The organism is Rhodanobacter sp. L36, assembly GCF_009765755.1.
GTDB lineage: Bacteria > Pseudomonadota > Gammaproteobacteria > Xanthomonadales > Rhodanobacteraceae > Rhodanobacter.
In genome coordinates this window covers 57,672-168,335 of the sequence record NZ_LMUV01000011.1, presented here as the reverse complement: position 1 = coordinate 168,335, position 110,664 = coordinate 57,672, and the positions used below count along the sequence as shown (strand labels likewise).

At 62.1% G+C, this 110,664-nt stretch carries 93 protein-coding genes, 1 tRNA gene and 1 pseudogene (1 of these 95 cut by a window edge); 60 read left to right on the top strand and 35 right to left on the bottom strand.

Features of this window, described 5'->3' with window-relative positions; all coding sequences use genetic code 11:
- Both GSQ73_RS10360 and GSQ73_RS10355 read right to left on the bottom strand, forming a co-directional pair.
- Positions 1–695: hypothetical protein (locus tag GSQ73_RS10360; RefSeq protein WP_216844759.1), on the bottom strand; the 695-nt coding region annotated here is incomplete at its 3' end.
- Positions 692–4,279, bottom strand: coding sequence for a methylmalonyl-CoA mutase family protein (locus tag GSQ73_RS10355; protein WP_158883716.1), 3,588 nt, complete (start codon positions 4,277–4,279; stop codon positions 692–694). The genes GSQ73_RS10360 and GSQ73_RS10355, both read right to left, overlap by 4 nt.
- Positions 4,280–4,498: 219 nt before the next feature.
- Here GSQ73_RS10355 and GSQ73_RS10350 point away from each other — a divergent pair, with 219 nt between their 5' ends.
- The 26 genes from GSQ73_RS10350 to GSQ73_RS10225 all read left to right on the top strand — a co-directional run bounded on the left by GSQ73_RS10350 (position 4,499) and on the right by GSQ73_RS10225 (position 34,081).
- Positions 4,499–5,542 (top strand): helix-turn-helix domain-containing protein, encoded by a 1,044-nt coding sequence (locus GSQ73_RS10350; RefSeq protein WP_158883714.1) that lies wholly within the window; start codon positions 4,499–4,501, stop codon positions 5,540–5,542.
- Between the two features lie 524 nt (positions 5,543–6,066).
- Positions 6,067–8,400 (top strand): S53 family serine peptidase, encoded by a 2,334-nt coding sequence (locus tag GSQ73_RS10345; RefSeq protein ID WP_158883712.1) that lies wholly within the window; start codon positions 6,067–6,069, stop codon positions 8,398–8,400.
- A 110-nt stretch (positions 8,401–8,510) separates the two neighbouring features.
- Positions 8,511–10,856: a protease pro-enzyme activation domain-containing protein gene (locus GSQ73_RS10340; protein WP_158883710.1), complete on the top strand. Its 2,346-nt coding sequence runs from the start codon at positions 8,511–8,513 to the stop codon at positions 10,854–10,856.
- A gap of 260 nt (positions 10,857–11,116) precedes the next feature.
- A complete protein-coding gene (locus tag GSQ73_RS10335; protein ID WP_158883708.1) occupies positions 11,117–12,163 on the top strand; it encodes a helix-turn-helix domain-containing protein in 1,047 nt (348 codons plus the stop codon).
- A gap of 321 nt (positions 12,164–12,484) precedes the next feature.
- Entirely contained in the window at positions 12,485–14,806 is a 2,322-nt protein-coding gene (locus GSQ73_RS10330) for a protease pro-enzyme activation domain-containing protein (protein ID WP_158883706.1), read from the top strand.
- A 96-nt stretch (positions 14,807–14,902) separates the two neighbouring features.
- Positions 14,903–17,239 carry a protease pro-enzyme activation domain-containing protein gene (locus GSQ73_RS10325; RefSeq protein ID WP_158883704.1) on the top strand — a complete coding sequence of 779 codons (2,337 nt, stop codon included), beginning with the start codon at positions 14,903–14,905 and terminating at the stop codon, positions 17,237–17,239.
- Between the two features lie 230 nt (positions 17,240–17,469).
- Entirely contained in the window at positions 17,470–17,790 is a 321-nt protein-coding gene (locus GSQ73_RS10320) for a YXWGXW repeat-containing protein (RefSeq protein ID WP_158883702.1), read from the top strand.
- A 253-nt stretch (positions 17,791–18,043) separates the two neighbouring features.
- Positions 18,044–19,147: a Glu/Leu/Phe/Val dehydrogenase dimerization domain-containing protein gene (locus tag GSQ73_RS10315; RefSeq protein ID WP_158883700.1), complete on the top strand. Its 1,104-nt coding sequence runs from the start codon at positions 18,044–18,046 to the stop codon at positions 19,145–19,147.
- Between the two features lie 346 nt (positions 19,148–19,493).
- Positions 19,494–19,763 (top strand): acyl carrier protein, encoded by a 270-nt coding sequence (locus GSQ73_RS10310; protein ID WP_216844758.1) that lies wholly within the window; start codon positions 19,494–19,496, stop codon positions 19,761–19,763.
- A 19-nt stretch (positions 19,764–19,782) separates the two neighbouring features.
- Positions 19,783–20,559, top strand: coding sequence for a glycosyltransferase family 2 protein (locus GSQ73_RS10305; RefSeq protein WP_158883698.1), 777 nt, complete (start codon positions 19,783–19,785; stop codon positions 20,557–20,559).
- Entirely contained in the window at positions 20,547–21,173 is a 627-nt protein-coding gene (locus GSQ73_RS10300) for an outer membrane lipoprotein carrier protein LolA (RefSeq protein ID WP_158883696.1), read from the top strand. The genes GSQ73_RS10305 and GSQ73_RS10300 overlap by 13 nt, the downstream gene beginning before the upstream one ends.
- On the top strand, positions 21,170–23,530 hold the full coding sequence (locus tag GSQ73_RS10295; protein ID WP_158883694.1) for an MMPL family transporter: 2,361 nt from the start codon (positions 21,170–21,172) through the stop codon (positions 23,528–23,530). The genes GSQ73_RS10300 and GSQ73_RS10295 overlap by 4 nt, the downstream gene beginning before the upstream one ends.
- Positions 23,531–23,555: 25 nt before the next feature.
- Positions 23,556–24,776: a beta-ketoacyl-ACP synthase gene (locus tag GSQ73_RS10290; RefSeq protein ID WP_158883692.1), complete on the top strand. Its 1,221-nt coding sequence runs from the start codon at positions 23,556–23,558 to the stop codon at positions 24,774–24,776.
- Entirely contained in the window at positions 24,776–26,059 is a 1,284-nt protein-coding gene (locus tag GSQ73_RS10285) for a beta-ketoacyl synthase N-terminal-like domain-containing protein (protein WP_158883690.1), read from the top strand. The genes GSQ73_RS10290 and GSQ73_RS10285 overlap by 1 nt, the downstream gene beginning before the upstream one ends.
- A complete protein-coding gene (locus GSQ73_RS10280) occupies positions 26,056–26,802 on the top strand; it encodes a beta-ketoacyl synthase chain length factor (RefSeq protein ID WP_158883688.1) in 747 nt (248 codons plus the stop codon). Before GSQ73_RS10285 ends, GSQ73_RS10280 begins: the two co-directional genes overlap by 4 nt.
- Positions 26,763–27,566: a lysophospholipid acyltransferase family protein gene (locus tag GSQ73_RS10275; protein ID WP_254063376.1), complete on the top strand. Its 804-nt coding sequence runs from the start codon at positions 26,763–26,765 to the stop codon at positions 27,564–27,566. The genes GSQ73_RS10280 and GSQ73_RS10275 overlap by 40 nt, the downstream gene beginning before the upstream one ends.
- A gap of 2 nt (positions 27,567–27,568) precedes the next feature.
- On the top strand, positions 27,569–27,856 hold the full coding sequence (locus tag GSQ73_RS10270; RefSeq protein WP_158886371.1) for a phosphopantetheine-binding protein: 288 nt from the start codon (positions 27,569–27,571) through the stop codon (positions 27,854–27,856).
- Positions 27,844–28,392 (top strand): hypothetical protein, encoded by a 549-nt coding sequence (locus GSQ73_RS10265; RefSeq protein WP_158883686.1) that lies wholly within the window; start codon positions 27,844–27,846, stop codon positions 28,390–28,392. Before GSQ73_RS10270 ends, GSQ73_RS10265 begins: the two co-directional genes overlap by 13 nt.
- Positions 28,389–29,015 carry a hypothetical protein gene (locus tag GSQ73_RS18045; protein WP_254063375.1) on the top strand — a complete coding sequence of 209 codons (627 nt, stop codon included), beginning with the start codon at positions 28,389–28,391 and terminating at the stop codon, positions 29,013–29,015. Before GSQ73_RS10265 ends, GSQ73_RS18045 begins: the two co-directional genes overlap by 4 nt.
- Complete coding sequence (locus tag GSQ73_RS10255; RefSeq protein ID WP_254063374.1) at positions 29,012–30,010, top strand: glycosyl transferase; 999 nt, start codon at positions 29,012–29,014, stop codon at positions 30,008–30,010. Before GSQ73_RS18045 ends, GSQ73_RS10255 begins: the two co-directional genes overlap by 4 nt.
- Positions 29,982–30,407: an acyl-CoA thioesterase gene (locus GSQ73_RS10250; RefSeq protein ID WP_158883683.1), complete on the top strand. Its 426-nt coding sequence runs from the start codon at positions 29,982–29,984 to the stop codon at positions 30,405–30,407. The genes GSQ73_RS10255 and GSQ73_RS10250 overlap by 29 nt, the downstream gene beginning before the upstream one ends.
- A gap of 43 nt (positions 30,408–30,450) precedes the next feature.
- Entirely contained in the window at positions 30,451–31,170 is a 720-nt protein-coding gene (locus tag GSQ73_RS10245; protein ID WP_158883681.1) for a class I SAM-dependent methyltransferase, read from the top strand.
- Positions 31,170–32,363, top strand: coding sequence for a beta-ketoacyl-ACP synthase (locus GSQ73_RS10240; protein WP_216844757.1), 1,194 nt, complete (start codon positions 31,170–31,172; stop codon positions 32,361–32,363). The genes GSQ73_RS10245 and GSQ73_RS10240 overlap by 1 nt, the downstream gene beginning before the upstream one ends.
- Entirely contained in the window at positions 32,360–32,827 is a 468-nt protein-coding gene (locus tag GSQ73_RS10235; RefSeq protein ID WP_158883679.1) for a hotdog family protein, read from the top strand. The genes GSQ73_RS10240 and GSQ73_RS10235 overlap by 4 nt, the downstream gene beginning before the upstream one ends.
- Entirely contained in the window at positions 32,820–33,548 is a 729-nt protein-coding gene (gene fabG / locus GSQ73_RS10230) for a 3-oxoacyl-ACP reductase FabG (protein WP_158883677.1), read from the top strand. The genes GSQ73_RS10235 and fabG overlap by 8 nt, the downstream gene beginning before the upstream one ends.
- Before the next feature lie 95 nt (positions 33,549–33,643).
- Entirely contained in the window at positions 33,644–34,081 is a 438-nt protein-coding gene (locus GSQ73_RS10225; RefSeq protein ID WP_158883675.1) for an excinuclease, read from the top strand.
- A 299-nt stretch (positions 34,082–34,380) separates the two neighbouring features.
- On the opposite strand, the gene GSQ73_RS10220 is transcribed toward GSQ73_RS10225, so the two are convergent.
- Complete coding sequence (locus GSQ73_RS10220; RefSeq protein ID WP_158883673.1) at positions 34,381–34,917, bottom strand: hypothetical protein; 537 nt, start codon at positions 34,915–34,917, stop codon at positions 34,381–34,383.
- 403 nt (positions 34,918–35,320) lie between these two features.
- Here GSQ73_RS10220 and GSQ73_RS10215 point away from each other — a divergent pair, with 403 nt between their 5' ends.
- Positions 35,321–36,478 (top strand): isovaleryl-CoA dehydrogenase, encoded by a 1,158-nt coding sequence (locus GSQ73_RS10215; RefSeq protein WP_158883671.1) that lies wholly within the window; start codon positions 35,321–35,323, stop codon positions 36,476–36,478.
- A 309-nt stretch (positions 36,479–36,787) separates the two neighbouring features.
- Here the strand turns inward: GSQ73_RS10215 and GSQ73_RS10205 are convergent, their stop codons facing one another.
- From GSQ73_RS10205 to GSQ73_RS10195, 3 genes are all read right to left on the bottom strand, one after another.
- On the bottom strand, positions 36,788–38,008 hold the full coding sequence (locus tag GSQ73_RS10205; protein WP_158883667.1) for a glycoside hydrolase family 27 protein: 1,221 nt from the start codon (positions 38,006–38,008) through the stop codon (positions 36,788–36,790).
- 61 nt (positions 38,009–38,069) lie between these two features.
- Positions 38,070–39,947, bottom strand: coding sequence for a beta-galactosidase (locus tag GSQ73_RS10200; RefSeq protein ID WP_158883665.1), 1,878 nt, complete (start codon positions 39,945–39,947; stop codon positions 38,070–38,072).
- A 365-nt stretch (positions 39,948–40,312) separates the two neighbouring features.
- On the bottom strand, positions 40,313–43,087 hold the full coding sequence (locus GSQ73_RS10195; protein ID WP_158883663.1) for an autotransporter serine protease: 2,775 nt from the start codon (positions 43,085–43,087) through the stop codon (positions 40,313–40,315).
- Between the two features lie 219 nt (positions 43,088–43,306).
- Here GSQ73_RS10195 and GSQ73_RS10190 point away from each other — a divergent pair, with 219 nt between their 5' ends.
- From GSQ73_RS10190 to GSQ73_RS10170, 5 genes are all read left to right on the top strand, one after another.
- Positions 43,307–44,491, top strand: coding sequence for an acetyl-CoA C-acyltransferase (locus GSQ73_RS10190; protein WP_158883661.1), 1,185 nt, complete (start codon positions 43,307–43,309; stop codon positions 44,489–44,491).
- Positions 44,492–44,651: 160 nt separating this feature from the next.
- Positions 44,652–45,071, top strand: a complete 420-nt coding sequence (locus GSQ73_RS10185; protein ID WP_158883659.1) for a hypothetical protein — start codon at positions 44,652–44,654, stop codon at positions 45,069–45,071.
- A 132-nt stretch (positions 45,072–45,203) separates the two neighbouring features.
- The gene (locus GSQ73_RS10180) at positions 45,204–46,811 is read left to right on the top strand and encodes a carboxyl transferase domain-containing protein (protein ID WP_158883657.1); all 1,608 of its coding nucleotides are present in this window, start codon (positions 45,204–45,206) and stop codon (positions 46,809–46,811) included.
- 39 nt (positions 46,812–46,850) lie between these two features.
- Positions 46,851–48,539, top strand: coding sequence for a molecular chaperone HscC (locus GSQ73_RS10175; protein ID WP_158883655.1), 1,689 nt, complete (start codon positions 46,851–46,853; stop codon positions 48,537–48,539).
- Positions 48,539–49,957 carry a J domain-containing protein gene (locus tag GSQ73_RS10170; protein ID WP_158883653.1) on the top strand — a complete coding sequence of 473 codons (1,419 nt, stop codon included), beginning with the start codon at positions 48,539–48,541 and terminating at the stop codon, positions 49,955–49,957. Before GSQ73_RS10175 ends, GSQ73_RS10170 begins: the two co-directional genes overlap by 1 nt.
- Before the next feature lie 31 nt (positions 49,958–49,988).
- Here GSQ73_RS10170 and cgtA read toward each other — a convergent pair whose 3' ends face one another.
- The 3 genes from cgtA to rplU form a co-directional block, all read right to left on the bottom strand.
- Positions 49,989–51,068: an Obg family GTPase CgtA gene (gene cgtA / locus GSQ73_RS10165; protein ID WP_158883651.1), complete on the bottom strand. Its 1,080-nt coding sequence runs from the start codon at positions 51,066–51,068 to the stop codon at positions 49,989–49,991.
- A 179-nt stretch (positions 51,069–51,247) separates the two neighbouring features.
- Positions 51,248–51,505 carry a 50S ribosomal protein L27 gene (rpmA, locus tag GSQ73_RS10160; RefSeq protein ID WP_158883649.1) on the bottom strand — a complete coding sequence of 86 codons (258 nt, stop codon included), beginning with the start codon at positions 51,503–51,505 and terminating at the stop codon, positions 51,248–51,250.
- 18 nt (positions 51,506–51,523) lie between these two features.
- The gene (gene rplU / locus GSQ73_RS10155; RefSeq protein WP_158883647.1) at positions 51,524–51,838 is read right to left on the bottom strand and encodes a 50S ribosomal protein L21; all 315 of its coding nucleotides are present in this window, start codon (positions 51,836–51,838) and stop codon (positions 51,524–51,526) included.
- A gap of 246 nt (positions 51,839–52,084) precedes the next feature.
- Between rplU and uvrA the strand changes: the two genes are divergently transcribed.
- Positions 52,085–55,027: an excinuclease ABC subunit UvrA gene (uvrA, locus tag GSQ73_RS10150; RefSeq protein WP_158883645.1), complete on the top strand. Its 2,943-nt coding sequence runs from the start codon at positions 52,085–52,087 to the stop codon at positions 55,025–55,027.
- A gap of 56 nt (positions 55,028–55,083) precedes the next feature.
- A complete protein-coding gene (locus tag GSQ73_RS10145; RefSeq protein WP_158886363.1) occupies positions 55,084–55,527 on the top strand; it encodes a thioesterase family protein in 444 nt (147 codons plus the stop codon).
- Between the two features lie 111 nt (positions 55,528–55,638).
- On the opposite strand, the gene GSQ73_RS10140 is transcribed toward GSQ73_RS10145, so the two are convergent.
- Positions 55,639–58,566: a TonB-dependent receptor gene (locus GSQ73_RS10140; RefSeq protein WP_158883643.1), complete on the bottom strand. Its 2,928-nt coding sequence runs from the start codon at positions 58,564–58,566 to the stop codon at positions 55,639–55,641.
- 158 nt (positions 58,567–58,724) lie between these two features.
- Complete coding sequence (locus GSQ73_RS10135) at positions 58,725–58,910, bottom strand: hypothetical protein (protein WP_158883641.1); 186 nt, start codon at positions 58,908–58,910, stop codon at positions 58,725–58,727.
- Between the two features lie 37 nt (positions 58,911–58,947).
- On the opposite strand from GSQ73_RS10135, the gene GSQ73_RS10130 reads away from it, so the two are divergent.
- The 3 genes from GSQ73_RS10130 to GSQ73_RS10120 all read left to right on the top strand — a co-directional run bounded on the left by GSQ73_RS10130 (position 58,948) and on the right by GSQ73_RS10120 (position 62,635).
- On the top strand, positions 58,948–60,318 hold the full coding sequence (locus tag GSQ73_RS10130; protein ID WP_158883639.1) for an alpha-L-fucosidase: 1,371 nt from the start codon (positions 58,948–58,950) through the stop codon (positions 60,316–60,318).
- A gap of 71 nt (positions 60,319–60,389) precedes the next feature.
- A complete protein-coding gene (locus GSQ73_RS10125; protein ID WP_158883637.1) occupies positions 60,390–61,859 on the top strand; it encodes a DUF4139 domain-containing protein in 1,470 nt (489 codons plus the stop codon).
- A 20-nt stretch (positions 61,860–61,879) separates the two neighbouring features.
- Positions 61,880–62,635, top strand: coding sequence for an enoyl-CoA hydratase/isomerase family protein (locus GSQ73_RS10120; protein ID WP_158883635.1), 756 nt, complete (start codon positions 61,880–61,882; stop codon positions 62,633–62,635).
- Between the two features lie 24 nt (positions 62,636–62,659).
- On the opposite strand, the gene GSQ73_RS10115 is transcribed toward GSQ73_RS10120, so the two are convergent.
- The 4 genes and pseudogenes from GSQ73_RS10115 to GSQ73_RS10095 all read right to left on the bottom strand — a co-directional run bounded on the left by GSQ73_RS10115 (position 62,660) and on the right by GSQ73_RS10095 (position 67,289).
- Entirely contained in the window at positions 62,660–64,762 is a 2,103-nt protein-coding gene (locus GSQ73_RS10115) for a TIM-barrel domain-containing protein (RefSeq protein WP_158883633.1), read from the bottom strand.
- A gap of 126 nt (positions 64,763–64,888) precedes the next feature.
- Positions 64,889–65,740: a sulfurtransferase gene (locus GSQ73_RS10110; protein WP_158883631.1), complete on the bottom strand. Its 852-nt coding sequence runs from the start codon at positions 65,738–65,740 to the stop codon at positions 64,889–64,891.
- Positions 65,737–66,518, bottom strand: a pseudogene (locus GSQ73_RS10105) (CoA pyrophosphatase). The gene GSQ73_RS10110 and the pseudogene GSQ73_RS10105 overlap by 4 nt, the downstream one beginning before the upstream one ends.
- A gap of 27 nt (positions 66,519–66,545) precedes the next feature.
- Positions 66,546–67,289, bottom strand: a complete 744-nt coding sequence (locus GSQ73_RS10095; RefSeq protein WP_158883627.1) for an FKBP-type peptidyl-prolyl cis-trans isomerase — start codon at positions 67,287–67,289, stop codon at positions 66,546–66,548.
- A 166-nt stretch (positions 67,290–67,455) separates the two neighbouring features.
- Between GSQ73_RS10095 and GSQ73_RS10090 the strand changes: the two genes are divergently transcribed.
- Positions 67,456–68,238 (top strand): enoyl-CoA hydratase-related protein, encoded by a 783-nt coding sequence (locus GSQ73_RS10090; RefSeq protein WP_158883625.1) that lies wholly within the window; start codon positions 67,456–67,458, stop codon positions 68,236–68,238.
- A 9-nt stretch (positions 68,239–68,247) separates the two neighbouring features.
- Here GSQ73_RS10090 and GSQ73_RS10085 read toward each other — a convergent pair whose 3' ends face one another.
- The 5 genes from GSQ73_RS10085 to GSQ73_RS10065 all read right to left on the bottom strand — a co-directional run bounded on the left by GSQ73_RS10085 (position 68,248) and on the right by GSQ73_RS10065 (position 74,716).
- Positions 68,248–69,150 carry a DUF1684 domain-containing protein gene (locus GSQ73_RS10085; RefSeq protein WP_158883623.1) on the bottom strand — a complete coding sequence of 301 codons (903 nt, stop codon included), beginning with the start codon at positions 69,148–69,150 and terminating at the stop codon, positions 68,248–68,250.
- Positions 69,151–69,184: 34 nt separating this feature from the next.
- Positions 69,185–70,993, bottom strand: a complete 1,809-nt coding sequence (gene mutL, locus GSQ73_RS10080) for a DNA mismatch repair endonuclease MutL (RefSeq protein ID WP_158883621.1) — start codon at positions 70,991–70,993, stop codon at positions 69,185–69,187.
- Between the two features lie 36 nt (positions 70,994–71,029).
- Positions 71,030–72,574: an N-acetylmuramoyl-L-alanine amidase gene (locus tag GSQ73_RS10075; protein WP_254063373.1), complete on the bottom strand. Its 1,545-nt coding sequence runs from the start codon at positions 72,572–72,574 to the stop codon at positions 71,030–71,032.
- Positions 72,575–72,753: 179 nt separating this feature from the next.
- Positions 72,754–73,233, bottom strand: a complete 480-nt coding sequence (gene tsaE, locus GSQ73_RS10070) for a tRNA (adenosine(37)-N6)-threonylcarbamoyltransferase complex ATPase subunit type 1 TsaE (RefSeq protein ID WP_158883617.1) — start codon at positions 73,231–73,233, stop codon at positions 72,754–72,756.
- Positions 73,226–74,716 (bottom strand): NAD(P)H-hydrate dehydratase, encoded by a 1,491-nt coding sequence (locus tag GSQ73_RS10065; protein WP_158883615.1) that lies wholly within the window; start codon positions 74,714–74,716, stop codon positions 73,226–73,228. Before GSQ73_RS10065 ends, tsaE begins: the two co-directional genes overlap by 8 nt.
- 14 nt (positions 74,717–74,730) lie before the next feature.
- On the opposite strand from GSQ73_RS10065, the gene queG reads away from it, so the two are divergent.
- Positions 74,731–75,828, top strand: a complete 1,098-nt coding sequence (gene queG, locus GSQ73_RS10060) for a tRNA epoxyqueuosine(34) reductase QueG (RefSeq protein ID WP_158883613.1) — start codon at positions 74,731–74,733, stop codon at positions 75,826–75,828.
- 10 nt (positions 75,829–75,838) lie between these two features.
- Here queG and panD read toward each other — a convergent pair whose 3' ends face one another.
- From panD to pcnB, 5 genes are all read right to left on the bottom strand, one after another.
- Complete coding sequence (gene panD, locus GSQ73_RS10055) at positions 75,839–76,234, bottom strand: aspartate 1-decarboxylase (protein ID WP_158883611.1); 396 nt, start codon at positions 76,232–76,234, stop codon at positions 75,839–75,841.
- Positions 76,235–76,334: 100 nt separating this feature from the next.
- Positions 76,335–77,180 carry a pantoate--beta-alanine ligase gene (gene panC / locus GSQ73_RS10050; protein WP_158883609.1) on the bottom strand — a complete coding sequence of 282 codons (846 nt, stop codon included), beginning with the start codon at positions 77,178–77,180 and terminating at the stop codon, positions 76,335–76,337.
- Positions 77,181–77,193: 13 nt separating this feature from the next.
- A complete protein-coding gene (gene panB / locus GSQ73_RS10045) occupies positions 77,194–78,024 on the bottom strand; it encodes a 3-methyl-2-oxobutanoate hydroxymethyltransferase (protein WP_158883607.1) in 831 nt (276 codons plus the stop codon).
- A 63-nt stretch (positions 78,025–78,087) separates the two neighbouring features.
- Entirely contained in the window at positions 78,088–78,567 is a 480-nt protein-coding gene (folK, locus tag GSQ73_RS10040; protein WP_158883605.1) for a 2-amino-4-hydroxy-6-hydroxymethyldihydropteridine diphosphokinase, read from the bottom strand.
- Positions 78,564–79,922: a polynucleotide adenylyltransferase PcnB gene (gene pcnB / locus GSQ73_RS10035; RefSeq protein ID WP_158883603.1), complete on the bottom strand. Its 1,359-nt coding sequence runs from the start codon at positions 79,920–79,922 to the stop codon at positions 78,564–78,566. Before pcnB ends, folK begins: the two co-directional genes overlap by 4 nt.
- Before the next feature lie 176 nt (positions 79,923–80,098).
- On the opposite strand from pcnB, the gene GSQ73_RS10030 reads away from it, so the two are divergent.
- Together GSQ73_RS10030 and fdxA are read left to right on the top strand one after the other, a co-directional pair.
- A tRNA-Glu gene (locus GSQ73_RS10030) sits at positions 80,099–80,174 on the top strand.
- A gap of 129 nt (positions 80,175–80,303) precedes the next feature.
- A complete protein-coding gene (fdxA, locus tag GSQ73_RS10025; protein ID WP_158883601.1) occupies positions 80,304–80,627 on the top strand; it encodes a ferredoxin FdxA in 324 nt (107 codons plus the stop codon).
- 78 nt (positions 80,628–80,705) lie between these two features.
- On the opposite strand, the gene GSQ73_RS10020 is transcribed toward fdxA, so the two are convergent.
- On the bottom strand, positions 80,706–81,296 hold the full coding sequence (locus tag GSQ73_RS10020) for a hypothetical protein (protein ID WP_158883599.1): 591 nt from the start codon (positions 81,294–81,296) through the stop codon (positions 80,706–80,708).
- A gap of 34 nt (positions 81,297–81,330) precedes the next feature.
- A complete protein-coding gene (gene dapA / locus GSQ73_RS10015; protein WP_158883597.1) occupies positions 81,331–82,227 on the bottom strand; it encodes a 4-hydroxy-tetrahydrodipicolinate synthase in 897 nt (298 codons plus the stop codon).
- 122 nt (positions 82,228–82,349) lie between these two features.
- On the opposite strand from dapA, the gene GSQ73_RS10010 reads away from it, so the two are divergent.
- The 6 genes from GSQ73_RS10010 to GSQ73_RS09985 all read left to right on the top strand — a co-directional run bounded on the left by GSQ73_RS10010 (position 82,350) and on the right by GSQ73_RS09985 (position 87,701).
- Entirely contained in the window at positions 82,350–82,925 is a 576-nt protein-coding gene (locus GSQ73_RS10010; RefSeq protein WP_174236089.1) for a glycine cleavage system protein R, read from the top strand.
- Between the two features lie 218 nt (positions 82,926–83,143).
- The gene (locus GSQ73_RS10005) at positions 83,144–83,605 is read left to right on the top strand and encodes a peroxiredoxin (RefSeq protein ID WP_158883595.1); all 462 of its coding nucleotides are present in this window, start codon (positions 83,144–83,146) and stop codon (positions 83,603–83,605) included.
- A gap of 127 nt (positions 83,606–83,732) precedes the next feature.
- On the top strand, positions 83,733–85,115 hold the full coding sequence (locus GSQ73_RS10000; RefSeq protein WP_158883593.1) for a PhoH family protein: 1,383 nt from the start codon (positions 83,733–83,735) through the stop codon (positions 85,113–85,115).
- A gap of 173 nt (positions 85,116–85,288) precedes the next feature.
- Positions 85,289–86,233: an aspartyl/asparaginyl beta-hydroxylase domain-containing protein gene (locus GSQ73_RS09995; RefSeq protein WP_174236088.1), complete on the top strand. Its 945-nt coding sequence runs from the start codon at positions 85,289–85,291 to the stop codon at positions 86,231–86,233.
- Positions 86,234–86,306: 73 nt separating this feature from the next.
- Positions 86,307–87,212, top strand: a complete 906-nt coding sequence (sigJ, locus tag GSQ73_RS09990) for an RNA polymerase sigma factor SigJ (protein ID WP_158883589.1) — start codon at positions 86,307–86,309, stop codon at positions 87,210–87,212.
- 36 nt (positions 87,213–87,248) lie between these two features.
- Positions 87,249–87,701: a carboxymuconolactone decarboxylase family protein gene (locus GSQ73_RS09985; protein WP_158883587.1), complete on the top strand. Its 453-nt coding sequence runs from the start codon at positions 87,249–87,251 to the stop codon at positions 87,699–87,701.
- Positions 87,702–87,751: 50 nt separating this feature from the next.
- Here GSQ73_RS09985 and GSQ73_RS09980 read toward each other — a convergent pair whose 3' ends face one another.
- From GSQ73_RS09980 to grxC, 3 genes are all read right to left on the bottom strand, one after another.
- Positions 87,752–88,765, bottom strand: coding sequence for an isocitrate dehydrogenase (locus GSQ73_RS09980; protein WP_158883585.1), 1,014 nt, complete (start codon positions 88,763–88,765; stop codon positions 87,752–87,754).
- A gap of 183 nt (positions 88,766–88,948) precedes the next feature.
- Positions 88,949–89,287, bottom strand: coding sequence for a carboxymuconolactone decarboxylase family protein (locus GSQ73_RS09975; protein ID WP_254063450.1), 339 nt, complete (start codon positions 89,285–89,287; stop codon positions 88,949–88,951).
- Positions 89,288–89,325: 38 nt separating this feature from the next.
- The gene (gene grxC, locus GSQ73_RS09970; RefSeq protein WP_158883581.1) at positions 89,326–89,589 is read right to left on the bottom strand and encodes a glutaredoxin 3; all 264 of its coding nucleotides are present in this window, start codon (positions 89,587–89,589) and stop codon (positions 89,326–89,328) included.
- Between the two features lie 115 nt (positions 89,590–89,704).
- On the opposite strand from grxC, the gene GSQ73_RS09965 reads away from it, so the two are divergent.
- The 7 genes from GSQ73_RS09965 to GSQ73_RS09935 all read left to right on the top strand — a co-directional run bounded on the left by GSQ73_RS09965 (position 89,705) and on the right by GSQ73_RS09935 (position 98,784).
- Positions 89,705–91,396, top strand: coding sequence for a M48 family metalloprotease (locus tag GSQ73_RS09965; protein ID WP_158883579.1), 1,692 nt, complete (start codon positions 89,705–89,707; stop codon positions 91,394–91,396).
- Between the two features lie 95 nt (positions 91,397–91,491).
- On the top strand, positions 91,492–92,181 hold the full coding sequence (phoB, locus tag GSQ73_RS09960; RefSeq protein WP_158883577.1) for a phosphate regulon transcriptional regulator PhoB: 690 nt from the start codon (positions 91,492–91,494) through the stop codon (positions 92,179–92,181).
- A 93-nt stretch (positions 92,182–92,274) separates the two neighbouring features.
- Entirely contained in the window at positions 92,275–93,543 is a 1,269-nt protein-coding gene (phoR, locus tag GSQ73_RS09955) for a phosphate regulon sensor histidine kinase PhoR (RefSeq protein WP_158883575.1), read from the top strand.
- A 44-nt stretch (positions 93,544–93,587) separates the two neighbouring features.
- A complete protein-coding gene (gene ppk1, locus GSQ73_RS09950) occupies positions 93,588–95,678 on the top strand; it encodes a polyphosphate kinase 1 (RefSeq protein ID WP_158883573.1) in 2,091 nt (696 codons plus the stop codon).
- 67 nt (positions 95,679–95,745) lie between these two features.
- On the top strand, positions 95,746–97,263 hold the full coding sequence (locus tag GSQ73_RS09945) for a Ppx/GppA phosphatase family protein (protein WP_158883571.1): 1,518 nt from the start codon (positions 95,746–95,748) through the stop codon (positions 97,261–97,263).
- Between the two features lie 74 nt (positions 97,264–97,337).
- Entirely contained in the window at positions 97,338–98,048 is a 711-nt protein-coding gene (locus tag GSQ73_RS09940) for a peptidylprolyl isomerase (protein WP_158883569.1), read from the top strand.
- Between the two features lie 7 nt (positions 98,049–98,055).
- Positions 98,056–98,784, top strand: coding sequence for a UDP-2,3-diacylglucosamine diphosphatase (locus tag GSQ73_RS09935; protein WP_158883567.1), 729 nt, complete (start codon positions 98,056–98,058; stop codon positions 98,782–98,784).
- 39 nt (positions 98,785–98,823) lie between these two features.
- Here GSQ73_RS09935 and GSQ73_RS09930 read toward each other — a convergent pair whose 3' ends face one another.
- Both GSQ73_RS09930 and GSQ73_RS09925 read right to left on the bottom strand, forming a co-directional pair.
- The gene (locus GSQ73_RS09930) at positions 98,824–100,578 is read right to left on the bottom strand and encodes an ABC transporter ATP-binding protein (RefSeq protein ID WP_158883565.1); all 1,755 of its coding nucleotides are present in this window, start codon (positions 100,576–100,578) and stop codon (positions 98,824–98,826) included.
- Between the two features lie 270 nt (positions 100,579–100,848).
- Positions 100,849–101,460 (bottom strand): peroxiredoxin, encoded by a 612-nt coding sequence (locus tag GSQ73_RS09925; RefSeq protein ID WP_158883563.1) that lies wholly within the window; start codon positions 101,458–101,460, stop codon positions 100,849–100,851.
- 480 nt (positions 101,461–101,940) lie between these two features.
- On the opposite strand from GSQ73_RS09925, the gene GSQ73_RS09920 reads away from it, so the two are divergent.
- The 6 genes from GSQ73_RS09920 (at position 101,941) to GSQ73_RS09895 (ending at position 108,254) form a co-directional block, all read left to right on the top strand.
- On the top strand, positions 101,941–102,771 hold the full coding sequence (locus GSQ73_RS09920) for a hypothetical protein (protein WP_158883561.1): 831 nt from the start codon (positions 101,941–101,943) through the stop codon (positions 102,769–102,771).
- A gap of 214 nt (positions 102,772–102,985) precedes the next feature.
- A complete protein-coding gene (locus tag GSQ73_RS09915; RefSeq protein ID WP_158883559.1) occupies positions 102,986–104,503 on the top strand; it encodes a radical SAM protein in 1,518 nt (505 codons plus the stop codon).
- Positions 104,478–105,743: a nucleotidyltransferase family protein gene (locus tag GSQ73_RS09910; RefSeq protein ID WP_158883557.1), complete on the top strand. Its 1,266-nt coding sequence runs from the start codon at positions 104,478–104,480 to the stop codon at positions 105,741–105,743. The genes GSQ73_RS09915 and GSQ73_RS09910 overlap by 26 nt, the downstream gene beginning before the upstream one ends.
- Positions 105,744–105,746: 3 nt before the next feature.
- Positions 105,747–106,697, top strand: a complete 951-nt coding sequence (locus GSQ73_RS09905; protein ID WP_158883555.1) for a methyltransferase domain-containing protein — start codon at positions 105,747–105,749, stop codon at positions 106,695–106,697.
- Positions 106,698–106,699: 2 nt separating this feature from the next.
- Positions 106,700–107,329, top strand: a complete 630-nt coding sequence (locus GSQ73_RS09900; protein ID WP_158883553.1) for a methyltransferase domain-containing protein — start codon at positions 106,700–106,702, stop codon at positions 107,327–107,329.
- 1 nt (position 107,330) lies between these two features.
- The gene (locus GSQ73_RS09895; RefSeq protein ID WP_158883551.1) at positions 107,331–108,254 is read left to right on the top strand and encodes a flavin reductase; all 924 of its coding nucleotides are present in this window, start codon (positions 107,331–107,333) and stop codon (positions 108,252–108,254) included.
- Between the two features lie 26 nt (positions 108,255–108,280).
- On the opposite strand, the gene GSQ73_RS09890 is transcribed toward GSQ73_RS09895, so the two are convergent.
- The 3 genes in view from GSQ73_RS09890 to GSQ73_RS09880 are tightly spaced (each overlapping or abutting the next) and all read right to left on the bottom strand, a layout consistent with a single transcriptional unit that may run on beyond the window.
- On the bottom strand, positions 108,281–109,411 hold the full coding sequence (locus GSQ73_RS09890) for an acyltransferase (protein WP_158883549.1): 1,131 nt from the start codon (positions 109,409–109,411) through the stop codon (positions 108,281–108,283).
- On the bottom strand, positions 109,395–110,525 hold the full coding sequence (locus tag GSQ73_RS09885) for a glycosyltransferase family 4 protein (protein WP_158883547.1): 1,131 nt from the start codon (positions 110,523–110,525) through the stop codon (positions 109,395–109,397). Before GSQ73_RS09885 ends, GSQ73_RS09890 begins: the two co-directional genes overlap by 17 nt.
- On the bottom strand, positions 110,522–110,664 hold the 3' portion of the coding sequence (locus tag GSQ73_RS09880; protein ID WP_158883545.1) for a glycosyltransferase family 4 protein. It continues 979 nt past the right edge of the window; only the last 143 of its 1,122 coding nucleotides appear in the window; its start codon lies beyond the right edge, outside the window; it ends in the stop codon at positions 110,522–110,524. The genes GSQ73_RS09885 and GSQ73_RS09880 overlap by 4 nt, the downstream gene beginning before the upstream one ends.

Below are 110,664 nucleotides of genomic sequence, written 5' to 3'. Positions count from 1 at the left end.
CCGAGTTCGCCATCTAGCACTGCGACCGCCTCACTATCTGCAGCAATAGCCGCACCAACTTCAGAGTGATATCGGACAAAGAAGCCGTAAAAAACGCATGTCGTCGCCGCGTCAAACAGTTCGAACCATCGCTTTGATCGCTCAGGCTCGAGTACATCAGTCCCGTGGCTGCTGGGATTGCCATGAACATATTCTGAGCATTCACGATATGCGCGATTGGCCAACCCTGCGTAGTGCTTGGTTTCGTCTGTAAGAATTGGAAAAAAAGCTGCAGCGAAGCTCCTCGAATAAACGCCAGTGTCATCATTACACAAACCATTCCACAAAATATCTCGCTTGCCAGACTCCCACTGCCGCAACTCAAACTCGAACGCTGAGAATTTTATCGCTGCCGTACTTAGCTCAAGAAACGAACGCAGACAAAAGAAGGCCAATCTATAATTAGCACAAGCCACTTGACATAAACCATCTCCAAGCAATTTGAACGCTAGTTCAAAAATTTTGAACTCTCGCCGAAGTTTGGCTAAAGAAATTACTCGCTCTACGTCTAATAACCTGACGTGTGCCCGCTCGTGTAATGAAATGAGATCGCTATTGGAGAAATGCAGATCAAATTGCTTTTGCCGTGCATCAAGTACGGCCTGATACTGCGCCTTGAATGCCGGCATTTTGGACTGCTGCTTAGATGCACTCACATATTTCTCCGATACTCCCCACCCACGTCATACAACGCATGACTGATCTGCCCCAACGAGTTGTACTTCACCGCCTCGATCAGCTGCTCGAATACATTGCGCCGATCCCGCGCCGTCACCTGCAACACCTTGAGGCTGTCTGACGCCAGCGCGTTGCGCGCCTCGCCATAGCGTTTCACGTTGGCGATCTGCTGTCCCTTCTCTTCTTCGGTGGAGCGGATCAGTTCGATCTCGGTGGCGATTTCGCCGCCGTGGTCTTTGGGCAGGAAGGTGTTGACGCCGATGAGAGGAAGCGAGCCGTCGTGTTTCTTGTGCTCGTAGTACATCGACTCTTCCTGGATCTTGCCGCGCTGGTACATGGTGTCCATCGCGCCGAGCACGCCGCCGCGCTCGCTGATCGCTTCGAATTCTTTATAGACCGCTTCTTCGACCAGGTCGGTGAGTGCGTCGACGACGTAGCTGCCCTGCCACGGGTTCTCGTTGAAGTTGAGGCCGAGTTCCTTGTTGATGATCATCTGGATCGCCACGGCGCGGCGCACGCTTTCTTCGGTCGGCGTGGTGATGGCTTCGTCGTAGGCGTTGGTGTGCAGGCTGTTGCAGTTGTCGAACAGCGCGTACATGGCTTGCAGCGTGGTGCGGATGTCGTTGAACTGGATTTCCTGCGCGTGCAGGGATCGGCCGCTGGTCTGGATGTGGTACTTCATCATCTGGCTGCGCGGGCTGGCGCCGTAGCGATCGCGCATGGCGCGCGCCCAGATGCGACGGGCGACGCGGCCGATGACGGTGTATTCCGGGTCCATGCCGTTGGAGAAAAAGAAGCTGAGGTTGGGCGCGAAATCGTCCACGCTCATGCCGCGCGCGAGGTAGTACTCGACGATGGTGAAGCCGTTGCTCAGGGTGAAGGCGAGCTGGCTGATCGGGTTCGCGCCCGCTTCGGCGATGTGATAACCGCTGATCGACACCGAATAGAAATTGCGCACCTTGTGGTCGACGAAATACTGCTGGATGTCGCCCATCATGCGCAGTGCGAATTCGGTGCTGAAGATGCAGGTGTTCTGCGCCTGGTCTTCTTTCAGGATGTCCGCCTGCACGGTGCCGCGCACGTTCTGCAGGGTGTGCTGCTTGATGCGCGCATAGGTTTCCGCATCGACGAGTTCGTCACCGGACACGCCGAGCAAACCGAGGCCGAGGCCTTCGTTGCCCTTCGGCAGATCGCCGTGGTACTGCGGACGCTGCACGTTCTTGTAGATGTCGGCGATTTTCTTTTCGGCGGCCTGCCAGCGAGCATCGTCTTCGCGCAGGTATTTTTCGACGTTCTGGTCGATGGCGGTGTTCATGAACATCGCCAGGATCATCGGCGCCGGGCCGTTGATGGTCATCGATACCGACGTGCTGGGCGCGGTGAGGTCGAAGCCGGAGTACAGCTTCTTCATGTCGTCGAGCGTGGCGATGTTGACGCCGGAGTTGCCGATCTTGCCGTAGATGTCCGGACGCGGCGCGGGATCTTCGCCATACAGCGTGACGGAGTCGAACGCGGTGGACAGACGCGTGGCCGCGCCACCCTGGCTCAGATAATGGAAGCGGCGGTTGGTGCGCTCGGGCGTGCCTTCACCCGCGAACATGCGGGTGGGATCTTCGCCGCTGCGACGGTACGGATACACGCCGCCGGTGTACGGATAGTGGCCCGGCAGGTTTTCCTTGCCGAAGAAGGTGATCAGCTCGCCCCAGTCTTTCGACTTGGGCGGCGACACCTTGGGGATTTTCTGGTGGCTGAGCGAGTCGCGGTAGTTCTCGACGCGAATGACCTTGTCGCGCACCTTGTATTCGTTGACGTCGGCGGTGACCGATTCGTACAGCGCCGGCCAGCCGCGCAACAGGTGCACGGACTCGTTGCTCACTTCCTTCATCGCCTCGTTGTAGCGCTGGCGCAGCGTGAGCAGGCTGCGATCCGCCGTCGGCGCATGGGTGCCGATGTGCGAGAGCAGATCGGCACCGTCGTAGAGATCGAGCGCGCGCGGAAGTTTGTCGTCGCCGATGTCCTTCAGCGACTCGTAGTAATGCTGCGCCTTGCTGGCGCACTCGGCCTGACGCGCGATGCTGCCGTTGATCGACCGGCCCTGCTCGGCGATTTCCGCGAGGTAACGCACGCGGTTGCCGGGAATGAGCACGGTGGCGCGTGGTGACTTGAGCGTGGTGTCGAGCTGGGGATTCCAGTCGAGCCCGCTTTTGTAGGAGCCCACCCTGTGGGCGATCGCTGTATCCGTGGTGCCTGACGCTGCCGGATCGCGCACTGGGTGCGCTCCTACAGCGTTGCCGAGGTGCAGCTTTTCGCGCATCAGGCGGCACAGGTTGGTGAACATCCAGGTGACGCCGGGGTCGTTGAACTGGCTGGCGATGGTGGGATACACCGGCACGTCTTCGTCTTTCATGCTGAAGGCGGTGCGGTTGCGCTTCCACTGCTTGCGCACGTCGCGCAGCGCGTCTTCGGCGCCGCGCTTGTCGAACTTGTTGAGCACCACGAGCTCGGCGAAATCGATCATGTCGATTTTTTCGAGCTGGCTGGCGGCGCCGTATTCACTGGTCATCACGTAGACGGGGAAATCGACCAGGTCGACGATTTCCGAATCGCTCTGGCCGATGCCCGCGGTTTCGACGATGACCAGATCGTACGGCTGACTCTTGAGGAAATCGATGCAGTCGTGCAGCACCACACTCGTAGCAGCGTGCTGGCGACGCGTGGCCATCGAGCGCATGTACACGCGATGCGACCTCAACGAGTTCATGCGGATGCGATCGCCGAGCAGTGCGCCACCGGAGCGGCGACGCGTGGGGTCGACTGCGAGCACGGCGATGCGCATCTCGGGGAACGCGTGCAGGAAGCGCAGCAGCAGCTCGTCGACCACGCTGGACTTGCCTGCGCCGCCGGTGCCGGTGAGACCGAGGACAGGGGTCTGCGAGCCCGCGAGTTTCCATTGCTTGCGCAGGTGATCAAGCTCGGTGTCGCCGAGGCGGCCTTCCTCGATGGTGGTGAGCATGTGGCCGATGGAGATTTCGTCGTCGATGTCGACCGTCGGCGTGGCGCCGTCCTCCGACTCGGCGCGTTTGGCCGCAGCGCTGCCGGCGCGCAGCATCACGTCCTCGATCATTTCGGTGAGGCCGAGCTTCATGCCATCGTTGGGGTGATAGATGCGCTCGACGCCGTAGGCCTGGAGCTCCTTGATCTCTTCCGGCGTGATGGTGCCGCCGCCGCCGCCGAACACGCGCACGTGACCGGCGCCGCGTTCCTTCAGCATGTCGACCATGTACTTGAAGTATTCGACGTGGCCGCCCTGGTAGGAGGACAGCGCGATGGCGTCGGCATCTTCCTGCAAGGCCGCGCGTACGACGTCTTCCACCGAACGGTTGTGGCCGAGGTGGATCACCTCCGCGCCTTGCGACTGGATGATCCGACGCATGATGTTGATGGCCGCGTCGTGCCCGTCGAACAGGCTGGCGGCGGTGACGAATCGCAGCGGACCCGCTTCGTGCGGCGTGCTCTGGTGTTGCGTGTCGCTGCTGGGAACGTGCTTGGCGGGCGAACTCATGGCAACTCCGACATCGTGTGCTGAACCGGGCGATTCTAGTGGCTGGCCGGCGCAGGCGCGATGCGCCGACGTACCGGCGCGTACGGAACCTGCGGACGGATGGTCATTGTGCGCCCCGAAAAGTTGCGGGAAGCGCAGTCGCCTGCCAGCCTGACCGGTGGATTGACGCCCCGCCGGCCCCATCTCCCCTTCTGGCTCTACCGATACACGAGAAACACCATGAATCCGCTGCACAACGAAAACGGTGTCCCCCGACCGCTGGAAGCGCTCGGCATCAGCGAAATGGAAGAGCGCACCTATCGCGCCCTGCTGGCCAACCGGATGGCCACCGCCGACGACATCGCCAACCTGATCTCGCTGCCGCTGCAGCAGGCGCAACAACTGCTCGACAGTGTCGAGATCAAGGGCCTGGCCACGCATTCGCCCGAGCGACCGCCGCGCTACATCGCCGCGCCACCGGAGCTCGCCGTCGAAGCGCTTGCCAGCCGTCGCCAGGCGGACATCGAACGCGCGCGGCTGACGATTCCGGAGTTGAAGGAACAGGCCGGCAACAGCACCGGCCCGACCCAGCGCGAGCAGATCGTGGAGGTGATCACCAACCGCGCCGCGCTCGGACAGATATTGATGCAGCTGCACCAGACGCTGCAGACCGAGGCATTCGGTTTCCAGCGCGCACCGATGCTGACCGACGCACGCCAGGAAGCCATGCGGCCGGGCATCCGCATCCGCAGCATCTCCGACACCAGTTACCTCGACCTGCCCGGCGCAGTGGAATCGTTGCGACTGGTCACTGCGATGGGCGAGGAGGCACGGATCTTTCCCACGCTGCCGGTGAAGATGTTTGTCGCCGACCGGCGCATCGGCGTGATTCCGCTCAACGCCGCCGATCCGAACGGACCGATCCTGCTGGTGCGGCCATGCGCATTGCTGGATGCGCTATGCGCGTTGTTCGACATCATCTGGGAACGCGCCACGCCGATCGGGTTTTCGCGTAGCGGCGAACTGGAAATGGGTACGGCGTCGCCGCGGATGTCCGAGGCGGCCGAGCAACTGATCCCGCTGCTGGCCGCTGGCCTCAACGACAAGGCCATCGCGCACGAAGCCGGGATTTCCGATACCACGCTGACGCGGCGCGTGTCCGAACTGATGAAACGTTTCGACGCGCGCACGCGGTTCCAGCTGGGCTGGAGCGCGGCGCTAGAGGCTTTTCCGCGCAGCCTGACTAACGGCAACGCGGACGTATCGACCATCGACAAACCTTGACCAAGGCCTGATCAGGCGGTCATCGGGCCGTCATCAAAAAGACGTCTGGGCGTCCAAACCAACCAGACGGCACAGCAACACTGCAGCACCGCGAAAAGTGGATGGCGAGTTTTGCTCTTGGGCAAAACTCGCCATCGATTGCCATTGCGCCGATCCGACGCACGCGCCAATACTCCGGCTCGATAGATGTGCTTGGCAGAGTCGTACTGAAGTCTCCTGAACACGATGCCGCCGCTGGATTCGGCGAGCCGCTTCCGGAGCATTGAGGGAGATTCCCTGGACCACCTTCCCGCATGACCCCGCGACGGATGCCGCAGGGACGGGAGCGTGCGTGCCTGTGCCGGGATGCAAGCAAAACCATGGATCGGCAGGACGCCGTGGCGAGGGCCGGCGCGCAGGTTCATGCAGCGACGATGAAGCCGGACGTCAATGGCCAGATGCCCATGGAGATTCAACAGAACGAGTGGCGACGCAATACGGCGGGTCTAGGTTTTTTTCGGTTCTGAACTACGAAGGGGATTCTCATGAAGAACGGTCATCTCATGCTGCGTGCATCGATCGTGACGGCGCTTGCCATTGCACCGGCATGGTCTTTCGCCAGTGCACCCACGGCATCCGCCGCGCTGGCAGGCATCAACACCGCGGAAGCACCGCGCGTCACGCAGGCTGTCGACGGCAAGTCGGTATCGACGCTTCCGCAAACCCACCTGGCATTACTGGCGAAACTTTCCGCCGGCGCCAACGTGGCCGACGCCGCGCCGATGCATCACCTGCAACTGGTGCTGCGCCCGAGTGCCGTGCGCACCGCACAACTGCAGACGCTGATTGCGCAACAGCACGATCCGGCTTCGCCGCGTTTCCATCAGTGGCTGACGCCCGAGCAGTTCGGTCAGAACTTCGGCGTGGTCGACAGCGATGTCGCCAGCGTCACCGCATGGCTTACCGCACAGGGCTTCACCGTCAATACGGTGTACCCGAACCGCTTGCAGATCGATTTCAGCGGCACCGCCGGCCAGATCAAGGCGGCGTTCCAGACCCAGGAAAAACACTACACGCTCAACAACGAAGACCACATCGCCAATGCCGGCGATATTCGCGTGCCAAGCGCACTGCGTTCGGTGGTGGCGGGCGTCGCTGGATTGAATGACCTGCGCCCGAAGCCGATGCACAGCCCGGTGCGTACCGGCAGGTGGAACGCGACAACGCACAAGTTCAAGTTGCCGGATACCGAAACGGCGAAGGCTGGTCCGCTGGCCGTGCCGTTCCAGGGCGGCACGCGCGGGCTGGTGCCGAACGATCTCGCCAAGATGTATGGCGTGTCGACCATCCGCAACAACGGCGTGACCGGCAAGAACATCACCATCGCGGTGGTCGAAGACGGCGGCATGGTGCCGACGGACTGGACCAACTTCGTGAGCCAGTTCAACCTCGGCGGGTTCGGGGGCACGTTCTCGCAGGTCCAGCCGGCACCGCCCACGGGCGTCACCAACTGCCTCGATCCGGGTGGCGTGCTGGGCACCGATGCGAGCAGCGAATCGATCGAGACGGTGCTGGACGCGGAATGGGCGACGGCGATGGCGCCGAGCGCGCACATCGAGGTCGCGGCCTGCTCCGACTACGACAGCACGTTCAACCCCGCGTCGAGCAATTTCTTCGACGGCGTGTTCATCGCGGCCAGCAACGTGATCAATGCGACCAGCGGACGTCCGGACATCATCAGCGCCAGCTACGGCTATGGCGAAAATTACGTGGACAGCGCGAGCAAGCTGGCGATCGACGTGATGTGGTCGCAGGCCGATGCCGAAGGCATCTCGGTGTTCGTGTCCACCGGTGATTCGGGCTCCAACCCGAGCTTCAACAACAGCGTGATCTTCGGCGCGAGCGTGGACTCCAACGCCCTGGCGACCTCGCCGAACGTGACCGCCGTCGGCGGCACCGACACCGCCGATGTGCTCGACGGCACCACCAGCAAGTACTTCAGCCCGACCTACAACAATGCGGTCTACGGCACCGCCCTCGGTTACGTGCCGGAGATTCCGTGGAACGAATCGTGCGGCAACGGCGTCGCTGCCAAAGTCGTTTACGGCGGGTTCCCGAGCGCACCGGCGTATTGCCAGTTCCGCCTGAAATACGACCCGCTCGGCAAGTACGTCACCTCCGAAGCCGGCAGCGGCGGCCCGTCCGCGGTGGATCTGAAACCGGCGTGGCAGCGACAGGTGCACAACGCCGCGGCCGACCAATCCCGCGATGTGCCTGACGTGTCGCTGTTCGCCGGTTCGTTCGGCAATGCCACGGCCGTGGTGTTGTGCACGGCCGCCTATCCGTGCTCTCCGAACTTCACCACGCCGACGATTCTCGAAGGTGGCACCTCGCTGTCATCGCCGATGTTCGCCGGTATCCAGGCGCTGATCGATCAGGGCATCGCGATGCGCGGCCTGCCTGCCGACCAGGGCAATGCAGCGCCGACGCTCTACGCGTTGGCCAGCCAGGAATACGGCGGTGCCACCGGCGCCGCGCCGGCCAGCCTCGCCGCGTGCAACGCCGACAACGGCAACGACGGCACCGCCAGCTGTGTGTTCCACAACGTGACGCGCGGTTCGATCTCCACCGAGTGCTATGGCGACGAGTTCGACATCACCACCGGCTGCTACATCCTCGGCGCGGTCGACGACGGCGAGATCCAGATCGGCCTCACCACCACCGACATCACGCCGACCACGTACAGCCCGATCAACAAGGCGTTCGGCGCACAGCCCGGCTGGAGTTTCGCCACCGGCCTTGGTTCGGTGAACACCACCAACCTGCTGATGGCCTGGCGCGGCTTCGTCAACGCGCCACCGGCCGCGCCGGCACCGTGACACGCCGACTACCTGTTTCCGGCACGACCGCTGGCGCTTCGACGCGCCAGCGGTCCGACGGATCGAGCCACTCTCTTTGCGTTTCCAACTTTGAAGTTCGGGGGATTCCCATGAAGAACGGTCACCTCATGCTGCGCGCGTCCATCGTCGCAGCCCTTGCCGCGGTACCCGCGCTCTCGTTCGCCGCCAGGCCGAACGCCAACGCGCTGGCCGGCATCAACACCGCCGAATCGCCACGCGTCGCGCAGACGATCGACGCGCGCGTGGTGTCGACGCTCGTCCATACGCATCCGTCATCGCTGTCGCGCGCCACGCCCAAGGCGCTGGTCAACAACGCGATGCAGATGGATCACCTGCAGCTCGTGCTGCAGCCGAGCGCCCTGCGTCGCGCGCAACTCGAATCGCTGATCGAGCAGCAGCACGATCCGAAATCGCCGCGCTTCCATCAATGGATCACGCCGGGACAATACGGCAAAACCTTCGGCGTGCTCGACAGTGACGTCAACGCGGTCGCGTCGTGGCTGAAGTCGCAGGGGCTGACGGTGAACGGGGTCTACCCGAACAACCGCACCATCGATTTCAGCGGCAAGGTGAGCGTAGTGAACCAGGCGTTCCACACGCAGGAGCAGCACTTCCAGATCGATGGCGCCGATTACATCGCCAACGCCACCGACATCAGCGTGCCGAAGGCCTTGCAGCCGGTGATCATCGGCGTGATGGGCCTGAGCAACTACGGCGCGAAGCCGATGGCGCAACCGGCGCGCACCGGCAAGTGGAACGCGAAGACGCATCGCTTTGATCTGCCGGTGACTTCGACATCCACCGCGAAATCGCAGGTACCGGTGCCGCAGGCGGTGCAGACGAGCGGCGTGCGGGGGCTGGTGCCGGATGACTTCGCCACGATGTACGGCGTGTCCACCATTCGCGGCAACGGCGTTACCGGCCAGGGCATCACCATCGCACTGGTCGAGACCGGCATCATGTCCGCGACCGGCTGGAACAACTTCGTAAGCCAGTTCAACCTCGGCAGCTACGGCGGCACGTTCACCTACGAACAACCGGAGTTGAACGACTCCACGTTGAACAACTGCATCAAGCCGTACTCGCTGATCTTCGGCGCGGACGACGACATCGAGTCGGCCATCGACGTCGAGTCGGCCACGGCGATCGCGCCGGGCGCGACCATCATCGACGCGGCCTGCGCGAATGTCTGGGTGGAAGATCCGCCGGCCGGCCTGCCACCGATTCCGAACATCTACGAAGGCATGTACATCGCCGCCAACAACCTGGTGAATTCGATCACCATCGGCGAGTTCGGCGAGGAGTACGCGGGCCCGGACATCCTCAGCGCGAGCTTCGGTTTCAGCGAGAGCGAGACCACCGACGTCGACAAGGCCGAGGTCGATGCACTCTGGGCGCAGGCTGATGCGGAAGGCACATCGGTGTTCGTGTCCAGCGGCGACTGGGGTCCGGTCACCAATGGCGTCGGGCTCGACGTGAATTCGCTCGCGACCTCGCCGCACGTGACCGCGGTCGGCGGCACCGACCTGGTCGATGTGCTCGATGGCACGACGTCCAGGTTCTTCAGCCCGACGCCGAACGCGGTCTACGGCACGGCGCTGGGCTACGTGCCGGAAATTCCGTGGAACGAATCCTGCGCCAACGGCGTGGCGGCGAAGGCCGCCGGCTATGCCAGCGCGCCGGCGTACTGCGCTTTCCTGTTGTCGGTGGATCCGCAGGGCTACTACCTGTCGTTCACCGCCAGCACCGGCGGCGCGTCGACGGTGGACATCAAGCCGTCGTGGCAGAAGCAGGTGTTCAACACGGCAGCAGACGGCGTGCGCGACGTGCCCGACGTGGCGTTGTTCGCCGGCTCGAATGACGGCAACACCGCCGAGATCATCTGCACGAAGAACTTCAGGTGCACGCCCGGCTTCACCGGCGAAGTGAACCTGACCGAAGGCACCTCGGTGTCGTCACCGTTGTTCGCCGGCATCCAGGCGTTGATCGATCAGGGACTGGTGATGCGCGGCATGCCGAAGGACCAGGGCAACGCCGCACCGGCGCTGTATGCGATCGCCGCCGGAGAATACGGCGTGCGCAACGGCACGGCGCCGGCCAGCCTCGCTGCCTGCAGTGCCGACAACAGCACCGCCGCCAATAACAGTTGCGTGTTCCACAACATCACCCGCGGCACCAACTCGACCGAGTGTTTCCAGGAAACCAGCCAGTCCGTGCTCACGCCGAACTGCTTTTTCTTCGGCGAAGCGGCGGGCGTGGCGCAGATCGGCATGACCTCGCTCGACCCGACGCAATACGGCCCGCAGTCCAAGGCGTATTCGGCCCAGCCGGGCTGGAGCTTCGCTTCGGGTCTGGGCTCGGTCAACGCACGCAATCTGCTGATCGCCTGGCGTGCACTGGTGAATGCACCGCCTGCTCCGCCGCAGGCGCCGTAATCGCGGCGAGTCAACGCTGCACTGAAGGTCGGCGTTGAAATGATTGTGGTTCTTCCTTGTGCCCCTGGTGCTCCCAAGCCAGGGGCTTTTTTTCGTCTGCGCGAAACACGTTGGCGACGCGCCGTGAGCGACGCTTCTTGTTAGGCTGAATCCGGGCGCAGGGACGGCGCCCATCCCGGGGGACAACCATCGCACTCCCGCGGAATGTGTCGGAGGGCTTCACGCCATCCGACCGGTCCATCCGCCTGTCGAGAGATGCAATGAATCCGCACCACGTCGAAACCGACACCCCGAGGCCGCTGGAAGTGCTCGGCATCAGCGAAATGGAAGAGCGCGCTTACCGAACCCTTCTCGGCCATCGCATGGCCACGGCCGAAGACATCGCCCATCTGCTTTCGCTGCCGCTGGTGCAGATGCAGTCGCTGCTCGACAGCATCGAGATCAAGGGCCTTGCCACCCATTCGCCGGAACGACCGCCGCGCTACATCGCTGCGCCACCGGAGCTCGCCGTGGAAGCGCTGGTCAGCCAGCGACAGGCGGTGCTCGAACGCGCGCGCCTGACGATTCCGGATTTGAAGGAACAGGTGAGTCCAGCCGGCACGCATGATCGCGAGCAGATCGTCGAAGTGATCACCAGCCCGAGCGCGCTCGGCCAGGTGCTGCTGCAGCTTCGTCAGACGATCCAGCACGAGGCATTCGGTTTCCAGTGCGCGCCATTGTTGTATCCCGGACTCATCAACAAGCAAGAGATGCGCCCGGGCGTGCGCATCCGCAGTATCTCCGACGCCGGTTATCTGGCCCTGCCCGGTTCGCTCGATGCACTGCGGCTCGACATGGAGCGCGGCGAGGAAGCACGTACCTTCGCCACGCTGCCGATCAAGATGTTCGTGGCCGACCGACGCATCGGCATCATCCCCTTGAACACCGGCGACCAGGGCGGGCCGACCTTGCTGGTGCGCTCGTGCGCGTTGCTCGATGCGTTGTGCGCGTTGTTCGAACTGATCTGGGATCAGGCCACGCCGATGGTGATCACGCGCTCGGGCAAGCTCGAAGTCGGCAAGCCGACGCCACGACTTTCGGAAGCGGCCGAACAACTGATACCGCTGCTGGCTGCGGGCCTCAACGACAAGGCCATCGCGTATCAGGCCGATATCTCTGCCACCACCTTGAACCGTCGCATCGCCGAATTGATGAAGTCGTCCGGCACGCGCACGCGCTTCCAGCTCGGCTGGCGTGCGGCGCTGGATACCTACCCGCACGGCTGGGTCTACGCGCACGGAAAAGACGAGCCGCTGCCAACGCGCTGAAGCTCGGCCGCACGCATCGGTGGTAGTTGGCGCATATCTCCCAATGGGAGAAATCAACCACCGTTGTCTATTGTGCGCATCACGGCCTTGCCAATACTGTCGACGGGCAGTCGGGAGCGGACTGTTCGGACGCAGGCCGGCGGAGGATTTCACTCCGCGCCACTCGTCCGACTCACGACATCTCCTTGCCGGATGCCATCGGATCGCATGCAGTTTCCTTGTTGGCCGGATGCCACCAAGGCACGGGGAAGTGCGCGCAACGCACGGGAAACATCCGCAACGTTTTCGATTTTTTTTCCAGTCTGATTTCGAGGGTTTCTCATGAAGAACGGTCATCTCATGCTGCGTGCGTCCATCGCGGCAGCGCTTGCCGCCGCATCGGCATGCTCTTTCGCCGCCACGGCATCCGCCTCGGCTCTCGCAGGCATCGACACGGCGGAAGCGCCGCGCGTCACGCAAGCCGTCAATGGCAACGTCGTGTCGACTTTGCGCAACACGCACCTCGGGTTGCTCGCGAGCGCCGTGCCGGGCGACAGCGTGGACGGCGCCATGCCGATGAACCATCTGCAATTGGTCTTGCGGCCCAGCGCGCTGCGCGTCGCGCAGCTGCAAACGTTGATCGGCCAGCAGCACAATCCCGCCTCTGCGCGTTTCCATCAGTGGTTGACGCCGCAGCAGTACGGCCAGGCTTTCGGTGTGGCCGACAGTGACATCGCCGCGGCCACTGCGTGGCTGACCTCGCAGGGCTTCAAGGTCAACGGCGTTTACCCGAACAAGTCGCAGATCGATTTCAGCGGCACTACGGCGAAGGTAAACCTCGCATTCCGCACGCGCGAAACGCATTACCGGATCGACGGCGAAGAACACATCGCCAATGCCACCGACATCAGCGTGCCAAGCGCGCTGAGCCCGATTGTCAGCGGCGTACTCGGATTGAACGACCTGCGCCCGCAGCCTCAGCACGTGGCCGCCAAAGTCGGTAACTGGAATGCCGCCACGCATCGCTTCGCCGTGAAGCAGGCGAAGGCCGCGCCGGTCACATCCAAACCGAACCCCCTGGCGGTGACGTTCGAAAGCGGCACGCGCGGGCTGGTGCCCGACGACATGGTCGCGATGTACGGCATCGGGAAAATCCGCGCCAACGGCGTGGTCGGCAAGGGCATCACCATCGCGGTGGTCGAAGACGGCGACATGGTGCCGTCGGACTGGGACAACTTCGTCGCCCAATTCAACCTCGGCACGTATGGCGGCAAATTCAAACAGTTTCAGCCGCAGATCGGCACGATGAACAACTGCCTGGACGAAGACACGCTCTACGGCTACCAGGATGATTACACCGAAACCCTGCTCGATGCGGAATGGTCCACCGCGATCGCGCCCGGCGCGAATATTCAGGTGGCGACGTGCTCCGACTACGACGCCAGCGGCAACCCGGTAAACGCCAACTTCTTCGGCGGCGTGTACATGGCGGCGAACAACCTGATCAACGGCGACGCGCGCCCGGACATCATCAGCGCCAGCTACGGCTTCGGCGAAACCAAGGTCGACAGCGCCAGCAAGGCGGCGATCGACGCGATGTGGGCACAAGCCGATGCCGAAGGCATTTCGGTGTTCGTCTCCAGCGGCGACTCCGGTACCAACCCGAGTTTCAACAATCGCCTGATCAATGGCGACGGCATCGACGCCAACGCGTTCGCGACCTCGCCCAATGTCACCGCCGTCGGTGGCACCGACACCGCCGACGTGCTCGACGGCACCACCAGCAAATACTTCAGCACCACGGCCGGCACCAATTACGGAACCGCGCTGGCGTACGTGCCGGAAATTCCGTGGAACGAATCCTGTGGCAACGGCGTGGCGGCCAAGGTGATGTATGGCGGCTTCTCCAGCGCGCCGGCGTTCTGCCAGTTCCTGCTGAACTTCGATCAGGACGGCTACTACCTCAGCTCCGAGGCCGGCAGCGGCGGACCCTCGTCGGTGGATCGCAAGCCGGCATGGCAGCGCACGATCTACAACGCGCCGAAGGATCAGTCGCGCGACGTGCCGGACGTGGCGCTGTTCGCCGGCTCCTACGGCAATGCGACGTTCGCGGTGATCTGCACGGCGTACTACCCGTGCGCGCCCAACTTCACCACGCCGACGCAGCTGGAAGGCGGCACGTCGCTGGCGGCGCCGATGTTCGCGGGCATCCAGGCGCTGATCGACCAGGGCATCGCGATGCGCGGCCTGCAAGCTGATCAGGGCAACGCGGCACCGACGCTGTATGCGCTGGCGCAGCAGGAGTACGGCGGCGCCAGCGGCACCGTGCCGGCGAGTCTCGCCGCGTGCAATGCGGACAACGGCAACACCGGCACGGGCAGCTGCGTGTTCCACAACGTGACGCGCGGTTCGATCTCGACCGAATGCCTGCAGGAAGCGCCGACGCTACTCACCGGTCATTGCTACTTCTTCGGCACGGCGGCTCAGGAGGCGGTGCAGATCGGCCTCACCTCGCTCAGCACCACGCAGTACACGCCGCAGACGAAAGCGTATTCGGCACAACCGGGCTGGAGTTTCGCTGCGGGCCTGGGTTCGGTGAACAGCACCAACCTGCTGATCGCCTGGCGTGCTTTCGTCAACGCACCGCCTGCGTCACCGCAGTGATGTCGAAGCGCCGATGGCGTTCGTCGTCGGCGCCGCATCACGCAGTCACGACCAGCGCAGAACTTTTTCCGCTTTGATTTTTTTCGAGGAATTCCCATGAAGAACGGTCATTTCATGTTGCGCGCATCCATCGCAGCGGCACTCGCCGCGACATCGGCCGGTTCGTTCGCCGCATCGACAGGCGCGAACGCACTGGCGGGCATCAACACGGCGGAAGCGCCACGCGTCAGCCAGACGATCAACAACAACGCGATCGCCACGCTGCCCCATTCGCGGCCGGTGCAGATCACGGCAGCCGTCGCCGGCAATAACGTCGATGCGTCCACGCCGATGAGCCATCTGCAACTGATGCTGCGCCCGAGCGCCGTGCGTACCGCGCAATTGCAAACGCTCATCAGCCAGCAGCACGACCCGGCATCGGCGCGTTTCCACCAGTGGCTTACGCCGGCGCAATACGGGCAGGCATTCGGCCTCGTCGACAGTGATGTGGAAGCCGTGACCGCGTGGCTGACCTCGCAGGGTTTCAAGGTCAACGGTGTCTACCCGAACAAGACGCAGATCGATTTCAGCGGCACCGCAGGCCAGGTGAATCTCGCCTTCCACACGCAGGAAAAGCTGTACACCGTGCATGGCGAAACCGGCATCGCGAACGCCACCGACATCAGCGTGCCCGCTGCGCTGCAACCGGTGATCGCCGGCGTGATCGGCCTTCACAATCTGCAGCCGAAACCGCAGCAGACGACGCCTGTCGAGACGACATGGAACGCAGCCACGCACCGCTTCGTACCGAAGGACGGGACGGCGTCGACATCGCACCCTCAAACGGTCGGCTCGACCGGTCTTTACGGCCTGCGCGGACTGGTGCCGGACGATGTGGTGAAGATGTACGGCCTCTCGACCATCCGCACCAACGGCGTGACGGGCAAGGGCATAACCATCGCGCTGATCGAATTGGGCAGCCCGGCATCGGGCGACTGGAGCAATTTCGTTTCGCAGTTCAACCTGACCCAGTACGGCGGCACGTATAAAGAGTTCCAACCGCAGGTCGGCACGATGAACAACTGCACCGACCAGGATTCTCTGTTCCCTACAGACAGCATTTCCGCGGCGGAAGATTCAGAGTGGGCCACGGCCATGGCACCGGGCGCGAACATCTGGGTGGCCAATTGTTCGGCACTCAATAGCAATTTCATGCCCGCGAGCACCAATATCTATCAGGGCTTTTTCATCGCTTCGACCAACCTCGTCAACAGCGATGCACGACCCGACATCATGAGTTTCAGCATCTCGTATGGCGAAGACGAGACCGACAGCGCGAGCAAGATGGGCATGGATGTGATGGCTGCGCAGGCCGATGCAGAGGGCATCTCGATATTTGCCGGCACAGGCAATGGCTCGAGCCCGGAATTCTACTTTCAACCCATCACCGGCGCAGGGCTGACGAGCGGCTCGATCGCTACGTCACCGAACGTGACAGCGGTGGGCGGCACCGATCTGGCCGACGAACTTGACGGCACCACCAGCAAGTATTTCAGCAGCACGCCCGGCGCCAATTACGGCACGGCACTGAGTTACGTGCCGGAGATTCCGTGGAACGATTCCTGCGGCAACGGTGTAGCCGCCAAAGCGTACGGATTCTCCGACGTGGTGAGCTTCTGCAAATTCCGTTTGAGCCTGGATCCGGCCGGCAAGTACATCACTTCCGAGGGCACCAACGGCGGTGCATCCGTGTTCGACGCCAAGCCCGCATGGCAACGGCTCGTGCACAACACCGCGCAGGATCAGTCGCGCGATATTCCTGACGTGGCGCTCTATGGCGGTTCGTACGGCAGGGATACCGGCACCGTTATTTGCACCCAGTCCTATCCCTGCGCCCCGGGATTCAACGGGTCTGTAGCAGTGAACGCCGATACGTCATTGGCCGCACCGATGTTCGCCGGCATCCAGGCGTTGATCGACCAGGGCATCGCCATGCGCGGCCTGCCCGCGGATCAGGGCAATGCGGCACCGACGCTGTATGCACTCGCACAACAGGAATACGGCAGTGCGAGCGGCACGGCACCGGCGAGCCTCGCGGCATGCAGCGCCGACAACGGTACCAATGGCACCGCGAGCTGCGTGTTCCACAACGTGACGCGCGGTTCCAACTCCACCCAGTGCTATCACTACGACGGCGAAATCGATTACGTGACCGGCGCGCCGCTGGCGACACCGAACTGCTATTTCTACGCCACGACCGTCATCAACGGATTCAATACGCAAGAGGGGCTCACCTCACTCGATCCCACCAAGCCTTACTCGCCGCAGACCAAGGCGTACAGCGCGCAAGCGGGCTGGAGTTTTGCGTCGGGCCTGGGCTCAGTGAACGCGACAAACCTGCTGATCGCCTGGCGCGGTTTCGTGAACGCTCCACCGGCTTCCAAGGCCAAGTGAATTCGCCGTAGCTGTCATTGCTCAACCTCTGAAACACGTGAACCCTTGTGTCCCCGACGTCGATCCTGACGCTCGGGGATTTTTTTTAACTCGATGACCGCCATCGCGAGCTGCGTCGCCAACGTGGCTGCAAACTGAATCGAGCCGTTGCGCGCCGGTCAACTGGTTGCAGCGGACATCGTTTTAAATCCTGCACGCCGCGTTCCCGCGGCCTACGAGGGAGACCATCGATGAAAAGCACGTCACTCAAACTGGCCCTGCTCGCCGGGCTCGGCCTGGGTTTCGCGACCGCCGCGTACACGCCGCCCGCCACCGCCATGCCGGTCTACGTCGGCGTTCGCGTGGCACCGCCACCGCCGCGTTTCGAACGCGTGCCGCCGCCGCGCGTGGGTTACGTCTGGGCGCCGGGCTACTGGCGCTGGGCCGGTGGCCGGCATGTCTGGGCGGGTGGTTACTGGGTGCGTTCGCGTCCGGGTTATCGCTACGCACCGGCTCACTGGGTTCGCAATGGACATGGCTGGCGTTTTCGCGAAGGCCACTGGGGCCGCTGATCATTCGCCTCACCGTTGAACCGAAAAGCGCCGGCAACGGCGCTTTTTCTTGCGCATCCGCCGTACGGCCACGACTTGCTGCGCCGCGTCAGCGATTCGGGGGATGACGTACTAGACTTCGCGCCTTGATTCACGCCCCGGCCTCGGTCGGGGCGTCGAGTTTCAGGCTTTCACCACCTCGACGCGGCCATCCCCAGCCCGTCACCTCTGTAGATGCCATCCGGCACCATAAATCCATGGAGTCACCGTTCCAATGATCTTTGAAACCATCGCCAAGACGGGTCACGAAGAAGTCGTCTTCTGCCACAACAAGGACGCCGGCCTGAAGGCCATCATCGCGATTCACAACACGGTGCTGGGCCCTGCGCTCGGCGGCTTGCGCATGTGGCCTTACAAGACCGAGCAGGAGGCCGTGAACGATGTGCTGCGGCTGTCGCGCGGCATGACCTTCAAGAACGCCGTGGCCGGTCTGAACCTGGGCGGCGGCAAGGCGGTGATCATCGGCGATCCGAGCAAGGACAAGTCCGAAGCGCTGTTCCGCGCGTTCGGCCGCTTCGTCAATTCGCTCAACGGCCGCTATATCACGGCTGAAGACGTGGGCATCGACGTCAACGACATGGAATACGTGTTCCGCGAAACCGAATACGTGACCGGCGTGCATCAGGTGCACGGCGGTTCGGGCGATCCGTCGCCGTTCACCGCGTTCGGCACACTGCAGGGCTTGATGGCGGCGCTGCAGTTCAAGCACGGCAACGAAGATGTGGGCAAGTACAGCTACGCCGTGCAGGGCGCCGGCCACGTCGGCAGCGAGTTCATCAAGCTGCTGCGCGAACAGGGCGCCAAGGTGTTCGTGACCGACATCAACAAGGATGCGGTGCAGCGCTGCGTCGACGAGCTGGGCTGCGAAGCGGTGGGCCTGGACGAGATCTACGACGTCGACGCCGACGTGTACTCGCCGTGCGCGTTGGGCGGCACCGTCAACACGCAGACCATCGATCGCATCAAGGCCAAGATCATCTGCGGTGCGGCCAACAACCAGCTGGCCACCGACGAGATCGGCGACGAACTGCAGAAGCGCGGCGTGCTGTATGCGCCCGATTACGCGGTGAACGCCGGCGGCGTGATGAACGTGTCGCTGGAGATCGACGGCTACAACCGCGAGCGCGCGATGCGCATGATGCGCACGATCTACTACAACCTCGGGCGCATCTTCGAAATCAGCAAGACCCAGAACGTGCCGACCTACCTGGCCGCGGACCGACTCGCCGAAGAGCGCATCAACGCCATCGGCAAGATCAAGCTGCCACACATGGGCAATGGCGGCACGCGTTTCCAGGGCCGCATGCGCGGTCAGTAAATCGTTTCGCGCTGTTCGGGAAGCCGCCGGACCATCGGCGGCTTTTTCGTGTCGGCGGACGCCGCATCGACGCGCGAAACGTCCGTACGGTGGCTGACGCCGCCAGCGATTCTGGTACACTGCCCAACGAATTGTTCATGCGTAAGCCTTTGCCTGATAAGGGCAAGGCGGTAAATGGGGGCCCGCTTGGCGGGGACACCGGGTCAAGCCGGCACGCGACATCGGAACCAGCCGTTGTCGGATCAGGAGATGCCATACCGCGGTGTGCTGTTGCGCCCGGAAGGCGCCTTTCCCCAACGTGGCGCGTAGCGCATGGATTGACCGGACAAAAGCAGGTGGACGAGTTATGAGCACGATGATGGCAGCAGGGATCAGCGACGAGGACATCCTGGATCGACTCAGGGAAGTCCTGCGCGATACCTTCGAGATCGACCCGTCGCGGGTCACGCCTTCGGCTCACCTTTTCACCGAGCTTGAACTGGACAGCATCGACGCAGTGGATCTGGCAATCCAGGTGCAGGAGATGACCGGCATGCGCATCAAGCCCGAGGATTTCAAGAGCGTGCGTACCGTGGGCGACGTCGTCGCCACCGTGCACACCCTGCTCGCCCGCTGACGTTGCGCGGCTGCGTCTCATGCCAGCCACGGTTGAACGTTTCGCACCCTGCGCGCTGATCCCGATCTACAACCACAAGGACACCATCGCGCGCACCGTGCAGGCGCTGCGCGAACACGGCTTGCCGGTGGTGATCGTGGACGACGGCAGCGACGAACCGACCCGCGTCGTACTCGACGCGCTGGCCGCATCCAATGATGGCGTCACGCTTTTTCATCTCGCACAGAATCAGGGCAAGGGACGCGCGATCACCGCCGGCCTGCTTGCCGCGCGCGACGCGGGTTACACGCATGCGCTGCAGATCGACGCGGACGGCCAGCACGACACCGCCGATGTGCCGCGCTTCATCGCGGAGGCGCGCAACCATCCGCAGGCGATGATCTGCGGCCGCGCGGTCTACGACGACAGCGTGCCGAAAGCACGTTTGTATGGTCGCTACCTCACGCATGTCTGCGTGTGGATCGAAACGCTTTCGCTGGCGATCGACGATTCGATGTGCGGCTATCGCCTGTATCCGCTCGACGCGACCTGCGCGGAAATCGCGCGCGCGCCTTTCCCTGCCCGCATGGATTTCGACACCGAGGCCGCCGTGCGATTGCTGTGGCGTGGCGTGCCCGTGCGCAACCTGCCGACGCACGTGATCTATCCCGAGAACGGGCTGTCGCATTTCCACATGCTGCACGACAACCTGCGCATCACAGCGATGCACACCCGCCTGCTGCTGGGCATGCTGCCGCGTGCGCCCGGCTTGTTGTGGCGTCGCTTTCGAAAAGAGGAAACCGCATGCGTCGCATGACTGCCTTCGTCCTTTGCCTGCTGCTGTCGCTCGGTGCGGGTCATGCCGCACGCGCGGCCGATGCCGATCCCAACCTGCTCAAGAGCGTACTGGCGGGCCTGGGCAACCATCAAAGCGTGCGCGCTTCGTTCGTGCAGACACGCTCGAATCCCGCGCTGGCGCAGCCGCAGGTCAGTCACGGCACACTGCTGTTCGTGCTCGGTCGCGGCATGTTGTGGCAGACCGCGCAGCCATACCAGGAAACACTCGCATTGACCGGCAGCCATGCCGCGCGACTCGATGCGCAAGGCGAGCTGCAACCGATTCGCGACGCGCGCGGTGTGAGTCAGGTGTCGCAGATGCTGCAATCGCTGCTGGCCGGCAAGCCCGACGACGTGCTGCGCCAGTTCGATGTACAGGCGAGCGGCGCGGCCGAAAAATGGACGCTGCACTTCGCACCCAAACAGTCGCGTGTCGCGCGCATTCTCAGCGGCATCGAACTCGACGGCGATACTTTCCTTGAAGGCATCCGCATCGACATGCACGATGGCGCGGCGACCGACATTCGTTTCAGCGACACGCGCGATGCCGGCACGCTCACCGCGCCCGAAAAGAGCGCGCTCGGCCTGCCATGAAATTATCGTCGCTGTGGCTGCGTGCGGGCCTCTTCACCGTCGCGACACTGGCGGTGGCGTTGCTCGGTGCGTGGCTGCTGTTCGGTCGCGGCGCGATACCGATCCAGACCGACTTGCTGGCGATGTTGCCCGGCACCGAGAAAGATCCGCTCGCCGAAGCCGCGGTGCAACGCCTCGCCCACGCCAACGGCGATCGCATGGTGCTGCTGGTATCGAATGCCGACGACGATGCCGCGAAAGCTGCGGCGCGTGAACTCGGCACAGCGCTGAGCGCGGACAAGACATTTTCTTCGGTGCTGGCGGAATTGCCGCCGTTCGATCTGCAGCAACTCGTCGCGCCGTATCTCGCGCACCGCTTCACGTTGCTGTCCGATGCCGATCGCGCCACGCTCGCCGCGCCGGGATTCGATCCGGCGCAAGCGCTCTCGCGTCATCTCAACGAACCGTTCGCCAGCGGCGTCGGCACCTCGCTGCAGGACGATCCGTTCGGCTTCCTGCAGCACTGGCTCGACCAGCAACCGTGGAGCCGTTCGCCGCTGTTGCCGGAAGACAACCTGCTCACGGCGCATCACGACGACAAGACTTACGTGATGGTCACCGCCACGCTGGCCGGTTCGTCGTATGACGACGCAGTGCAACGCGATGCGCTCGCCACGCTCGATCGCGCCGAACGCGCGATGGTCCACGATCATCCCGGCACCACGCTGTTGCGCACCGGCGCCGTGTTCTACGCTGCGGCCGCGCGCGCCGGCGCGGAGCACGACGTGCATCTGGTCGGCTGGGTGTCGACGATCGGCATCGCCTTGCTGCTGCTGTGGTCGTTCCGTTCGCCGGGTCCGTTGCTGCTGGCATTTCTTTCCACCGCGGTCGGTGTGATCGCCGCGACCACGATGACCTTGCTGGTGTTCGGACAGATTTATCTGCTCACGCTGGTGTTCGGCGCGGCGCTGCTCGGCGAAGCGGTGGACTATTCGATCCAGTACCTCACTGCGCGCGCGAATGCCGGCGCGCAATGGGAGCCGCGGGCGGGACTTCGCCAGGTACGCGTGGCCTTGCTGCTTGCGCTCGCCACGTCGCTGCTTGGTTACGCACTGCTCGGCATCGTGCCGTTTCCGGCGTTGCGACAGATGGCGTGCTTTGCGATGAGCGGCATGCTGGCCGCGTGCGTGAGCGTGTTCTGGTTGCTGCCGGCGTTGCTGCAACGGCCGTCCAAACCACTGTCGCCGGTACTGGTTCGCGTGGCGCTGGCGATGCAGAACGCGATCGCACGTTTCGGCAATGGCAGGCGCGGATGGATCATCGCGCTGCTGCTTTTGCTGCTGGCCGTGCCGGGTTGGTGGAAACTGCGACACGATGACGACGTGCATCTACTGATCGCACCACCGCCCGCGCTCGATGCACAGGAAGTGCAGATCCGCACGATCACCGGACTCGGCAACGGCAGCCAGTTCTATCTCGTGCAGGGCGACAGCGTCGAACAGACGCTGCAGCGCGAGGAAGCACTCGAACAGCGCCTGCAAGTGCTCGTGCAAAGTGGAAAGATGCAGGACTGGGTCGGCCTCGCCGGCATGGTGCCGTCGCAGCAGCGGCAGAACGCCGACCGCGCGCTGCTCGCGCCGTGGATGTCCGACGCCACGCGCATGCGGAAATTGCTGACCGATGCGGGCTTCCGCGCTTCCGCCATCGACACGTATCTCGCTGCATGGCCGGGTACGCCGATCGATTTGCAGCAATGGCTGACCTCGCCGATTTCCACGCCGTTCCGTCATCTGTGGATGGGCCAGAACGCACACGGCTACGCGACGCTGGTGTTGCCGCAGGGACAGGACGATGTCGCGCCGCTGCATGCGGCTGCGGCCAACTTGCCCGGTGTGCAACTGGTCGACAAACCGGCCAGCGTTTCCAATCTGTTCGGTCGCTATCGCAGTTACGCGAGCGTGTGGTTGCTCGCGGCGTTGCTGCTGATCGTGCCGGTGTTCGGCTGGCGCTACGGTTTGCGCCGCGCGCCGCGCGTGCTGGTGCCGCCGGTGTTCGGCATCGGCCTCACGCTGGCCGCGCTCGGTTATCTCGGCCAGCCGCTGACGCTGTTCCACTGGATGGCGATGATGCTGGTGCTGGGCGTCGGCGCGAACTACGCCGTGTTCCTGCTCGAAGGCGAGCCGCACGTGGCGCATCGGCCCGGCGCCATGTATGCGAGCGTGCTGCTCTCCGCGGTTACCGCGCTGCTCTCGTTCGGCCTGCTCGCGCTGAGCTCGATGCCGGCACTGCGCGATTTCGGTTTGACCTTGTTGCTCGGCATCGGCTGCACCGCCTTGATGGTGCCGGCCAGCCTGCCGTTGCGCGGAGCCGCGCGATGACGATTTATTTTTTCAGGAAACCGCAATGAAGCGCGTGGTGATTACCGGCATGGGCGGCATCACCGCGCTCGGCCACGAATGGACGCAGATTGCCGCGCGATTGCGCGAAGGCCGCAACGCCGTGCGGCGCATGCCCGAGTGGGATTATTTCGATGCGTTGAATTCGCGCATCGGTTGTCCGGTCGATGACTTCGTATTGCCCGACTGGCCGCGTCGGCACACACGTTCGATGGGTCGCGTCGCGCAACTCGCCGTCGCCGCCAGCGAGCATGCATTGCGCGATGCCGGCCTGCTCGACGATGCGTCGATTCGCGATGGCCGCATGGGCGTCGCCTACGGTTCGTCCGGCGGCAGCATCGAACCGGTGCGCGTGGTCGGAAAAATGCTTGAAACAGGTTCGATGCAGGGCGTCACCGCGACCAGCTACATCCAGATGATGGCGCACACCACGGCGGTGAACGTCGGCGTTTTCTTCGGCCTCAAGGGCCGCATCATTCCCACATCCAGCGCGTGCACGTCGGGCAGCCAGGCGATCGGCTACGGCTTCGAAGCGATCCAGCACGGCAAGCAGACGATGATGTTGTGCGGCGGCGCCGAAGAACTTTCCGGCCCCGGCGCGGCGGTGTTCGACACGCTGTTCGCCACCAGCACGCGCAACGACGAACCGTCGCTCACGCCACGCCCGTTCGATCGCGCGCGCGATGGTCTCGTCGTCGGCGAAGGTGCGACCACGCTGGTGCTGGAGGAATACGAACACGCGAAGGCGCGCGGCGCGACGATCCACGCCGAAGTGATCGGCTTCGGCTGCAATTCGGATGGCACGCACATCACGCAACCCACGCGCGAAACGATGGCGGTGGCGATGCAGTTCGCGCTCGATGACGCGAAGCTCGCGCCCGAGGCGATCGGCTACGTCAGCGCGCACGGCACCGCGACTGATCGCGGTGATATCGCCGAAAGCCACGCCACGGCGTCGGTACTCGGTGCCCGCGTGCCGATCAGTTCGATGAAGAGTTACGTCGGCCACACGCTCGGCGCTTGCGGCGCGCTGGAAGCGTGGTGGGCGATCCGCATGATGCAGGACGGCTGGTTCGCGCCGACCATCAATCTCGTCGACGTCGATCCGGAATGCGCCGAACTTGATCACGTCATCGGCGATGGTCGGCGCATCCAGACCGATTGCGTGATGAACAACAATTTCGCGTTCGGCGGCATCAACACGTCGCTGATCTTCCGGGCCTGCTGATGTCGTCGCGTTCGCCGATCTCGCCACGCATGCTCGACGCTCGCGGCCTGCCGCGCGTCGTGGTGACCGGCATGGGCGTGGTCAGTTGTCTCGGCAACGGACGCGCGGCGATGCTCGATTCCTTGCGCAACGATCGCAGCGGTTTGCGCGCGATGGAAAGTTTCGCGCATCGCGGATTGAACACGCGCGTCGGCGGCCCGGTGGATATTTCAACGCTGCCCGAACCGCCGCGCAAGCTGCGCCGTTTTCTTGCGCCGCCGGTACTGTACGCATGGCATGCGTTGAACGAAGCGATCGAACAGGCCGGCCTGTCGACGGAAGCGTTGCAAGCTGAATCCTGCGGCCTGGTGGTCGGCGGCGGCGCGTCGCTGAGCGTGTACGAGGAAGGTCTCAACGCGTATCACAACAAGGGTGTCGGGCGACTTTCCCCGTTCTTTGTGCCGCGCGGCATGAGCAGCGCGTTGTCCGCTACGCTCGCCCATGCATTCGGCATCCGCGGTGTGGCGGAGACGGTAAGTTCGGCATGCACCAGCGCGTCGCTGGCGATCGGCCACGCGATGGAACTGATCCAGCTCGGCCGCCAGCAACTCGTGCTGACCGGCGGCAGCGAGGAACTCTTCGAAGGCACCGCGACATGGTTCGATGCAATGGGTGCGCTATCCGTCGCCAGCGCATCGCAACCGCAAGATGCATCGCGACCTTACGATCGCGATCGAGATGGCTTTGTACTCGCGGCAGGCGCCGGCATGCTGGTACTCGAATCGCTCGCGCATGCGCAGGCGCGCGGCGCGACCCTCATCGCCGAACTCGTCGGCTACGGCGCGAGCACCGACCCGACCAGCATCGTCGGGCCCGGCGCCGATGGCATCGCGCGCGCGCTGCGTCAGGCACTCGATCAGGCCGGTTTTCTTCCCGACTACATCAACACGCATGCCTGCTCCACGCCGCTGGGCGATGTCGAGGAATGGCAGGCGATCGCATCCGTGTTCGCCGAACGCAGAGCCACCGTGCCACCGATGTCGTCGATCAAGGGATTGAGCGGACACGCGCCCGGCGCCGCCGGCGCACTCGACGCCATCGCCAGCCTGCTGATGATGCAACACGGTTTCGTCGCGGCCGGCAGTCCGGTCATCGAGGTGGATGCCGCATTCGCCTCAGCGCCGCTGGTGACTCGCACGCATGAGCGTCCCGTCGAGAGCGTGCTGTCGAGCAACTTCGGCTTTGGCGGCAGTTGTGCGGCGTTGATGTTCCGTCGCGACGCGCATGACACGGAAGTCGCGTGATTCATCTTCGCATCGAGCAGTGGCGCGCCTGGGCACCGGGGCTCGACACGTCGTCGGCGTGGCAAACGTGGGCGCAGGCACCACATGTCGTGCCTGATCAGCAGGAGCAGCCGGAATGCCTGTCGCTTCCGCCGATGCAGCGTCGTCGGCTGAGCCGGCTGGCGCGCATGACGATGGAAGTCGCCTCGCCATTGTGTGGCGAAGATGAACAGCTGCCGTTCGTGTTCGCATCGCGTCACGGCGAAACCACGCGCACCTTCGCACTACTCGGCGACGTCACCGACGAACAACCGCTCTCGCCGACGCAATTCGGCTTGTCGGTGCACAACGCCATCGCGGGGCAGTGGTCGATTCTGCGCGGACAACGCGGCGAATCAGTGGCGATTGCCGGGGAAGCCGATACGTTCGAGCACGCGCTAGTCGAAGCGTCCACGCATCTCGCTGCCGGTGCTGCGTCCGTGCTGGTGGTGATCGCCGAAGAAATGCCGCCATCGGCATACACGCAGTGGATCGACGACGTGCCATTCTCGTATGCTCTGGCACTGCGATTGGGGAGCGCTGCATCCAGTGAAAGTTCTTCCACGGATGCGTGCTGGGAGTTGCAACTGGAAAGACACGACAGCCATGGCGCGCCCTGCGCGTGGCCGCACGCGCTGGATTTTCTGCGAGCCTTGCAGACTGACCAGACATCACTGGAGCATGTATGGAAGACACGCCGATGGAAGTGGCAGCGTACCCGCTGACTCGCCGTCGTGACGCGTGGCTGTGGCGCTTGTTTGCCACCGGCGCAAGTTTCTTTTTTTTCGGCATCGGCGGATTGATCCTGCGCGTGCTGGTGTTGCCGCTGCTGGCGCTGCTGCCTGGCGATGCCATCACGCGACGACATCGCGCGCGCGCGGCGATCGGCGGCGCGTTCTACCTGCACATGCAATTCATGTATCGCACGCGCGTGCTGGATTTCCACATCGACGGCGCGGAACGACTCGGCCAGCCCGGCCAACTCATCATCGCCAACCATCCGTCGCTGATCGACGTGATCTTTCTGATCGCGCAGATGCGCCAGACCAACTGCGTGGTAAAGGCGAGCCTGTGGGACAACCCGTGTATGCATGGCGCCGTGCGCGCCGCGCAATACATCAGCAACAACGGCAGCCCCGAGATGCTCGAACAGGCGGCCGATGTGTTGCGCGAAGGCCAGACGCTGGTGATGTTCCCCGAAGGCACGCGCACCAAACCCGGATGCGCGCCGGTGTTTCATCGTGGCGCTGCAGCGATCGCCTTGCGCGGTGCGCGCGTGGTCACGCCGGTCTTCATTTCGGTCACGCCAACCACGCTGACCAAAGCCGAACCGTGGTATCGCATTCCCGATCGCCGCGTCATCGTGCAGCTGCGCGTCGGTGCGGATATCGACCCCGCGCAATTCAACGATGCGCCAATGCCGATCGCTTCGCGCCGGCTCAATCAACATCTGCATCAACTTTTTCTCAAGGAGCTCGACGCATCGTGAACATGGAAACCGCAGTCACCGGCCACGCGCTCGAACAAGAGATTGCCCAGCTCATCATCGACACGTTGAACCTCGAACACCTGAGCGCAACCGATATTCCAATCGACCAGCCGTTGTTTGGCGACGGCCTCGGGCTGGATTCGGTCGATGCGCTCGAACTCGCACTCGCGTTGCAGAAGCGCTACGCGATCCGCATCGAATCGGACGTCAAGGAAGCGCGCCGGCATTTCGCCACGATCGCCAGCCTGGCCGCGTTCGTGGAAGCGCAGCGGGCCGCATGCGCCGGTTGATTCCCATCCTGCTGCCGCTGGTCGGGCTGCTGTATCCGTTCGTGGTGTATTTCGGCACGCAGAAAGTCTCGCCGCCGATCTTCGCGCTGGTGCTCGGGGCCATCTGGCTGATCCGCGCGCCAAGTCTGTTGCGCCAGCCCGGTGGCCGATGGATGGTCGGCGCCGCACTGGTGTATTGCGTGCTGCTGGCAGTGACCGGCGAAGCGAGCTTGTTGCGCTGGTATCCGGCATTGATAAGCGCGCTGCTGCTGGTGGCGTTCGGGCTGAGCCTGATCTACGGCCCGCCGTTCGTCGAACGCTTTGCGCGCATGCGCGAGCCCAACCTGCCGCCGCACGTGGTGCGCTATACACGCGTGGTCACCTGGGTCTGGGTGGGATTCTTCGCCTTCAACGGCGGCATGTCGGTCGCCCTGTCACTGTGGGCGCCGTTGTCGTGGTGGACGCTTTACAACGGCCTGATCGCCTACCTGATCATGGGCACGTTGTTCGTGGTCGAGTGGATGTTTCGCCAACGGTTGCGCAGGAGCTTTGCATGAGCGCGCCGCACGCCATGGCCGTATGCCTCGCGGAACATGCTTGGCTTGTCGAGGCGTTTGCATCGGACCACGGCGCCTTGCTGCTGCTCAACGACGTCGGCCTTGCGGCGTTGCATGCGCAAGGTCGACAGCAGTTGATCGAAAACTTCCAGACGCATCTCGCAGCACACGCGTTCGAACCTGCGCATCAACTACGTCTGCTCGATGCGATGCCGGACCACCTCGATGAGCTGTCGATCGATCTGCGGCTGCAATCGCCGCGACCCGATCGCGTGGTACCACTGCGCGAACACGCACAAGACGATCGCTGGACGCTGCTGCTGCAACTGCCGTTGGAGCTGATTCATTTCGACGGCCACTTTCCGCGGGCGCCGGTGTTGCCCGGCGTGCTGCAGGTTGGCTGGGCACTGGCGTTCGCTGCGCCGCGACTGGGCACGTCTCTGCAGTGCCGCGAAATGGAAGCGCTGAAATTTCAGCGCCTGCTGCGTCCTGGCGATCGCGTCGAACTCACGCTCTACTTTGCCGATGAACCTGACGGCACGGGTCGCGGAAAACTGTACTTCGCCTATCACCTCGATGGCGCGCACTGCTCCTCGGGGCGTTTGCGGGTGGAGCGCGCGTGACTGAGCCCGCCGCACACTCCGCGCATTGGGCGGCGCAGAAAGAGCGCGGCAGTTTCACGCTGATGTGGCTCACCGCGTTCGGTTTGCGCCGGCTCGGACGCCGACCGATGACACCGGTGCTATACGTGGTCGTGTTCTACTTTTTCGTGTTCGGCCGACGTGCGCGTCGCAACGTTCGCCAGTACCAGAACTATCTTGCCGCATGGAGTGGCCGCCCGGAATTGCGCGCGACTTTGCGCAGCGTGTTCGGTCAGTTCATGGCCTTCGGCGACAGCCTGCTCGATCGACTCGAAGTGTGGCGGGGCACACTTCCATTGCGCGACGTGCAACTGCACGATCCTTCCGGCATGCGCGCACGATTGCTGAAAAGCACGCACGGCGGTCGTGGAGAAATTCTGGTCGGCACGCACCTTGGCAATCTCGATGTCTGTCGCGCGCTGGCCGATCTCGGCGAACAGGTGCCGTTGAACGTGCTGGTGCACACCAGCCAAGTTGCGCACTTCAATCGTCTGCAAAGCGCGGCCGGCGATCATCAGTTGCGCTTGCTGCAAGTGAGCGAGATGGACGCCGCGCTGATGCTCGAACTGTCGCAGCGACTGGATCGCGGCGAGTGGCTGGCGATCGCCGGCGACCGCGTGCCGCTGCACGATGGCCGTCGCGTGACGGTGGATTTCCTAGGTCATCCTGCGCCGTTTCCACAGGGCCCGTGGCTGCTCGCCGGCCTGCTGCGTTGCCCGGTGAATTTGATGTTCTGCCTGAAGATCGATGGCCGTTATCAGATTCACCTCGAACCGTTCATGGACGCGCCGGCATGGGATCGCAGCCAGCGCGAAGCGATCATCAGGAACTGGGTGCAGCGCTACGCAGATCGGCTTGCGCAAAAATGTCTGCTGGCGCCGCGACAATGGTTCAATTTTCACGCCTACTGGCAAACACTCGAAACATCCGACCCGACTGGAGAAGCCGATGCGCACCCGCGGCGTGTTGCACCATGACACCGAGGTCACCGTGCCGTTCTTCGACGTCGACTCGATCAACGTGGTCTGGCACGGGCACTACGTGAAATACCTGGAAATCGCCCGCTGCGCGTTGCTCGATCGCATTGGTTACAACTATGCGCAGATGAAGGAATCGGGCTACGTGTGGCCGGTGATCGATCTGCAATTGCGCTATGTGCAGGCGGCCAGTTTCGGCCAGACCTTGCGCGTGCGCGCGGATCTGATCGAGTGGCGCAATCGTTTGAAGATTCACTACCTCGTCAGCGATGCGAATAGCGGCGAGCGCCTCACTCGCGCCAGCACCGTGCAGGTAGCCGTGAACTTGGCCGACGGTGCGATGCAACTGGTGTCGCCGCAAATCATGGTCGACGCCGTCGAGAAACACCTCGCATGAAGCATCACTACCTTGTTTGTTGCTTGCACATGAGCATCGCGCCATGAACTACGCCAGTCCTACCTACGTCGAGGAGACCCGCATCGGGTTCCGCTTCCTGAGCAGTTTCACGTGGCAACAGCACGTGCTGCGCGTGGCGATCAACGACCTGCAGCGACTGGCCGGCGGCAACGCGACGATCGCCGGCGTGCTGCTCGACGCCGGTTGCGGCCAGGGTAAATCGTTCCGGCTGTTGCGCGATGCGTTCCAGCCGCAGCGACTGATCGGACTCGATGCCGATCCACATAGCCTTGAACTGTCGCGCATCGAAGCGGAGCAGCAAGGCATCACCGCGGAGCTGATCGCCGGCGACTGCGCGCGCATTGAGCTACCCGATGCCAGCGTGGACATCGTGTTTTGCCACCAGACATTCCATCATCTGGTCGAGCAGGAGAACGCGCTCGCCGAATTCTGGCGCGTGCTGAAACCAGGCGGCTATCTTCTGTTCGCCGAATCCACCAAGGCGTACATCGACAGCTGGGTGATCCGCTGGTTCTTCCGTCATCCAATGCATGTGCAGAAAAGTGCGGACGGCTATTTGCAGATGCTGCGCGAACAGGGTTTCCAGTTTGGCGATGGCCAGGTGTCGTTGCCGTTTCTGTGGTGGAGTCGTTCGAGTGATTTCGGATTGCTCGAACGCTGGCATCTGCGTCGTCCGCCGCCGCCGGGCCAGCGCGACGAGACGCTGGTCAACGTGGCCGCACGCAAGCCTGTGGTCGCCTGATGGTGTCGCTCGACGCACTCGGCGTGATCTGCACGCTCGGCGCCGGTAAGGCTGCGGTGGCTGAAGCCTTGTTCGCCGGCGACGATTCCGGATTGCGCGCGGAAACCGGCTGGGCACCCCAACGTTCGCTGCCGCTCGGCGCCGTGCGCACGACGTTGACGCCGATACCTTCGTCGCTCGCCGCGCGTCGCGACAATCGCGCCAACCAACTGATACTTGCCGCGGCGCTGGAAATCGAGGACGACATTCGCGCAGCGATCTCACTTTATGGTGCTTCGCGCATCGGCGTCGTGCTTGGCACCAGCACCACCGGCATCGAACGCACCACTCGTGGCATCGGCGTGTTGCGAGAACATGGCGCATGGCCGGCGGACTATCGCTACGCGGATCAGGAGCTGGGCGCGCCCGCCGAATTCCTCGCCGAATGGCTGAATCTTTCCGGGCCCTGCTACGGCATTTCCACCGCATGCACATCCGGCGCACGCGCCTTGATCAGCGCGCAACGCCTGCTCGACATCGGCATGTGCGACGCCGTGCTGTGCGGTGGCGTCGACACACTGGCGCGTTTGCCAGTGAACGGATTTCTCGCGCTCGAAGCACTCGATGCTGCGCGCTGCGAACCGTTTTCGCGCCATCGTCGTGGCATCAATATCGGCGAAGCCGCAGCACTCTTCCTGATGACACGCGAAAGCGGCAAGGTGCAGTTGCTCGGCAGCGGCGCGAGTTCGGACGCGTATCACATGTCCTCACCCGATCCGCAGGGCATCGGTGCGCAGCACGCGATGCATGCAGCACTGGAGCAGGCGCATCTCGATGCAGCGCAGATCAGCTATCTCAATCTTCATGGCACCGCGACCGAGCATAACGATCGGATGGAAAGCCGCGCAGTGGCCGGAGTGTTCCCGCGCGGCGTGCCATGCTCGTCAAGCAAGTCTCTCACTGGGCATACGCTGGCCGCAGCCGGCGCGCTGGAGGCCGCATTCTGTTGGCTGAGCTTGATGGACAACGCCGGCCGGCTACCGCCGCACGTATGGGATGGAGCTGCGGATCCCGAGCTATCGCCGCTCTCGTTCACCCGCGTCGGTGACCGTCTGCCAGCGAGTGGGCCGCGCCGACTGATGAGCAACTCGTTCGCGTTCGGCGGCAACAACGCGTGCCTGATCCTTGGCGATGCGCCCGGAGCTGCGTCGTGAACACATGGCCGATTGAACAATTGCTGCCGCACGCCGGCGACATGATCCTGCTCGACGAGGTGATCGAGGCCGAGGACGAACGCATCGTCTGCCGACGTACCGTGCGTGACGGCGACCTGTTCCATACGCCTGAAGGCGACCTGCCCGCATGGTGCGGCGTCGAGTTGATGGCGCAATGCGTCGCGGCGTGGTCCGGCTGGCAGGCGCGCAGCGAAGATCGTCCCGTGAGGCTGGGTTTCCTGCTCGGTACGCGTCACTATCGTTGCGACGTGGATGCATTTCCGCGCGGCAGCGAGTTGAGGGTCGAAGCCATCCGCAGTTTTCACGACGACAACGGCATGGCCATGTTCACTTGCCGCATCGACGCACCCGGCATGCACGCCGTGGCGCGCCTCACGGTTTTCAGCCCGCCCGATTCCGACGCTTTTCTCGCCTCCATCGCACCGAGTCCATCGCATGTCTGACACCATTCTCGTTACCGGTTCCAGTCGCGGCATCGGCCGCGCTATTGCCTTGCGGCTGGCAAGGGCTGGCTACGATCTGGTGCTGCATTGCCGCTCGCGTCGCGACGAAGCCGAAGCCGTCGCCAGCGATATTCGCGCGCTGAATCGCCAGGTGCGCATCGTGCAGTTCGACATCGCCGATCGCGCAGCTTGCGCAACCGCACTCGAAGCGGATGTCACCGCGCATGGTGCGTACTACGGCGTGGTGTGCAACGCCGGACTCACTCGCGACGGCGCGTTTCCCGCGCTCACCGGCGATGACTGGGACAGCGTGCTGCGCACCAACCTCGATGGCTTCTACAATGTGCTGCATCCGCTGATCATGCCGATGATCCGCCGCCGTGCGCCAGGGCGCATCGTCTGCATCACTTCCGTGTCAGGCATCATCGGCAACCGTGGGCAGGTCAACTACAGCGCATCCAAGGCCGGTGTCATCGGTGCCGCAAAAGCGCTGGCGGTGGAGCTGGCCAAGCGAAAGATCACCGTGAACTGCGTCGCACCGGGATTGATCGACACCGACATGCTCGATCCCGACGTGCCGGTCGAGCAGATCCTGAAAATGATTCCCGCCGAACGAACCGGCACGCCGGAGGAAGTCGCCGCCGCGGTGGAATTCCTGCTCGGCGCCGACGCCGGTTACATCACCCGACAGGTGCTGGCGGTAAATGGCGGGCTGTGCTGATATCCCTGCGTTCGTCCTGAAAAGAATCCGATGGCTATCACCGCAAGACATCACCCGTGTCCCTCACTCTTAAACAACGCAAGGAGATCACTCGCATGAGAGCAAAGACCCTCACCCTGGCGGCGATTCTGATGGCGGCACCTGCCATCAGCATGGCTGCCGAGAAAGTCGTCCACCTGCCGTTCGATCGCGCCGTGTCCGAAGCGACCAGGAACGGCAAACTCGACGGCAGCGTGAAGTTCTATCTTGCCGGCACGGGCCCGCACGGCAAGGTGCTGGATGACAATGTCACCATCAGCCGCAAGACCAACGCCTTCGGAAAGAGCGATCAGGAAACCTGCGACCACGTACTCGAAACCAACCTGATCTCGCTGCAGGATGATGCGAAACGCGCCGGTGCCAACGCCGTGACCGACATCGTCAGCAACTACAACAACGTGGAGTTCCGCGACACGCAGAACTACGAATGCCACAAAGGTTTTCTGATGTCCGGCGTCGCGCTGAAAGCGAAGTTCGCCAGGGTCGGACGATAAGGCTACGTCGAACTTTTTTGAAGACGGCGGCGGCAATATTCGCCGCCGTCTGGATGCACATCCGCATGGCATCTCTCACTAACGGCCGGAAAATATGCACGGCGGTTTGAAAGCGCAACCATCGGCCGTTCGTGCTCCAATCGAGATAGGCCGTCGCGTGAAAACCAGTCTTGGGATCAGCTTCGTAGTCAAGCACCCCGTATTGCCGATCTTTAAGTAGACGGTTCGACCAATTTCGTCTTGATTACGATCCTTGTATGCATCGCTGGCAGCAGCAGCGGAAACTTCCGGGTCAAGACTCATGGCATGGCTTCCTTGACATTGACAGAAATCGGGAAGAAATCATTGGGATGTTGGACAACTTGCGGATTGATTGCTGAAAAATCTGGCACGCTAGTTAACGAAGAGGAGCGATCCTCATAGAAACTCTTCCTGAAAAAGCTCGTCTGCGATCCTTTCCTTAAAAAAACATCCAGCGCATCACCTGAGGCAAATGTCACGCCGTGCGCAGTGAAGATAGCCGACACGCCGGATGCTTCCCAATGGCAAATGCCGAGTCCGTAGTAGTCCTCATCCCGCATTGAATCTCTATAGAAGTAGCCTTTCCAGGTTTTCTCATCAATACGGATCATTTTAAAATCGACTGGCACATCCCTGGGTATCGCGTGCACACCAAGAAACTTGTCTTCTGGGGTGCACGCGGCGTTGAGTACTTCAAAAAACACGATCCCTTTCACTGAGTCCCACGGTCCGGGCGCCTCCGCCGTGGCGGTGACTTCATAGCGCTTTACCGGATGCGGATTTTTCTTCGGATTTTTGGGGTCGCCATGATTCATCGATGAGCATCCTGTGGTCAGGGCAAACAGAGAGAGGATCAATAAGCTGGGTTGATGTAGGCGCATGCAATGGGGCTCGGTATGCAAATGAAGATGTCGAGATTGCGAATTCGAAAAAGGCCGTCGAACTTTTTTAGGGCATACCTCATGACCACGTTGGCGACCACCGGCATCACCGAGATTTGCACACCCGAATGGCGGAGTCTGTAGTCTTCTGACCACTTCAGAATATGGCGCGATCGCCTCGCCGTTGGGCACTGCAGTCGCAAAGTTCGTCCCATGCCCTCATCAATTGTCGAGCAGTTTTGAATCGACCATGAGCATTGCCGCTATGGCTGTTCAGCCCTGCAGAGGCAAAACACGCTTGCGCTATGATCACGTCCTGACTTTCAAGGAAATCCCCATGCGTCCGTTTCCCCTGGGAGAAGACATCGACCTGTTGCGCGATACCGTGCATGCGTTTGCGGAGAAGGAGATCGCGCCGCGTGCGGATCGTATCGATCGCGACAACCTGTTTCCGTCGGACCTTTGGCAGAAGTTCGGCGAGATGGGTTTGCTCGGCATGACGATCCCCACCGAATACGGTGGCACCGGCATGGGTTTCCTCGCGCACATGGTGGCGATGGAAGAGATCTCGCGTGCATCGGGTTCGGTGGGGTTGTCCTACGGGGCGCATTCCAATCTCGCAGTGCAGAACATCTTCCACAACGGCAACGAAGCGCAGCGGCGCAAGTACATTCCGAAAATGTGCAGCGGCGAATACGTCGGCGCGCTCGCGATGAGCGAGCCCGGCGCGGGCTCCGACGTGGTCGGCTCGATGACCTGCAAGGCCGAGTTGAAGGGCGATGTGTGGGTTGCCAACGGCAGCAAGATGTGGATCACCAACGGCCCTGATGCCGACGTGTTGCTGGTCTACATGCGTACCGCGCCACGTCCGGCCGGCAGCCGCTGCATGACGGCCTTCATCGTCGAGAAAGGCATGAAGGGTTTCACCACCGCGCAGAAGCTCGACAAGCTCGGCATGCGCGGCTCGAACACCTGCGAACTGGTGTTCGAGGACTGCGAGATTCCCGCGGAAAACATCGTCGGCGAAGTGAATGAAGGTGTGCGCGTGTTGATGAGCGGCCTCGACACCGAGCGACTCGTGCTGTCCGGCGGCCCGCTCGGCCTGATGCAGGCGGCGCTCGATCTCGCGCTGCCCTACGTGCGCGAGCGCAAGCAGTTCAACGCGCCGATCGGCACCTTCGGCGTGATGCAGGCGAAGATCGCGGACATGTACACCGCGCTGCAGAGTTCACGCGGTTTCGCGTACATGGTGGCGCAGCAGTTCGATAACGGCGTGAAGTCGCGGATCGATCCGGCCGCGTGCCTGCTCAACGCATCGGTCAATGCGGTGCAGGTCGCGCTCGAAGCGATCCAGACGCTGGGCGGCAACGGCTATATCAACGAGTTCCCCGCCGGTCGATTGCTGCGCGACGCCAAGCTCTACGAGATCGGCGCCGGCACCAACGAGATCCGTCGCATGCTGATCGGGCGAGAGTTGTTTCACGGCAAGGCGTGAGCAACGAATGATCCCGCCAGCTCGTGGCGACTTCACAACTCATGAGGAAAAGGCGCGCGAACCTGCGGTAGATTTTTTCGACATGACGCGCCAAACGACTTGTAGTTCGTGCGAGCCTGAGCAAGGCTGAGGTCGTGGTTGGGCCCGCCCCGTATGTCATCCGCAGTCGCGTCGTCCTGACCATCATCTTCCCAGGAGCAGATCGGGCAGATGAGATACGAGCTTCGCTCCTCGATTGTCTTGCAGTAACAACAAGGGCAGCGCAAAGGCGGTGGCTTGGTCGGGGTCATGCGAGCAGCGACGCAGTGACTAGTTTGCTGCATGCATCGGTCGATCCAGCCGCACCATCAGCACATCGTGCTCCTTCAGCAGGATCGGCTGACTGCCCTGCAACGTGATGGCCTTGCCGCTCCACAGATCCTTGCCTTGCTGACCGTCTTTCAGGCCGAGTCGTGAAAGATCGAGATGGAACGGACGGCCGATGTAGCGATCCCAGCCCACGTTGAGCACCGCAATCGCCAGTCCGCCGCCGGCCAGCGGCTTCGTCCACACTTCCATCTGTCCGTCGGCGTAGGCGCGTTCGCCTTGTGCGCCCAATGCATCCTGATCGATGGCAATGACGTCGCGATTGGTCAACACGGCGCGCACGTCGGGTGTCATCGCCGAAAGATCGTTGCCGGCAATCAGCGGCGCGGCCATCATCGCCCACAGGCTGAAGTGCGCGCGATTCTCGGGCATGGTCAGCTGCTTGTCGCCCAGCTGATTGCCGACTTCCAGCATGTCCGGATCGTTCCAGTGGCCGGGACCGGCGAATCGCGCCAATCCCGATTGCTGGGTGGCGTTGGCGTGGATCGACATCCAGTTGAGGCTGACGTCGTCGGTGGTGCGCCACAGGTTGCCGCGTACTCCGGGTGACGCACCCCACTCCCACACCGCATCCCAGCCGTACTGGCACAGCGAATAGATGATCGGCCGATGCGTGGCATCGAGCGCACGGCGCATCTTCTGGTAGGCCGCTTCCATCGCTTGCATCTGCGCGACCTTGTCGTTCGGATGCTGCGCTTCCATCACGTCGGTGCGGAAACTGCACAAGTCGTACTTCAGGTAATCGACGCCCCACTGCGCATACCTATGCGCGTCCTGCACCTCGTGCCCGAGCGAGCCGGTGTAACCCGCGCAGGTCTTGCTGCCGGGCGAACTGTAGATGCCGAGCTTGAGGCCTTTCGAATGCACGTAATCGGCCAGCGCTTTCATGTCGGGAAACTTGTCGTTTGCGCGGATCGCACCACTCGCATCGCGCTGCCCCTGCCAGCCATCGTCGATGTTGACGTAGACGTAGCCCGAATCGCGCATGCCGCTGGCGACCATCGCGTCGGCGGAGGCGCGAATGTCCTTGTCGCTCACCTTTTTGGCGAAGTGGTTCCAGCTGTTCCAGCCCATCGGCGGCGTGGCAGCTATGGGCGTCGCGGCGCGGACGGATGCTGCGCCGAACACGGCAGCAGCGACGACAACGCAGGCAAGCAGCTTCATCAGGTTCTCCTGTTGCGACGGGATCGCGATGACGAAAAGGATCGCACGACAATGGAAACATTCATGCGGCGTGGTCCGCATCCTTCAGCGTTTCCACGCCGCGGATCGACGCCGCTTCTGTGCGATGCATGTCCAATACCAGCACCTCGTTGTGCCCTGCCCGTAACCAGCTGGCCGGACAATACAGGCGCTGTTGTGGCCCGATGTTCCAGTAGCGCCCGAGCAGGCGACCGTTGATCCACAGGTAACCCTTGTCCCAGGCGCTCATGTCGATGTACGTGTCGCCGGTTTTCCGAAGCGCAAAAGTCGCGCGAAAAAACACGCCTGGTCGCGATGGCGTGCCATGGATCGGTCGCAATCCGGCAAGCCACGCATCGTCGAGCGGCAGGCTGTGCACGTCCCAGTGTTGTTGCTCGTGCCCGTCCAGAAGAATCGCGCTGACGATGCCTTTTCGATCCGACATCGCATGGCCGTAATTGACGTGGCCGAAACTGTCGACGAGGATTTCCAGCATGGTTTCGTCATCGGATGCAGGCAACGCCATCTGCAGATCCAGCGATTGCTTCGGCTTCTGCATGCGTGAGAGAAAACCCATGTAGTGACCATCGCGGAACACCGTCGCGTAATCGCGCAGGCCATCCAGCGACAACATGCCGCCGCCGTGCACGCGCTTGCGGTAGAGCACCATGCCGTGATCCTGCGCAAACAACAGCTCGTTGGCCTGAGGTAATGTCACCTGCTTCGCGGGCGGCAGGTTGTCCCATAGCGATGCGTGCGGTTCGAGTTGCAATGCGGGGAAACGGATGGCTGCGGACACCGCGGGTATCGCGGGAAGCGGCGCGCGTGCGCTTGCGGCGATGAGTGCACGGAATGCGTGATAGTCCGCCGTCGGTTCGCCGCGCTCGTTGATCGGCGCGCCGTAGTCGTAGCTGGTAATCACCGGCTCGAAGTGCGAGCCGTCATCGTCGGCATTTGCGCCCGCGCTGAAGCCGAAATTGGTACCACCGTGCACCACGTACATGTTGAACGATCGGCCCTGCTGAAGCAGAGCCTGCAGCGTCGCCTTCAGATCGCCGCGCTGGAAATCCTGGTCGCCCCAGTGCGTGATCCAGCCCGGATAACCTTCGCCCATCCACACCGGCGCATCGCCGGCCAGCAACTGCGCGGCGACGAAATCCGTGTCTCCATCCAGACCAAGCGCAGTACCGGGAAGATAGGAGCGCGTTTTCTGGATCGCGCCCAAACCATCGGAAATCGAAAACGGTCCATCGATACCGTGCGATTGCCACAGCACCAGCAACTCCTTCATGTAAGCCAGATCGTTGCCGAACGACGCGTATTCGTTTTCGATCTGGAACATCAGCACCGGGCCGCCGTTGCGTGCCATCAACGGCGCGACCTGTTCAGCGATCCTGCCGACGTAACGGCGCAAGGCATTCATGTAATCGGCATCGTCCTTGTTGCGTACGCGGATATGCGGATGACGCAACAGGTACGGCGGCAGTCCGCCGAAATCCCATTCGCCACAAATGTACGGACCGGGACGCAGATAAACCCACATGCCTTCGTGCTGGCACAGTCGAATGAAATGGACGAAGTCGCGATTGCCGGTGTGGAAATCGAACTCACCCGGTTCGCGCTCGAAGTGATTCCACATCAGGTAGATCGAAATCGTGTTGAGCCCCATCGCTTTCGCCATGCGGATGCGGTGCAACCAGTACTCCACCGGAATGCGCGCCGGATGCATTTCGCCGCTGCGTATCTGAAACGGATGGCCATCGAGCAGAAAATCGCGCGACGCCAGTTGGAAGCGATGCGGCTTGCCGTCGGACGCTTGCTCGATCAACTCTCTTGCTGCTCGCGGCATCGCGTCGGAGTGCCACGACCAGTCCGCGAACGGTGTGAGTGCCGCCAGTTGCAAAAAGCTCCGTCGCCGCATGATTTCTCTCCGCTCGGGAATGTCAGCTCGCAGGTATCAGCGTCGGCACTTCGAATCGTGCCAGCGTGATCATGTCCGGTCGATCCACATCGAAGCTGCGCACCCGTCTGTCGGTATCGTCCTTCCATGGAAGGCAGGCGGGGGATCATCGCGCGGTATCCGCGCGCAGTTCCAGCTGACGTTGAGCTCGATCGACGTGTTTTGCGCGCAAGCACCCGGGTTGCGCAAAGTGATGATCGATTTGTACGTCGAGCACGCAACCGTAGACATCGAGCTGGCCGGAGGCGCCACCGTTCCAGTGCGCGCCGCGGCCAACGCCATGCGATGAACACGACGTTGCCGGCCGATACAAATCGAACGATCGCTCAGAAGCTCCAGTTGAAACTGGCGGTGCCCATCTTCGATTCCTGGCCCTGACCGACATACTGGTCGTAACCGATCTGCAGGCTGGCGCGCGGGGTCATGCTCCAGTTCAGCGTGCTGCCGATCACGCCGCCATATCGTGCGAGGCCGACGCCGCCCAGCGGAGCGAATTGATTGAGGCCGGTAAAGCTGGCGTCGAACACCTCACCGCGCATGCCGAACGATTGCTGCCACAGCAACCGTGTTTGCAGGCTCAGGCTGCCACCACTGAGGAACGTCCATTTGCGCATGGCGCGCAGGCCGACGCCAGCCTGCCAGCGTGCTGCGGTTTGCCCGTCGGCCTTGAGACCAAACCCATCGGCACCCTGCTCGTCGAATCCATCGCGTTGGACTTGCGCGTACTGCAGGTTCACGTACGGCGTGATTTCGGTATGGCCGGCTTCCATCCGATAACCGCTTTCGCCGTACGCGATGCTGTAGCTGCCATTACTGTCGCTGGCCACGCCGGCTTCCTGACTTCCAAGCTGGAGGAAGCGGCGGATGTTTTCACGATAGTCGCCCATGCCGAAGCGGCCCATCGTGTACCACGAACCGTTGATCACGCCGCCGTAAAGCATGCCTTCGAGTGCGTGGCTGCGTCCCTGGTCGGCGCTTTCGGCAAGTCGCCCGAGGCCATTGCTCTGATTCAAGGCATAGCCGACATAGCCATTGCCGCCGATGCGTTCGTCTTGGCCGATCATCACGCCGCTGAGGTCGTAACCGACATTGCTGTAACCGTTGCGCGACATGCCACCGTGATAGCCGAGGTTCTGCGTCCACGCACCGGCGAGCGGCTTGTCCAGCAACGCGTCGAACCGATCAGACAGCGCACGCGTGCCAGCATCGATCGCCTCGAACGTCATCGCCGTGCTGGCCGCGTGCAGCTGGCCGGAGAGGCTTTCGAGCGATTGCTGCGCGGCGGCCACGCTGGGTGACTGCTGGATATTGGCGGCGCCGACGATGAAAGATGTGGCGACAGGCTGGCCACTCGCTACGCCGGTTCCACTCAGCTGGCTGTTGATCTGCTCGAACGCGCCTTGCACGCGTTGCGCGGCCCCGTAAGATGCCGCCGTGTATGAAGCGCCCTGGATCTGGGTGACGTTTACTTGCTGGACGTTGAGCCATGCACTGTGCGCGTCGTAGCCGATCGTGGCATTGAGCGTGACGTTGGACGCGGTGTCCAGGCCGCTGAAGACTCCGGTCAGACCACCGGCGGCATCGAGCACGTCGGTATGCGAGTTCACCACGTAACCGCTGTTCTTGCCGGTGACCAAAAGGTCGCCACCCGTGATCGCGGCGGTGCCGGCCACGCGCAGCACCGAGCCCAGCGAAACGGCGAGATGACCGGAATCGGATTGTGTGTAGTTGCCCGCTACCGTGACATCGCCGCCGCTCAACGCCAGCGTGCCGGACTGGCTCACATTGACGTTGCCGGCCAGCGACTTGGCCATGAGCGCGCCGCCCTGCACGTTGGTGTCGCCCGTATAGGTCGAAGGCTGCGTGAGCGTCAGCGTGCCGGCGCCTTGCTTGATCAGGCCGCCGGCGCCGGAGATCGGATTGTTCCAGCTCGAGTCGCCGGTGAAGTTCACGGTGACATCGCCCCAGTCGAATTTCGCCGGACCGTTGACCGCCCTCCCAACGTCGAGTTCTCCGTAACCAAACGTGGCGTCGACGCCTGGCGCGCCAAGGTCATCGGCGGTGCCGAGCAGCGTTTGCCGCACGAGATCGTTGTTGAAATAGGGAAACGCCTGCCAGACCAGTGCCGCGGCACCGGAGACCTGCGGCGCCGCGAACGACGTGCCTTCCACAATGTAGTAGCTCTGGCTGGCGGTGGTGTCGTCTTTGCCGCTGACGATGACGTTGCCGGGCGCGGCCAGGCAGTAGTTCATCGCGGGGCCGCAGGCATTGGAGTAACTCGCCAGCTGGGTCGGATGATTGCTGTCGACGGCCACTGCAACCAGCCAGCCTTTTTCAAGCTGCGGCGCCAGCGTCGGCAACATCGCGATGTCACTCGGCTGACTCTTCGAGTCGTTGCCCGCGGCAAACACCACCAGGCCGTCGTGCTGCAGCACGAACGGCTCGTAGGCTGCGGCGAAAGCCTGGTTGATCGAGCTGTTGGTGGTATCCCAGTAGATGCCGCCCCAGGAATTGTTCATCACCTGCACACCTGCGGCGATCAGCGCAGGGTTGAGTGTCTGGCTGAAGAAATCCGCGTCGGCTGCCGTGACCTGATTGCCCTGTCCGGAGCCGTCATCCACCGGCTCGGTGTCGCTGATGATTCGTGCGGACAACAGGTTGGCGCCCGGTGCGACGCCGCCGGCGAAATCATCGAACGACGTGCCCGCAGCAATTTCGGACACCCAGGTACCGTGGCCAACCACGTCGTCGATCGATGTGTTGTTGGGCGGCGAATCGACGTAGATCAGTTCCTTGGTGACGCGCCCGGCCAGTGCCGGATGGTTTTCCATGATGCCGCTGTCGACGATGCCGATCAGCACGCCCGCACCGGTAAAACCTTGCGCATGCGCAAGGTCGGCATGCGTGATGGACAGTTGCGCGTCGGCGGGAGGCGTCGGTGGCGGTGCAGGAGCGGGCCCAGGTGCCGGAGCCGGTGCCGGCGCGGGAGGCGTTGGCCGGACACCGCTCGAACCGCCGCCACCACAGGCGGTCAAGCCGACCGCGAGTCCCAACATCAGCAACGCCTCGCGCTGCTTGCGTCGTGTCGTAAGTGTCTTCATTGCGTGCTCCCTCGTGTCGCCATGAATCCGCTGTCGCGTTCGCCCAAGCCGCGACAACCCCTTGCGCCGCATCTTGTCACAAGGAAACCGGGATCGCGCATGCAACAGTGCACGCTTCGCATACAGAGCGAGGCGGTTTGGCGCTTCGCTCGATCAACTGCGATAATTGTTTGATTGCTATCGGGCGTTCATGCCCTCGAAGCCCCTGCGGAGATACCCATGTCGGACGTCAGCGTTGTCATTGCCGGTGCCAAGCGCACCGCGATCGGTTCCTTCCTCGGACATTTCACCGGTGTGCCGTCACCGAAGCTCGGCGCCACGGCGATACGCGCCGCGCTGCAGCAGTCGGGCATCGCGCCGGCGGATGTCAGCGAGGTGATCATGGGTTGCGTGCTGCCGGCCAACCTTGGTCAGGCACCCGCGCGCCAGGCGTCGCTCGGCGCCGATCTGCCGACCAGCACCGGCTGCACCACCATCAACAAGGTCTGCGGTTCGGGCATGAAGGCGATCATGCTCGGCCACGATCTGATCAAGGCCGGCTCGGCCACCGTGGTGATTGCCGGCGGCATGGAGTCGATGACCAACGCGCCGCACATGGTCAATGCGCGCACCGGCATTCGCTACGGCGACGGCCAATTGGTTGACCACATGGCTTGGGACGGCCTGACCAATCCCTACGACGGCAAGGCAATGGGAGTGTTCGGCGAACTGTGCGCCGACAAATATCATTTCACCCGCGAAGACCAGGACGCATTCGCGATCGAGTCGGTCAATCGCGCGCAGGCGGCGCAGAAAAATGGTGCCTTCGCCGGCGAGATCGTTCCCGTCACCGTCAGTGGTCGCAAGGGCGATGTGGTCGTGGACACCGACGAACAACCGGGTCGTTCGGACATCGCCAAGATCCCGACGCTGAAGGCAGCATTCCGCAAGGAAAACGGCACGATCACCGCCGCCAGCTCCTCCAGCATTTCGGATGGCGCAGCAGCGCTCGTACTGTTATCTGCGGGCGACGCAAACAAGCGCGGTCTCCAACCGCTTGCGCGTATCGTCGCTCACGCCACGCATTCGCAGGAACCAGAATGGTTCACCACTGCACCGGTCGGCGCGATCCAGAAAGTGCTCGACAAGGCTGGATGGAAAGTGGCGGATGTCGATCTGTTCGAAATCAACGAGGCATTCGCCGTGGTCGCCATGACACCGATGAAAGAACTCGGCATTGCGCATGAAAAACTCAATGTAAATGGTGGCGCATGCGCATTGGGCCATCCGATCGGCGCGAGCGGCGCACGTTTGGTGGTAACGCTATTGCATGCGCTGAAAGCCCGTGGCCTCAAACGCGGCGTGGCTGCCTTGTGCATTGGTGGTGGCGAAGCGACAGCCATGGCGATTGAATGCATCGGCTGAAAAATGACAGTCAATGCACAATTGCCTGTGTATGTTGATGACAGCGGGTTAAACCAGTTTTTAATACCCGCAATCGTTGACCATAAAGATGTAGCGCAATCCCATCGAACGCGTTATTAATACGCGGCCAAATGGCATTCCACGGCAAAGGAGATCCACCATGAAATTTACGCGTACCCTTCTCGCCTCCGCGCTTGTCGCGCTGTTGGCGGCTTGCAGCAATGGCGCGCAGGATTCCGCGCAGGACGCCCAGAAGTCGGCTGACACCGCTCAGCAGGCTGCCGACAAGGCGCAGCAGGCTGCTGCCACGGCTCCGACCACGGCGACCCAGCAGGCTGCCGATCAGGCCAAGACCGCTGCTTCCGCAGCGGGCCAGGCTTCCGATCAGGCACAGCAGGCTGCTGCTGCGGCTTCTGCCCCGGCCGCTGCGTCTACCGCAAGCGGTGCCATGGATCAGGCGAAGACCGCCGCTTCCAATGCAGCCGACGCAGCCGACAAGGCTTCGAGCGCCGCCAAGGATGCTGCAAGCAATGCGAAAGATGCAGCCGACAAAGCAAAGGATGCCGCGAAGGGACATTAATCCTCGCTGGTTTTTCCGGAAAAACGGTCGCCTTGTGCGACCGTTTTTCTTTGTGCGATCGGGATGATTTTGGACAAGCTCGAGCGACCGCTATCATCGCGGTTTGATCGATGCCGCAAGCGAGCCCAAACAATGAGTGTGATCGTGTCCCAGGTCGATCCGCGTTCCGCCGAGTTCCAGGCCAGCGCGACGCAGTTGCGCAACGTGGTCGACGATCTGCAGCGTGAACTGTCGCGCAGCGCCGAAGGCGGTGGTGCCAAAGCACGCGAGAAACACACCGCGCGCGGCAAGTTGCTGCCACGCGAGCGCATCCGTGCGCTGCTCGATCCGGGCTCGCCGTTTCTGGAGCTCTCTCCACTCGCTGCGCACGGCATGTATGACGACGCCGCACCGGCAGCGGGGCTGATCACCGGCATCGGTCGCGTCAACGGCATCGAAGTGGTTGTCGTCGCCAACGATGCCACGGTGAAGGGTGGCACCTATTTTCCGATGACGGTGAAGAAGCATCTGCGCGCACAGGAAGTCGCGCTGGAAAACCGCCTGCCGTGCATTTATCTGGTCGATTCCGGTGGCGCATTCCTGCCGCTGCAGGACGAAGTCTTTCCGGATCGCGAGCACTTCGGACGCATTTTCTACAACCAGGCACGCATGTCGTCGCTCAACATTCCGCAGATCGCGGTGGTGATGGGTTCGTGCACCGCCGGTGGCGCATACGTGCCGGCGATGAGCGACGAAACGATCATCGTTCGCGAACAAGGCACGATCTTCCTCGGCGGACCGCCGCTGGTGAAAGCCGCCACAGGCGAAGTCGTGGACGCGGAAACGCTTGGTGGTGCGGACGTTCATACGTCCATTTCAGGTGTCGCCGATCACTTCGCGGAGAACGATGCACATGCGCTGTCGATCGCGCGCGACATCGTGGCGAGCCTCAACCGCAAGAAGGACGTGCCGCTCGCTTTGCGTGCGCCGATCGAACCGAAGTACGCGGTGGAAGAACTGTACGGCGTGATCCCGCAGGACACGCGGCGACCGTTCGACATTCGCGAAGTGATCGCACGCATCGTCGACGGATCGGAACTGCACGAGTTCAAGGCGCGCTACGGCAAAACGCTGGTCTGCGGATTCGCGCATATCCATGGCTATCCGGTGGGCATTGTCGCCAACAACGGCATCCTGTTCGCGGAGTCCGCACTCAAGGGTGCGCACTTCATCGAGCTGTGCAACCAGCGCAATGTGCCGCTGGTGTTCCTGCAGAACATCACCGGCTTCATGGTCGGCAAGAAATACGAACAGGCCGGCATTGCGAAAGACGGCGCGAAAATGGTGACGGCCGTGGCGTGTTCGCACGTACCGAAATTCACTGTCGTGATCGGTGGCAGTTTCGGCGCGGGCAATTACGCGATGTGCGGCCGCGCCTATGGCGCACGTTTTCTGTGGATGTGGCCGAATGCGCGCATCAGCGTGATGGGCGGCGAGCAGGCCGCTTCCGTGCTGGCGACCGTAAAACGCGACAGCATCGAAGCCAGCGGCAAAAGCTGGAGCGCCGAAGAGGAAGAAGCCTTCAAGGCGCCCATACGCGACCAGTACGAACGCCAGGGCCATCCCTACTACGCAAGCGCGCGACTGTGGGACGACGGCATCATCGATCCGGTCGATACGCGGCGCGTGCTCGGACTGGCGATCTCCGCTTCGATGAATGCGCCGATCGAGCCGCAGCGTTACGGCGTGTTCCGCATGTAACCGGGCATCGGGCGATCACATGATTCAGGGGAGTTGTGAATGATTGTAGGTATCGACCTGGGCACCACACACTCGTTGATCGGATGCTATGCCGAGTCCGGCGAGCGCCTTTTCGCCAATGCGCTCGGCGACTATCTGACGCCTTCAGTGGTCAGCATCGATGAAGGTGGACACGTCATCGTCGGACGTGCGGCGCTGGATAGGATGGTCAGCCATCCGGCACTGAGTGTGGCCAGCTTCAAACGCTGGATGGGTACCTCCCGCGAAACCCGCCTGGGTGCGCATTCGTTTCGTCCGGAGGAATTGTCTGCGCTCGTGCTGCGTTCGTTGCTTGCCGATGCGAGGGAGGCGCTGGCTGAGGACATCACCGAAGCGGTGATCAGTGTGCCTGCGTATTTTTCCGATGCACAGCGCAGGGCCACGCGTGCAGCAGGTGAGCTGGCCGGCATCCGGGTCGAACGACTGATCAACGAACCTACCGCAGCTGCACTCGCCTATGGCTTCCAGGAAAAGCCCGATGGTTCGCGCTTCCTCGTGTTTGATCTTGGTGGCGGCACGTTCGACGTGTCGGTGCTGGAAATGTTCGATGGCGTGATCGAAGTCCACGCCAGTGCCGGCGACAATTTTCTCGGCGGCGAAGATTTCCTCGATCTGCTGTTGAGTGCCTGCCTTGGTGACATGAAGATGGCAGCCCATGCGTTTTCTCCGCAGCAGCTTGGTCAGCTGCGCCAGCGAATGGAGACAGCCAAGCGCACGTTGAGCACGAACGGCAGCGCAACGATTGACGCGATGCTGGGCGATCGACACATCGCTTGGAATATCGACCAGGATCGGTATGAACGATTGGCTGAGCCGCTGATACACCGCATGCGTGCACCGCTTGAGCGAGCCATGCGCGATGCGAAACTGCAACCGGATCAGCTCGACGAGGTCGTCATGGTTGGCGGCGCCAGCCGCATGTCTCTGGTTACCCGCATGGTCTCTCGGATGTTCGGTCGCCTGCCGTTGCGCCATGTCAATCCGGATCAGGCCATTGCACTGGGCACTTGCGTCGCCGCTGGACTCAAGGCGCGCGACCAGCGTCTCGACGAAATCATCCTTACCGATGTTTGCCCTTACACGCTGGGCACCGAGGTCGCAAGGCGGGATGCGCAGGGAGGCCTTCAGACGGGTTTCTTCGCACCGATCATCCATCGAAACAGCACGGTGCCGGTCAGCCGCGAGAAGACGTATTCGCCGGTTGAGCAGGGCCAGAAATTCATGCAGCTGGAAATCTACCAAGGCGAAAATCCGATGGTGGAAAACAACATCCAGCTTGGCGAGCTGCGGGTGGCTCTCGACCCCTCGCGCTCGGTGCAGGAGAACCAGGTCACTGTGCGTTTCACCTATGACATCAATGGTGTCCTTCAAGTTGAAGCGTTGGCGCACGCGGACAACCAGCGCTACGAATTGCTGCTCGAACAGAATCCTGGCGTGCTCGATCCCCAGCAGATCCGTGAACGCCTGGCTGCACTTGAAGCGATCAAGATCCATCCGCGCAACAAGCAGGAAAACCTCGCGCTGCTCGCCCGCGCCGAACGCCTGTATGAGGAGCACCTGTCTGCACGCGAACAGCTGCAGGGATGGATCGCGCAATTTCGCTCGGTACTCGAAACCCAGGACGAGTTCGCCATCCGTGAACATCAACGGGAATTGTCGCTGGCCTTGAACACGCTGGAATCTCCTTGATGTCGCCGTTTGCGATACTCGGCTTGCCTGCCGATGCCGACGAGCGTTCGATCAAGCAAGCCTATGCGCAACGCCTGCGCACCACGCGTCCCGATGATGATCCGGAAGGCTTTCAACACCTCAACCAGGCTTACCAGGCGGCACTCGAACATTGTCGACGGCGTGCAGTCCAGGAGAAATCTCCAGAGATAAAACAGGGTGTCGTTCGGCATCTTGGCTCGACTGAGATCAGGGAAACCGCGCCTGCCAATCTGAAGCCGCCTTCCGCGCTCGCATCGACTCGCGCCATCTTGGTCGACGAGTTCTGCGACCAGGCCATTGCCGTGGCGTCTGCCGGCGACACGGCCGCAATGGAACGTTGGCTGGAAAGCCATCCCGCGCTCTGGTCGCTCCAATTCAAGACATTCGCGGGCCGGGCGCTGATGCACCGGCTCTACCAGCGGCAGCCGGCAATGTCTGCCGCCAGTCTTGCGCTGTTGCTGCGATTCTTTGACCTGGATCATGTCCTCGCTGGCCATGATCCGCTCGCTCTGCAACAGCTCAAACGGCGAATTCAACTTGCCTGGGAATTGCAGCCTGAGCATCGTGCCGACCTGGCCATCCGCTTCCACAAGCAGACACGTTCCGCGCAGAAAGCATTGGACAACACCCTCAGTCAGCTCATGCGTCCATTTCGCTGGCCGCAGGTATTGCTCTCGGGGCTCGACTTCACCAAGCCGGCTCGCATCGCCCGAATCGTCCGGCAAATGTCGGGCAACGATTTGAGCGTATGGCCGGCGTCGATCCGGCCAGAGCAACTTCGGTTCTGGCTGACCGCTGCCGATCGCAAGCGTGTTACTTCGCCACGCTTGGCTCTCGGCGCAACCCGGTGGCTGGTATCGATGCTGGCGGCTGCGCTGCTGGGGGCGGTGCTTGGGGTGCTGCTGAGTCTTTACCCCGATCGCTTTACCAGCGGACCGATAATCTTCCTGTTCTGGGCCGTGGCTGTTGCCGGATCTTGCTGGGCGCTGGTGATGGCATCGCTGCCTCTCAACGACTGGCATTCACGCCGTGAGGAACTGCCGGTCAAGTGGCCTTGGCTTTGTCTTGGCCTTGTCCCTCTTCTGTGCACCTTCGGGCTGACCTTGCAGTGGCTGGGTTTTTTCGCAGCAGGCTTAGTGCTGCTGGTGCCGTCGGTCTTGCTGATGTTCAGCCGATACCAGCGCCGCAATGGTCAGATTTTCGGAATGAACAGGCGCGCCATCTGGATCACCGCGGTGATTCTGTCGCAAGGCTTACACGGTCTGCGAGACAGCCAGTTCGCTGCGGATGCCATCAGCATTATTCCGTTGGTCGCCGCGGCTGCCGCGATGCTGGTCTGGTCGATCGACTTGTGGCGCAACCGCCAACGGCTGCGGGTGCGCAAATTTCGGCGCTGAGATCAGAACGCAGGTTTGCACCGTAACCGTTTCAGGCCTGCGATTCTTCTCCGCGCAAGCGCACGTCGCCGGGCATCATGTCGACTTGCCCTGCGGACGCTTCGCGCTGCGACTCGAAGAAGCGCTGCACCTGCTGGCACACGGCCATGGTGTTTTCCCGTGCGATGGCTGAAACCAGGAACCACGGCTGGGTCCAGCCGAGGTCAGCCACGATCTTTTCCGCGGCCTGCGTGCGCTCGTCTTCGTCGAGCATGTCCGCTTTGTTCAACACCAACCAGCGCGGGCGTTCAAGCAGTTCGGGATTGAATTTTTCCAGCTCGCGCTCGATCGCGCGAACCTGTGCTGCCACGTCGCTACCGTCCAGCGGGGCGATATCAACCAGATGAAGCAGCAGACTGGTGCGTGCGACGTGGCGAAGAAACTGGATGCCAAGACCGGCACCGTCCGATGCGCCCTCGATCAGGCCGGGAATATCGGCGATCACGAAACTCTGGTCGGTGCCCAAGCTGACCACGCCGAGGTTGGGCACCAATGTGGTGAACGGATAATCCGCAACGCGTGGCGTGGCGGCAGACACGGCGCGGATAAAGGTCGATTTGCCTGCATTGGGAAAACCCAGCAGGCCCACGTCGGCCAGCAGGCGCAACTCGAGCTTCAGCTCGCGCGCTTCACCGGGCGTGCCCGGCGTCGCCTTGCGCGGTGCGCGATTGACCGACGTCTTGAAATGGATGTTGCCCAGCCCGCCCTTGCCGCCCTGCGCTACCAGCATGCGCTGACCGTGGCCGGTGAGATCGCCGATCACCTCATCGGTATCGACGTTGGTGATCATGGTGCCGACCGGCACGCGAATGGTGCTGTCGTCGCCGCCCTTTCCATACATCTGGCTGCCCATGCCGTTCTCGCCGCGCTTGGCCTTGAAGCTGCGCTGGTGACGGAAATCCACCAGCGTATTCAAGCCTTCGTCCGCGACCAGCCAGACCGAGCCGCCGAAGCCGCCATCACCCCCATCGGGACCGCCAAACGGGATGAACTTCTCGCGGCGGAAGCTGATGCAGCCGTTGCCGCCATCGCCGGCCTGGACTTTGATATGGGCTTCGTCGACGAATTTCATGGGAGAGGCCGGGAGTTGGGAATGATGGATCGGGAATGGCAGGAGCAGATAACCGGGCAATGGTACGGGAGTGATCACGGGTTCGCTTTCAGGACTCCCGGGTCACGGCTACCCATTCCCTGCAGTACAAAACAAAAACCCCGCCGAAGCGGGGCCTTCGTTATCGCGTCGCGAGTGGCTTAAGCCGGTACGACGTCGACGAAACGACGGTTCTTGTCGCCGCGAACCTTGAACTGAACGGTGCCATCAACCAGTGCGAACAGCGTGTGGTCGCGACCCAGGCCAACGCCGGTACCCGGATGGAACTGGGTGCCGCGCTGACGAATGATGATGTTGCCGGCCTCGATGGCCTGGCCACCGTAGATCTTCACGCCAAGGTATTTCGGGTTCGAATCGCGACCGTTGCGGCTGGAACCTACGCCTTTTTTATGTGCCATGACTCAATGCTCCAGTGCTCAGGCGTTGATGCCCGTGATCTCGATTTCGGTGAAATGCTGGCGGTGACCCTGCTGACGCTTGTAATGCTTGCGGCGGCGGAATTTGATGATGCGGATCTTGTCGGCGCGACCATGCTTGCGGATGGTGGCGCTGACGGTGACTCCATCAACCAGCGGTGCGCCCACGGTGATCGACTCGCCCAGGCCATGCAAAAGCACCTGGTCGAAGCTCACGGTAGCGCCCTCTTCGGCGTCGAGCAGCTCCACGCGCAGGACATCGCCCTGCTGAACGCGGTACTGCTTGCCACCGGTCTTGATGACTGCGTAACTCATCGTAATGCCCTTCTGTCGTTATTCTCTTGGGTATCGCCATGACCCTGTCGGGACTGACGAACCGCGGATTATAACGACCGTTCGCGGTGCTGGTCAAATAGTGATCAGCCCCGAATCATCAGGAAAACAGCGCCCTGCGCCAGCCAGACCTGTTTCGGCATTCCGTCGGCCTGGGTTGGCGGACCGTGAAAAAGGCCCCGACATGCGCCTTGGTATATTGGAAAATCCACCCCATATCCGAGCGTCATGGACACTATTCGCATCCGCGGCGCACGCACGCACAACCTCAAGAATATCGACCTGGACCTGCCACGCGATCGGCTGATCGTCATTACGGGTTTATCCGGATCCGGCAAGTCGTCGCTGGCATTCGACACCATTTACGCAGAAGGCCAGCGTCGCTACGTCGAATCGCTGTCCGCGTACGCGCGGCAGTTTCTGTCGATCATGGAAAAGCCCGATGTCGATCACATCGAGGGTCTGTCGCCGGCGATTTCGATCGAACAGAAGTCCACTTCGCACAATCCACGTTCCACCGTCGGCACCATCACCGAGGTGTACGACTATCTGCGCCTGCTGTTCGCGCGCGTCGGCACGCCTCGCTGTCCTGATCATGGTATTCCGCTGGAAGCACAGACGGTCAGCCAGATGGTCGATTCGACGCTTGCGCTGGATGGCGAAAAGCGCTTCATGCTGCTTGCGCCGGTCATCCGCGAGCGCAAGGGTGAGCATGTGCAAGTGTTCGAGCAGATGCGCGCGCAGGGTTTCGTGCGCGCGCGCGTCGATGGCGCGGTTTACGACCTTGACGCCGTGCCGCCATTGACCCTGCGGCAGAAGCACACCATCGAAGTGGTGATCGATCGCTTCCGCCCGCGCGACGACATCAAGCAACGGCTGGCCGAGTCGTTCGAAACCGCGTTGCGGCTCGGCGACGGACTGGTCATCGTGGTCGACATGGACGATGCGAAAGCACCGGAGCAACTGCTGTCGTCCCGCTACTCGTGCCCGGTCTGCGATTACTCGCTGCCGGAGCTGGAACCACGCCTGTTTTCGTTCAACTCGCCCGTAGGCGCGTGTCCCGGATGCGATGGACTCGGCGTCACCCAGGTGTTCGACGCAAGTCGCGTGGTCGGCCATCCCGAACTGGCGTTGTCCAGCGGCGCTGTGCGTGGATGGGATCGACGCAATCCGCATTATTTCCAGATGCTGCTTTCGCTGGCGGGGCATTATGGTTTCGGTGTCGATACGCGTTGGTGCGACTTGCCGGCGAACGTGCAGAAATCGATTCTCTACGGCAGCGGCAAGGAAAAAATCGCATTCAAGTACATCACCGAACGCGGCGGCAAGGTCACGCGCGAGCATGCGTTCGAAGGCATCCTTCCGAATCTGGAGCGACGTTACAAGGAGACCGAATCGCCGGCCGTTCGCGAAGAGCTGGCCAAATACATCAGCGATCAACCGTGCCCTGATTGCGAAGGTCAGCGACTGAATCGTTCGGCGCGGAATGTATTCGTCGCCGACCATGCGTTGCCGACGCTCACGCACCGCTCGATCGATGACGCACTCGCGTTTTTCGACAAGCTCACACTGACCGGATGGCGCGGCGAGATCGCGGTAAAGATCGTCAAGGAGATTCGCGAGCGACTGACGTTCCTCAACGATGTCGGGCTCAACTATCTGACGCTCGATCGGCAAGCGGATTCGCTTTCCGGCGGCGAAGCGCAGCGCATCCGCCTCGCGTCGCAGATCGGCGCGGGTCTGGTTGGTGTGATGTACGTGCTGGACGAGCCGTCGATTGGCCTGCACCAACGCGACAACGAACGCCTGCTGGGCACGCTGACGCGCCTGCGCGACCTGGGTAACACGGTGATCGTCGTCGAGCACGACGAAGACGCCATCCGCATGGCCGATCATGTGCTGGACATCGGCCCTGGTGCCGGCGTGCATGGCGGCGAAATCGTGGCGCAGGGCACCGTCAAGGACATGCTGGCGTCGCCGCGTTCGGTCACTGGTCAATTCCTCTCGGGCAAGCGCGCGATCGAGGTGCCAAAGGAACGGCGGCAGCCGATCGATGACGACGCGTGGCTGCATTTGAAAGGCGCCAGCGGCAACAACCTCAAGAATGTCGATCTGGCAATTCCTGCAGGTTTGTTTACCTGCGTCACCGGCGTTTCCGGTTCGGGTAAATCCACTCTGATCAACGACACGCTGTTCCGTCTTGCCGCAGCCGAATTGAACGGCGCAGGCACGCAGGCGGCAGCGCACAAATCGGTGACCGGCATGGATCTGTTCGACAAGGTCGTCGACATTGATCAGTCACCGATTGGACGCACGCCGCGTTCGAATCCCGCCACCTACACCGGGCTGTTTACGCCGTTGCGGGAAATGTTCGCGCAGGTGCCCGAAGCACGTTCGCGCGGTTACACACCTGGACGCTTCAGCTTCAACGTGCGCGGCGGTCGCTGCGAAGCCTGCGAAGGCGACGGCATGATCAAGGTGGAAATGCATTTCCTTCCGGATGTGTATGTGCCCTGCGACGTCTGTCACGGCAAGCGCTATAACCGCGAAACGCTGGAAGTCCACTACAAAGGTCACACCATCGCCGACGTGCTCGACATGACAGTGGAAGACGCGCTGAAATTGTTCGAGAACGTGCCGACCATCGCGCGCAAGCTCGATACGTTGCGCGCCGTCGGGCTGGATTACATCAAGCTTGGCCAGAGTGCGACGACACTCTCCGGCGGTGAAGCCCAACGCGTGAAGTTGTCCAAGGAATTGTCCAAGCGCGATACCGGACGCACGCTGTACATCCTCGACGAGCCGACCACCGGCCTGCACTTCCACGACATCGAGCAGCTGCTCGACGTGCTTCATCAGCTTGTCGACCAGGGCAACACGGTCGTCGTCATCGAGCACAACCTCGACGTGATCAAGACGGCAGACTGGATCGTGGATCTCGGCCCCGAAGGTGGCGGCGGCGGCGGTCGCATTCTGGTGGCGGGTACACCCGAAGATGTCGCTGCGACGAAGGAGTCGCACACCGGTCGCTTCCTTGCGCCTCATCTGAAATCGAGCAAGACGAACAGGAGCGCGCGTGCGCCGGGCTCGGAAAAACGGGTCAAGGCCGGTACCAAGCACATCGCATCGGCGGACAAATATCGGCCGGTTCCGCGGAAGAAACGTTCGTGACTGCAAAGAAGCACGGCACAGCGAGTGCTGCCGACGGGGCGTTGCTCGAACAGCGTGTGTCGATCGCGGATGCCGTGATCGACACCATCGCCAAACCACTCTTTGTTGCCTCACTGAGCGTGCGCTGGCGCGATCTCGACGCGTTCAACCACGTCAACAATTCCAACTTCCTGACCTACCTGGAAGAGTCGCGTCTGCAGTGGCTGAGTCATGTGCCTGGCCCGTGGTTCGACGAAAATTCGATGCCCGTGCTTGCCGCCAGCCAGATCAATTATCGCCAGCCGATCGCGTGGCCCGCTTCGCTGCATGTCGAGTTGCGCTGCGAACGTCTGGGCAGCAGCTCGATGACCGTCGCGCATCGCATCGTGGATGCATCCGATGCAAGTTGCCTCTACAGCGACGGGCACGTGGTGATGGTTTGGATGAATCCAGCGACAGGAAAGCCGGTGCCTTTGCCCGCAGCCATTCGTGAAGCCGCGAGCCATTCCGCAATCACATAGTTGAATAGAACGACCCACGCAGCACACGAGCAGCTACAACACCTCTTTGCGCGATCCAAAAAAACGGGGCCGGTGAGGGCCGGCCCCGATCCACAGACGCTGATCCGCAGATCAGTCGAGCTTGTAGTCCAGCGTGACCTGGATTTCCCGACCCACGTAATTGGCGTTGTTCAAGGTGGAGATGAACTCGAACCCGCCGGCGTAGTAAGGAATCTGGCCGATGTTGTTGAAGATGTTGGTAACCCCCAGGCTGACCTTGGTGCGGTCATCGAAGCGATAGCCGATGTTGGTGCTCCATGTGATCCACGCCGGTGTGTGGCCGAGATAGACCACGCAATCCGGATCACCCTTGTCCGGCTGTATGCCATTGGGCAACCGGTTGCAGCCGTTGAAGTTGGGCGCACGAACCTGCCCGGTGCGGTCGCCGTACAGGGTCACGTCCCATTTTCCACCGCGCCAGTTGACCGTTCCGCGAACCTTGCTTGCCGCGTGCTGGTAGCGAGTGTTCAACAGAGGATCCGAGGCCAGCGTCCGCTCCTTGTAGGTCAGGTTGTCGGTGTAGTCGATGCTGAGGTTGAAGTTGCCCCAGTTGGCGGTATGTAGCCCATAGGCCAGGTTGGCATCGATGCCGGTCACGATGAGCAGAGATTCGTTGATCGGTCCGCTGTACACCGCCGTGATATTTCCATTCGCGTCGCGCTTTACGTCTCCAACGACGCTCTGGCAGTAAGCCGATCCCGGCGAATGAGCAATATAGTCATCGACGTAGTTGCCATCCGAGTCGAAGCTGTGACCGGTACGACAACCCGCTTCATCCTTCAACACGGTCGATTGATCGACGTTCTGGATGCCGTTGTTGATGCCGATGCGCCAGTAGTCGGCGGACAGCGACAAACCATCCACGCCCGGCACCTGCCACGCAAAACCGTAGGTCCATGATTTACCGGTTTCGTTGTTCAGCGTCGGGCCGCCGGCCAGATATGAGCTGAAATACGTGCTGTGCTGAGTGGCCTGACAGATCTTGTCGCCGGTCTGGATGCAGTTGTAGTAGTCGGAATAGATGCCGACCTGCGACACCGATGGGTTCTTGTAGATGTACTGCATGTCCGGCGCGTGGAAGTTGGTGCCGTATGTGCCGCGCAGCAACAAGCCATCGTAGGGACGATATTCCAGCGAACTGCCCCACGTACGGGCCACGTCCGCGGCGCTGGCATCGCGATATTTGTCGAGTCGGCCGGATAGCGTCCACGTGAGGTTGGACAGCAAGGGAATGCGCAGTTCCGATCCGAGCGACACGCGATTACGCGTGCCGCCACCGGTGATGTAATCCTGGAAGGGATCACCGAAACTGGTGGTGTTGCCGCGGGGATCAGGCGACAACTTGAAGCCCTGGTGCACCGCTTCCAGCACGGCAGCAAAGCCGACCGGGCCTGCCCAAGTCTTGAACAGCTCGTCGGTATTGACGTTCAACGTGGCTTGATCCATCCAGCTCGCAGCACTGTTCTCGCCTACCACGCCAAACGTGTGGTACTGCGCTGGTGTGATTGGATTCCAGAAATTGCCCGAATTGAGCGCGTAAACCGGCAACGTGTTGCCACCGACCGTCGTAGTGCCGAGTTGCGGGCCAAAGAAGAAATCGAACATGCCCTGTTCGTTGAGGCCGGTATAACGCTCATGCACGATGTACTTGTTGCTGCCGACCATCAGGTCCCAGTTGAAGCGGTTATCCAGGAAGGTGCCGCGCAAACCGGTGCGAAGATCCCAGTTCTGCTCCTTGTCATGCGTATTGCCATAGCTGCCGAGTTCCTGCGGCGTCAACTGACGAAAATAGTTGGTGATCGTCTGTCCGCTGGTCTGATCGTAAAAACCATTCGGCAAGCCGCCCATCGGATACAGAAATGGCAGCTCGGTGTTGGACGTACCCAGCGTGTCCCATAGTCCGATGGAGCCGTAGGCCTGAATGTTGTTGCTGAAATCGTATTCGCCTGAAATGAAGGCGTCCTTGCTGTCACTGCCTGGCGTCAGTACCCAGTTGGAAAAATATTTCTGTGTGCAATACGGGCCGTGATCCGTGACGTCATTCGTGTTGACGGTATGCCCCGTCGTGCTGACCGTCTTGGATTCGCGCTGCGTGAAGTTGTCGCCGAACTGGCCGCAAGCGCCAGCCGGTGGCGCAATGAAATTGCCGTCTGCGTTGTTGAGCGCCAAGCCATCGTAAGTGTTCCAGCCGAACAGTCTGGCGTTCTGATCGAACGCACCGTAACCCGCGTCGTCCTCGGAGTCCGTGTATGGACGATCGCGTCCGAACAAACCACTGCGATGCGAACGCTCAAGGTTGTAGACGATGTGCCAGTTGTCACCGGACTTGCCGCCGACGAGATTAAAATCGCCGTAGTCACGTCCGCCGCGCGTCGCGCCGCCGAGCGTCATCTGCACGTCGTCGCCCTGATATTCCTTTTTCAGAATGATATTGACCACGCCTGCGATGGCATCCGAGCCGTAGAGCGATGACGCGCCCGTCGCGAGGATTTCGATGCGGTCGATCATGCCCGTCGGAATGTTGTTGTAGTTCTGGAAATTGGTGCTGGCGCCTTTCGCTTGCGGATAGTCGCTGACCCTATGGCCATCGACCAGCAACAGGCTGCGACCCGAACCAAGATTGCGCAGATTGAGCTGTCGCGCATTCACCGAACTGCTACCCCACGTGGGTGCAGTCTCGGCAACACCGGTTTGCGTGATCGAGTTCATCAACTCGTATACCGTGGTGAAACCTTCCTGCTTGATTTGCGCACCTGTAATGGTAACGACGGGCGCGGGCCCTTCGACTTCCACACGTGGGATGAGCGAGCCGGTAACGACAACCTTTTCCAGCGTCGTTGCCTTCTTCGAGTTGTCCGGCGACGCGGACGGCGCATTCGTCGGTGTTGTGTCCTGCGGTCCGCCGGATGTCGCGGCCGCCTGCGCAAAAACGGATGGTGCAAATAGCGTTAGCGCCAGCGAGCTGGCCAGCAACGTGCGGCGCAAGAACGTGTGATTCATGACTCTCTCCCCAGTGAGTAATGTGATGACTTGGGCCCCCGTCCAAGTTGATCCATGACGACGCCCCATCTCACATGTCCGAACAGAGAAATGTCCGTCGGAAGAGGAGTTAAGATGTCGTATTAGATCGATCTATACGGTAATGCCGGAGCTTTGTCTTAAGCAACATTGCGTTGCAGCATGAGGCCTGCCAAGGGGTTGGCGAGGCGCAAGGCGCGGGAAACGGCTAGCGGGTTGGCAGGCCAATGAACTTTTTGGTGCCAAACAAAGAATTGCACCTCGCTCCAATCATCCGTTTTCGGACGCTCTTCAAAGCGCAAGAACGAGGCGATGCTGGTGTTCAAACTTCCATACTTCCACGCGGTGAACAGAGGATTTGAAATGAGCCGAACATTTCGAAACAGCATCCGCGTGATGGGCTTCAGCCTCGCCGTTCTCATGAGCCCGCTGGCACAAAGCGAAAGCGTCGCAGACGTACAACCGTCGCCACAGCAGTCGCATTGGCAGGATCTGGAATTCGGCGTCATCGTGCATTTCGGCACGAATACTTTTCTCGATCGCGAATGGGGCGACGGCAAGGCGGATCCGAAAGTCTTCGATCCCGACCAGGTAAATCCCGATCAGTGGGTGAGCGCGAGTCGCGCTGCGGGTGCGCGATACATGGTGCTGGTGGCGAAGCACCATGATGGTTTCGCGTTGTGGCCGACCGAGCAGAGCAACTATTCGGTGAAGAGCAGCCCATGGCTCGGCGGCAAAGGTGACCTCGTGAAACTGGTGTCGGATGCCGCGCGGAAACAGGGTATGGAGTTCGGCATCTATCTTTCGCCGTGGGATCGCCACGAGCCGCGCTACGCCGATACCACTGCCTACGACACCTATTACATGGCGCAGATGGACGAGTTGGTGACCGGCTACGGTCCGCTGGTCGAATGGTGGCTCGATGGCGCCGGCAGTGCCGGACACATTTACAACTTCGGAAAATATCTCGAAGAGCTGCGCACCTACCAATCGAACGCGATGGTGTTCGCGGACGTTGGTCTGCTAGAGCACGCCGACCTTCGCTGGGTGGGCCAGGAAGACGGCCACATCAAGGGCGAAAACTGGAACGTGATCGACCGCAACGGTTATCTGCGCTGGCGGCCGGTCGAGGTGGATACACCGCTGCACAAGCTGCACTGGTTCTGGCACCCGCACGACGAAAGCACGCTGAAAAGCGTGAACGAACTGATCGACATCTGGGAGCACAGCGTCGGCCTCGGCGGACAGTTGATGCTTGGCATCGCACCTGATCGACACGGCCTGCTGCCGCAAGCCGACGTCGCCCGACTCAAGGCATTCGGAGATGCCTTGCAGGCGCGTTACGGCACGCCACACAACCTTGCACTTGAACACTCCGCTACCGACGCGAATACCAAGCTCGCGCTCGATGGCGATCGCGATACTTTCTGGTCCGCACCCGAGAACTCACACAGCGCAGTGCTTGAACTCGACTTCGATCAGCCCAGGCATTTCGATCGCGTACTCAGCATGGAATGGCTCGATGCAGGCCAGCAGATACGCAAATACGCCATCGAGATATGGAACGGCGACCATTGGAAAACCGTGGCGCATGCCGAAGCGATCGGCCACATGAAGATCGATGTGTTTACTGCCGTGACGGCACAGCGCGTGCGCCTGCATATTCTCTCCAGCGTGGGTACGGCGCGCATCCGCGAGTTGCAGATATTCGATGTGAAGACAGCCGTGCATTGACGCAATCGGCACACGGCAAATCTTTCGCATCGCTATGATGGTGGTCCGTTCCTGCCGATGGAGTTCGCCCGATGACGACGTCACGTCGCACCGCCCTTGCTCTCGCTGTCTGCGGCATCACACTCGGTGCCGCAACAACATTGCAAGCCGCTGACCAGGCCGAACTCACGCTGTATCGCAGCGACAATGCCGCGATGTATGCGAGCAGCAGCGATGGCAACGTCAGCGATGGCTATGCCGTCGTGCGCGAGCAGCGTTCGCTTGTTCTCGCAGCCGGTCGCCATGCCGTCGTGATCGGCGACTTGCCCGCATTCCTCGATCCCGAAGCGCTTGCGTTGAGTTTTCCCGGCAATGATGCCAGCGTGCTTTCGCAACGACTTCTGTTGGCGCAAGGACAGAACGCCGCCTTGACCGGACTCACCGGCCGCAGCGTCAACGTGCTCGGCAGTGGCGGCCAGTCGCTGGCGAACGGCACCTTGCTGCGTGCAGGTGACGGCCTCCTCGTACGCGATGCGGCAGGCCACACCACGCTGGTGCGCGACTTCGCAGCCGTACAGACAAGCGATGGCGAATTTCCGACCGGCTCCAGCCTCAGTCTGCAAGTGGACGCCACACGCGGCGGTCAGGCCAGCGCGGTGCTCAGCTATCCGACTTCCGGCCTGGGCTGGCGCGCGGCTTATGTCGCGACGCTGCAAACAGGCGCAACGTGCCGCATGCAATTTGAATCGCGCGCGAGCATTGCCAATCGCAGTGGACGCGATTGGCGTGCGATACAACTGACCCTGATCGCCGGCGAACCGAACATGGCCAAGCCATCGGCACCGCGTCCGATGATGGCGATGGGACGAATCCTTGGCGGCAAGATGAGTGCGAATGATCTTCCGCAACAGAACAGCGTCGGCGACTACCGCAGCTATACCCTGCCCGCCGCCGTTGATCTTCCGGATGGGAGCGTCAGCCAAGTGCCGTTGTATGCGTCGCGCGCGATGGATTGCGAACGCACTGCGTTGTTCGAGATCGGCAACAGCTTCCAGTCCGAACAGCCGATGACCGGCAACGATTTCAACCAGGACGGTGGCGGCCCTATCGTCAGCACGCTCAAGCTGAAAGCCTTCGACAGCCTGCCGGCCGGTTACCTGCGTGTACTCACGGCAGATCGCCACGGCACGCCGCAATTCATCGGCGAAGGACGCATCAACGACACACCCAAAGGCAGCGATGCGACGATCACGCTGGGTACCGCGTTCGATCTGCGCGCAACACGCTCGCGCACGGCGTTCAAGGTAGACAACGCCGGCCGCAGCATGGACGAGTCGTTCCGCATCAACCTGACCAATGCCGGCGACGGCAGCCGCACCATCACCGTGCGCGAGCATCCCAACCGCTGGAGACAATGGACACTGATTTCGTCCAGCAGCAAGCCGAATGAGCAGACGCCTGACACGCTGGCGTTCCGCATCGACGTGCCAGCGCATGGTGCGGTGACGCTCGACTACGCAGTGCGCTACGTCTGGGCCGCCAACGACCATCCACAGCCCTGACCTCCACCGGGAAATCGAACATGCTCAACCTGACCGATCACGACAACATCCGCGAAATCCAGCTGGCGCGCCCGCCGGTCAACGCGTTGAATATCGAACTGTTGCGCGGCCTGCGTTCCGCCATTGACGATGCCGTGCGTGATGGCGCGCGCGGCATCGTGTTGTCCGGCGCGCAAGGCCTGTTCTCCGCCGGCGTGGATGTTCCTGCGTTGCTCGCTCTCGATCGCGATGGTGTGCGCGAGTACTGGCGTGAATTCTTCGCGCTGTGCACGACGCTGGCGCGTGCGCCGATTCCGCTCGTAGCCGCGATTACCGGACACAGCCCGGCCGGCGGCGCCGTGCTCGCGCTGTTCTGCGATTACCGGGTGATGGCCGAAGGTCCATATCGCATCGGGCTGAACGAAGTACAGGTCGGGCTGATCGTGCCCGACGTGATCCAGCTCGCGCTGCGTCGCGTGGTCGGCGCGCATCGCGCCGAACGTTTGCTTGTATCGGGCAGCATGATCGATGCCGCGCAAGCGCTTGCCTGCCATTTCGTCGATGAACTCACCGGCGTCGATCAGGTCACCACGCGCGCGTTGCACTGGTTGGGCGAACTCCTTGCGCTGCCTCCGCGAGCCATGCTGGCCACGCGCGACATCGCACGCGCCGATCTCGCCGCTGCCTACGCCGATCCGGAAAAACTGCCGATCGAGAGTTTCGTCGATACATTTTTCCATCCGGAAACGCAGGCCGTCTTGCAGCAGATGGTCGCGCGACTCAAGAAGAAAACCTGAGCCGCCCAACGCGTTCGATTCGCTTCAATGCGATGAACGCAGATTGACCACGACGTGTTTCTCGTCGCCCTTGCCGATATACACGCCGTCATTGGTCACGACCTGCACCACGATGTCGCGTTGATGATGCGTTCGGTTTCCTCGCGTTTCAGCGATGCGTAGAACTACCTGATCTTTTTTCCTTTCGGCGACATAAGTCGTGAGGCGATAGTCGCCCTTCCGATAGCCGTAGCCGTCGCCGGCATCTTCGTAAAGCTCGCCGCGCGCCTGGCCTTTTGAATCGAGCGAGACCAGCAGTGTCAACGGATCGAGCGACTCCTCGGTGGAGTTCTGCACGACCCGCCCCAGCGGCACGATCGCGCCACCGCGCAATTTGAGCGTTGCCTGGTGCGCGTCCTCGCGATCGTGGTCGACGAGGGAAATGGTGCGCCAGATACCTTGCGGCAGCGCAGGCTTTTTCGCCCACGCCGGAACTACCAGCAAATCGCCACCCAGCAGAAATGCTTCCTGCTCGCTGCGTAGACGCAGATCGCGTGGATCGGCAAAGAACACCGGTTGCATCACCGGCGTCCCATCGACCGATGCGCGGTGGAACAACGTGTAGAGGTAAGGCAGCAGACGATAGCGGCGTTCGATCGCGATGCGCGCGGTATTTTCGACCATGGGCCCGAAGGCCCACGGCTCCTTCTGCTGCGACGCCTTGGTCGTGTGCGCACGCGAGAACGGATAGAACGCGCCGATGGCGATCCAGTTCGCCCAGAGATCCGGGGTCGTCTCGCCACTGAATCCGCCGATATCCGCGCCACTGAAAGGCTGTCCGGAAAGGCCCAGGTTGATCGACATCGGTATCGACGTCTTGAGGTCGGTCCAGGTCGACGTGTTGTCGCCCGTCCACGTCGCTGCATATCGCTGGCCGCCGATGAAGTTCGCGCGGGTCAGCACGAACGGACGCTTGTCCGGGTTCGCCGCCTGGATGCCGTCGCGCGTGGCGCGCGTCATCAGCATGCCGTACACGTTGTGATATTGCAGATGCGGGCCGGGCGCGAGATCACCGCCGCCGCGGTGCCAGTTGTCGTCGGGCATGGACATGCTTGGCACCTTGAATACGGACGGCTCGTTCATGTCGTTCCACACGCCGTCGATGCCCTCGGCCATGTAGTTCGCGTAGAGCGCCGACCACCATTGACGCGTCTGAGGCCGGGTGAAATCCGGATAGGACACAAGCCCGGGCCACACCTCGCCGTGATAGTCCTTGCCGTATGCGTCCTTCACCCACACGTCGCGTGCGGTGCCGCTGTCGTAGATGGCATAACCGGGATCGAACTTCACGCCGGGGTCGATCATCCACACGCTGTGAAAACCGCGCGCATGCAAGTCGCGATTGAGTTTTTCCGGATCGGGAAAACCTTTCGGATCGAACGTGAAAACCCGGAAGCCATCCATGTAATCGATGTCCATCCAGATTACGTCGGCAGGAATGCGACGCTTGCGAAATTCATCGGCAATTTCGAGCACGCGCTTGTCGGGCGTGTATGACCATCTCGATTGCTGGTAGCCGAGCGCCCAGCGCGGAGGCAACGGCATTTTTCCGGTCAGCTCCGCCAAGCCCTGCAATACGAGTTGCGGCGACAACCGATCGATCACGATCACCGGCATCGGCGGCCCACTCGAATCGAACTCGATGGTGTTGCCGGTCTTCAACGCGGCGCGCCAGGTCGAGTCGAACAACACGCCGAACGCCGTGCCATCCGCGCGCACGCCCAGCACCCAGGGATGCGACTGATACAACTGTCGGCCGCCGTCGAGCTGGTATTCGAAGTTGTCGGTATTCCACAGCGTAATCGCGCTGCCATTGCGGCGCAGCGGGCCAGTGACTTCGCCGGTGCCGTAAAGGTCTGTGTTTTCGGGAACGACCAGCGTGACGTGCGTACCTGTTCCGTCGCTTCCAAATCGCGGACGCAGCGACCATGACGACGCGATCGATCCTCCTTGCGTAGGCGTTTTCACTAGTGCCAGCGATGTCGGATAGCGCTGCATGCCGGCCGGCAGGAAGGCCACGATGCCGTCGCCGATGCGCTCGGCGCGCATCGATGGCACGCTGCTTGAAGCTGTAACTGTCGTGGCCATCAGGACACCTGCGACCTGCAAAAGGCACAACATAGCGGCGCTTTGTGACAGCAGCTTCATTCCCGCCATTCTCCGCACGTTGAACACTTCGACGTTACCGCGACGAACACGACCACGCGTCGTGCGTCAGCTCTCACCCGTTGCGATCGGCCGCATTGGGTCGCTCACCCAGCCGCTCCAGGACGGCGCATACAGTCGCGAGCCATGAAGCCCGGCATGCTCCATCGCCAGCAGGTTGTGGCATGCGGTCACGCCGGAGCCGCACATGTGCACGACCTGCGACGATTCGGTGGCACCGAGAATCTTCGAGAACTCTTCGTGTAATTGCGTCGCTGACTTGAAACGTCCCTGGCTGTCGAGGTTGTCGGCAAAGGGACGATTCAACGCACCCGGCACGTGGCCGGCGGCGCGATCCAGTGGTTCGACATCACCGCGATAACGCGGCGCGGCACGCGCGTCGAGCAGCTGCCCGGCGAGTCGAATCTTGTCGTGATCGATCAGCACTTCATCGGCGTTGTAGCGCAACGAAACCTGCGTCGGTGTTCTTCCCGCGGCTTCACCCTGCTCCGCCGAATGGCCGTCCGAAAGCCAAGCGGCATATCCGCCGTCCAGCACGGCAACGTGTTGCACGCCGGCCAGACGCAGCAGCCACCACAGACGCGCGGCTGCCAGCGCACCGCCGTTCGCGTCGTAGCTGACGACCTGCAAACCTGCGTGCCATCCCCATCGGGCCAACACCGCGCTGAGCGCCGACTCGAGCGGCAACGGGTGACGGCCCAACCCTTCCGATTGGCGCGACAGATCGGAGAGATCGCGGTCGAGACTGGCAAACACCGCGCCCGGGATATGGCCTTCCATATAGTCGCGATGGCCCTTATCCGGATCGGCCAGATCGAACCGGCAATCCACGATCAGCACATCCGATGGCGGCAACGTGGCAAGCGTCGTTGCGTCGATCAGGGTGGTTTGCAAGCTCATGCGTAACCCATCCTCTGCAGAAGATTGAAGAGCATTGCGGCCGTTGCGCCCCAGATGCGGTGACCGCCGTGAACGAACTCCACCATCGCGCGTCGGTGACCACGCAATTCCATCGTGTATCGCCGCAGGTTGGCCGCATCCAGAAAAAATGCCAGCGGCACTTCAAAGACTTCGGCTACTTCGTCCGGCGCCGGATACAGGCGTGCATCCGCAGCGATGCGCGCCACCACCGGCGTGATGCTGTAGCCGCTGATGGTTTCAAAACAATCGAGAAAACCCAGCGGCGTCACCAGCGTGCGATCGAGATGGATTTCCTCTTCGCTTTCGCGCAACGCGGTGGTGATCGCGTCACCGTCGTCGGGATCGACGCGTCCACCCGGAAACGCCACCTGCCCCGCGTGCGACTGCAAATGACCGGTGCGCACCGTGAGCACGAGCCGCGGCTCGACACCATCTCGCAACGCGATCAGCACAGCCGCCGGCTGGCGCTCGGCAGTGCCGAGCAACTCGGTCATTTCTTGGTGGTTCCATCCCGGTGGCGTTGGCGGCGACGAGAGTGGCCGAAGCGCACGGATGAGTTTTTCCATCACGACGTTCTGCGCGCAGGCAGTACCACGCTCATCACGTGCAGCCGTTCGGACTGGCTCATGCGACTCCATCGACCGATCTCCTCGCCGGTGCGCTGACAGCCCACGCAATAGCCGTGTTCGTCAAGGCGACAGAGGCCGATGCACGGGCTCAAAGGTAGTGACGGTGCGGATTCGGACTCGTTCTGCATGCCCGCTCATGCTAACACCGGCCTGCTTCAGGGTCGGTGCGGGTCGGCTTTGATGGCAAGCAGCTCGATCTCGAATACGAGTGCTTCGTTCGGCCCGATGCGTGGCAATGCGCCGGCTTCGCCATAGGCCAGGCGCGGCGGAATCACCACCTTCCACTTGTCGCCCACATGCATGCGTGGAATCACGTCCTGCCATCCGCGTATGACGCCGTTGACCGGAAAGGTGACCGGCGCGCCGTGCGCCCACGTGCTGTCGAATTCGGTGCCGTCGATCAACATGCCGCGATAGTTGACCGTGACCAGACTCGTCACCGCGGGGCTGTCTGCGCCGGCTCCTTTGGTCATCACGGCGTACTGGATACCGGATGGCAATTGCACCACGCCGGCTTGTTGCCGGTTGTGGGCCATGAACTCGATGCTCTTGCGCCCGTTGAGCATCGCGATGCGTTTGAATTCTGTCACGGCCTCGTTATGCAATTGCTGGTCGAGGCGCTGCAATTGCTGATGCATGTCCTGCATCGACACGGATGGATGGCGCTTGACGTAGGCGTCCTGGATCGCGCGCAGCAGCGTGGGGATATCCACGTCCGGCTTGCCATCGGAAAACTGGCTGCCGATCTGATAGCCGATGGCGTACGACAACTTCGCCTTGTCCGGCCGCGGCGATGGAGACGGCGATGCCGGGGGCGATAGTGGAGCGGCGATGTTCTGCGCGTACACGACGCCGCTCAGCAGCCACGTGCCAAGCAACACGCTACGCAGAATTTTCATGCCTTTCTCCATCGAGGTATTTTGCAGTCGCTGCGCGTATCGCGGCCACCCATCCTAAGCGGTAGATGACGTTCGCGCAGGTCCGGTCACTGCCGCATGAGAACCCGGTCGGCGGCAAAGGTTCCCGCTGGTAACATCGCCGTTTCGTTTTCATCGGGATTGGCACATGGCATATCGCAACCTGGAAATCGCCCATCGCGGCGCGATTCGCACCATCACGGTCCATCGCCCGGACAAGCTCAACGCGCTGAATCGCGAAACGCTCAATGAGCTGACCCTAGCCTTTGCGCAGGCCTCGCAGGACGACGACGTACGTGTAGTGGTGCTCGCGGGTTCCGGCGAAAAAGCGTTCGTCGCCGGCGCCGACATCGCCGAAATGAACGGCTATACCCCGGTGCAGGCGCAGGCATTTTCGCGTGCGGGCCAACGCTTGATGACGTCGATCGAACGCCTCGGAAAACCGGTGATCGCGCGCATCCAGGGCTTTGCACTCGGCGGCGGCATGGAACTGGCCATGGCCTGCCACCTTCGCGTCGCCAGCGAGAAAGCGACATTCGGCCAGCCGGAAATCAACCTCGGGTTGATTCCCGGATTCGGCGGTACGCAACGGCTGTTGCGTTTGGCCGGACGCGGCGCAGCACTCGAGCTGTGCCTTACCGGCGCGAATATTTCTGCACGACGCGCTTATGAACTCGGCATCGTTACGCGCGTGGTCGCTCCCGAATCGCTGGACGACGTGGTGAGCGCGCTGGCCGATCAACTCGCTGCAGCGGCGCCGCTCGCGGCCGCGGGAATTCTCGACGCCGTGTTGCAAGGTGGCGAGACGAGCATCGATCAAGGCCTGGAATTCGAGACGCAGGGTTTCGCGCTGGCGTTTTCCACCGACGACATGCGCGAAGGAACAACGGCTTTTCTCGAAAAACGAAAAGCCGTATTCCAGGGGCGCTGAAAAACGTGCCTAGTGATGCTCGCCGCGATACTTTTTTTCACCGGCGGTTACACGCAGATCCAGCCGGTTTTCGTGCGGCGCCAGCGGACATGTCGCAAACGGCGTGAATGCGCACGGCGGGTTGTAGGCCTTGTTGAAATCCAGATCGACCTTGCCGCCCTTCGGCGGATCGACGTAGAGAAAACGCGCCGCGCCATAGGTTTCCTTGCCGCTGGTGCGATCGGCGAACACGATGAAATACTGCTTGGCGCCGGGCTCCTCGATTACCGGCAGCAATTGAAAATGCTTGCCGTCGTGCGTGAATTCGAGCTTTCCCGCGACGGGATATTTGTCGATGGTGCCGATCACCGAACCCATCTCCAGCGTTTCGCCCGGCGTTGCCGGCATCCAGTTCGCCTGCACGTGCCAGGTCGGATCGATTGGAAAATAGTCGATGCCCAGAAAATGCTTGCGGCTGTCTGCGCTGCTGTCCTTGACGCGCAGCCCCTTGCGACCATCGCGATCGATCGCATAGAAGCTGGCGCTGCCGAAACTCACGGTAGTCGGCGAAGCGTCGCCAGCTTTCATGTCGTCGATCAACGTCGCCTCATTCAACGGCTTGCCATCGATCAGCGCGCCGTTGCCGGCAGCGAGGACGATATGCATCGCGCCGTCCTTGCCCAAGGTGATCACACCGAGATGCGCCGGCCCGGCTTTCAGCACGATGTCGTTGTCGGCTGCACTGCCAACACTATTGCTGCCTTCCTTCAACCATTCCAGCCCGATCAGGCTCAGCCATCCGTCGGGCGCGGTGAGTCCCGCAACGCGCTCGGTGCGGGATGTTTCGATGCTCTGTCGATAAGTATCGACGTCGTTGGCGTGCACGGTGGCGACTCCCAGAACGGTGGCGGCAATGAACAGGCTGATGCGCATCTGATTCTCTCGCGAACGAATAAGGCGCGACGCGTCAGCGTCCACGCATGAACAACTTGTCCAGCTCGGCCAGATTCAGTTGTACCCATGTTGGCCGTCCGTGATTGCATTGACCGGAACGCTCGGTCGCTTCCATGTCGCGCAGCAGCGCGTTCATTTCCGGAATCGTCAGCCGTCGCCCTGCGCGTACCGAGCCATGGCACGCCATGGTCGACAGCAGTTCGTTTTCCACCTCCTGCAGACGTCTTGAACTCCCATGCTGTGCAAGTTCCGACAACACGTCGCGACTGAGCTGCGCGACATCGGCACCTTCCAGCAACGCGGGTATGCGCCGCACGACGATAGTGGAGGGACCGCTTCGCGACAGTTCCAGTCCCCATTCGGCCAGTGCGTCGGCGTGCTCCTCCGCGGCCGCCGCTTCCTTCGCGCTGACCGCGATGGAGAGCGGCACCAGCAGCATCTGCGAACGCAGGTTGCTACTGACCCGAGCCGATTTCAGTCTCTCGTAGGTAATGCGTTCGTGCGCTGCGTGCATGTCGACCAGCACCAACCCTTGCGCATTTTCCGCCAGCACGAAAATGCTCTTGAGCTGCGCGATGGCAAAACCCAGCGGCGGCGTTTCGCCCTCTTCCTTCGCGGCCATCGGCGATTGAAATGATTGCTGCGTCGATCCGGATTCGCCGAGCAACGCAGCGTAATCGGCAAGCGGCGCATCACGCACACCAAGATTCAGACGGCTCTGATCGAACGATCCGGACCATGCGCCCGCGACAGGAGCAGAAACCGCATAAGCCACATCCAGCGATGCGCGCGCGTCTGCCACGGAAAGAATGTTTTGCCCGGCACGCGTTTGCGCCAGCACTTCATGCAAGGTGCGAAACAGGAAATCGTGCACCAGCCGCTGCTCGCGGAAACGCACCTCGTGCTTGGCCGGATGAACGTTCACATCCACGCCCGACGGATCAAGTTGAAGGTGCAGGACAAACACGGCATGGCGGCCATGAAACAACACGTCCGCATACGCCTGGCGCACCGCATGCGCCACGATGCGATCGCGCACCAGCCGTCCGTTGACGTAGAAATATTGCGCGTCGGCCTGCGCGCGCGATGCCGTCGGCAACCCGACCCAACCCGAAAGACGCAGGCCGGCCATGGCGTGATCGATGTGCAGGCTCTGAGCGGGAAAGTCCTCGCCGAGCACTTCGGCTACGCGTTGAAGTTCAGCATGCTCATCACGCGCGGCTTTCCAGATGCGCACCGGCTTGCCGTTGTGACTAAGTCGAAATTCGACCTCGCTGCGCGCGAGCGCCAAAGACTTCAGCAGATCATCGATATGCGCAAATTCGGTACGTTCGGCACGCATGAATTTCCGCCGCGCCGGCACGTTGTAGAACAGATCGCGTACTTCCACGCTGGTGCCCTGCGGATGCTGCGCGGGACGCGCCGATCGAAGAGTTCCACCATCGACTTCGATGCGGAATGCGGCGTCGTTTCCGTGTGCGCGCGAGACGAGCGCAAAGCGCGACACCGACGACACCGACGCAAGCGCCTCTCCGCGAAAACCCATGCTGGCGACGTGCTCCAGATCGTCGAAGCTGCCGATCTTGCTCGTGGCATGCGAGGCGACTGCCAGGGGCAATTCATCCACGCCGATACCGACACCGTCATCGCGTACGCGTATCAACCGCGCGCCACCGGCCTCGATATCGACGTCTATTCGACGCGCTCCTGCATCGAGGCTGTTCTCGACGAGTTCCTTGACCACGGAAGACGGCCGTTCGATAACCTCGCCGGCGGCAATCTGGTTGATGAGTTCAGGAGGAAGCAGGCGGATGGAAGGCATCCGCGAACTTTAACAGCGAACGCTCGCTGCGACTTCTCAGCCGGCCGGAATCGTCAGCACCGCGCCGGCGTGTACGGCTTCGGTATCGAGTTGGTTGGCATTTTTGAGCGCGCCCACGCTGATGCCATATTGCCGCGCGATGCTGCGCAGGCTTTCGCCGCGACCCACGCGATGCAGATCGCGCACACCAGCATCGGCCGGCGGCGACATATTGCTGGCCAACGTGACGTGGCTGGTCATCGCGGGCTTCACTACGCTCTGCTGGACGATTGCCACTCTGCGCGGCGAAACGTCGACGCCATTGCGGCGCGCAGCGTCGGCCGCAAACCATGTGCCCGGCGGAGGCGTGGATTCGAAATAGTTTTTCACGCCGGCCATGACCGCTTCGGCGAGTTGCTTCTGGTGATCCGGATCGCGCAGCTTGCGCTCTTCGGCCGGATTACTGATGAAGGCCGTCTCCACAAGGATCGAAGGCACGTCGGGCGAGCGCAGCACCACGAAATTGGCGCGCTCGACGTAGCCGCGATGGGTCGGACCCAGTTGACCAAGCGCCTTGAGCACATTGCCAGCCACCACTTCGCTCGCCTGCATTGCCCAACCTTGCTGCAGATCCATCAGAACTTTGGCGAGTGCATCGTTTTTGTCATCCAGCGTGACGCCGCCGATCAGATCCACCCTGTTCTGTCCGTCCGCCAGCCAGCGCGCAGCGGTACTTGTTTTGCCGCGCGGCGACAGCACCCAGACGGATGACCCGCGAGCGTCGTCGCTGGTGAACGAGTCGGCATGGATCGCCACGAACAGATCGGCGTTGTTCTCGCGCGCGATGTTGTAACGCTGCGCCAGGGGAATGAAGAAATCTCCATCACGCGTCAGCACGGCCTTCATGCCGGGCTGGCGATTGATCTGCGCCGCGAGACTGCGGGCTACCGCCAGCGTGACGTTCTTTTCCAGCGTGCCATCCGGGCCGTGCGCACCCTGATCCTTGCCGCCATGACCCGCATCGATTGCGACGATCACCTGGCGTTGTCCATCGAGCATGGCCGCAGCCTGCTCGGTCGCCACCCTGCTGCTGTGCGTAGTTCTGACGTGGCCGGCATGGCTGATCACCGGCTCGGCGGCCACACTGACCGGCGCTGAGTCGCTGTCATCGTCAACTTGAGCAACGGGTTTGGCCGAAGAATCGCCTTTGCCGGGATACAGATCGAGTACCAGTCGATAATCGCTGCCTGCGGCGGGCGCCAGCACGAAGCTCTTCAGCCGGATGTTGGAATTGATCTTGGCCTTGATCTGCAGATGGTTGCCCATACGCGAATGGCTCATGCCGCGGTACAGGCCCTGCGCCGTCGGATCGGAGAAGCTTTCGAGCACACGGCTATTGGCAAGGTCGACCACGAACTGGCCGCTCTGCTGGTTGATCGTGTATTTCAGCGGGCCGGAAGCGACGATCACCACGCGGGTGTATTCGGGCCCGGCCCAGACCCTGGCGTTCTTCAGATCCGCCGCGCGAACCGGGCAGCCGACGACCGCGAGCAGAAGCGCTGCGGCGACAAAACCATACAAGCTGATCAGGGATCTACTCATGCGGCGCATTGAAGCGCACTCATTCGGGGAATGCAATACTGTTTTCCCTTGAATATCCATGACCTGCAAGGCATTCGTCAGGTTATATCCAGTTACCGCCTGTAACTGCCATCCAGCAAGGCCAAGTTGGACCGCCGAGCCCAGTCGTCAGTTTTTCCATTTCAGGCAGGCACTTAGCCTTACGGAATGTGCAGACGGTGCAGCAGACGATCACCTCGCACCGTGGCGGCGCTCAGTTGCGCGCGACGCCCGTCTCCGCTGTATTCCATCCGGAAGTGGATATCAGCCATCGGCAATGCGCCCGCGCCGCGTTCAGGCCATTCGACCAGGACCAGTGCGGACTCTTCGGAAAGGGCATCCAGTCCCAGCCATTCCAGCTCGCCGGGATCGGCGATGCGGTAAAGATCCAGATGCCATGCCGGGCGACCATCGATCTCGTAGCCTTCGATCAGGCTGTAGGTTGGACTCTTGATGCGCTCCCCTGCCCCGAGGTCCGTCAGCAAGGCACGGGCGAAACTGGTTTTACCCGCGCCGAGCGGGCCGTGCAGGTAGATCACCATGCCGCCGTCCAGCGCCATGGCCAACCGCTGGGCGAATGCGCCCGTAGCCGCTTCATCGGACAGAGCCAAAAATCCTTCGAACGCGTTGCTTTCAGCCATGGTCGTCCGCCACGCCGTTGACCAGCACCCGCAATGGCGCGAGCAGATCGCTGGCCAGCAACCCGCGTTCTCCGTTTCGCGCGGCCACGTCACCAGCGCGCGCATGCAGGCTCACACCAAGGCATGCCGCTTCCCATGGCGGACAACCTTGCGCCAGCAGGGCGGCAACGACGCCGGTCAGCAGATCTCCCATGCCACCGGAGGCCATGCCGGGGTTTCCCCACGGACAGACGTCCAGACGTCCATTTGGATCGGCAATCAAACTGCCCGAACCTTTCAGAACGACGACCGCCGAGTATTTTTTCGCCAGCTCGCGCGCAGCGGCGAAGCGATCTTTTTCGATATCGACCGTCTTCTTTCCGAGCAAACGCGCTGCCTCGCCGGGATGCGGTGTCAGCACCGTCGGCGAAGAGAAAACCCGAGGATTCTTTGCAAGCAGGTTGAGCCCATCCGCATCTAGCACCAGCGACTTTGACGCATCCAGCGCCATTGACCAGAGCGCCTTGCTCCACGCGGAATCGCCAAGCCCCGGACCCAACGCCAGTACGGTGGCGCGCTTCAGCATGCTTTCAAGCGCGCTGGCATCCTCGACCGCATGCGCCATCAACTCAGGGCGCGCGGCGTTCATCGACGCGATGTGCGAAGCGCGCGTGGCGACGCTGACCAGGCCTGCGCCAACTCGCAAGGCCGATTCGCCCGCAAGCCTTGCCGCGCCGGCCATGCCGTGGTCGCCGCCGATCACCAGCACATGGCCGTTGTTGCCTTTGTTGGCATAGCGCGCGCGCGGCGGCAGCGATTCGGCGACAAGCAGCGCTGCGTCCGGCTGCAGGCTCGGCCGACTGCTTTCCGGTACGCCGAGCGTCGCCAGTTCGATCTCGCCTGCGTGATCAGCTGCTCGTCCGGTATGCAGACCACGCTTGTCCGCGATGAAGGTGATGGTGGCATCTGCGCGTATTGCTGTTCCGGCGCAATCACCGGTGTCGGCGTTCAATCCGGATGGCACGTCCAAAGCGAACGTCGGCTGCTTGCTGGCATTGATCCGTTCAATCAGGGAAGCGATGGACGGATCGGGAGCGCGATTGAGTCCGATGCCATAGAGCGCATCCACATGAAGGTCTGCATCGGATAAATCAACTTGCTCGCCCCAAAGTAAAATCTCGCCGCCATTGGACGTCCATTCGTCGCGAGCATGCGTTGCATCGCCACCAGATAAGGTCGTTGTCGCCATCACGCTCACGCGCAGGCCCGTTTCACGCAACAGCACGGCCAGTAGAAATCCATCGCCGCCGTTGTTGCCAGGACCACAATAGACGCCGATGCGGTTCGCCTGCGGCCAGCGTCGGCGCAAGTCATTAAGTGCTGCGCGCGCCGCGCGGCGCATGAGGTCCGGTCCGGAAATTTCAAGTGTCGCGCGCGCCTCACTTTCAAGCGTGCGCATCTGCTCAACGGTGTACAGGCCGCGACGGTGTGAATGATTGTGCATGCCGAATTATAGGCATGCACAACATCTACAATGAGTGGATGCCTGCCGTCGATGACCAACACACCCACGACTACGCCGCGCTCGCCCGCGACATCAAACGCTGGGCTGCCGAACTGGGTTTCGCGGACACCGGCATCAGCGGCACCGATCTTGGCGGCGACGAACGCCATCTCGAACACTGGCTCGAAAGCGGGCATCACGGCGAAATGGAATACATGGCACGACATGGCGCCAAACGCAGCCGCCCCGCCGAGTTGGAACCCGGCACGCAGCGCGTCATTTCGGTGCGCATGGATTACATCCCGCCCGGCACGTCCAATGCCTGGGATGTCTTGGCAGATGGCGAAACAGGCTACGTTGCGCGTTACGCGCTCGGCCGCGACTATCACAAGCTCATGCGAAACCGGCTGCAGCAATTGGCCGGGCGCATCCATGATGTGGTCGGCGATTTCGGGTATCGCGCCTATGTCGATTCTGCGCCTGTGCTGGAAAAGGCCCTCGCGCGCAACGCCGGACTCGGCTGGATCGGCAAGCATACGGTGCTGATCAATCGCCGCGCCGGCTCATATTTTTTTCTCGGCGAGCTTTATACCGATCTGCCCTTGCCGGTGGACGAGCCGGCCAGCGCGCACTGCGGCAGTTGCAATCGGTGCATCGAAATCTGTCCGACGCAGGCGATCCTCGGCCCGTATCGGCTGGACGCACGCCGATGCATTTCCTATCTGACGATCGAGCTCAAGGGCAGCATTCCGGAAGAACTTCGCGCGCCGATGGGCAATCGCATTTTCGGTTGCGATGATTGCCAGCTGATCTGCCCATGGAACAAGTTTGCGCAAGCCACGGCTGAGCCGGATTTCGCACCTCGCCATCGTCTCGATGGCGCCAAACTGGTCGAACTGTTCGGCTGGGGCGAGCAGGAATTCCTCAAACGCACGGAAGGCATGGCGATCCGCCGTACCGGTTATGAAGGATGGCTACGCAATATCGCGGTGGCGTTGGGAAATGCACCGCCTTCTGCTGTTGCGCGCGATGCATTGAATGCTCGCGCCAACGATGCCTCGTCGATCGTGCGCGAACACGTGACATGGGCGCTGTCGCGTCAGCATCGCTGACGCCTCGCATTTACGCAGCGACAGCGGCCGCCATCTGTTTCGGGATCGAGCGATTGGTGTGGCTGATGCGATTGCCTTCACCGATGTAGACCAGCGTCGGCTGGAATTTCTCCAGCTCCGCTTCGCTGAACTGGGCGAACGCGGCGATGATCACCAGATCACCCGGCTGCGCGCGATGGGCTGCGCTGCCGTTCACCGAAATGATGCCCGAGCCTTCTTCCGCACGCAGCGCGTACGTCACGAAACGCTTGCCGTTGTTGATGTTCCAGGCGTGGATCTGCTCGTACTCGCGGATGCCCGACGCGTCCAGCAGCAAGCCGTCGATCGCGATCGAGCCTTCGTAGTGAAGTTCAGCATGCGTCACGGTGGCGCGGTGGATTTTTGCCTTGAGCATATTCAGGTGCATGACGTTCTTTCCCGCAGGGACGGCCTGCAAAGGCGGCGATTATCGAACCGTAGACGCTGCGCCGCAACATCCGCGTATTCGGGCACGATATAGGGGCCGCTCAGCCGAACAGCAAGTTGTCGATGAGGCGTGTGTTGCCCATGCGCGCGGCAATCAGCGCGATCAGCCCGTCATTCTGGCCGTCCGCTGGCTCCGCCAAGTCTTCGGCGCGACGAATCACCGCATAGTCCGGGGCGAATCCCGCCCGAAGCAGTCGTGCCGTGGCCATCTGCTCGATGGCGCGCCAAGCGTGTCCCTTGCCAACCAAGTCGCGCATCTTATTCAGGGTGTCGTGGATCAGCGGTGCGCGCGCGCGTTCCTCGGCGGACAAATACTGGTTGCGCGAACTGAGCGCGAGGCCGTCGTCCGCACGCAAGGTGGGTGCGGACATGACCTTCACCGGAAGCGACAGATCGCGCACCATGCGCTCGATCACCTTGAGCTGTTGGAAATCCTTCTGCCCGAAAATCGCGATGTCCGGCTGCACCAGGTTGAAAAGTTTGCAAACCACCGTGGCGACGCCATCGAAATGCGTCGGTCGATGCGCGCCTTCCAGTGTGTCGGTGATCTGTGGCACGCGCAGGCTGACGCTCTGGTCCGCGCCAAAGGGATAGATCGTTGCCACCTCCGGCGCAAACAACAGGTCGCAGCCTTCGTCGGTCAATGCCGTCTGGTCCTGCAGCAACGTGCGCGGATAGCGCTCGAAATCCTCGTTGGGACCGAACTGCGTGGGATTGACGAACACGCTGGCAACCACGCGTTCCGTTCGCGCGCGCGCCAGCTTGATCAACGACTGATGACCCGCATGCAGATTGCCCATGGTCGGCACGAAGCCGACCGTCTCGCCCTTGGAGCGCCAGCCGCGAATCGCGGCGCGCAGCGCGGGTACGTCCTGAACGGTTTGCATGGCTGGCTCGCGATTACTTGAAGCTGTGTTCGGGTGCCGGAAATGCGCCACTGCGCACTTCATCGGCGTAAGCGGCAATGGCCGCAGCGACAGAGTCGCGGCCGGCGAGAAAATCCTTGCTAAATTTCGGCCGCTTGCCAGGCGTGATGCCGAGCATGTCGTGGATCACGAGCACTTGGCCGTCGCAATCGGGGCCGGCGCCGATACCGATCACCGGTATGGACATCGCGGCGGTGACCCGCTTGCCCAGCGATGACGGCACGCCTTCGAGCACCAGCAAATCCGCGCCCGCTGCCTGAACCTCTTGTGCTTCAGCCAGCACGCGATCGGCATCGGCCTGCTCGCGACCCTGGATGCGAAAACCGCCAAACTTGTGCACCGATTGCGGCGTAAGGCCGAGATGCGCGCACACCGGAATGGCGCGCACGGTGAGTGCCGAGATCGCATCCAGAACGTGCGGCGCAGCGCCTTCGATCTTCACCATCGCCGCGCCGGCTTCGCCCACCAGTCTCGCGCCCGCTTCCAGCACATGACTCAAATCGCGATCGGCCATGAACGGCAGATCCGCGATGAGCATGGCAGTCGACAGTCCGCGAGCTACGGCGGACGTGTGATAGACCATGTGATCCAGTGTTACCGGCAACGTGCTGCGATGTCCCTGGATCACCATACCCAGCGAATCGCCCACGAGCGCAACGTCCACGCCAGCCGCATCGAGCTGCCAGGCAAAGCTCGCGTCGTAGGCCGTGAGCATGACGATGCGCTGTCCCTGCGCTTTCATCACATGCAAACCGGGAACGGTCACCGGCTTGCGTTCGGGGGCACTGGCGTTCTGCACGTACACGGCGATTCCTGGTGCATGGAGGAAGATGCGAACGCCCATTATCCGGCGCGTCGCGACGATGGCTCAAGGCAATCTTTCGATGCCGGCAAGATCCAGCTGCTGCAGGCGCTGCGCCACGGTGACGTTTCCAGGCAGTGCCAAATCGGGCGCGACATCGTGCAACGGCAGCAGCACGAATGCGCGCTCCACCATGCGCGGATGCGGCAACGTCAGGCGTTTGTCACTGATTTGCACGCCTTCGACATGCAGAAGATCCAGATCCAGCGTGCGCGGGCCATTACGCTCGCCACGCACGCGGCCAGCGCGCTGCTCAATGTCCAGCAATGCATCCAGCAAGGCATGTGGCGCCAATGCGGTATCGAGTTCAGCGACCGCGTTGACGAACGACGGTTGCTCGATAATGCCCCACGGCGGCGTGAGATAGAAACGGGAACGCTGCAACAGCTGCGTATCCGCCAGCGAAGCCAGCGCTTCCAACGCCTGACGCACCTGCTGCGATGGATCGTCGAGATTGCTTCCCAACGCGACGTAAGCTCGGGTCACGCGGAACCTGATTTATCGGTGGGCTTGCGGCGACGCCGGCGAGCCCTCGGCGGCTTGCCGAGTGCGGGCGTTGGCGCATGATCGCTTGGATAATTGCCGCCGGAAACCGGCAGTGCCGCGGAAAGCACGTCTTGCGGCAGTTGCTGGGCATGCGCCCACCACTGTCCCAGTTCAAGCATCGCCGGCGATTCGCCAGCGCGCAGCAGCAGGAAATCGAATGCAGCGCGAAAACGCGGATGCGTCATCAAACGGAACACGCGTTTCCGCTGGATCTGTTCGAAGCGTGGCTGCAACGACCAGATCTCTTCCATGGTGAAAGTAAAACGTCGCGGGATCGCGACACGCTGGCACTGTTCGGCAACAACCTGCGCAGCGGCACGCGCCCATGCCTCGTTGCTTTCCTGGCCGCGCGCAATCCAGTGGTGCGCCACATCGCGCACTTCGCCCCACAGCAGCACGGCGAAAAGGAACGCGGGCGTCACCGACTTCCCTTCGGCAATGCGTGCATCGGTATTGGCCAAGCCCTGCTCGACCAATGAACGCAACGCTTCGTCACCACGCTTGAGCGCGCGCGCCGTCGCCGGAAACAGGAATCCGAGCAGGCCGCAGTGTTCGAGCATGCAAAAGCTCTTCAATCCGTTGCCGCTCAAAAACATCTTCAGCGACTCGTCGAACAGCCGGGCCGGTGCGGCATCCGCCAGCAACGGACCAACGCTTTCGAACGGCGCCATGGCCGCTTCATCGATACGCATGTCGAGCTTGGCGGCGAGGCGCGCGGCGCGAAGCATGCGCACCGGATCTTCGCGGTAGCGAGTGACCGGATCACCGATCAGTCGAAGCGCGCGATCCTCCAGATCCTGCATGCCGCCGACGTAATCGCGCACCGAAAAATCGCTGATGTCGTAATAGAGCGCGTTGACGCGGAAATCGCGGCGAACCGCGTCTTCCTCGATCGAACCCCAGATGTTGTCGCGAACAATGCGTCCGTCGACGATATGCCGATCACCTTCACCGCCTTCTTCACCCAGTCCGCGGAATGTGGCGACTTCGATGATCTCCGGACCGAACACCACGTGCGCGAGACGAAATCGACGGCCGATGAGCCGGCAGTTGCGAAACAGCTTCTTGACCTCGTCGGGCGTCGCGTTGGTGGCGACGTCGAAATCCTTCGGCTGCAAACCCAGCAGCAGATCACGCACCGCGCCGCCCACCAGATACGCTGCATAGCCGGATTCGTTCAGGCGATACAGCACACGCAGCGCCGCTTTGCTGATGTTCTTGCGCGAAATGGTGTGCTGATCGCGCGGAATGATCCGCAGCGCTGGCGTGATGTCCGTCCTCGATTCGAGATTCAAGCGGTCAGAATCCTTGCGGGCGATAGAGCCCTTGTGTTCGATGGGTCGCGGCGCCGGCAGCACGAAATCGAACCGTGGAGTTGCCATCGCATCGACGAGACTTTACCTCGCACGACACGCGTAGAGCATTGCCGGACGAGACAATTCCGTTATACTAGCGCGCCTCGCAGGATAACGCTCCCTTCGTCTAGTGGCCCAGGACACTGCCCTCTCAAGGCGGGAACACGAGTTCGAGTCTCGTAGGGAGCACCACTTGTTTTTGGCCGTCCATGATTGCGGCGACCGTTGCGACAAGTGACAGCTTGCAGCCTCATCAGCGAGTGAAGAACGGAAGCGGTTATTCATCGCCGCACTCTTCATGAAAACCACCGAAGACCGCCCATGACTTTCGTCGTCATCGACAACTGCATCAAGTGCAAGTACACCGATTGCGTTGAGGTCTGTCCGGTCGACGCCTTCCACGAAGGCCCCAATTTTCTCGTGATCGATCCGGATGAGTGCATCGACTGCACCTTGTGCGAACCGGAATGCCCGATCAACGCGATCTATCCCGAGGACGATGTGCCGGCAGGCCAGGAATCGTTCGTCGCGCTGAATGCCGAACTGGCCAAGGGCTGGCCGGTGATCACCGAGCGCAAGGACAGCCCCGCCGACGCGAAGGACTGGGAAAACAAACCGGACAAGCTGAAACTTCTGCAACGCTGAAAAGTTGCGGCCTCAAAAATAAAAACGCCGCCTCGAAGGCGGCGTTTTTTTTGCGGGCGCAACGGAGCAGCGAATCGCTCAGCCACCCATGCTGGATTTCAGCGCATCCACCACCTTGGCGACGGCAGCTGGATTTCCCTGCGCACGCACTTCGCTGGCATTCGTGCCACTGGCACCGACCGTCACCACGACCTGATGCAAACCGCCGCCAGAGCCGTTGGCGTTGCTGCTCTTGTCGTGGTTGAACATGCGCCCGAAGAAGCCGCGCTTCTTTTTCATGGCGGTAGCGGAAACGTTCAGCGTGTAACTGTGCGCGACGTCATCGTGACTCAACAGGTTGCCGAGGCTGCCACCGGCCAGCGCCTGACCCACGCGGTGGTAGGAGCTTTCGACGTTGTCGCCCAGCACGAAGCCATCGGCGATCTGACCGCCTGCATTGTTGCCGAGATTCGCGGTAGCGCCGTTGGCGGTCGGCTGGTTCGAGCCCGGCGGCGGAATCTGCAGCGCGTCGCTGGTCGACGGACGATCCATGCCCGGCGGAATCTCCAGCGGCGACTGCTGCTGGGCGGTGTCCCACGCCTTGTGCGAGCGGAATATGCCGCAGCCGGATAGCAGCAAGCCACCGAGGGCGAGCGCCGGCAGAGTCGCGAGGAGTGAAATTTTCTTCATGTAAGTCAGATTCCGTGAGTAAGTCAGTCAGCCGTCAGGCGGCTGCAGGCGCCAAGGATGCCAGACTGGACAGCGCTTGGTGTAATCGGGCGCGATCCGGACCGTCGTTCAATTCAACCAGCGGTAACCTCGGCAGCCCCAAGCCGAGTCCCAGAAAAGGCAGCCCCGCCTTGACCGCGATCGGGTTCGGCGCGCAGTCCAGCGCTCGCACCAATGGCTCCAATGCCGCCTGGCAATGCGCAGTGACGGCACGATCACCACCGATCGCCACATCACACAGCGCTCGGAATGCCTGCGGCACGAGGTTCGCAACCACCGAGATGGTGCCCGCTGCGCCAGCCAGCATCGCGGTCGCCGCGGAGCCGTCATCACCGGACAGATAGACGAAATCCCCGCGCACAAGTTCCGCGATGGCGAGAATTCGTTCGTGGTCGCTGCGCGCTTCCTTGAGACCGATGATCGCCGGATGATCGCGCAGCTGAGCCACGGTCTCCGGAAGCAGGTCGCAACCGGTGCGGCCCGGCACGTTGTAAAGGAGGACAGGCAAACCGCCCTGCTCGGCCACTTCGAGGAAGTGGCGCCGCAAACCCTCTTGGGTGGGACGAACGTAATACGGCGTCACCACCAGCGCGGCATCCGCACCCAGTGCCTTGGCACGACGCGTCACCGCAATGGTTTTAGCAGTGGCCGCTTCGCCAGTGCCGGCGATGACCCGAACGCGTCCAGCGATCCGTTCGACCGCGAAGCTCAGCAAACGATCGAACTCGTCGTGCTCGAGCAAGTGCGATTCACCCGTGGAACCGGCGACCACCACGCCCTGCGTGCCGCCGTCGACCTGATAGTCGAGCAGCCGGCCGAATGCCGGGAGGTCGAGCGCGCCATTAGCCAGAAAGGGCGTGGCAAGTGCGCAGATGCTTCCGCGAATGTCCAAGTAACGAGTCCGCCTCGGGGCAAGCCCGACATGTTACTTGCCGCTTCGCGAGGCGGGCAAGTAAGCTCGATGGGAGTAACCTCAGGAATCCGCATCGCGCGGGACGCATCAGGCAGGGTCTTTTGAAATCTTCGTCTTCATCTTCTCCGACGATCCTGCGCGCAGGCAGCGACAACCAGTTGCTCATCCAGGCACTGACGCCGTCGAGCAAATCGCCGTTGCTGGCGCTGGCCAAGCGCATTGCCGACGCCGGCTGCAATCTTTCCGAATCGCGCGTGTCGAGCATCGGCACCGAACTTTCGCTGATGCTTCTGGCCAGCGGAGCCTGGGACGCGTTGGCGAAATTGGAAACCGCGCTGACCAAGCTCGCCCGCGACGAAAGCCTGCGGCTCGTGCACTACCGCACCGGACCGCGCGAAAACAGCTCACACCTGCTGCCTTATCTGGTGGAAGTGGTGGCTGCCGATCGCCCGGGCATCGTGGTGCGCATCGTTGAATTCTTCACGCAACATGGCATCAGCGTGGAGCAGCTCAACTCCACCCGCTATCAGGCCATGCAGACCGGCGCGGACATGTTCCAGGCGCAGTTCACCATCGGCATACCGGCGGAGATTCACATCGCCGCATTGCGCGACGATTTTCTCGAGCTCTGTGATGGCCTGAATCTGGATGCCATCATGGATCCGGTGAAATTCTGAGCATCGCGCGATCGGTACATTCTGACAAGGACTGTCGCCGCGCCATCCGCACGCGCTAGTCTTGGTTCCGGACCACCGAGGAACCTTGCATTGCCGCTTGTGTATCGATCCGTGCCGAACGCTTCCTGCGCATCGTCCGCAGCCTCGACAGTCCTCCCTTCTCCGTATTTTCCCCTTCCATCACATGCGCAGCGTCCATTCGCCATGCAGGAGTAGCCATGCCCGACGTTGGCAAGAAAGTCCCTTCGCTCAAAGGTCACGTGGCGGACGGCAGCGAATTGAAGCTCGGCGATTTCAAGGGCCAATGGGTCGTGGTGTATTTCTACCCGAAGGACAGCACGCCGGGCTGCACCACTGAAGCCGGTGATTTTCGCGATCTCCACGCGAGCTTTCGCAAGCGGAACGCGCAGGTCATCGGTGTATCGCGCGACTCGCAAAAATCGCACGCCAACTTTTCCACCAAGCAGGAGTTGCCGTTTCCGTTGATTGCCGACACCGACGAAACCTGGTGCAAGACGTTCGACGTGATTCACGAAAAAGTGCTCTATGGCAAGCATCATCTCGGCGTGGTTCGCAGCACATTCCTGATCGATCCGGACGGCAAGCTGCAACAGGAATGGCGCGGCGTCAAAGTCGCCGGCCACGCCCAGGCCGTGCTCGACGCCATTCCCTCAAAGTGATTGGCCTTTGTCCGCACAACACGCCGTCGGCAAGCACCACGCCGAACGCGTTGCCATTTTCCCATAACGCGGCAATGCCGTTGCCGCGCCTTTCCGTTTCACCCACCACCAGCGAGGACACTTCCGCATGACCGGAAGCAAGCGCATCTACGCTCTCGACACCAACGTCCTGCTGCATGACCCGACCTCGCTGTTCCGCTTCGAGGAACACGACGTCTTCATCCCGATGACTGTGCTGGAGGAGCTCGACGAAAAAAAGAAAGGCGCGTCGGAGGTTTCACGCAACGGAAGGCAAGTTAGCCGTTTTCTCAACGAACTCATTGAGGCCGGCAAAAACCTGCCGCTGAGTGAGGGTCTGGAACTGAGCAATCCGCATGGCATCAAGTTGCGGCGTGGCGCATCGGTGGGCCGGCTGTATTTCCAGCAGCGCACCACCAGCAACGGGCATGCGAAGGCGGACAACCAGATTCTCGCTGCGGTGATCGAACTGCGCGATCAGCATCCCGATCGGAACGTGATCCTGGTGACCAAGGACATCAACCTTCGGATCAAGTCGAGCATCGCAGGCATTGTTGCGGAAGACTACGAGAACGATCGCGCGCTCGATGACTTCGCACTGCTCTACACCGGTTCGGCCGAGCTTCCCGAAAACTTCTGGGACCTCCATCCGGAAGTGCATTCATGGAACGAGCGCGGCCGTACGTTCTACAAACTCGACCGACACGAGGACGAAGCCTGGTACCCGAACGAATGCCTGTTCCTGCCTGGTGAAAACAACATCGAACTGCGCGTGCTGCATCTTGAGGAAACCACCGCGACACTGGTGCTGCTGGATGATCACTCGCACGCCAACCATCACGTTTGGGGCATTGGCGCGCGCAACCGCGAACAGAACTTCGCACTCAACGCACTCATGGACCCCGACATCGATTTCGTCACCCTGCTCGGCAACGCCGGCACCGGCAAGACATTGCTGGCACTGGCCGCAGGACTGGCGCAGGTGATGGACCAGCAGCGTTATCGCGAGATCATCATGACCCGCGCCACGGTGTCGGTCGGCGAAGATATCGGTTTCCTGCCGGGTACCGAAGAGGAAAAGATGACGCCATGGATGGGCGCGCTCACCGACAACCTCGAAGTGCTCGCCAATCCGGAAGAAGGCGGCAGCTGGGGGCGTCAGGCCACCAACGACCTGCTCGCTTCGCGCATCAAGATCCGTTCGCTCAACTTCATGCGCGGGCGCACGTTCCTGTCGCGCTACCTGATCATCGACGAGGCGCAGAACCTCACGCCAAAGCAGATGAAAACCCTGATCACTCGTGCTGGTCCGGGCACCAAGATCGTCTGCCTCGGCAACGTCGAACAGATCGACACGCCTTACCTCACCGAAACCACTTCCGGCCTCACCTACGCCGTCGATCGCTTCAAGCAATGGGATCACTCTGCGCACATCACGCTTCGTCGCGGCGAGCGTTCGCGGCTGGCGGATTTCGCGGCGGAAGCGCTGTAACGCACAGGTCCCGGGCGGCATGCGAGGCGATTCACGCCGCAGCATGTCGCCCGGGATCACCGACTCACATTGCAAGCCAGATTCGACGCCAGGTTCGGCCTGGTCGCGCGCACTGCGTTAATCCCCCAGCGGTTAGAATGACCGCTGACCTGCCTTTCCCGGTTTGCGTTCCGATGATTCCCCGCCTCATTCTGCTGGCTGTGCTGCTGTTTTTCGTCCTGTGCGTACTGCTGGTGCATCTGCGTGGGCGGACGCGGCTGCGCTTCGATCGGCAGCTGGTGGATCACTCGGCGATCTTCGCGCCGTACAACCTGCTGATGTATGCGTTCTCGGCGGTGCCGCCCAAGCCGATTCTCGATCGCAGCGGTTTCCCGCAACTCGATCTGCTGCAGGCGAACTGGCAGGCGATACGCGATGAAGCCTCGCACCTGTTCGACGAAGGTTTTATCCGCGCCGCGGAAAAGCACAATGACGCCAGCTTCAACAGTTTCTTCAAGCAAGGCTGGAAGCGCTTTTATCTGAAGTGGTATGGCGAGCCGCTCGCTTCCGCCGAAACGCTGTGCCCGCGCACCGTGGCACTGCTGAAATCGATTCCCAGCGTGAAGGCCGCGATGTTTGCGTTGCTGCCCCCGGGCAGTAAATTGAATCCGCATCGCGATCCCTTCGCCGGCTCGCTGCGTTATCACCTGGGCCTGATCACACCCAATTCGCGCGATTGCCGCATCTTCGTGGACGGTGAAGAGCACGCATGGGGCAACGGCAAGGACGTGGTGTTTGACGAAACGTACGTGCACTGGGCGGAAAACAAGACCGACCAGACCCGCGTGATTCTTTTCGCCGATATCGAACGGCCTTTGCGCACGCGCTGGATGAGTGCGATCAACCATCGCGTCGGCGCGTTCATGGGCAGTATCACCGCTTCGCCCAACACCGATGGCGACACGGAAAAAACCGGTTTCGTGAATCGCGTCTTCGCGCTCGGCCGGCGCAAATCGACCGACTCGTTCAAGGCGCGTTTCAAGAGTCGCCACAAGAAGCTCTACAAGGCCGGCAAGTACGCCGGCATCGTACTTCTGGTCTGGCTGATCTTCCTCGCGCCGTGGCCGTTTTTTCGATAAGTGATGTTGCGCTGGTCGGTCACGTTTCCACGACGTCGCACGTCCTTGCTGCGTGCCTTCGAAGGAGACTCGCATGGATCCACATACCGAACTGTTCCAGCAACATCGTTCCCGTTTGTTCGGGTTGGCCTACCGCATGCTCGGCACGCCGGCCGACGCCGAAGACGTGTTGCACGATGCATGGCTGCGCTGGCACGCGCAGAACGCCGATGCACTCGACGATCCTGAAGCGTGGCTGGTTACCGTCACCACGCGGCTGTCGCTTGATCGTCTTCGGCGCGCCAAGACCGAACGTGCGCATTACCCAGGGCCGTGGTTGCCGGAGCCGCTGATCGCGGAATCGGAACAACCCGAAGCGCAACTGGAGCGCTCGGAAAGCCTGACGTTGACGTTCCTGCTGTTGCTCGAACGGCTGAGCGCGGAAGAACGCGCCGCTTTTCTGTTGCGCGAAGTGTTCGACTACAGCCACGCCGAAGTGGCCGATATGCTCGGTATCGGGGAAGACGCGTGCCGGCAGCGCGTGCATCGCGCCAAGGCGCGGCTTCGCGACGGACGTCCACGCTTCAGTATCGATGCGCAGAAACAGCAGCGCATGCTGGAGCGTTTCGTGACGGCGATGGAACACCCCACGCTCGACACGCTGCGTGCTCTTTTTGCCGAAGACGCATTGCATGTTTCCGATGGCGGCGGCGTGGTGCAGGCCACGCTCCGACCGCTGCACGGTGCCGATCGGCTGGCGCGGCTCTACGTGCAGATTTCGGAAAATACTCGCGATCACCCGTTGCAATACACGTTCACCACGCTCAACGGCGCACCGGCCCTGCTGGTGTGGATGGATGGGGCATTGACCACGGCGATATGGATCGAGTGCGACGACGAACGCATCGTCGCGATGCACGCGTTGCGGCATCCGGCGAAACTCGCCCGGCTTGCCACAGCGGCTGTCACGAACCATCAGGCTCCCGCGTCCTTGCATTGAACGACCACTTCCGGTCGGCAACGCAAGGAGAACCCCATGTCACGTTTCAACCCGCAGCATCGTCCTGAAGCCATCAAGCCGCTGCTCGCGATGGCAGCCTATGTGCAGGAATGCGGACTCGAACGCAGCCTGATCGAGCTGGTCATGATGCGCGTCTCGCAGCTCAACGGCTGCGCCTATTGCCTGGACATGCACAGCAAAGATGCGCGCGCCGCCGGCGAAACCGAGCAGCGTTTGTTCGTGCTGCAGGCATGGCGCGAAGCGCCGTTCTACAGTGCCCGTGAACGTGCCGCGCTCGCCTGGGCCGAAGCGGTGACCCGGCTCGATCCAATCCATGGCGTACCGGACGAAGTCTACGATCAGGCGATCGCCGAATTCGGCGAAGCCGGACTGATCGACTTGAACACGGCCGTGATCATGATCAATGGCTGGAACCGCATTGCCATTCCGTCGCGCGCGGCCGTGGGCTCGTACAAACCCAAACACTGAGCTTTGCGAATGCCAGAGCTGTAACGCTCCGGCATCGCGATCGAGTCAGATCAACCCTTGATGCGTTTCACGATGGCGTCGGCAAAGCTGCCGGTGCTGCCTTTGCCGCCAAGATCCGGCGTCACGTGGTCGCGATCATTCGCCATCGTGTCGCGGATCGCCTGCCTCAGTTGATGGCCCTTCGGCACCATGTCGAGGTAGTCCAGCATGTCGGCCGCGGCGAGCAGCAACGCACATGGATTGGCGATACCCTTGCCCGCAATATCCGGCGCTGAACCGTGCACCGCTTCGAAGATCGCCGCGTGCGCGCCGATGTTGTCGCCCGGCGCCAGACCGAGGCCGCCGACCAGGCCGGCGCAGAGATCGGACAGGATGTCGCCGAACAGATTGGTCGTGACAATCACGTCGAACTGTTCCGGCTTCATCACCAGCTGCATGCAGGTGTTGTCCACGATCATTTCGTTGAACTCGATCTGCGGATATTCCTTCGCGATCTCGCGCGCCACGTTGAGGAACAGGCCCGAGCTGGTCTTGAGGATGTTCGCCTTGTGTACGGCGGTGACTTTCTTGCGGCCTTTCTTCACCGCCATCTCGAACGCGTAGCGCACAATGCGGCTGCTGCCCTTGCGCGTGTTGCGGATCATCGACACTGCGGTTTCGCCGTCTTCCGACAGCGTCTGACCTTCGGCGAGATAGGCACCCTCGGTGTTCTCGCGAACCGTGATGATGTCGATATTCTCGTAGCGCGCCTTGGTGCCGGGAAAACTGATCGCCGGACGCACGTTGGCGTAAAGATCGAAGTGCCGGCGCAACGTCACGTTGATCGAGGTGAAGCCACCGCCGATCGGGGTGGTCAGCGGGCCCTTCAGCGCCACCTTGTGCTCGGCGATGCGGTCGAGCGTGCCTTGCGGCAGCAGGTCGCCATGCTTGTCCAGCGCGACCATGCCCGCGTCTACAACGTCGTAAACGAGGCCGCAATCCAGCGCGTCGAGCACGCGCAATGTGGCAGTCATGATCTCCGGGCCGATGCCATCGCCGGGGATCACGGCAATTGTCTTGCTCATTGGGGAAACTCCTTGAACGAAATAGCGGGCAGCTTGCGCAGTGAGAGAGGCGCGTGCCGATAACCGTTCAATTATCCCCGATGCGACGACAGCCGAACAGGCCGAAAACCGGCGGGGGTGTTGAAAATACTCGCATGCAGCATCGCGGAAATCCGCACGCAGGTTGCGCGTACGGACAAAACCTCAGGCGTGATCGGTGCAGCTTTCCGCGTCACCGGCCGCACCGGATTCAAGCTGGTCGAGCAGGTCGACCGCACGACGCAGATGCGGAATCACGATCGATCCACCCACCACCAGGCCGACGCTGAACACCTCGAAGAATGCATCACGCTCGACACCGGCTTCCTTGCATTGCGCGACGTGATAGCTGATGCAGTCGTCGCAACGGAGCACCAGCGATGCGACAAGCCCAAGCATTTCCTTGGTCTTCACATCCAGGGCGCCGGCTTTGTAGGTCTGCGTATCCAGCGCGAAGAAACGGCGCACGACCTGATTGTCCTCGGACAAAATACGCTCGTTCATGCGCTGACGGAATGCGGTGAATTCGGCGAGGCGATCGCTCACGCCGATGCTTCCAGCAGCTGCGTCAGCCGGCCACTGCGATCCGCCGCGACAAGGTCGTCGTAACCGCCCACCAGCTGATCGTTGACGAAGATCTGCGGCACCGTGCGCCGTCCGCCGCTGCGTGCCAGCATCGCATCGCGCTGCACCGGGTCGGTGTCCACGCGCACTTCGTTCCACTCCAGACCCTTGGACTTGAGCAGGTTCTTGGCGGCCACGCAGTACGGGCAAACCGCGGTGGAATAAACCTCGATCTTGGACATGGGAACCTCCGCAAAAACTGGTGAAAGATGCCGCATAAATGGGGTTGTTCCAACGGCATCTCAAGCACTGAACCGATGCCGTCGCGAACGGTCTGAGTGGTATTGTCGCCTACCTATGACCATGGCACCACGACGTTTCATGCCGCGCCTGCTGACGGCGCTGATCACTGCTGCGCTGGCCGTTTCCGCCGGCGCGCAGGACGACGTGCGCCTGCCTGATCTGGGCAGCTCGGCCAACGCGCTCATCTCGCCACAGGAGGCCGACGATTACGGCGCGTCGATGCTGCGCGAAATGCGTTCGCTGGACATGGTGGTGGACGATCCGTTGTTGGACGACTACATCAACGACCTCGGCTATCGCCTCGCGGCCAACTGCGGCACGCCGAAAGTCCATTTCGAGTTCTTCGTGGTCAAGGATTCGGAGATCAACGCGTTCGCCGCGCCCGGCGGTTATATCGCCGTGAATTCAGGCACGATCACCACCAGTCAGAACGAAAGCGAACTGGCCGGTGTGATCGCGCACGAGATCGGCCACATTACTCAACATCATCTGGAGCGCGCCTTCGAGGACGCCAAAAAGGACGCACCGTTGATGGCACTCGTACTGCTGGGCGCCATCGCTGCCGGCACCGCCTCGCATAGTGGCGACGCGCCAATGAGCATCCTTGCCGGCGGCCAAGGCTTGCTCGCGCAGAAATCGATCAACTTCACCCGCCACGATGAAATCGAGGCCGACCGTGTCGGCATCCAGACGTTGGCCAATGCCGGTTTCGACCCGAATGCGATGGCAAATTTTTTCACACGCATGCAGGACGTGGCGAGCGCCGACGCGGGTGGAATTGATGTGCCGTCGCTGTTGAAGGATCACCCGCTCACTACCCAACGCATCAGTGACGCGAAGTCGCGCGCCGGTGCGCTTATCGCCGAACAGAAAGCGCACCCGACCGGCATCACGCTGCAGAAATCGACGTGGGAAAAAAGCACTGCGCCGATCGCCTTCGTGAAAGACCCGACGGCGTTGGGCGCCAGTCTGTATTCCACCAAAGACGGCATCGATACCTGGGCGCTGATGCGAGAGCGCGTGCGCGTGCTGGCAGGCGATGCACCCAAGCTGGCCATCTATTACAGCGCCAACCTGCAGAACCAGCACGGTTTCGATACACCATCCAACCGATATGGCTATGCGCTCGCGTTGATCCGCAGCGGTCGCGGCAGCGAAGCCATCGGACAACTGCAGCCACTGCTGAAATCCCGACCGACCAGCCTGGTGCTGAAACTCGCGCTGGCCGATGCCCGCCTGCAGGCCGGACAGCGCGCCTTGGCGCTCGACGCGTACAAGGATCTCAACACGCAGTCGCCGCGCAATCGCGCGGTCGCGCTGGCCTATGCCGACGCTCTCGCCATCGGCGACAAACTGCAGGCTGCTACCGCAGCAAACCTGCTGCGTCCATTGCTCGACAACGCCAGCGAACCGGAAATCTTCAGCAGCTACGCGCGCGCCAGCGAGAAATCCGGCGACAGCATTCGAGCCGGTGAAGCGTTTGCCGATGCCAGCTATTACTCCGGCCGCCCGTTCGATGCGCTGGAGCAACTCAAGCGATTGCTCAAGCGCAACGACCTGGATTACTACGCGCGTGCGCGCATCCAGGGTCGCCTGATCGAGCTGACGCCGCTGGTGATGGAACTGCACAAGCGCAAGATCAAGACCGATGACAACCCTGACGGCGACCAGCAGCAGCTGCATCAGAACGAGCGTTGCAGCGGCCGCCTGTGCTTCGGTCTCGGCGCGCAGCCTTTCAACAATTGATGGTCGCCGCGTGGAGTCGCCACGTCCGCTGTCATCGACACGTAACATGAATGGGTTGCAATATCTCCGTCACAAGCCACCGGCAGACCATTCGCGTGCACAAACGCATCCTGATCGTTGAAGACGAAGCCTCGATCCGCGAGATGATCGCCTTTGCGCTTCGCAAAGCCGGCATGGATGCCATGCAGGCAGCCGATGCCCGCGCCGCGCAACTGGCCATCGCCGAACAGGTGCCCGACCTGATTTTGCTCGACTGGATGCTCCCGGGCACCAGTGGACTGGAACTGGCGCGGCGCATGCGCAAGGAAGAACTCAGTCGTGAAATTCCCATCATCATGCTCACCGCACGCGGCGAAGAAATGGACCGCGTGAACGGCCTCGAAGCCGGCGTCGACGATTACGTGGTGAAGCCTTTTTCCACCCGCGAACTCATCGCGCGGATCAAGGCGGTTCTGCGTCGCAGTCAGGGCGATGACGGCTCGGGCATGGTGGAAATGGGCGGCCTGCGCATCGACGGGCCGGCCCATCGCGTGTTCGCCGGCGATGACGCCGTGCCGATCGGCCCGACCGAATATCGCCTGCTGTATTTCTTCATGACGCATCCGGAACGCGTCTACTCGCGCACGCAATTGCTCGATCACGTGTGGGGCGGCAGCGTCTACGTCGAGGAGCGCACGGTCGACGTGCACATCCGCCGCCTGCGCAAGACGTTGGAACCATGGAAGCTCGAAGACATGGTGCAGACCGTTCGTGGCACCGGATACCGTTTTTCCATCAGCGTCTGAGGTTCTGCATCGAAACAGCCGCCGCGACTTGCGGCACGCATGGCTTTTGCCGATGCTGAAGCCATCGCGCGCCATCGCCCGTATGCTGTGCCGATGAATCAACCAGCCCATCATCCATGGAAACTGCCTGCTGCGCTCGCGGCTGGCATCGTCATGGGCGCGCTGGCCGGATGGTCGGTGCATGGCCACATCGCTACCGGCGTGGCGGTGGTCGCGCTGATCGAAGTTGCATTCCTGCTGACTCGAATTCGTCATGAAACGCGGCCCATGATGGCCCAACCGGCTGATGTCAGCCCTTTGCAGCATGACCGCTTCATGACACGCACTCGTCGAATCGCCTCCAGCCTGCGCGACCTGCGCAACGCCGCCAGCCATCTGCCGGATGCGGTGGTGTTGCTCGACCAGGAGCAGCAGGTGCGCTGGTTCAACCACGCTGCCGAAAGCCTGCTCGGGCTGCGTCGGCCACGTGACCGCGGCGTGTTTCTGCAGCAGCGTTTCGCGCACTCGGACCTCTCCGGATGGTTGCAGGACGGCGCGCAGGAGCCGCTCAACGACATCAGCGCGCCGGGCGAACCGGACAGCCAGATCAACGTCAGCATGTTGCCGTTCGGTCGACGCCAGCATCTGTTGCTGGCGCGTGACATCAGCCATCTCAATCGACTCGAACAGATTCGTCGCGACTTCGTCGCCAACGTGTCGCACGAGTTGCGCACGCCGCTGACGGTGATCCACGGTTATCTCGAACTGCTCGATCCGGAAGATGTGCCCGAACTCGCGCCGGTGCTCGGCGAAATGCGTTCGCAATCCAAGCGCATGGGCCAGATCGTCGAAGACCTGCTCACGTTGTCGCGACTCGAAACGCAACATCAGGTGGCCGACGAGCGCGTGCCGATGGCATCGCTGCTCGCCACCGTGCGCAAGGAAGCCGAGGCACTCAGCCAGGGGCGTCATCAGATCACGCTCGAATCCACCGCCGAGGCGGATCTGCTCGGTTCGCCGAAGGATCTGCACAGCGCGTTGTCCAATCTGGTCAGCAACGCGGTGCGCTACACGCCGGCCGGCGGCAGCATCACCATACGCTGGAAGCGCACGCCTGAAGGCGCGGCCTATTCGGTGACGGACACCGGCTTCGGCATTCCCGCATCGCATCTTGCACGGCTCACCGAACGTTTCTATCGCATCTCGTCGAGCCGTTCGCGCGACAGCGGCGGCACCGGACTGGGGTTGTCGATCGTCAAGCACGTACTCAACTTGCATCAGGCGCAACTGCGCATTGAAAGCACGCCCGGCGCAGGCTCCACGTTCACCTGCCTGTTCGGCTCGGCGCGACTGTTGCCGCCGGGCGGCAACGACGAAAGCTGAGTCGTCGGCGTTTCCTTGGCCCGCGCCTTGGGCCAGAATGAACCATGCATCAGCAGCCTTCGGCGAACGCCAACTCCATCGACTTGCACGCGCCCGCCCTGTACCTCAGCCGGGAACTCGCTGCGCTCGAATTCAACTTCCGCGTACTCGCGATGGCGCGCGATGCCAGCGTGCCGCTGCTGGAGCGTTTGCGTTATCTCGGCATCGTGGCGAACAATCTCGACGAATTCTTCGAAGTGCGCGTGGCGATGCTCAAGCATCACCATGCATTCGGCTCGGCCGCGCCGGGGCCGGATGGACTGCCATCCGGTGAGTTGCTGGGGCGCATCCGTCATCGCGCGCTGGATCTGGTGGCCGAGCAATTCGCGGCATGGAACGAACAGGTCGACCTGCTCGCCGATGAGAAAATACACATCCTCACGCGCAAGCAATGGACCGCGCGCCAGCGCCGCTGGCTGCAGGGTTATTTCGAACACGAAGTGCTGCCGGTGCTGTCGCCGCTCGGGCTCGATCCGTCGCATCCGTTTCCACGCATCCTCAACAAGACGCTGAACATCGCCGTCGTGCTCAAGGGTCGCGATGCGTTCGGTCACGAAGGCCACATGGCGCTGGTTCGCGCGCCGCGTTCCCTGCCACGGATCATTCGCATACCCGCGGAGGTGTGCGGCGACGGCGATCACTTCGTGTTTCTCGCCGAAATGCTGCAGGCCTTCGCGGACATGATGTTCCCCGGCTTCAAGGTGGTCGGTTCGTACCAGTTCCGCGTCACCCGCAACAGCGAGTTGATCGTCGAGGAAGCGGAAATCGCGAACCTCGCGCTTGCGCTCAGCGAGGAACTCGTCGGCCGTGGCTATGCGCGTCCGGTGCGCCTGGAAATCGCCAGCGATTGCCCGAAGGCGATCACCGCGATGCTGATCCAGAATTTCCAGCTGGAGGAAGCGGACGTCTATCGCTGCGATGGCCCGGTCAACATCATTCGCGCGGGCCTGATGTACGACTGGATCGATCGCCCGGAACTGAAATATCCGCGCTTCAACCCGCAACTTCCCGCGGCGCTGGAAAGCACGCGCAACAAGTTCGACCTGATCAGCCAGCGCGACATCCTGCTGCATCATCCCTACCAGAGCTTCGCCGCGGTGATCGACCTGCTGCGCCAGGCCACTGCCGATCCGCAGGTGCTGGCGATCAAGCAGACGCTGTATCGCGCCGGCGAAGACACGCCGCTGGTCGACCTGCTGGTGGAAGCGGCGCGACACGGCAAGGACGTGACCGTGGTGATCGAGTTGCGCGCGCGATTCGACGAGGAGGCGAACATCCGCCTCGCCACGCGCCTGCAGGAAGCCGGCGTGCAGGTGGTCTACGGCGTGGTCGGTTTCAAGACGCACGCGAAGATGATGCTGATCGTTCGCCGCGAGGGCGATGTATTGCGTCGTTACGTGCATCTTTCGACCGGCAACTATCATCAGGCCAACAGCCGCATGTACACCGACATCGGCCTGATGACCGCCAACGAGGATATCGGCGAGGATCTGCACAAGGTATTCCAGCAACTTTCGGGTCTCGGCCCGATGATCAAGCTCAAGCGCCTGCTTCATTCGCCTTTCACGCTGTACCCGAGCGTGATGGCGAAGATCGAGCGCGAAACCGCGCACGCGCAGGCCGGGCGACCGGCGCGCATCGTCGCCAAGCTCAATGCGCTAAATGAGTCGCATGTGATCGAAGCCTTGTATCGCGCATCGCAGGCCGGCGTGGAAATCGACCTGATCATCCGCGGCGCGTGCACGTTGCGTCCCGGCTTGCCCGGCATTTCCGAGCGCATCCGTGTGCGTTCGATCATCGGCCGCTTCCTCGAACACAGCCGCGTCTACTGGTTCGCCAACGATGGCGAGCCCGAACTTTATTGCGCGAGTGCCGACTGGATGGAACGCAACCTGATGCGCCGGATCGAAGTCGCGTTTCCCATTCTCGATCCCGAACTCGCCACGCGCGTGTTCGAGGAAACGCTCGCCAACGGATTGGCCGACAACACGCAGGCCTGGTTACTCGGCGACGATGGGCGCTACGTGCGCGCCGAACCGGGCACGCAGGCGCCGTACAGCGCGCAGTCGCGTTTGCTCGAGCGCTTCTGTCCATGAGCCGGCGTTTCGTTCGCCTCATGCATGCATGCAAGAATCAATTTTCCGACCAAGCCGGAGTGCTGTCGTGAGCGCATCCGAACAGACACCGATCCGCGATGGCGAACTGATCGCCGCCGTGGACATGGGCTCGAACAGTTTCCACATGGTGGTCGCGCGGATGGAACACGGCGAGCCGCGCGTGATCGACCGCCTGCGCGACACCGTGCGCATGGCTGCCGGTTTGCGGGCGGACGGCACGCTGGATGCCGAACGTCGCGCGCGCGCACTGAGTTGCCTCGCCCGTTTCGGCCAGCGCATTGCCGGCCTCCCCTCGATACGCGTGCGCGCCGTCGCCACCAATACGGTGCGTCGCCTCGCCTCGCCGCAGGCGTTCCTGACTGCGGCGGAAGCCGCGCTCGGCCATCCCATCGAAATCGTTTCGGGTCGCGAGGAAGGCCGCTTGATCTTCCTCGGCGCCGCACACGATCTGCCGATCTCGCGCGAACCGCGGCTGGTGATCGACGTCGGCGGCGGCAGTACGGAATTCATCATCGGTCGCGGGCTGGCGCCACTCCACACGGAAAGCGTGCAGGCCGGCTGCATCGCTTCGACGCTGCGTTTCTTCCCCGGCGGAAAAATCACGCGCAAGCGCTGGCAACGTGCGCGCAGCGAGATCGGCGTCCTGCTGCAACAGTTCGCCGAGGACTATCTCGAATCGGGCTGGCAGGATGTCTACGGCTCGTCGGGCACCGCCAAGTCGATCGGCGCGGTCGTGCAGGCGATGAAATTCTCCGACGACGGCATCACGCCCGCATCGCTTGCGTCGTTGCGCGACGCGTTGATCGAACAGGGCCAGGTCAGCACGCTCAAGTTGCCGGGGCTGGGCGAGGATCGCGCGCCGGTGATCGCCGGCGGCGTGGTGATTTTCGAAGCGGCCTTCGCCGCGCTCGGCATTGAACGCATGCGCGTGTGCGAAAGCTCGATGCGCGAAGGGCTGCTGTGGGATCTGCTCGGCCGCGCCGGTGGCAGCGATCCGCGCACCGCCAGCATCGACGCGCTGGCCTCGCGCTATGGCGTGGATCGCGCGCAGGCGCGGCGCGTGGAATCGACCGCGCTGCTGCTGTTCGATCAGGTGGCGGCCTCGTGGAAGCTGGACGCCGATGCGCGCGAGTGGCTCTCCTGGGCGTCGCGCGTGCATGAAATCGGCCTGGCCATCGCGCACAGCCAGCACCACCATCACGGCGCATACATCCTTCGACACGCCGACCTCGCCGGCTTCTCGCGGCAGGAGCAGCAACTGTTGGCGGCGGTGGTGGAGATGCATCGGCGAAAACCCGACAAGGCCGCGATCGCCGCGCTGCCCCAGCGTTATCGCCAACTGGCGCGTTACGTTACCGCACTGCTTCGGCTGGCCGTGCTGTTCCGTCGCGCACGTCGCGCCGAATCGCTGCCGCCGATGCGCCTCGCTGCCAACAGCAAGACCTTGCGGCTCAAGCTGCCGGTGGCGTGGTTCGAGCAGCACCCGCTCAGCGAAGCGGACCTGCAGCAGGAACAATCGCCGATGGCGGAGCTTGGCCTCAAGCTGGAGCTATCGAGCAGCTGATCGTGCGGCGAGGCGACAAGCCATGCCGTCCATGGCCGCGTATCATGCCCGCACGCCCGGACTCCACGACGCCCATGCTCAAATCCTTGCTCGCCTCCCTGCTCCTGATCCTGCCGCTGACGCTCGCGGCACAAACCGTCAAGCCGGCAACCGCCGCGGCGGAACCTTCGCCGCAAGTTCTGCTGACCACCTCGCAGGGCGACATCACGCTGGAGCTCTACCCCGACAAGGCGCCCAAGAGCGTCGCCAATTTCCTGCAATACGTGCGCGATGGTTTCTACGACGGCACGCTGCTGCATCGCGCGATTCCCGGGTACCTGCTGCAAGGCGGCCTGTACACGCGCGACCTGCAACCCAAACGCACGCGCCCAGCGGTACCCAGCGAAGCCGACAACGGCCTGTCCAATCTTCGCGGCACCATTGCGGTCGCGCGCGGCGCCGATCCGAGTTCGGGCACCGCGCAATTCTTCTTCAACCTGGTCGACAATCGCCGGCTGGATTTCGTCGGCAACCAGAGTGGGCTGACCTGGGGCTACACGGTGTTCGGCAAAGTCATCAAGGGCATGGACGTGGTCGACAAGATCGTCGCGCTACCGACGCGCGCGCTCGGCCCGTTCGCCGGCGACGTGCCCAACCCGCTCGTGCTGATCGAAAGCGCCCACGTCGTCGGCGAGGAAGCACCCGCCAGTGCGGCGAGTAGCAAGGCACCGATCCAGGCGGCGCCTGTCGTCGCGCCGCCACCGGTCAAACACAAGAAAACGTCCAAATCAGGCAGCAAGGGCTGAGCGCACGATGGCCACGTTGTTCATCGCCGACCTGCATCTCGATCCAGCTCGACCCGCCATCACCGAACTGTTCGAGCATTTTCTCGCCAGCGACGAAGTGCGCACTGCCGATGCGCTCTACATCCTCGGCGACCTGGTCGAAGCGTGGATCGGCGACGATGACGACGCCGAATTGCCCCAACGCATCGCCGACGCCACTCGCGCAGTCCGCGAAGCAGGCGTGCCGGTTTATTTCATGGTGGGCAATCGCGATTTCCTGCTTGGCGAAACCTACGCGGCACGCGCCGGCATGACCTTGCTCGATGACGGCGCCGTGCACGACATCCACGGCCACCCAACGCTCCTGATGCATGGCGATGTGCTGTGTACCGACGACGTCGCCTACCAAGCCGTGCGCCAGCAAGTGCGCAATCCGCAATGGCAGGCGCAGATTCTCTCCATGCCACTCGACGCCCGGCGCGCCTTTGCCGCCAAGGCGCGCGAAGACAGCCGCAAACACACCGGCAGCACCATGGAAAGCATCATGGACGTGAATGCCGATGCCGTTGCCAACCGCATGCGCGAGGCCGGTGTGGCACGACTGATCCACGGCCACACCCACCGGCCCGCGGTCCATACTTTCGATATGAACGGAAAGACGGCCGAACGCATCGTGCTTGGCGACTGGTACGAACATGGTTCGGTGTTGCGCGTGAGTGCCGAAAGCGTCGAGCTGAGAGGTCTGGCGGTGAAGTAATCCGAAGCGTTCGTCGGATGGATTGCGCAGCAGACCCCGCTAGAGCACGACGTGTTTTCGCGACGCCGACTCGGCAGTGGCGTGCCGACGTTCCACCGTTTCCGCAACGGTGGTAACCAGATCATTGCCGATGATCAGGTGTTGATCAGCGATCTCGGCCACGCCCGATCGATGCGATACCACGATCAGGATGGTTGCAGGCAAACGGCGCTTCATTGCGGAAAGAACCGCGATCTCGGATGCCGCATCGAGCGCGCTGGTGGCTTCGTCCAGCAAGGCGAGAAAAGGTTGGCGCAGGATGACCTGGGCCAGCATCAGGCGTTGCAGTTCTCCACCGGAAAGACGACTCGACGAACTGTTCAGCGAGGTATCGAGCCCATCGCTCGATACAGCGAGCCGCTTGTCCAGACCCACGTCCGTCAGCGCGCTTTGCAACATCGGATCCGTCGCATCGGGTGCAGCCCACAATAAACATTCGCGTACGGATCGCTGCCAAGGCCGAACGTTCTGGCTCACGTAGGCGCCGCGTCGCACGCGATCGCGGTACTCGTCGAACCCCATGGGTCGCCCGTTAATGTGCGCCACGAAAAGTTCGGGCGCCATCATGCCGGCGAGAACGTCCACCAGGCTGCTCTTGCCGATGCCGGAGTCGCCGGAAATCAACGTGATCTCACCCGGAGCCAGTACCAGTTCATCGACATCGAGGCCGGCAGGCGGCGGCTTCAACCGCATGTGCTCGATGTGCATCGCGCCGCCGGACGGCGCAACCGGAGAGGCCGCCGCCGACAGGCTCGCGTCAGTCAGTTGCATGTACCGCTGCCACAACTCGAACGCCGGTGCAGCCGAGCGCAGTTGCTGGAAACTCTGGCGCGTCGAAACCAGATAGGGCAGCAGTCGTCCAAGCAGAAGACACACGGCGATAAGCGACGCCTGATCGATGCCATGCCAGTGATGGGCGAGCACGAACACGCCGGCGATACCGGCGGCGCCGATCAACTCGAGCACGAGACGGCCCGAAGCGATCAACTCCAGCTGGCGACGATAGCTGTGGCACAACCGCGCGGAAACTTCGCCGTGGCTCGCCTTCTCTGCGCCCTCTCTCTCGAACGAACGGACGTGGCGCAGGCGTCGCGGAAAATCTTCGCTGTGCCAGAAAAGACGGGTCAGGTCGGCCACGCTCTGGCGGCTCACTGCGGCTTGTTCGCGACCGTACATGCGCGAAGCCATCCATCCCAACGCGATCAACAAAGGTGTCGTCAGCATCAAGGGAGGCGACACCCAGAATGCAAAGGCAAGACTCACGGCGGACGTGATGCCGACCACCAGCAATTGCTGTAGCGCCGCGAAACCCTGAACGATGATTTCGACGTTGTACGTAAGGACATTGGCGATTTCCGCGGAGCTGGAATCCGCCAATGAAACCAGTGGCACATCGATCAGCCGCGCATGCACGCTGCGCCGGAGATGCATGCCGTACTGACCAAGCAGGCGAGCACTCAAACGCGCCGCCAGCCAGCGCAGCAAGGCAAAGGAAACGCTGGCTGCGGCGAACATGCCGGCTTGCACTTCGAAACTTCCGTGCGCGGCAAATATTCCACCGTCAAATGGCAACGGATGCGTCGGCTGGACCAACGGCACCAGCAGCACTGCGGCCAGCGCACCGGCCAGCGCCGAGCCTAGCGACAAGGCGACATAGGCTACCGTCTGCACGAGTTCGCCACGCGACAGCGTACGCAAGAGTGCATGCACCAGTTCGTGCATGCGATCACTGCCCTGCAACGGCTTTCCGGACATGCCTAACGCGTCCAGTCGAATCGCTGCCGCAGTTTCAATGGATTTTCATGCCGATTCAGAACGCCCTTCTCCATGCCGTCGTCGCATTCGTAAGTGCGCCATGAATGGAGAAAGGTTGCGTGCGCGACGTGGGCCGACACTCCGCGCACGTCGACGCCACATCGAATCCGGACACCCATTTTTGCTTGCAAGAGGCGTCAAAAAAAACACCACGAAACGATCAGGTCGCGTCGTGGTGCGTTATGTCCGTAATTTAAAAAAAATTGGTGCTTACGGCGCCTTGCCGGCCTGCAGTTTCTGTACGATCGCCAGCGACCGCTTCACGTGCTCGTCCGGACGCAGATGATCCGTTTCGGAGGAAAGCGCGGCAACGATCTTGCCATCGCGGCCGATCACGAACGTGGTGCGCTCGATGAAAGCATGATCGAGCGTCGCGCCACGCACGTCGTTCAATCCGGAACGTGCGGCTTCCGCTTTCAGGTCGTACAAATGCGCGATCTTGACGTCGGTGTCGGAGGCAACCGGGAACTTGCCGGCGCAGTATTTCGGATCGGCCGAGAAAGTATCGAGGCGTTCGATGCTGTCCGCCGAGACGCCAATGATGGTTGCGCCAGCCGCGTCGAATTTCTCGCGGTTGGCCGCAAAAGTGTGTGCTTCGAGATCGCAGCCGCCCGTATAGGCGGAGGGATAGAAGTACACCACCACCGGTCCCTTCTTGAGCGCGTCCGCGAGTGAGAAGTTGAACTGCTTGCCCGCCTGGCTTGCCTTGGCGGTGAACGCAGGCGCAGTGGCGCCCGGTGCGAGCGCGGCGAGCGCCGGCGTCGCCGCAGCCAGCGCCAGCATCGCACCCGTGACCATGAATCCTGCAAGACGTTTTTTCATTTTCTGAGATCCTCGAATGAGGCATCGATCCGAACGGATGAATCCGCTACGGCGCTTTGCCTGGGTTGTTGAATAACTGGAATCAGAGGCGATGCATGCATCGCTGCACCTGCCGATGTTACCTGCTCGTCGCGTGCACGCGGCGCATCGTTCTTCATCTGAAAGCAACGAGACGCGCAACTTTCTGCACCATCGAGGGTGGCACGTTCGGCATCAACCGAGAACGCCACGCAGTGCGTCAACGGACGCCCGCGGGTGCCTACCTCGCCGAAGTTCGTATACGCCTTGCCGTATCAGTGCACTTTCGAATTCACGCCAACCCGGTTGCCCGGATGCGTACGCCTGATCGGCGACCAGTCTGGTCGCAGCTTCTTTCGCGCTCACTTGAATCAGCAAAGTTTCCGGGTCGTCCGCCATCCGGCTGGAAACGAATATCGTGCCCACCAATTTCAATGGCATCGGCGCGAGACGTGTCGATCCATGGCGAAGATCGGCCTCGTGTTTCTCGACGCCACTGCGGCGGCGGATGATCGGCGCGGCGCCAATCCAGCGTTGTGTCTGCTCGTCATCGACGAATCGCAACGCGTCGCGCTGAACATGAAGATAGTTGGCGATACCGGTCGCAAGCAGGCTTTCCGGTTGCACGAAGACGGCATCTTCGGCGAGAAAATCGAGACCTTCGAGAAGGCCATGCAAGGCCGCCGTCGATTTCCCCGAACCACTGGCACCGAGCAGCAGGATGCCGCGTCCCTGCGTGCCGACACACGCGCCGTGCAGGGGAACCAGGCCAAGGCCGCGCGCCGCGAGCGTGAAGACGGCGAACTCGATGAACTCGTAGCGCAGGTGATATGGACGGCTCAGCATGTCTTCGGATGCGACGATCAGGCCGCGTCGTCGTTCGGGAGAGAGCAGCACGTAGTTGCAAGCGTCCATGACGCCGCAGAGCATGCCCGCGCCCGACTGCGTGCGCATCGGCGGCGGCTCGCCTGTGTGAGATGGCGCCGGTCGCCGCAGCAGGCGCAACGCGATATGAAAGGTCGGGACATCATCCGAAAAACGATGCGACGGCAAGTTGTCGTAAGCCGCAGCCACCAGATTCAACAACGCTTCACTGTCGCTCTCGAAATGAAAATACCCGCCCAGCAGTTGTCGATGCAGCGAGTAAAGACGGCGCGGCCGCTCGCAAAAAGGGTCCGCACCCCTATCGTCGATACAGGCGCGGAAATACGGGTCATCGTCGTCGATCAAAAAGGTTTCAGCCGTCTGATGGCGGGACACGGCGCTCCAGGAATCGCGGTTGCTGCAGCGTGAGTTCCGCTCCGTGCGCAAAAGGTTGCCTCCTCGCTTCCATCGCCGTCGATGCGTGGGGCAGCGTGCGGCCTTCGACTTTTTTGCCGATCAAGGCAACCGAAGGCCCATGCAACCGCACTCACGTTCCAGGCGCAGGAACGTCTGGAACCGGCAGACGCATCCGCAGTGATGCGCCGCCGCGGCCACTCCCCAAGGCTTACGAGGCTCCACAAAGATGCTAAAGATCCAGGTCGGCCATTCCTACTTCCTGAGATACGACAGGAAGCAATGGGAACGCGGCAAACCCTATCCCCCGCTTGCCACGATCCAGATCGCCGCGCTGCTGAGAAACATGGGCCACGAAGTGTCGCTGTTCGACGCGATGCTCGCCGATGGCGTGGAAGATCACGAAGGCGCGCTGCACAGCGCGCAGCCCGATGTCGTCGTCATCTACGAAGACAATTTCAACTACCTCACCAAGATGTGCCTTGGCCGCATGCGCGAGGCCGCGTGCCGGATGATCGCCGAAGCACGCGCAGCCGGTGCGCGCGTGATCGTCGCCGGCTCCGACGCATCCGACCATCCGGATGCTTTCCTCGAGGCCGGTGCGCAGGCCGTGCTGATCGGTGAAGGCATCGGTGCGCTGATCCAGTTGATCGAACGTCTCGATGCGGAACCGCACATCGATACCGAACGCCTGGTCGTCGGCATTCCCGGCGTGGCCACGCAAATCAGCGGTCAGACGCAACTGACGCGTGTCGGCGTGATGCCGCCCGATCCGCGACTGATCGGCCGTCCCGCGTGGGACCTGCTCGACATCGAACGCTATCGCGCGTTGTGGATGGAACGGCACGGCTACTTCAGCCTCAACATGGCCGCGTCGCGCGGTTGCCCTTTCCGCTGCAACTGGTGCGCCAAACCGATCTGGGGCAACCATTACAAACAACGCAGCGCGCAGGACGTCGCGGCGGAGATGAGCTATCTCAAGCACACGTTCAAGCCCGACCATATCTGGCTGGCCGACGACATTTTCGGATTCCACATCGACTGGGTGACGGAGTTCGGCGAGCACCTGCGCGCAGCGGATGGCTCGGTGCCGTTCACCATCCAGACGCGCGCCGATCTTGCAAGCCAGCGCATGGCCGAAGCGCTGGCGAAAGCCGGCTGCACGGAGGCGTGGATAGGCGCGGAAAGCGGCAGCCAGCGCGTGCTGGATGCCATGACCAAAGGCACGAAAGTCGCAGATCTGATCGCGGCGCGCATCCGCCTGGGCGAACAAGGCATCCGCGTCGGATTCTTCATCCAGCTGGGATATCTCGGCGAACAACTCGGCGACCTTCTGGCCACGCGCGAACTGATCGTGCAGGCCGCGCCAGACGACATCGGCGTCAGCGTGTCGTATCCGTTGCCGGGCACGAAATTCTACGAGCAGGTCAAGGCACAACTCGGCGCGAAAACGCATTGGCAGGAAAGCGACGACCTCGCCATGATGTTTCGCGGCGCCTACGACTCGGAGTTCTATCGACAGGTGCGCAACCTGCTGCACGATCAGGTCACCCTGCAGCAATCCCGGGCCCGCGTGGAACCGGAACAGCATCGTCAATCGTGCATTGCACTCGACGCGCAGTGGAACGCACTGATCGCTTCGGAGCAACTACACCGCAACATGGACGCAACGTTCCCTACGCCGGCGACGTCATCGAAAGTCAATCTTCCGCCGCTGCGCCATGCTGCCACCACTCAAAACCGTTAGGCGTGGTTTGCGCCGCACCACCGAGGGGCTGGCCGTTGAACTGGCGGCTGCGCGACCCGGCAGCGCGACGCCTTCGTGGAGCGCGCTCGAATGGCAGCTCGCTTGCGCATCGGCGGCGACTCACGGCGTGTCGCCGCTGCTCAGCGGATTCTCGACCTGGCAACATCGTCCATGGCAACAATTCCTGGCAAGCCAGCGCGAGCATGTCGAACATCGCCATCGACGCATCACTGCGCTGCTGTCACGCGTTGACGAAAGCGCACGCGACGCCTCGCTGAGTCTCGTCGCGCTGAAAGGTTCCGCGCTGCACGCGCTGGGAATCTACACGCCGGGCGAGCGGCCGATGGCCGACATCGATCTGCTGGTGCGCGAATGCGATGTCAATGTGGCAATCAGGTTGCTGCTGGACCTCGGCTACGTCGAATCCTTCGTGCAATGGAAACATCGCGTGTTCAAGCCGGCGACGGATCATCCCGTCTTCAGCCTGGGCGAACATCGCGACACGCCGATCAACATCGAACTGCACACGCACATCCAGGAACGTTTGCCGATCGCAGCCGTCGACATCACCGAACGAATTCTCCCGCACGCGCCCCTGCCGGGCGTGAATCCGTATCCGTCGAACGGCGCATTGATGAGCCACCTGCTGCTGCATGCCGCGGGCAACATCTGCGGTCGCAGCCTGCGACTGATGCATCTGAACGATATCTCGCTGCTGGCCACGCGCATGGTCGCCAGCGACTGGGACGTGCTGTGGGACGAGCGCGCGACCGAATCTCCGTGGTGGGCATTTCCACCGTTGTCTCTGGTGGCTCGTTATTACACGAACGCGATTCCCGAGGCCGTGATCACCCGGCTCGAACGCGATTGCCCGCCGCTGTTGCGAGCAATGTCGCGGCATCAGAAACTGACCGACGTTTCGTGTTCGGACTTGTGGCTTCACGCGCTTCCCGGCATCGAATGGTCGCGCTCCTTTCGCGATGTCGGTCGCTACCTCGCGAATCGGGTCCGTCCGACGGAGGAATCCATCAAGGAACGCGCCGACATGGTACGGACTCAATTGTGGCTGCGCGGCCAAAGCTGGGTCACCTTGAAACATGGTCGACGCATGCTGACGCGGCTGCTTGGCGCGGTGCCGCGAATGGACACCTTGTACGCGGTGCGCGCCGCCCTGGATGCTTCGACTCCCGAAACCCGGCAACGGTCCGCCGACCACCCGACACCCGTCGGAGCGGGTTGATCGATGCAGGCGCAACACGCACGCACGCATGCCGAGGAGTCGCTGCTTTCGGATCTTCGCCTGCAATGTCCGCGCTGCGGAACCCCCATCGGTGAACTGGATTGCCCCGCGTGCAGCTATTCGATCGTGATCAGCGACGGCATCGCGCGAGCGCTTCCGCCGGCGTCGATCGAACACCATGCCCGCTTCATCGAAGATTACGAACGGATACGCGCTGCGGAAGGTCATGGCAGCGCCAACGAGGATTTTTATCTCGGCCTTCCCTATCGCGACACGTCAGGAAGAAACCGCGAGCAATGGCGCATGCGTGCGCGCAGCTACGACTACCTCGTGCGACAGCTGCTGAACGACATCGATCGTGGCGGCAGCGTTCTCGATCTCGGTGCGGGCAACGGATGGATGAGCTTTCGCCTGGCGCTTGCAGGGTTTCGACCGTGCGCGGTGGACCTGCTCGCCAACGACAGCGATGGGCTCGGCGCCGCCCGGCATTATCGATCGCAACTGCCAACACTTTTCCCGCGTTTCCAGGCCGAGATTCGCCATCTCCCTTTTGCGGACGAACAGTTCGACGCCGCCATTTTCAACGCGTCGTTTCACTATGCGGAAGATTACGAAGTCGCGCTGCGCGAAGCGATGCGCTGCGTGATAACCGGCGGCATGGTGATCATCAGCGACACGCCCTGGTATGCGCGTGATGAAAGCGGCAGGCAGATGCTTGCCGAGCGTCGCGCCTCTTTCCTGCAACGCCACGGCACGTCTGCGGATTCCGTGGCGGGCCTTGGCTACCTCACCGACGAACGTCTGCATTCGATGGAAGCCGCGTTGTCGATCCGCTGGAAAGTGCATCGGCCGTGGTATGGCCCGCGGTGGGCCGTGCGGCCACTGATGGCGAAATTTCGCGGCCGCAGGGAACCATCGAAATTTCGGCTTTATGAAGCCCGCAAGGAAGCGTGATCGTGCATACCGGAAAGCAGTACCACGAGTTCATTGAAACCTCGCAGCGCGACCGTGTGGTGCGCGAGCAATTCCAGAAGATGGCACTGGATCTCCTGCCAGCGGGATCGAACGTGCTCGACTTCGGTGCAGGCACCGGCATCGACGCGAAGTTATACGCCGCGAATGGACACCCGACCGATGTATACGAACCATCGGCGGCCATGCGCGACTATCTACTGCAACACTGCCACGAGGAAATTGCCCGCGAGACCATCGTGCCGGTGGCGTTGCCGCTCACGCGCAAGGTGCATGCGGTCGTGGCGAACTTCGCGGTGCTCAATCATTTCGCGGATCACACGGATCTTTTCGAGGAGCTGTCGGCGGTGGTCCGTCAAAAAGGATTCGTCCTGGCCAGCATGCTCAATCCGTATTACCTGGGCGATGCGCGATACGGCTGGTGGCGCGCGAACATCGTGAGGCTTTTGCGGTACGGCCGTTACGCGATTGCCAGCGAAAGCAACATCCATCGTTTTTCGCCGGGGATTGTGGCCCGGGCGGCGTCACCGCACTTTCGACTGGAGCGCTGTTTTCCACGCGGTTTCGGATGGGCCACCGAACCCTTCATGTTCCTGCTGCTTCGGCGCACCTGACATGTGGAAGGAATGGATCAAGCCACTCGTGCGTCCGCTGCCGCAATGGGCCACCGTCGCCGTAGCCGCTCCGCAGCGGCTTGTCACCGCGACCTTGCATTGGGACGGCCAGACGGCCGATGTCACGGCGGACCACACTGTCGCGTCACTGTATCCGCTGGTCATCGCCACCAGCGTCGATGGCGGTCAGCGTCCCGTTCTGGAATATCGCGATCGCGCGACGGGAAAGCGTCTCGGCTCTCTCCATCTGGCGCAGACGACGTCCATCACGATCGAGCAGACGACGCTCACGCTTTACCGTGTGGCTTCGGGAAAACATCGATGCCTGCCCTGGCCACGTCGTTCATGGAACGCATGGCTGCAGAACCGGCAGATGGAGAAAAACCGACCGTCCAATCATTTCAATATGGACAAGGCCGGCGTGCAGCAACTCATGATCGATTATCTGTGTCCTCGTCCGGTCGTGCTCGTCTCCATCGCCGCGCAAGGACATCAGAATATTTTTCCGATGGATCTGATCGGGCCGCTTGAGCGCAGCGGATTCTTTTCGCTCGCGCTCCGCAGCACCAACGTTTCCGTTCCGGTCATGCGCGACGTGCGCCGCGTCGCACTCTCCAGCGTGCCTGCAACCATGAAGGCCGATGTTTACAAGCTCAGTGCGCAGCACAAGCAGGCATTGCAGGGCTGGGACGCGACGTCGATTCCCGTGCGACCGTCGAAAGAATTCGGCGTACCCGTCGTCGCGGCGGCGCTGCGCATTCAGGAGTTGGCGATCGTGCACAGCCAGGAAGTCGGCTTGCACACGTTCTTCCTCGGTCGTATCGCTTCAGATGAAAAACTCGCCGATGGCACCCAGCTGCATCACACGGCAGGCTTTCATCAAGCCTGGCGTCGCCGACAGCGCGTGCCGCTGACCGAGATCTGATCAACTTCCGGCGATCGACCTGCGATTCACACGTCCCGCTGGATGGCCGTCGGCGCAGCTCGAACGACTGCATGGCTGCGCGCGCGATCAGTGGGTTCAGCGCCGTGTCGCAACCGCCTGCGCAAGCGAACGAACGCGCGCTCGATCACAAAATAGGATGCCAGCGCGGCCAGAAACGCGAACACCATATTTTGTGGAAACGCGTTCATCCACGCACTCGAACTGCGATCAAGAAAGATTTCCTGCCACAGATACAGCGAGTAACTCAGCGTGCCGATGAACGCGATCGGCTTCCAGTTGAGCAATCGTCCTGCCAACGAATTCGCATGGCGTGTACTTGATTCGATCAGTAGTGCAAGACACACGTTGGTCACCGGTGAACCGAGAAGTATCGCCATCGGATCACCGCCCACCCGATTGATCGCGAGCACAACGGGCACCGTCAGCATCAGCCACCGACTGGACGTCAGACGCAGATACCAGCCTTGCGTGAGCAGCCACGGCCGCAGCATCGCCAACGCACAACCGGCTGCAAGGTAATCGCACATCGCGGGGAAAATCGTCATCTTGCTGATCAGCACGAGAGGGCCGGCATGGATGACCCATGCGCGGATCGCCGCACGCAGCAAGGCGCTCGCGAAAATCGCCGCGATGGCGACGATCAACGCGTGACGTGCGCGCATGAACACGAACAGCACCGGCCACAGCAGGTAGAACTGCTCCTCGATCGACAACGACCACAGGTGACCCAGCAACCACGGGTGGTCGGGGGAATAGTTGAAGGTGAAGGTAAGCGCATAAGCGAAATCCCGGCCCGTCAGATGTGCCCCGCCCCACGCCGCTGCGATCGCCAGCGTCATCACGAATGCATAGAACGCAGGGAAAATGCGCAATACGCGGCGCAAGTAAAACTGTTTCAGTGAAATCGTTCCCGTGACTTCGCGCTCGCTCGTCAGCAGCGAAGTGATGAGGAAACCGGAGATCACGAAAAATAGGTACACGCCAAGATGCGCGACGTCGCCAAACCAGCGCCCGTACGTCGCATTGGTGACAGGGAAATGGCGCGTGCCGCTGAGGTGTCCGTAGAGCACCAGCAGGATCGAGATCGCCCTGATCCCGTCCAGCGACGGCATGCGCTGGTCAGTCGAATTCGACATGCGTGATCGGACTCCGCGCGGAGCGGGAATGCCGCTCGTACAAAGCCTGGAATGTTCGGGCGGTGTCATCGGCGTCTTCCTCCAACGCGCGACGTTGCGCTTCATTTGCGAGTCGCAGTCGCAGCCCCTCGTCGGTGAGCATCTGCCAGATGGCCTTCGCCAATCTCTCCGAATCCCCGATCGGCACTGACAAGGTTGCCGAAGGCGACCATTCGACGAAATGTCCCACCGCTGTACCGACCGCAGGTACACCCGCCACGGCTGCCTCGAGCAACACCAGCGGACCGGCTTCGTGCAGCGAAGACATCACCAGCAGGTCGGCGGATTCCATCAGCGGACGCAAGTCGCGCTGCGTCTTGAAGCCGTGAAAGCGCACGTGATATTCCAGTCCAAGCTGCCGAGCCAGCTGTTGCATCTCTCCTTGCAGCGTGTCCACGCCGATGATATCCATCTCGAACGCCAGGCCCGTCGGGGCCAACACTGCCAGCGCCCGCAGCAGCGTTGGCTGATCCTTGACGCGATTGAGGCTGGCGACGTGAATCAAGCGCGCGACTTCCGCGCGCTCGCGTGGTGCGCGCGGCGGCCATGCCCGAAGATCCACGCCGAGCGGCACGCGCTGCGCTTCTATCCTAAGCGCCCGCAGCGAATCGATGATCGGCGTGCTGGCCGCCGTGACGACGTCGGCGTTTCGCAACACCCACGCTTCACGCAAGCGCCCTTTCCATTTTTGCCTTCCGCCGTAACCGATCGCATGCAAGGCCACCAGCTCGCCGCCCGCGATATGCACCAGGTTCGGCAAGCCCAGCAGCTTGGCTGCCACCACCGCGATGAAGCCGCACGACCCGGAGAAAATCGCGTGGATAAGATCGAACGGCGCATGGCGATGCTCTGCGTGGATCGCGGCGATCGCGCGCACGCGAGTCCAGTGGACACCGATGTTGTGCACGGTGGCGCCAACGAGTTTCCAGTGACCCGCCAACGGCTCCTGGTTCAACGCGAAGACGTGCACGTCGTGTGTTCGCGCGAGTCGTTCGATCAACGCGAGCAGCACGGGGATCACGCGAAACTCTCCTGTGCGGTCCACGCCACCGGGAACCACCAGCGCGATTTTCATGGCGCGCGCCTTCGCGCGTCGAGCACCTGCGCATATGCAGTCGCCCACTGACGACCCACGGCCTTGAACGACAGCGTGGCATCGAAGTGCGCGCGGATGCGTTCCGGCGCCGTCGGATTCGACACCGCGGCAACGAGCG

Coding starts and splice junctions, on each gene's coding strand:
- GSQ73_RS09980 (WP_158883585.1), bottom strand. CDS start 88,765: ATGAGCAAGACAATTGCCGTGATCCCCGGCGATGGCATCGGCCCGGAG.
- GSQ73_RS09890 (WP_158883549.1), bottom strand. CDS start 109,411: ATGTCGAATTCGACTGACCAGCGCATGCCGTCGCTGGACGGGATCAGG.
- GSQ73_RS10350 (WP_158883714.1), top strand. CDS start 4,499: ATGAATCCGCTGCACAACGAAAACGGTGTCCCCCGACCGCTGGAAGCG.
- tsaE (WP_158883617.1), bottom strand. CDS start 73,233: ATGGCTGAAAGCAACGCGTTCGAAGGATTTTTGGCTCTGTCCGATGAA.
- GSQ73_RS10240 (WP_216844757.1), top strand. CDS start 31,170: ATGGTGTCGCTCGACGCACTCGGCGTGATCTGCACGCTCGGCGCCGGT.
- phoR (WP_158883575.1), top strand. CDS start 92,275: ATGAATCAACCAGCCCATCATCCATGGAAACTGCCTGCTGCGCTCGCG.
- panD (WP_158883611.1), bottom strand. CDS start 76,234: ATGCACCTGAATATGCTCAAGGCAAAAATCCACCGCGCCACCGTGACG.
- GSQ73_RS10065 (WP_158883615.1), bottom strand. CDS start 74,716: ATGCACAATCATTCACACCGTCGCGGCCTGTACACCGTTGAGCAGATG.
- GSQ73_RS10125 (WP_158883637.1), top strand. CDS start 60,390: ATGACGACGTCACGTCGCACCGCCCTTGCTCTCGCTGTCTGCGGCATC.
- GSQ73_RS10345 (WP_158883712.1), top strand. CDS start 6,067: ATGAAGAACGGTCATCTCATGCTGCGTGCATCGATCGTGACGGCGCTT.
- cgtA (WP_158883651.1), bottom strand. CDS start 51,068: ATGAAATTCGTCGACGAAGCCCATATCAAAGTCCAGGCCGGCGATGGC.
- GSQ73_RS09885 (WP_158883547.1), bottom strand. CDS start 110,525: ATGAAAATCGCGCTGGTGGTTCCCGGTGGCGTGGACCGCACAGGAGAG.
- sigJ (WP_158883589.1), top strand. CDS start 86,307: ATGGATCCACATACCGAACTGTTCCAGCAACATCGTTCCCGTTTGTTC.
- GSQ73_RS10110 (WP_158883631.1), bottom strand. CDS start 65,740: ATGAGCTTGCAAACCACCCTGATCGACGCAACGACGCTTGCCACGTTG.
- panC (WP_158883609.1), bottom strand. CDS start 77,180: ATGCAAACCGTTCAGGACGTACCCGCGCTGCGCGCCGCGATTCGCGGC.
- GSQ73_RS10275 (WP_254063376.1), top strand. CDS start 26,763: ATGGAAGACACGCCGATGGAAGTGGCAGCGTACCCGCTGACTCGCCGT.
- grxC (WP_158883581.1), bottom strand. CDS start 89,589: ATGTCCAAGATCGAGGTTTATTCCACCGCGGTTTGCCCGTACTGCGTG.
- GSQ73_RS10170 (WP_158883653.1), top strand. CDS start 48,539: ATGTCGCCGTTTGCGATACTCGGCTTGCCTGCCGATGCCGACGAGCGT.
- GSQ73_RS10130 (WP_158883639.1), top strand. CDS start 58,948: ATGAGCCGAACATTTCGAAACAGCATCCGCGTGATGGGCTTCAGCCTC.
- GSQ73_RS10340 (WP_158883710.1), top strand. CDS start 8,511: ATGAAGAACGGTCACCTCATGCTGCGCGCGTCCATCGTCGCAGCCCTT.
- GSQ73_RS09940 (WP_158883569.1), top strand. CDS start 97,338: ATGCTCAAATCCTTGCTCGCCTCCCTGCTCCTGATCCTGCCGCTGACG.
- GSQ73_RS10075 (WP_254063373.1), bottom strand. CDS start 72,574: ATGAGTAGATCCCTGATCAGCTTGTATGGTTTTGTCGCCGCAGCGCTT.
- GSQ73_RS10330 (WP_158883706.1), top strand. CDS start 12,485: ATGAAGAACGGTCATCTCATGCTGCGTGCGTCCATCGCGGCAGCGCTT.
- GSQ73_RS09985 (WP_158883587.1), top strand. CDS start 87,249: ATGTCACGTTTCAACCCGCAGCATCGTCCTGAAGCCATCAAGCCGCTG.
- GSQ73_RS10000 (WP_158883593.1), top strand. CDS start 83,733: ATGACCGGAAGCAAGCGCATCTACGCTCTCGACACCAACGTCCTGCTG.
- GSQ73_RS10200 (WP_158883665.1), bottom strand. CDS start 39,947: ATGCGGCGACGGAGCTTTTTGCAACTGGCGGCACTCACACCGTTCGCG.
- GSQ73_RS10315 (WP_158883700.1), top strand. CDS start 18,044: ATGATCTTTGAAACCATCGCCAAGACGGGTCACGAAGAAGTCGTCTTC.
- GSQ73_RS10115 (WP_158883633.1), bottom strand. CDS start 64,762: ATGGCCACGACAGTTACAGCTTCAAGCAGCGTGCCATCGATGCGCGCC.
- GSQ73_RS10245 (WP_158883681.1), top strand. CDS start 30,451: ATGAACTACGCCAGTCCTACCTACGTCGAGGAGACCCGCATCGGGTTC.
- GSQ73_RS09910 (WP_158883557.1), top strand. CDS start 104,478: ATGCTGCCACCACTCAAAACCGTTAGGCGTGGTTTGCGCCGCACCACC.
- GSQ73_RS10185 (WP_158883659.1), top strand. CDS start 44,652: ATGAAATTTACGCGTACCCTTCTCGCCTCCGCGCTTGTCGCGCTGTTG.
- fdxA (WP_158883601.1), top strand. CDS start 80,304: ATGACTTTCGTCGTCATCGACAACTGCATCAAGTGCAAGTACACCGAT.
- GSQ73_RS10190 (WP_158883661.1), top strand. CDS start 43,307: ATGTCGGACGTCAGCGTTGTCATTGCCGGTGCCAAGCGCACCGCGATC.
- mutL (WP_158883621.1), bottom strand. CDS start 70,993: ATGCCTTCCATCCGCCTGCTTCCTCCTGAACTCATCAACCAGATTGCC.
- GSQ73_RS09895 (WP_158883551.1), top strand. CDS start 107,331: ATGTGGAAGGAATGGATCAAGCCACTCGTGCGTCCGCTGCCGCAATGG.
- GSQ73_RS10325 (WP_158883704.1), top strand. CDS start 14,903: ATGAAGAACGGTCATTTCATGTTGCGCGCATCCATCGCAGCGGCACTC.
- rplU (WP_158883647.1), bottom strand. CDS start 51,838: ATGAGTTACGCAGTCATCAAGACCGGTGGCAAGCAGTACCGCGTTCAG.
- GSQ73_RS09975 (WP_254063450.1), bottom strand. CDS start 89,287: ATGAACGAGCGTATTTTGTCCGAGGACAATCAGGTCGTGCGCCGTTTC.
- GSQ73_RS10215 (WP_158883671.1), top strand. CDS start 35,321: ATGCGTCCGTTTCCCCTGGGAGAAGACATCGACCTGTTGCGCGATACC.
- GSQ73_RS10205 (WP_158883667.1), bottom strand. CDS start 38,008: ATGAAGCTGCTTGCCTGCGTTGTCGTCGCTGCTGCCGTGTTCGGCGCA.
- GSQ73_RS10095 (WP_158883627.1), bottom strand. CDS start 67,289: ATGAAAATTCTGCGTAGCGTGTTGCTTGGCACGTGGCTGCTGAGCGGC.
- GSQ73_RS10085 (WP_158883623.1), bottom strand. CDS start 69,150: ATGCGCATCAGCCTGTTCATTGCCGCCACCGTTCTGGGAGTCGCCACC.
- GSQ73_RS10305 (WP_158883698.1), top strand. CDS start 19,783: ATGCCAGCCACGGTTGAACGTTTCGCACCCTGCGCGCTGATCCCGATC.
- GSQ73_RS09965 (WP_158883579.1), top strand. CDS start 89,705: ATGACCATGGCACCACGACGTTTCATGCCGCGCCTGCTGACGGCGCTG.
- GSQ73_RS09920 (WP_158883561.1), top strand. CDS start 101,941: ATGGCGAAGATCGGCCTCGTGTTTCTCGACGCCACTGCGGCGGCGGAT.
- GSQ73_RS09905 (WP_158883555.1), top strand. CDS start 105,747: ATGCAGGCGCAACACGCACGCACGCATGCCGAGGAGTCGCTGCTTTCG.
- GSQ73_RS10355 (WP_158883716.1), bottom strand. CDS start 4,279: ATGAGTTCGCCCGCCAAGCACGTTCCCAGCAGCGACACGCAACACCAG.
- ppk1 (WP_158883573.1), top strand. CDS start 93,588: ATGCATCAGCAGCCTTCGGCGAACGCCAACTCCATCGACTTGCACGCG.
- GSQ73_RS09930 (WP_158883565.1), bottom strand. CDS start 100,578: ATGTCCGGAAAGCCGTTGCAGGGCAGTGATCGCATGCACGAACTGGTG.
- rpmA (WP_158883649.1), bottom strand. CDS start 51,505: ATGGCACATAAAAAAGGCGTAGGTTCCAGCCGCAACGGTCGCGATTCG.
- GSQ73_RS10220 (WP_158883673.1), bottom strand. CDS start 34,917: ATGAATCATGGCGACCCCAAAAATCCGAAGAAAAATCCGCATCCGGTA.
- GSQ73_RS10270 (WP_158886371.1), top strand. CDS start 27,569: ATGGAAACCGCAGTCACCGGCCACGCGCTCGAACAAGAGATTGCCCAG.
- GSQ73_RS09935 (WP_158883567.1), top strand. CDS start 98,056: ATGGCCACGTTGTTCATCGCCGACCTGCATCTCGATCCAGCTCGACCC.
- queG (WP_158883613.1), top strand. CDS start 74,731: ATGCACAACATCTACAATGAGTGGATGCCTGCCGTCGATGACCAACAC.
- GSQ73_RS10195 (WP_158883663.1), bottom strand. CDS start 43,087: ATGAAGACACTTACGACACGACGCAAGCAGCGCGAGGCGTTGCTGATG.
- GSQ73_RS10225 (WP_158883675.1), top strand. CDS start 33,644: ATGAGAGCAAAGACCCTCACCCTGGCGGCGATTCTGATGGCGGCACCT.
- GSQ73_RS10310 (WP_216844758.1), top strand. CDS start 19,494: ATGAGCACGATGATGGCAGCAGGGATCAGCGACGAGGACATCCTGGAT.
- GSQ73_RS10335 (WP_158883708.1), top strand. CDS start 11,117: ATGAATCCGCACCACGTCGAAACCGACACCCCGAGGCCGCTGGAAGTG.
- GSQ73_RS10120 (WP_158883635.1), top strand. CDS start 61,880: ATGCTCAACCTGACCGATCACGACAACATCCGCGAAATCCAGCTGGCG.
- GSQ73_RS10295 (WP_158883694.1), top strand. CDS start 21,170: ATGAAATTATCGTCGCTGTGGCTGCGTGCGGGCCTCTTCACCGTCGCG.
- GSQ73_RS10250 (WP_158883683.1), top strand. CDS start 29,982: ATGCGCACCCGCGGCGTGTTGCACCATGACACCGAGGTCACCGTGCCG.
- GSQ73_RS10285 (WP_158883690.1), top strand. CDS start 24,776: ATGTCGTCGCGTTCGCCGATCTCGCCACGCATGCTCGACGCTCGCGGC.
- GSQ73_RS10090 (WP_158883625.1), top strand. CDS start 67,456: ATGGCATATCGCAACCTGGAAATCGCCCATCGCGGCGCGATTCGCACC.
- uvrA (WP_158883645.1), top strand. CDS start 52,085: ATGGACACTATTCGCATCCGCGGCGCACGCACGCACAACCTCAAGAAT.
- GSQ73_RS09915 (WP_158883559.1), top strand. CDS start 102,986: ATGCTAAAGATCCAGGTCGGCCATTCCTACTTCCTGAGATACGACAGG.
- GSQ73_RS10290 (WP_158883692.1), top strand. CDS start 23,556: ATGAAGCGCGTGGTGATTACCGGCATGGGCGGCATCACCGCGCTCGGC.
- GSQ73_RS10320 (WP_158883702.1), top strand. CDS start 17,470: ATGAAAAGCACGTCACTCAAACTGGCCCTGCTCGCCGGGCTCGGCCTG.
- GSQ73_RS10300 (WP_158883696.1), top strand. CDS start 20,547: ATGCGTCGCATGACTGCCTTCGTCCTTTGCCTGCTGCTGTCGCTCGGT.
- GSQ73_RS10175 (WP_158883655.1), top strand. CDS start 46,851: ATGATTGTAGGTATCGACCTGGGCACCACACACTCGTTGATCGGATGC.
- GSQ73_RS09925 (WP_158883563.1), bottom strand. CDS start 101,460: ATGAAAAAACGTCTTGCAGGATTCATGGTCACGGGTGCGATGCTGGCG.
- GSQ73_RS10265 (WP_158883686.1), top strand. CDS start 27,844: ATGCGCCGGTTGATTCCCATCCTGCTGCCGCTGGTCGGGCTGCTGTAT.
- fabG (WP_158883677.1), top strand. CDS start 32,820: ATGTCTGACACCATTCTCGTTACCGGTTCCAGTCGCGGCATCGGCCGC.
- GSQ73_RS18045 (WP_254063375.1), top strand. CDS start 28,389: ATGAGCGCGCCGCACGCCATGGCCGTATGCCTCGCGGAACATGCTTGG.
- GSQ73_RS10020 (WP_158883599.1), bottom strand. CDS start 81,296: ATGAAGAAAATTTCACTCCTCGCGACTCTGCCGGCGCTCGCCCTCGGT.
- GSQ73_RS10005 (WP_158883595.1), top strand. CDS start 83,144: ATGCCCGACGTTGGCAAGAAAGTCCCTTCGCTCAAAGGTCACGTGGCG.
- GSQ73_RS10180 (WP_158883657.1), top strand. CDS start 45,204: ATGAGTGTGATCGTGTCCCAGGTCGATCCGCGTTCCGCCGAGTTCCAG.
- GSQ73_RS10140 (WP_158883643.1), bottom strand. CDS start 58,566: ATGAATCACACGTTCTTGCGCCGCACGTTGCTGGCCAGCTCGCTGGCG.
- GSQ73_RS09995 (WP_174236088.1), top strand. CDS start 85,289: ATGATTCCCCGCCTCATTCTGCTGGCTGTGCTGCTGTTTTTCGTCCTG.